The organism is Streptomyces sp. NPDC053427 (assembly GCF_044544985.1).
Taxonomy (GTDB): domain Bacteria; phylum Actinomycetota; class Actinomycetes; order Streptomycetales; family Streptomycetaceae; genus Streptomyces.
In genome coordinates, this window is the sequence record NZ_JBITYA010000001.1 from 173,015 (window position 1) to 286,460 (window position 113,446).

Consider the following 113,446-nt stretch of genomic DNA (forward strand, 5'->3'; position numbering starts at 1 on the left):
CGGGCGGCCAGCGCCGCGCCGAGCAGGAAGAGGAACGCGGCATACGCGAAGTTCGGCGCCACCGGGATCGTGAGCGTGTCCAGCCAGTAGATGACCGGCTCGAGTCCGCGCCGCAAGGGCCCGATCAGTGCTGTCAGGGCGCAGAAGAGCCCCAGCATGCTGAAGGTGATGGCGAAGCCGTTGGGCACACGGCGGCGGAAACGCTGCCACGCCGAGAGTTGATCCTGGTCCTGCACGGTGCTCATTCCGTCAGATTAGGCTTTTTGGGCTGGGAAAGGGTTCAGCTGCTGTGGGGTTGCTCGACCATCCAGTCTCCGGTCCGTCGGCCGTGTCGGCTCTTCCCCCGTACGAACGATCCGGTGGCCCGTCCCATGGCCGTCGAGGCCGCCGGCCGGCGCGGTGGGCACCGGTTCCTCGACCCCGCGCCGCACACCCCCGGTGATCTTCGTACGGGCGACGACCGAGTACTCGGTGGCCGGCGCGGTCCTCGTACGGGAGGTCCAGACTGTATCGCCGCGCCCGAGCGGGCCGGCAGGCCGTTCGCTCCGGGGACCGGTGGCCGCCGCAGGCCCCACCCTTGACGCAGTGCCCGTACCCGCCGATGCGCCGCTCGCCCCGCAGCCGCCGAGCGCGCCGGTGCCGATCGGCGAGACCGGTGCGCGCGCGCCTCGCGGTGACCGGCGGGGCCGGGCGCGGGGCGGCAAAGGAGGCTGGCTCATGAGCGGGGCTTTCGTGGATGCTGCCGGGGGCGGCGGGGATGTCGGCGGCTAAGACGGTCAATCACCATGTGCCGTTGCGCGGAGTGACGTGATGCGCATCACATCGCGAGGGGGCCCTGCCGGGAACCCGGTGGCACGCGCCCTTCGCCCGGCTGCCCGTGCGCGTCCGGTGCGCACCCGCGGGGGCACGGTGATCGGCGCCGCGGTGCCGTCGGCGGCCGCCAAGAGCCGGTGACGTGCAGTGATCACCCGATTGGCGCACCGGGCCAGGAACCGGATATACCCCGAAATACGCCAAACTGGCCACTCATTGCCGCCCGTTCGGGCGGCGGTCGAGGAGGTGCACCATGGCAATTTCCATTTCGGTCGTCCTACTGCTGGTGATCTTGACCGTCATCTTCCTGCGCAGCGGAAAGCTCAAGTTCTCGCACGCCCTGGTGTGCGCCCTGCTCGGCTTCTACCTGGCGAGCAGCAGCCTCGCCCCCGACATCCACCAAGGGCTCGCCGGCGCCGCCGACGTGGTGAGCAGCGTGCGTCCGTGACGGCAGCCGCCTACCGGAACCTGGCCCTCGCCACCCTCGGCTTCCTCATCACCTTCTGGGCGTGGAACCTGATCTCTCCGCTCGGCAACGCCTTCAAGGCCGGCCTCCACCTCACCGACCTCCAGGTCGCGATGCTGGTGGCGGCGCCGTTGCTGGTCGGATCGCTGGGCCGGGTGCCGATCGGCGCACTCACCGACCGCTACGGCGCGCGGGTGATGTTCCCGCTGGTCTCCGCGCTCACCGTCGTTCCGGTGCTGCTGCTCATCCCCGTCAAGAGTTCCTACGGCGGGCTGCTCGCCGTCGGCTTCCTCCTCGGCCTGGGCGGCACCACCCTCGCCATCGGCGTCCCGCTCGTCAACGCCTGGTTCCCGCCCGCCGGGCGCGGCCTGGCCCTGGGTGTCCTGGGCATGGGCACGGGCGGCGTAGCGCTCTCCGGCTACCTCACGCCCCGCATCCACCACTACGACGAGAACCTCCCCTATCTCGTCGTCGCCTTCGCCCTCGCCGCCTTCGCGGTCCTCGCGGCCCTCCTGATCACCGACCACCCCGCCGGGTCCGTCCCGCAGGCCTCGCTCGCCACCCGGCTGGGCGGGGCCGGCCGGCCTCGGGTCACCTGGGAGCTGGCCGGGCTGTACGCGACCGGGTGCGGCGGGATCCTCGCGCTCGGCGTCTACCTGCCGACCTACCTGGGGACCTGGTATCACCTCGACGCCGTCGAGGCGGGCACCAAGGCGGCCGGCTTCGCGCTGGTCGCCGCCGTCTTCCGGCCCGTCGGCGGCTGGTGCGCGGACCGTGTGCACCCGGCAGTCGTCACCGCCTGGGCCCTCGGCCTGGCCGCACTGGCGGCGATCGTCCAGGCCTTCGACCCGGCGCTGAACCCGGTCGGCACCCTCGACTTCCTGATCATGGCGGCGGGCCTGGGAGCGGCCGGCGGCTCGGTCTTCGCCCTGCTCTCGCGGGTCACGCCGCAGGAGCGGATCGGCGGCGTCACCGGCATCGTCGGCGCGGTGGGCGGCCTCGGCGGCTTCGTGCCCCCGCTGGTCCTGGGCGCCGTCCACCGCGGCAAGGGCACCTATTCCCTCGGCTTCATGCTGCTCTCCGACCTGGCCCTGGCCGGCTGTCTCTACGCCCTCGGCAGGATGCGCACGGCGGACACCGCCCGCACCCGGGAAGCCTGACCCTCCGGCCGTGGCGGCTCCCCCGAAGCCCCCTCGTCGGCGTCGTCCGCCTCACCCGAAGCTGAACACTCCGACCGCATTCGGTACCGGCCGCTCCGCCCCGCCCGACGGATGGTTCCGTACGGTCACATCCCGGCTGAAGGGATCGCGGGTGACCAGCGTCGAAGACCCGCCGCCGTCCAGATCGACCGCATCCTGCGACCCCAGCCGGCTCATCAGCTCGCCCAGCTCGCGCACCGTCATCCCGGCCTCCCCGGGCGTCCCGTCCAGCGACATCAGATACAGCACCCGGCCACCGTCCCCGAATCCCGCCGCGGTCCGCACCGCCGCCGCGACCGAGTCCAGCCCGTCGACCGGCTGCGCATCCCGCACGATCGGGAAACCGCCGACCGCGAACCGCAGCGGCACGGGCCCCTGCCCGACCAGGCGGTGGGTGAGGTGCACCGGATCGCCCAGATGCAGCTTGCGCAGCTGCCGCGCCCCTTCCTCCCGCCCCACCAGCACCACGCTCCCCGGCTCGACCCCGCCCGCGCCCGGCCGGTCGGCCAGCGCCGCCACCCGGCCGTGCCGCACCGTCACCTCCGCCGTCTCCGCGGTGCACGGCGCCGACCGGTCGGTGTCCGTACCGCAGGTGGCGCGCAGCCGGGACGTCGGGCCCCACAGTTCGGTGTAGGCGCCGATACCGTCCACCGGCAGCGCGTACTGGTTGAGCCCGCGCAGCGGCAGCGGACCGTCGGGGGTCCACACCGTGCCGCGCAGCATCAGCCGGTCCAGCCGCGCCCGGTGGTCGTACCCGATGCCGATGACGTCCTCGGTGGTCGCACCGGGCGACATGACCGGCCCGAACCGCTGCCCGTCGGGCACCGCGCCCTTCAGCCGCCGCCCGGACGAGATCGCCGGCCCGACCGAGGCGCCGGTCGGCTCCACCCCCGGATGCTGGCCCTCGGAGATATTGAAGAAGTCGCCGTTGACGGCCCCCACCGCGGCCCGGGCGTCGGCCAGTTCGGAGACCGGCGAGCGCGCGCCCACCGCGCCCGGGTACAGCAGATCCACCGTCACCCGGGGATCGCCCAGATCGACCGTCAGCAGATGGCCGTGCGCCGTGCCGCGCGGCACCGGCGTCCAGAACTCCCCGTATGTCACGCCGGGTGCCACCGGCACCGCGACCGACGGGCGGACGGCGTCGCCCGCCGCGGCGGCCTGCACCCCGCCGGCCACCCCTCCGCCGGCCAGCACGGCCCAGGCGGCCAGCACCGTGAGTACTACGCGAACACGACCGAATCGCTGTGCCACGAGCCCCCCTGACGTCGCGTCAACTGTCGCAGGTGCCGAAGACGCTCACTATGACCCGCAGATGTCGGGAATCTGCACACCTGCGGTACGACCGTCGTGTCGTCGGACCGCGCGGCCCCCGCCGCGTGGCCCCTCCGTGCGGTCCGACGACGCCGGTCAGCGGTTTGCCGCGTTGACCAGCTCCATATAGCGCGCCCAGTCCCAGTACTGACCGGGGTCGGTGTGGTCGGTCCCGGGGACCTCGACATGGCCGATGATGTGCTCGCGGTCCTTGGGGATCCCGTAGCGGTCGCACACCGCGGCGGTCAGCAGGGCCGACCGCGCATACAGCACATCGGTGAACCACTTCGGGTCATCGATCCAGCCCTCGTGCTCGATGCCGATGGTGCGGGTGTTGTAGTCCCAGTTCCCGGCGTGCCAGGCGACGTCCTTCTCGTGCACGCACTGGGCGATGTAGCCGTCGTGGGACCGTACGGCAAAGTGGGCGGCCGCCTTGTGGGCCGGGTCCTGGAAGAGCCGGATGGTGTCGTCGAACGTCTCCTGCGTCACATGCACGACGACCATCTCGATGGGGTACTGGCGGGGGCGGTCGGCGGCGGTGAAGTTGGCGGAGTTGGCCGGAGTCCAGTGGACGGGCGGATAGTCGTCGGTGCCGGCGACCTCGGGGACGTCGGCGACGTCGGGGGCATCGGCCATCTCGGTGACTTCGTCGGTACCGACGTCACCGGTCGGGCCGTCGGGGGGCGGGGTCGCTCGCGCGGTGGCCGCGGTGAGCGGGCCGAGGGCGGTGGCCGTGGCGATCGCGGCGGCGCCGGTGAGCAGACGCCGGCGGGCCGGGTGATGGCGGTCGGGCTCCATGTGAACTCCTGACAAGGGACCGAGGAATGGTCGCGAACATGTCACGCACATGCGATGCGTTCATCATGCGCAACAGCGCGCGCCCTGCCAAGGGAATGGCCGTTCTGCCAATGGGCTCGACCAAAGACGGAACCCCGCAGGTCAGAAAATGACAGACACCTGATCGGACGTCACCCAGGTGCCGCGCCCCGGCCCTTACGCACGGGCGGAGCGCGGCACCCAGGTGACAGTGGCCGCCGGTCGGTCGCCGGTCAGTGACCGAGCTCTACGTTCTCCAGGATGCCCAGGGCGTCCGGCACCAGCACCGCCGCCGAGTAGTAGGCACTGACCAGGTACTTGATGACCGCCTGGTCATTGATGCCCATGAAGCGCACCGACAGGCCCGGCTGGTACTCGTCGGGAATTCCGGTCTGGTGCAGGCCCACCACGCCCTGGTTGTCCTCGCCGAGCCGCAGCGCGAGGATCGAGCTGGTCTGGTCCGGGTTCACCGGGATCTTGTTGCACGGCAGCAGCGGAATGCCCCGCCAGGCCCGGACCGCGGTGCCGTCGATCTCCGCCCCGGTCGGATAGATGCCCCGCGCGTTCCACTCCCGCCCGATTGCCGCGATGGTGCGCGGATGCGCCAGCAGGACCTGGGTCTTACGGCGCCGCGTGATCAGCTCGTCCAGGTCGTCCGGGGTGGGCGGGCCGTTGCGGGTGTGGATGCGCTGCTTGAGATCGGCGTTGTGCAGCAGCCCGAACTCGCGGTTGTTGATCATCTCGTGTTCCTGGCGCTCGCGCAGCGCCTCCACGGTCAGCCGCAGCTGCTGGTCCAGCTGGTTCATCGGGTCGTTGTAGAGGTCCGCGACCCGCGAGTGGATCTTGAGTACGGTCTGCGCGACGCTGAGTTCGTACTCCCGTGGCGCCCGCTCGTAGTCCGCGAACGTACCGGGCAGCGACGCTTCGCCCACGTGACCCGCGGCCACCTCGATGGCCGCCTCACCGTGCTTGTTCTGCGCCGGCACCAGCGCGGCCCGGAAGTTCTCGACATGCTCGCGCAGCGATTCCGACCGTCCCAGCACCTCCTCGTACTCGGCGCGCGACAGCGTCAGGGCGGTCACCCGGGTCACCGCCCGTACGGTGTGCTCCCACTCGGCGTCCGCCGACAGCAGCGCCGCCGCGCCCAGGTGGTCACCGTCGGCCAGCGTCCCCAGGACCGTCTCGTCGCCGTACTTGCCGGTGCCGAGCTTGTCGAGCTTGCCGTGGGCGATCAGGATGATGCGGTCCGCCGGCTGATCCTGCTGGGCGAGCACATCGCCGGGCGCGAACTCGTGCTGGGTGAAGCGGTCGGCCAGCGCCTCGAGCGTCGGGGTGTCCGTGTAGCCGCGCAGTGGCGCCATTTCCCGCAGTTCGACGGGGATCACCCGGATCTCGACGCCGGTCGTGACGAACTCCACCCGGCCGTCGCCGAGCGTATGGGTGAGACGGCGGTTGACGCGGTACGTACCGCCGGAGACCTGGGTCCAGGGCAGGACGCGCAGCAGCCAGCGGGAGGAGATCCCCTGCATCTGCGGCACGGTCTTGGTCGTGGTCGCCAGCTTGCGCGCGGCCGTGGTGTCCAGGCTGGAACGGTTCTGTTCGATGTCGGACGCCTGCGAGCCGGAGGTCGGATCCACGGATGTGGTCATGGAGAAAGCTCACCTGTTCTGGTCGGTGCTGTGAGTACTGCCGAGTGCTGCTGGATACGGGGAGCGCTGGTTGGGGTGACGACGGCCGGTCAGCGCCGCGCCGGCGCAGAGAACTCGGGGAATTCATGGAGCTGCATGGTGGTGCGCCATGTCCTGCCACCCGTCACTCAACGCCCGGTCGCTCGACTCCGGGTATTCAGTGGCCGATTTCCACGTCTTCGAGGACACCCAGCGCATCGGGGACGAGAACGGCCGCCGAATAGTAGGCGCTGACCAGATAGTTGATGACGGCCCGGTCGTCGATTCCCATGAAACGCACCGAGAGGCTCGGCTCGTATTCGTCGGGAATTCCATTGCGGTGCAGGCCGACGACGCCCTGCTTCTCCTCGCCGGTGCGCAGCAGCAGAATGGAACTCGTGCCGTCCTTCGTCACCGGGATTTTGTTGCACGGGAAGATCGGCACCCCGCGCCACGACGGCAGCGAATGCCCTTGGAAATCCACCGCCGTGGGATACAGCCCCCTGGCGCTGCACTCCCGGCCGATCGCGCCGATCGCCTTGGGGTGGGCGAGCAGAAAGCCCGGGTCCTTCCAGACCGTCGAGAGGAGTTCATCGAGGTCGTCGGGGGTGGGCGGGCCGCTGCGGGTGTGGATGCGCTGCTTGAGATCGACGTTGTGCAGCAGCCCGAACTCGCGGTTGTTGATCATTTCGTGCTCCTGGCGCTCGCGCAGCGCCTGGACGGTCAGTTTGAGCTGCTCCTCGACCTGGTTCATCGGGTCGTTGTAGAGGTCGCCTACCCGGGTGTGCGTACGCAGCACCGTCTGCGCGACGCTGAGTTCGTACTCCCGCGGCGCCAGGTCGTAGTCGACGAACGTGCCGCTCAGGGCCGGTTCGCCGTGGTGCCCGGAGGCGATGGTGACCGCCGATTCGCCGCTGGTGTTCGTCGGCAGCACGGGCCCCTGTCCGGCCGTCGCGAGATGGTCCCGCAGCGCGGGCGAGCGCTCGACGATCTCCAGCGCGGCCTGCCGCGGCAACGTCATGACCGTCACCCGGGTCACCGCGCGATAGCTGACCTCCCAGGTCGCCTCGTCGCTGGTGAGGGATGCGTCGCCAAGATGGTCGCCGCCGGCCAGCGCGGCCAGCACGGTGGCGTCTCCGTACTTGCCGGTGCCGATCCGGTCCACCCTGCCGTGCACGATCAGCACCAGTCGGTCCCCGGGCTCGCCGGCCTCGGCAATGAGCTCCCCGGGGGCGTATTCCCGCTGGGTGAAGCGTCCCGCCAGCGCGGCCAGCACGTCGGTATCGGTGAAGTCCCGCAGGGCGGGCAGCTCACGCAACTCGTCCGGGATGATCGCGACGTCCGTGCCGGAAATGGCGAAGTCGATGCGCCCGTCGCCAACGGTGTGCGACAGCCGACGGTTGACCCGGTACGTACCACCGGAGACCTGCACCCAGGGCAGCAGCCGCAGCAGCCAGCGAGAAGAGATTCCCTGCATCTGCGGAGCGGTTTTGGTGGTGGTTGCCAAATTCCGCGCTGCGGTGGTGCTCAGGCTTGAATGCGAGGAATCCTCGGCGCTTCCGATTGAGGTCTCGTCGGCAATCGTCACAACTCCGCCTATCTCTTGAGGGGCGCGGCGCAGCCGAACGGCCTCCCCATTCACGGGAGTTCGTCGCCTCGGCAGCTCACTCAACCGAAGATAGTCGTGCTGTTTTAATCAGCACAATCGCTCGAATGGGTGGCATGGAAATCTCTTTCCATGGAAAGGTTTAGCCAGTTCAGAGCTGGGGAGAGTGTGCCGGGGTACCGGTACTGACCGGATCCTCCAGGACAGTCCGCAATGCCGCATACGCCGCACCGAGCAGCGGCCCGTCCGCGCCCAGTTGGGACACCGTCACCAGGCATCCGCCGGGCCGCGCGGGGGCCGGGGCGACGGCCGTCCGCAGCGCCAACTCCCGCTCCAGGGACGGCAGGACCCAGGGCGCGAGTCCCGCCAGCGCGCCGCCGAGGACCACCGCCCGGGGATCGAGCAGGTTCACCGCCCCGGCGAGCGCGATGCCCAGCGCGGCCCCCGCCGCGCGCAGCGCCCCTATGGTGGCCGCGTCCCCGTCGGCGGCCCGGCGCGCAAGCAGCGCGGTACGGGCGCCGGGCCCCGGGTGTGCGGCCGCCGCCTGCTCCGGTGTGAGCCCGCCCGCGCGCAGTACGGCCCGTTCCCCGGCGTACTGCTCCAGACAGCCCCGGCCCCCGCAGCCGCACGGACGGCCGTCCGGATACACCGGCACATGCCCCAGCTCGCCCGCGAAACCCCGGGCGCCACGCAGGAGTTGGCCGTCGACGACGAGTGCCGCACCGATCCCGGTCTCCGCCGAGACGTGCACGAAGTCGGACGGCGGCGCGCATCCGTCGGCTCCGCCCAGGTGGAGCTCGGCCAGCGCGCCGAGGTTCGCCTCGTTGTCGACGGTGAGCGGTACGGGGGCCGCGTGCGCCGCCGCCGTGCCCGGCGCCGGGGTGAGCGCGGCGGTCAGCCCCGGGGCGAGATCCGCCGCCCGCCAGCCGAGGTTGGGGGCGTGGACGACGGTCGTCGAACCGCGGGCCACCAGGCCGGGGACCGCGACGGTCAGCCCGGCCGGCCGCAGCCCCTCGGCGGCGATCGCCGCCGTCACCTCCGCCAGCAGCGCGGACAGCCGCCGGAGCACGGGCCCGGGTTCGCTGTGCCGGTTGGCCGCGGTCGTCGCCAGCCGGGCCCGGACCGTGCCGCGCAGATCCACCGCGCACACCGCCAGATGGTCGACGCCTATCTCGGCCCCGATGCCCGCCGGACCCCGGTCGCTGACCGTCAGCCCGCTCCCCGGCCTGCCCCGCCCGCTGGGCGCCGCCCGCCCGGCCTCGACCAGCAGCCCCGCCCGCAACAGCTCGTCCACCAGCGGCGCCACCCCCGCCCGCGTCAGCCCGATCCGCGCCGCGACCCCCGCCCGGGACACCGTCCCCGCCTCGGCCACGGCCCGCAGCACCCGGGACAGATTGCGGCGCCGGAGGGCGTGCTGGGTGTCGGGGGTGGGCACGGAGCGGCTCCTCGGGCGTGGATCGGGGGGCGGGGGCGGGGAGTGCGGTCCCTCACCCCCGCAGCAGGGCCTCTCCGCCCGCCAGCGTCTTCGCCAGCCGCGCCAGCGCCGCCTCGTCCCGTTCCCGGGCCTCGTACGTCGCGCCGCGGGCCGTACCCCAGCGCCGGGCCACCGCCGCCGGGTCCTCGCCCAGCAGGAGCCCCGCGGCCTGGGCCGCCGCGCCGAGGGCCACCAACTCCTGCGCCTCCGGTACCACCACGGGCCGGCCGGACAGCCGCCGTACGGTCTCCCGCCAGGCCAGGCCCTGCGCGCCGCCGCCGATCAGCAGCAGCGGCGCATCCGGCGCGGCGTCCGCGTCCAGCACCTGGTCCAGGGCCCGCAGCAGGGTGAACACCGCCCCGTCGTAGGCCGCTTGGAGCACCTGGCCGGCCGTGGTGTCGTGCCGCAGCCCGTGCAGCAGGCCCGAGGCGGCCGGCAGGTTCGGGGTCCGTTCGCCGTCCAGGAAGGGCAGCAGTACCGCGCCGCCACCGGGCTCGACGGCCTCCCGGTCCCGGCCGAGCAGCGCCGCGATCCGGTCCACGGCGAGCGTGCAGTTCAGGGTGCAGGCGAGCGGCAGCCAGTCGCCGCGCGCGTCGGCGAAGCCCGCGACGGTGCCGGTCGGGTCGGCGGGCCGGTGCGTGGAGACCGCGTAGACCGTCCCCGAGGTGCCCAGGCTCAGCACCGGCTGCCCGGGGCGCAGGCCCAGGCCGAGCGCCGCCGCCATGTTGTCGCCGGTGCCGGCCGCCACCAACGCGCCGTGGGGCAGCGGCAGATCGTCGGCGTGGACCGTCCCGGCCGCCTCGCCGGGCGAGGCCACCCGGGGCAGCGCGGCGGCGGACAGGCCGATGTGTTCCAGGATCTCCGCGTCGTACGACTCGGTGGCCGAGGCCCACCAGCCGGTCCCGGAGGCGTCCCCGCGGTCGGTGACGCCCTGGCCGGTCAGCCGCTGGGTGAGGTAGTCGTGCGGCAGCCGCACCGCGGCCGTGGCGGCCGCGGCCGCCGGCTCGTTCTCCCGCAGCCAGGCCCATTTGGCGACCGTGAACGACGGCCCCGGCACACTGCCGACCCGGTCCGCCCAGGCCTGCGCGCCGCCCCGCTCCTCGATCAGCCGCTCGCTCTGCGGCGCGGGCCGTACGTCGTTCCACAGGATCGCCGGACGCACCGGTTCACCGGCCGCGTCCAGCGCCACCAGGCCGTGCTGCTGGCCGCCGACGGACAGCGCGGAGGCCTGCCGTGCCGCGTCGCCGCACTGCCGCAGCGCCTCGCCCAGCGCCCGCCACCACTGCCTCGGGTCGGTCTCCTTGCCCGCACCGCCGCTGACGGTGTGCGGGGCATGGCCCCGGGCGACGACCGCGCCCGTCTCCGCGTCCACGACCAGCGTCTTGGTGGACTGGGTGGAGCTGTCCACGCCGACGACGAGCGGTCCGGCCGACTGTGCGCCCATCGTGCACTCTCCCTCAGCGGCTGGGTTCCAGGGTTCCGGTCTCAAGGGTTCCCCGGCGTGCTGCCGCATATTAGTTTGGCCGCGGCGGAATTTGTAAAGCCCGTTGACGAAATGACCGAGGGAGTCGCGATGAGCTATCGGCCCGTGCCCGAGGACAAGTTCAGTTTCGGCCTGTGGACGGTCGGCTGGCAGGGCCGCGATCCCTTCGGGGACGCCACCCGCCGCGCCCTGGACCCCGTCGAATCGGTCCACCGGCTCGCCGAGCTGGGCGCGTACGGCGTCACCTTCCACGACGACGATCTGATCCCCGACGGCTCCGACGGCAGCGAGCGCGCGACTGCGGTGAAGCGCTTCACCAAGGCCCTGGACGCCACCGGCATGGTCGTCCCGATGGCCACCACCAACCTCTTCACCCACCCCGTCTTCAAGGACGGCGCCTTCACCGCCAACGACCGCGACATCCGCCGCTACGCCCTGCGCAAGACCCTGCGCACCATCGACCTGGCGGCCGAGCTGGGCGCGCACACCTACGTGGCGTGGGGCGGCCGCGAGGGCGCGGAGTCGGGCGCCGCCAAGGACGTCCGGACCGCGCTGGACCGGATGAAGGAGGCGTTCGACCTGCTCGGCCAGTACGTCGTCGAGCAGGGCTACGACCTGCGGTTCGCCATCGAGCCCAAGCCCAACGAGCCGCGCGGCGACATCCTGCTGCCCACCGTCGGCCACGCCCTGGCCTTCATCGAGCGGCTGGCGCGCCCCGACCTCTACGGCGTCAACCCGGAGGTCGGGCACGAGCAGATGGCCGGGCTCAACTTCCCGCACGGCATCGCCCAGGCGCTGTGGTCGGGCAAGCTGTTCCACATCGACCTCAACGGCCAGAGCGGGATCAAGTACGACCAGGACCTCCGCTTCGGCGCGGGCGATCTGCGGTCCGCCTTCTGGCTGGTCGACCTCCTGGAGACGGCCGGCTACGACGGGCCGCGGCACTTCGACTTCAAGCCGCCGCGCACTGAGGACCTGGACGGCGTCTGGGCCTCCGCGGCCGGCTGCATGCGCAACTACCTGATCCTCAAGGAACGCGCGGCGGCCTTCCGCGCCGACCCGGCCGTCCGCGATGCGCTGCGCGCCGCGCGCCTCGACCAGCTGGCCCGGCCCACCGCCGAGGACGGTCTGGCCGGGCTGCTGGCGGACCGTACCGCCTTCGAGACCTTCGACGCCGAGGCGGCGGCCGCGCGCGGTATGGCCTTCGAGCACCTCGATCAGCTGGCCCTGGACCACCTGCTCGGCGCCGCCTGAGCGCGCCGCAGCGTCAGCCGAACAGTTCCCGCACGAACGCCAGCTCCGCGACCCGCTGCTCGCCGCCGCCCCCCTCGTGCGCATTGAACCGCCACACCTTCAGCGCCTTCTCACCGGCGTAGTGGTGGTACGCGGCGAAGCCGGTCGACGGCGGCACGACCTCGTCGCGCAGCGCCGTGCCGAAGAGCGCCGGGGCGCCGGCGCGGACCGCGAAGTTCAGGCCGTCGAAGTGGTCCAGGGTGTGCAGGGCGGTGTCGATGTGCCCGCGCTCGCCGGCGAAATAGCGGGTGAGTTCGCCGTAGGGGCCGGCGTCCGTGATGTCGAGCGCGCGGCGGATGTGCGTCAGGAACGGCACATCGATCAGCGCGCCCGCCAGACCGGGCACCAGCCCCGTCATCGCCAGCGCGGTGGCGCCGCCCTGGCTGCCCCCGGCCACGACGATCCGGTCGGCGTCCACCGCGTCGTGTCCGCGCGCCGTCTCCACGGCCCGTACCGCATCGGTGAACAGCCGCCGGTAGTAGTAGTCGTCGGGGTCCAGCAGCCCCTGGGTCATTTTGCCGGGTACGCCCGGGTTGGTGGCGGCGACCGGATCGGGCGTGCCACCGGGGCGGTTGGGGCCGCTCTGCCCGCGGGCGTCCATGACCAGCGTCGCGTAGCCGGCCGACGGCCACAGCGTCCAGTCGTGCGGCAGCATCCGGCCGCCGCCGTAGCCGAGGTACTGCACGATGCACGGCAGCGGGCCGTCGGCCGACCGCGGGAGCAGGAACCAGCCGCGGATGCGGTGCCCGCCGAAGCCGGAGAACGCCACGTCGTAGGTGCGCAGCAGCGCGAGCCCCGCATCCAGCTCGGTGAAGCGGGCGTCCAGGTCATGGCGGCGCGCCTCCTCGAGGGTGCGCTCCCAGAAGGCGTCGAACCCGGGCGGCTCGGGCAGCGGCGGGCAGTAGTGGGTCAGCTCGTCCAACGGGAGGTCGGTGAACACGGTTCTCCTCCGGGCCATACGATTACGTGCCGGACGTCGGCACATGTGCCCATCGACCGGACGTTTCAGCCGTGGAATGTTCCAGGTTGGTCACCGTGTCGCCCAAAGCCCCGTAAAGAAGCGATCATTTCTTCCATGAGTTTTCCTCCGCCTCCGCCCCATCAGCCGCCGAACGACAGCCCGGGTGGCTTCGGGCCGCCCGCCGGTGGCTACGGCCAGGGCGGTTACGGCCAGGGCGGCTACGGGCCACCGGCCGCCAATCAGCCGCCCGGTGGCTACGGCCCGCCCGCGGGTGGCGGCTACGGACCCGGCGGCCCGGCGGGTCCCGGTGGCTGGCAGCAGCCCCCCGTCCCGCCGTCCGGCGGGGGCGGCAACGGCAAGCTGATCGCGGCGATCATCGGCGGCGGTGTCCTGGTGGTGGCCGCCGTCATCACCGTCGTCGTGCTGAACAGCGGCGGCGACGACAACCACAAGAACCGCGCTCAGCCCTCCAGCTCCAGCTCCAGCTCCACGCCGTCCGAGTCGGCCTCCGCCTCGCCCTCCGACGACCCCTCGCCGACGCCGAGCGAGGAGTACACGCCGAGCCCGACGCCGGCGTCCAGCGACGGCGCCCTCCCCTTCTTCCGGATGAAGGTGGGCGACTGCTTCAACGCGCCGCAGGGCGGCGGTGGCAACAACACGGCGGCCTCCTGCAACGGTTCGCACGACGGCGAGGTCGTCACCATCCACCGTCTGACGGGCTCCGGCTTCAAGACCGACGAGGACATCCAGACGAAGGCGTCCTCGCTCTGCAAGAGCGAGCTGGAGAGCAAGGCGCGCCGCCAGCCCGCCGGCACGGCCGAGGGCACCTACGTCCAGTTCCCCAACATCAACGGCTACAAGATCGGCATCAAGACGGTCACCTGCAGCCTGATGGGGAACCGCAGCAACACCAGGAAGCTCACCAAGCCGCTCTCCTGAACCGGACGGACGGCCGGCCCTCACCGGCGCCGGCACCCCGCCGCCCATGACCGACGGCCCTGACGCGTCCAGCGATCAGGGCCGTCTGTCATGGGCGGCGGCGAGTCGACCGCGGCCCGTCAGGGAGCGATGCGCTTGCCCGGCGCCCCGCCGTCCGCCGCCTCGCCCACCTCCGTCACCGCCGTCGGATTCAGCACCCGCGCCAGAAACGTTCTGGTCCGCTCGTGCCGCGGTGCGCCCACCACCTGCTCCGGCGTGCCCTCCTCGACGATCACCCCGCCGTCCATGAAGACCACCCGGTCGGCCACCTCCCGGGCAAAGCTCATCTCATGGGTGACGACAAGCATCGTCATACCGTCCCGCGCCAGCGAGCGCATCACCGCCAGCACATCGCCGACCAGCTCCGGGTCCAGCGCCGAGGTCGGCTCGTCGAAGAGCATCAACTCCGGCTCCATCGACAGCGCGCGGGCGATCGCCACCCGCTGCTGCTGCCCGCCCGACAGCTGCGCCGGATGGGCCGCCGCCTTGTCGCTCAGCCCGACCCGTTCGAGGTTGGCGCGGGCGATCCGCTCCGCCTCGGCCCGGTCGCGGCGCAGCACCCGGCGCTGGGCGATCGTCAGGTTCTCCAATGCGGTCAGATGCGGAAAGAGGTGGAAGGCCTGGAAGACCATGCCGATCCGGCGCCGGACCAGATCGATGTCCACATCCGGATCGGTGACCTCGGCGCCGGCCACGGTGATCCGGCCCGCGCTCGGTTCCTCCAGCAGGTTCACACAGCGCAGCAGGGTCGACTTGCCGGACCCCGAGGGCCCGATGACGCACACCACTTCACCGCGCGCCACCGAGAAGTCGATGCCGCGCAGGACCTCCAGTGCGCCGAACGACTTGTGCAGGCCCTGTACGTCGATGGCCTTCGCGTCCTCGGAGGCCGTTGCGGACCTGTCGTTCTCCATACGGGTCACCTGGCCTTCGCCGCACGCGCTTCCAGCCGCCGGACCAGCTGGCCGAGCGGAAGGGTGATCACCAGGTAGAGCAGCCCGGCGATCAGGATCGGGGTCAGGCTCTTGTGCTCATTGAGGGCGTCCCGGCCGAAGTTGGCCAGTTCGACCTGTTGGAGCGAGAGCCCCAGCAGATATACCAGCGAGGAATCCTTGGTCAGCAGGATCAGTTCATTGGTCAGCGGTGGCAGGACGATCCGGAACGCCTGCGGAATGACAATCGAGACCATGGCCCGGCCGTGCGACATTCCCAGGGAACGCGCCGCCTCCGTCTGGCCCTTGGGCACGGCCTGAATTCCGGCCCGGATGGTCTCCGCCATGTACGCGGCGCCCACCAGGCCGAGCGCCAGCATCACCGTGACGTTCATATCGAGCGCCACCTCGAATGCCAGCGGCACACCGAAACCCAGCGCGATGAACACCAGCAGCGCCGGGATGCCGCGGAAGAACTCGATGTAGGAGACGGCGATCCAGCGGTACGGCGGCACCGAAGACAGCCGCATCAGCGCCAGCACCAGACCGAGCGCAAGACCGAACCCGAATCCGAGCAGGGTGTAGCGGACGGTGTTGACCAGTGCGGTGGTGACGATGTCGGGGAACATGGCCTTGGCGATGTCGACGTCGAAGAACGCCATCCGCAGCTGGTGCCAGTCGGCGACCAGCGCGAGCGCCACCACGGCGACGACCAGCACGCCGTACTGCGCGCCGCGGACGATCCGCGCGCGCCGTCTTTTGGAGAGCGGCATCAAAACCGCCCTCAGCCCTGCGGAGTGGTGCCGAACCACTTCTTGTAGATCCGGTCGTAACGCCCGTCGGATTTCGCTTTTTTGAGGACTTCGTTGATCTTCTTGCGCAGGGCGTCATTGCCGGTGCGCACGCCGATCCCGTAGTGCTCACCAGTGTTGAACTCCGCGGTGACCGCGGTGTCCGCGTTCTGCTTCACATAGTCGAAGAGCACGCCGTTGTCATTGATACCGGCATCGACCTGCCCGGACTTCACGGCGGTCAGCAGCAGCCCGAGATCCTCGAATTCCACCAGCTCCACGTCCTTGCCGTGCTTCTTGGCATAGATCCCGCCGGTGGTGGCTTTCTGATAGCCGAGCTTCTTGCCCTTCAGGTCCTCGACCTTCTTGAAGGGCTTGCCCTTCTTCGTCAACAGCGCCTGGGTGGCATTGAAATACGGGTCGGAGAAATCCATCACCTTGTCCCGCGCGGGCGTGATCGTCATTCCCGCCGCGGCCAGGTCGCATTTGCGGACGGTGAAGTCCTCGCCGGTCTCGATGCCTTCGAACGGCGTATTGACGATCTCCTGCTTGACGCCCAGGTCCTTGGCGACCAGGTCCACCAGGTCGACGTCGAATCCGACGACCTTGCCGTTCTTCTTCACCTGGAACGGTGCGTACGGAAGGTGGGTGCAGGTCTTGAGCGTCCCGGAGGAGATCAGCTCCAGGCCACCGGCTCCCTTCTTCCCGTCGGACTTGGTGCTGGTGCACCCCGCCAGGACGGCGATGGCCGCGGCAGCGGCTATGACAGGCAACGCGGAGCGAGCGGACACCGGGCCTCCAGGGCGGGATGACGATCAACCATGCCGTGCGGTGCTGCGAGTTGGCCTGCATCCTGCCATCGGCCGGGGGCGCTGTCGCCGCTGCGCCGGTTGCGTCTGTGTAACGCCTTCGGCCCGCGTACGAGCCCGAACCGACCGACGGTCCTGTTCCCCGACCGCCCGACGGTCCTGTTGCCCAACCGTCGGTTCAGTCGCCGAGGCCGGCCGCCACCTCGGCGATGACGTCCGGGCCGACCCGGCAGCAGCCGCCGATGAGCCGGGCGCCCGCCGCGGCCCACCCGGCGACCCGGTCGGCGTGGAAGGCCGGGCTGCCGCGCCACGCCCGCGCCCCGGCGTCCCAGGTCTCCCCGCTGTTGGGGTAGACCACCACCGGCTTTCCGGTGAGGCGCGCGGCGAGCTCCACCGCACGGTCCGCATCGTCCGGCGCGCAGCAGTTGACCCCCACCGCGATCACCTCGTCCGCCTCCGCGGCCAGGGCGAACGCCTCCGCCAGCGGCTGTCCGGCCCGCGTACGGTCCCCCGCCACGCTGTACGAGAGATACGCCGGAACCCCCAGCCCGCGCACCGCCCGGAGCAGCGCGCGGGCCTCGTCCGCGTCCGGCACCGTCTCCAGCGCCAGTACGTCCGGCCGGGCCGCGGCCAGCACTTCCAGCCGGGGCCGGTGGAAACGCTCCAGTTCGTCCACCGACAGGCCGTAGCGGCCGCGGTATTCGGAGCCGTCCGCCAGCATCGCCCCGTACGGACCGGCCGACGCGGCGACATACAGCGGCCCGGCGACCCCGCCCGCCGCGGCCCGCCCCGCCGCCTCACGGGCCAGCTCCACGCTCCGCCCGATCAGCTCGGCGGCCTGCGCGGCCCCGATGCCGCGCTGCGCAAAGCCCTCGAACGTCGCCTGATAGCTGGCGGTGATCGCGACCCGCGCCCCCGCCTCGTAGTACGCCAGATGCGCCCGCACCAGCGCCTCGGGGTCCTCGGCGAGCAGCCGGGCCGACCACAGCGCATCGCTGAGGTCGTGCCCGGCGGACTCCAGCTGGTTGGACAGCCCGCCGTCGAGTACGAGCGGCCCCGTGACGAGGGCTTCGGCGAACGACGGGGACGTGCTGACCATGGTGCGGGCCTTTCGGTGCTGCTGAATGTGCTGGATCTGCTGGATGTGCCGGTGTCCTGACGGCGGTGGTTGCGGCCTTGTTCGCCGCTTCTCCTCCGCCGCTCTTCGGCCTCTCCTCGGATCGTAACGCCGGTCGTGCGGGCCTCAGCCCAGCGACGAGAACACGAAGGAGAACCGCGCCGGCGCCACCTCCAGCCGGTGCTGCGGCAGCACGCCCGGCCCGCAGGACCTGCTGCCGATGCCGTGGTGCGCATGGTCGAGATGCAGCCACAGCCGGTCGCCGGGCGTGAGGTCGGTGGTGTGCCGGGCCGCGGTCAACTCCTCCACGGGCCAGCGGCGGGCGGTGAAGAAGAACTGCGGGTCGCCCTCGATCCGCAGGCCCGAGCCGTTGCTGCCGGTCAGTTGCGCCCAGCGCACATCGGGCCGTGCGCCGTTCTCCTGCGGCCGGACGTACGGCGTCTGCAGCGCGTCCACCGGCATCGACCAGCGGCCCACCCGCGCCGCGGCCCGGGTGTCGGGATAGCCCTCCCCGGGCCCGCCGCCGAACCACTCCGCCAGCCGCAGGCTCCCGCACAGCGCCATCCGCACCCCGAGCCGCGGCAGCGGGCCGGGCCAGTCGCCCTCCGGATCGACGGCCACCTCCAGCCGCAGCCGATCGGGTGCGGCAGTCCAGCGGTAGACGGTGCGCAGCGCCAGATCCGTGGCGGCCGGGGCGACCCGGGTGCGTACCACCAGGGCGTCGGGCCCGGTCTCGACGGCGTCGACGCGATGCCGCATCCGGTGCAGGCCGATCCGCCGCCACTCGGCGGCCGGGTGCGGCCCCGGATGCCAGGCCGCGCCCTCGTCGTTGTCGGTCGGTGCCCGCCACACGTCCAGGCGTGGGCCGCCGAGCTGTACGCCGTCCAGATAGCGGAGCGTTCCGGTGGTGGCGTCGAAGGTCCCCGGACCGAGGACGATCACATTGCCCTCGCCGCGGCGCGGGGCCGCGCGGACCCGGCCGGCCGGCGGGGGAGCGGCCCGTGGGAGTACGGGGCCGGGCAGCTGGCCCCAGGCGACCTCGTGGCCCGTGTCCGCCCAGGGGGTGTCCTCGGCAAGGACCGCCTGGACCGTCCACCAGGCCTCCCCGGTGTCGTCCTCCGCCACCGGCACCGACGCCAGCTCCACTTCGGCCGACTCGCCCGGCTCCAGCGCGGGCACCGCGAGCCGGCCGTGGCCGCGCTCCTCGCCCGCCACCTCGTACCGCCAGCGGAACTCGAGATGTCCGAGGCCGGCGAAGTCATGGAGATTGGTGATCCGGACCCGGCCCGCCGCGCCGTTCCCGCCGGACACCCCCTCGATCCGTACCGGCTCGATGACCTTCTTGAACTCCACCAGGCCGGGCGAGGGGATCCGGTCGGGGAAGACCAGGCCGTCGCAGACGAAGTTGCCGTCGTGCAGCTCCTCGCCGAAGTCGCCACCGTAGGCGTGGAACACCTCGCCGTCCGGCGTCAGCTGCCGCAGCCCGTGGTCGATCCACTCCCAGACGAAGCCGCCCTGACAGCGCTCGTATCTCTCGAACAGCCGCTGATACTCGCTCAGCCCGCCCGGTCCATTGCCCATTGCATGCGCGTACTCGCAGAGGATGAACGGCAGTTGGCGGCGGCGGGCGTCCAGCCCGGGATCGGACAGCGGCTCCTCGGCACGCCGCCCGATGCGCTCCACCTCGGCATGATCGGCGTACATCCGGGAGTACACATCGGTGTCGGCGCAGCTGCGGTCGCCCTCGTAGTGCAGCGGCCGGGACGGGTCGCGCTCCCGCATCCAGGCGGCCATCGCGGACAGCCCGCGGCCCGTGCCGCACTCATTGCCCAGCGACCACAGCACGACGGCGGGGTGGTTCTTGTCCCGCTCGACCATCCGCCGGGCCCGGTCCAGCAGCGCGGGCTGCCAGCGCTCGTCGTCGACGGGATTGCCCCGCCAGCCCTGCTGGGCGAAGCCGTGCGTCTCCAGATCGCATTCGTCGATGACCCACAGGCCCAGCTCGTCGCAGAGGTCGAGGAAGGCGGGGTGCGGCGGATAGTGGCTGGTGCGGACCGCGTTGATGTTGTGACGCTTCATCAGCACCAGATCGCGGCGCATCGCCTCCGGGCCGATGGTGCGCCCGTAGCGCGGGTGGAACTCATGGCGGTTGACGCCCCGCAGCAGGATGCGGCGGCCGTTGACCTTCAGCAGGCCGTCCTCGACGCGGACGGTGCGGAAGCCGATCCGCAGCGGGATCCGCTCGCCCGGAGTGACCAGCTCGCCGTCGTAGAGGTGGGGCCGCTCGGCCGTCCAGGGGCGCACCGGCACCGTCGCGCTTGTCCCGGTCGCCAGGTCGAGCCCGAGCTCCGGAACGGTCACCCGGCCGGCGGGGTCACACTCCACGCGCAGCGTGCCGTTGCCCGTTACGTGGTCGAAACCGGCGTGTACGAAGTGATCGGCGACCGAGCCCTGGGGGCGGCGGTGCACCGAGACGTTCCGGAAGATGCCGGGCAGCCACCACTGGTCCTGGTCCTCCAGATAGCTGCCCGATGACCACTGGTGGACCCGCACCGCCAGGACGTTGCGGCGCGGCCGCAGCAGATGCCCGACCTCGAACTCGTGCGGCAGCCGGCTGCCCTTGAAGTGCCCCAGCTCCTGCCCGTTGAGCCACACCCGGGCGCAGGATTCCACCCCGCCGAAGTGCAGCACCGCGGGGCCCTCGCCCCATCCCTCGGGCAGATCGAAGACATGGCGGTGGTCGCCGGTCGGATTCTCGTCCGGCACCCGCGGGGGATCGACCGGGAAGGGGTAGGCGGTGTTGGTGTAGGCGGGCGCGCCGAACCCCTTGAGCGCCCAGGTGCCGGGCACCCGAAGGTCCTGCCACGAGGAATCGTCGAAGTCCGGCCGGGCGAACGCCTCGTCCTCGGCGCCGGCGGTCGCCGACAGCCGGAACCGCCAGGTGCCGTGCAACGAGAGCCGGGCGGCGTCCGATTTCGCATACCAGGCGCGCGGCGGCAGCGCCCCGCTCCCTGGCGAGCGGTCTTCGTAGTACGGGGGGAGGCGGTCCTGGCGTCCGGGGTGGTGAGGTGCGCGGTCCGTCCCGTCGGCGGTCCCTGGCGGCTGTCCGCACGGCGTCTGCTGCGGCGCGTGCTGCGAAGTACCGGTCACTGGTCCTCCTGCTGCGGGCGACTTTGCCTGGCGGTGGGGGGATCTGTTCAGCGAATCACGACCGGAGGAACGGCGCAGCCGGATGGGGCGGATTGGGCCAGGCGGGCCGCCGAGGGTGCGCCCGGCCCCAGGCGGCGGCGCACCCATGTCGGACGGACCGGGGTGGCGCGCCGACGCCGCCCCGCCCCCTCTCACCCCTCCGTCGACAACCCCGCCAGCGCGCCCGCCGGATCGTCCGTGGCCGGGCCCGCGGGCACCCACTGCCCGCCTTCCTTGCGATACGGCCACCAGCGGCCGTCCCGTCCGTAGCGCAACTGGGCATCGCCGCCGACCACCGTCCAGCGGTTCCGGGTCGCCCGCAGCCGAGGCCGCCGCTCGCCGTCCTCCCAGGCGGCCGCGAGCCGGTCGGCCGCCCGTGCCAGCGCCTCCGGCCCGGGCGTCCACTCCTCCTCCAGGACCGCGAGACCTGCCGCACCGCCCAGCTCCCAGGCCCGTACGGCCAGCGCCAGACCCCGCGCGTCGCGCCCCGAACCGGCCGCCAGGCGCGCGGATATGCCTTCCCCGGGGCGGGCCGCCGCCAGCCGCACCGCATCCTGGGCCGGCGACAGCACGGGCGGCGGCGGGCTGTCCGGATGCCCGGCGGCGAGCGCATCCGCCAGCAGCCGCTGGGCGCGCGCCGCCGCGTCGCCTATCAGGAACTCCAGCGCGGCCACCTCCACTCCGGGCGCGGGCGGGGTGCCGCCGCCGAGCACCGGTGCGGATCCGGGGGTGTCGACGGCGGGTGGCGGAGCGGGCAGCGGCGGCAGGATGTCGCGCGCCGCATACGCCTCGGCGGCCGGGATCCCCGATACCGGCCGGCTCTCCCCGGCCGCCGGCGCCTCGGCCCGCGACGCGCTGCGCGCCTGCAACTCGTCCAGCAGCTCCTGCTCTCCCCGGCCGCGCAACAGCAGCAGTACGAACGGGTCCTGGTCCAGCAGCCGCGCCACCTGATAGCACAGCGCCGCCGAATGCGCGCAGTGATCCCACGCGTCACAGCTGCATTCCGGCTCCAGGTCGCCTATTCCCGGGAGCAGTTCGATGCCCGCTGCGGCCGCGTCCTCGACCAGGACAGGTGGCATGTCACGGTCCAGCAGCGCCGCGATGTGCCCGGCCCGGTCCGCGACCATGTCCAGGAAGTGGTCCCAGTCAGCCGCGCTCAACTGCTGCAGCAGCACATCGGAACGGTGCCGGGTGTGGTCGCGGTCCTGTACGACGGCGGTGATCCGGCCGGGCCGCACCGAGACCGCACCGACCGCACCGGCGCGGGCATGCAGCCGCCCCAGCTTCAGCTGCTTGCCGTCCAGCGCGGTGTCCTCCAGCGCCTTGAGCCATGCCTGGCCCCACCAGCTCCGCGCGAACGCCCCGCCGCGCGCCGCCGGCAGCGACGCGAAGGTCCGCTCGGGCCCGTCCGTCTGTCCCGGGGTGCTCATCTCGCCCGGCCCGTTCCTCTCTCCCGGTGTGTTCATCGCTCGCTCCCTCGCAGGGTGACCAGGTCGGCCAGCTCGGCGTCGGTGAGCTCGGTCAGCGCCGCCTCGCCCGACCCCAGCACCGCATCCGCCAACTGCTGCTTACGGGAGAGCATTTCGGCGATCCGGTCCTCGATCGTGCCTTCCGTGATCATCCGGTGGACCTGCACGGGCTGGGTCTGCCCGATGCGGTACGCGCGGTCGGTGGCCTGTGCTTCGACGGCCGGGTTCCACCACCGGTCGAAGTGCACCACATGCGCCGCCCGGGTGAGGTTCAGGCCCGTACCGGCCGCCCTCAGCGACAGCAGGAACACCGGCGCCAGCCCGTCCTGGAACCGCCGCACCATCTCCTCGCGCCGCGCGACCGGCGTACCGCCGTGCAGGAACTGGGTGGGCACCCCACGCGCCGCCAGATGCCGCTCCAGCAGCCGGGCCATCTGCACATACTGCGTGAACACCAGCACGCTCGCGTCCTCCGCGAGGATGGTGTCCAGCAGTTCGTCCAGCAGCTCCACCTTCCCTGAACGACCGGCGATCCGCGGCGAGTTCCCCGCCTGCCCGCCGTCCGCCCCTTCTTCCTTCAGATACTGCGCGGGATGGTTGCAGATCTGCTTGAGCGAGGTGAGCAGCTTGACGACCAGCCCCCGCCGCGCGAACCCGTCCGTCCCGGCGATATCGCTGAGCCCCTCGCGCACCACGGCCTCGTACAGCCCGGCCTGCTCCTTGGTCAGCGCCACCGCGCGGTCGGTCTCCGTCTTGGGCGGCAGTTCCGGAGCGATCCCCGGATCGGACTTGCGGCGGCGCAGCAGGAACGGCCGCACCAGCCGGGCCAGTCGCTCGGCCGCCGCACCCGCTTCGGCGGACGCCGCCGGCCCGCCCTCGATGACCTGCGCATAGCGCGTACGGAACCGGCCCAGGGGGCCCAGCAGTCCGGGGGTCGTCCAGTCCAGGATCGCCCACAGCTCCGACAGATCGTTCTCCACGGGGGTGCCGGTCAGCGCGACCCGAGCCTTGGCGGGGAGGGTGCGCAGCGCCTTGGCGGTCGCGGAGAAGGGATTCTTGACGTGCTGCGCCTCATCGGCCACGACCAGGCCCCAGCCCACCTCCGCCAGTTTCCCGGCATCGAGCCGCATCGTGCCGTAGGTGGTGAGCACGAACTCGCCGTCGGCCAGGTCCGCCAGGCTGCGCCGCCCGGCATGGAAGCGGCGCACCGGCGTGCCCGGCGCGAACTTCTCGATCTCCCGTTGCCAGTTGCCCATGAGGGAGGTGGGGCAGACGACGAGTGTGGGGCCCGCCGAAGCGGGATGGGTCTGCCGGTGCAGATGGAGCGAGATGAGGGTGATGGTCTTGCCCAGCCCCATGTCGTCGGCGAGCGTGCAGCCCAGCCCCAGCGAGGTCATCCGGTGCAGCCAGCCGAGCCCGCGCAACTGGTAGTCGCGCAGCGTCGCGGCGAGCGCGGCGGGCTGCTCCAGCGCCGCGGCGTCCGCGCGCTCGGGATCGGCGAGCCGGTCCCGCAGCCCGGCCAGCCAGCCGGACGCCTCTACGGTCACCTGGCGGCCGCGGTCGTCCTCGGTGGTACCGGTGAGCGCGGCGCCGAGCGCGTCCAGAGGTGTGACCTTGCGGTCCTGGTGGTCGCGGGCGGCGCGCACCGCCTCGGGGTCGAGCAGCACCCACTGGTCGCGCAGCCGTACCAGCGGGCGGCCGGCCTCCGCGAGCCGCTCCAGTTCCGCCTTGTCGATCTCCTGGTCGCCCACCGCGAAGCGCCAGCTGAAGGCGAGCAACGCATCGGCGGACAGCAACGAGGGCAGGCCGGACGGGGTCCCGTCCATGGGGTCGGGCGGGCCCACCACCGCCCGCCCGGTCAGCTTGCGCGCCAGCTCCTTGGGCCAGTGGACGCGTACACCGGCGGCGGCCAGCGCGCGCCCGGCCGGGCCGAGCAGCTCGGCGATCTCCTCGTCGGCCAGCGGCAGCGCGTCCGGCACCGCCGCGGATAGCAGCGGGGTGAGCGGCGACCAGGCGCCGGCGGCCCGCCGCAGCGTGAGCAGGGTGTCCATCCTGGCCCGCGGTCCGAACGCCTGCCCCGCCGATGACGCCCCGGCCCACACCTCGGCGGCGTCCGCGACCAGCGTCGGATCGGTCGGGCTGTGCAGTTGGAGAACGGCGGTGAAGGCCGGCCGGTCCGACGTGTCCATCCCGTGCACCTCCACCCGCAGTGAGATCCCCACGCCCGCGTCATGGCCCGCTGCGACCTCCGCGGCCCAGGCGCGCTGCTCGGGGATGTGCTGCGGGGCGGGTGCCGCGAAGGCCGGCCCGCCGGCGGCCGGCGTCGCGGCGGGGGAGCGCGGCAGGCCGTCGGCGACCGCGTCCAGGAAGTCCCGCAGGTGACGCTCCGGTTCGGGCAGTTCGAGCGGGTCGGTGTCCGGGAGGGGCGAGGCGTGCGCGTACGGCGGCATGGCGGCGGCGAGCTCCCGCAGCCGCTCGATGTCGGCCGGGTCCAGCGGGCCCAGCCGCCAGGCGTCGTGCTCGGCGGGGCTCAGCCCGGGCAGCAGCCGCCCGCGGGCGGCCAGCTGGAGCGCCAGCAGGGAGGCGGCGCCCCAGAAGGCGGCGGCCGGATCGGCGCCGCGGGTGGCACGGGCACGGGTCAGGACGGGCACCGCTGCGGCCACCGGCAGGACCACGGCGGGGACGGCGGCCAGGTAGACCTCGCCGTCCTCGTCCGGCAGGGCGACGGAGAGCTCGTCCGCCGTCGGCCCGGCCCCGTCGCCGCCCTCGTCGCCGGCGGCCGCGATCGGCTCGCCATCGGGACGCCAGAACGCGACCCGTCCGGCGCGGGGCGGGTCGGAGGGCAGGAAAACCGCCGCGCAGCGGGCGAGCTCGGTCGGATGTGCGGCCGGGACCGCGGGGAGGAATGCCACTGGGCCGAGAACTCCTCAAGTTTGACTACTGGCGCCTGGAGCGCCCGAGAGTACAGGACCGAACGGCATTCGATGGAACCTGTGAGGCGAAACCGGCGTTCAATGGAATACAGAGAACGCGGCGTGGGTCGCGGAGGAAGGGACGTGAAGGATGTCCACACAGGCGAAGGTCGCGGTAGGCGGCGTCGCGGTGGGAGTGATCTTGCTGTGGCTGCTGCCCTTCTGGGCGGCTCTCTTGGTCATGATCGGGGTGCCGGCCATCGCGTATCTGGCCCTCGACTCCTCGCAGCGGCGCCGGCTGCGCCGCGTCACCCGCAAGGAAATAGGGCGCTGAGGGACGGGGCACGGCGGCCCGGACGAGGCAGGCGAGGCCTCGCGCCGGTGCCGGCCGCCCCCTCGGTCCCGTATGTCCGCGGGCCTCAGGAAGGCCTTACCGCCAGCCCGTCCAACGACGACAGCAGCCCCGGAAGTTCGGGCCCCCGGCCCACCGGATGCACCTCGCCGGGGTCCTCGTCCAGAAGCACGAACGCGATGTCGTCGGTCCGGGCGACGATGCTCCAGCCCGGCCCGTCCACTCGCAGCGTGCGCGCCTCGCCCGCCGCGAACGACGAACGCACCCGGCCGGGCGGCGGCGGCTGGGTCAGATACCCGCGCGCCTCCTCCAGCGCCCGCCGGACACCCTGATGCCGCCCCTCGCCCGGCTCGGCGAAGGCCTCCGCGTCGTCCACCTGCTCGCGCCACGCCGCCCACTGGAGCGCGATCTCGTCCGCGCCGAGCCGCCGCTGGGCGGGGCCCCACTCCCCGCCGTCAGGCGGGGAGAGCGGCGTCGGATCCCCGTCCTGCGGCTCCGGGTCGTGCGGCTCGGGCACTCCCGGCGCCGACACGGCGAGGGCGAGCGGCCAGCCGGGCAGCGCCCCGACGATGCTGTCCTCCCCGGGCGAGAGGTCGTATTCCATGCCGCAGTCCCAGGCCGCGATCGCACAGGCCACCAGCGACACATCCTCCGTCGCGACGGTCCAGCGCGCGCCGTTGCCGTCCTGCCCGAGGACCAGCCCGTAGCCCTCGGCATAGGGTTCGAGCCCGAGGCCGGCACACACTTCGGGGTAGTCGTCGCCTAGTACGCTCGGAAACTGCGCGGGCGTCAACAGCACCGCCGTCAGCACGAACAACTGGTCGTCGTCGGTGCTCTCGGTCGTGGGCACGCGGGGCCTCCCCATCCGATCCATCCGGGCTACATCGGCGCACCTTAATTGGCTGGGTAGGGGCTTGTCACCCGCCGTACGCTGCACACATGTGTTTCTACAGCAGCGGGACGCACTTCGTTTGCCTGGGCTGCCGGGTCGCGTTCAAGAGGCCGGCCACCTCGCGGGGACCGGGCAGCTGCCCGCAGTGCCGCGGCGAGCTGATCAACGCCGGTGCCGACCTGGAGGTCCCCAGGAAGCGCGACACCGCGGGCTGGCGCGCGCTGACGGCCGTACTGCGCTCCGGGCTGACCTTCCACGGCGGCTGCTGCGGTACGGGACCCGGATACCGCCCGCGCACCCCGCGCGAGGTCCGGGAGCGGCTGGCCCTCGCCGCGCGCACGGGGCTGCCCGTCGAGCAGGCGCTGGCCGTACCGGACCCCACGTCGACGGACCGCTACGGCGCCACCGGCGGGCCGAGCGGCTCGCGGGCGGCCACCAGCGGCGGCTGACGCTCCCGGGCCGGCGCGCTCACCACCCGGCGGGCCGGGGTATCCCGCGGAGGAATCCGGCCATTCCCACTCCCGCTGCGCCGCCCGCAACCCTCGTTGAAATGTGCTCGAAGCGCATAAAGTCGGAGCTTCGGGCACACGAAGGGACGGACACCAGGTGCGGCGCTACGACTGGCTGAAAGAGATCCGGCGGCTCGATCCGGAACGCGATTTCCTGCGGATCTACCGCATCACCGCGACCCATGAATTCCCCTGGGACCTCGCCAGGGCCCTGGAACTGGCGCTCTACCGCACCTATGCCGTGCCCAGCATCGGCCGATTACTGGCCGAGACCGCAGAACTGACGGACCGTACGCAAAAGCGCTACGACGACACCGCCCTCATCCTGGACGCCGTCCTGGAGCACGGCTTCGACGGCACGGACGGCCGGACGGCGATCCGCCGGATGAGCCAGATGCACCGCAGCTACGACATCAGCAACGACGACATGCGGTATGTCCTGTGCACGTTCGTTACGGTGCCCAAACGCTGGATCGACCAGTACGGCTGGCGCCGGCTGAGCGAGCACGAGACGCGCGCCATCGCGGCCTACTACCGCACTCTCGGGCGCCATATGGGGATCACCGACATCCCGGAGACCTTCGAGGATTTCGAGCGCTGCCTGGACGCCTACGAGGACGCGCACTTCGGCTGGGACGCGGGGGCCCGGCGGGTGTCGGACGCCACGTTGGACCTGATGGCCGGCTGGTACGGCCCGCTCGCCCCGGTGGTGCGCGGCGCGAGCATGGCCCTCCTGGACGACGCGCTGCTGGCCGCCTTCCGTTACGAGCGGCCCAGGCCGTCCGTCCGGAAGGCGGTCCGCGGCGCCCTCAAGCTGCGCGCCAGGGCCGTACGGCTGCTCCCGCCCCGCCGGAAGCCGCACTACGCCCGCCAGAACCCCGAGATCAGGGGCTATCCCAACGGGTTCCGGGTCGCCGAACTGGGCACCTTTCCCACCGCGCGAGGGACGGGCGGCTGTCCGGTCCCGCACGCGGAGGACACGCCTCCCCGGTGAGCGGCGTGGCACGTCACCCCCGGCGGACCGCGAGCGCCAGGTAGCGGGCGTCCTCGTCCACGTACTGGATGAGGTCCCAGCCGCTGCCCGCCAGGAGAGGCCGCAGATTCGGCTCCGCCCTGAGGTCGCCGGGGGTGAGCGGGCGGCCCTTGCGGGCGGCGAGCGCCGCGCGGCCGATGGGGTGGAAGAGGGCCAGCCGGCCACCCGGGCGTACGGCTCTGGCCAGTTCGGCGAGGCCGCCCGCCGAGTCCGGAAGGTGCGAGACGAGGCCGGCGGCGAAGACGGCGTCCAGTGCGGCGTCGGGCAGCGGAAGCCGGGTGACATCGGCGAGCAGCAGACCCGCGCAGCGGTCGCGGCCGGCCCGTACGGCCTCCCGCAGCATCTCCGGCGTGAGATCCGCGCCCAGCACCGTCCCGCGGGACCCCACGGCCGCCCGTAGCGCGGGCAGGGCGCGCCCCGTACCGCAGCCGGCGTCCAGGACCCGGTCGCCCTCCTGGAGGCCCAGCTCGGCGACGCCCGCGGCATAGGCGGGGCCGTCGTCGGGGAACTTGGTGTCCCAGTCCGCGGCACGGGGCCCGAAGAAGGCACGCACCTCGTGCGGCCGGTCGGCGTGGTGGTCGGTCATCGGTCTCCTTCGGGGGCGGAACGGTCGGCCAGAGGGGCGGTGACGGCGTACAAGGCGCCCGCGACGATCAACGCCACCACGACGCCGAGGTTCATGGCGCCCAGCGTGCCATGTGCGGCGGCGTCGCTGAGGAGGAAGCCCACGGCCTTGGCGAGGTGCGGATCGGCGGAGGTGATCAGGCCGAGGCCGACGGCGGTGGCCAGGGCGAGCGAGAGCACCGCGGGCCACCCCAGGGTCCGTGCGGACGCCAGGTCGAACCCCGTCCGGCGGCGGCGCCACTGCTCCACCAGGAAGACCGCCGTCCAGGCGGCCATCGCCACCCCGATGATCGACAGGAACGCCTGGAAGGTGGCGAAGAAGCTGGGCGAGACGAACAGTACGTACCAGCCGCCGCCGGCCATCAGCACACCGTCCACCAGGACCGCGAGGTGGCGCCGGATCGGGATGCCCAGGGCCAGCATCGACATGCCCGAGCTGTAGATGTCCATGATCGCCCCGGAGACGAAGCCCCCGATGGCGGTGAGCAGATACGGCACGAGGAACCAGGTCGGCAGCTCGGCGGCGAGGGCGCCCACCGGGTCGGCGGCCGCGGCCTCGGCCAGCTTGGGGTCGCCGGCGTTCAGCAGCACCCCGAACACCAGCAGCACCACAGGGGCCAGCACCCCGCCGAGGGTCGTCCAGGCGGTGATGCCCCGTCCACTGCTGGCCCGCGGCAGGTAACGGCTGTAGTCGGCGGCGCAGTTGACCCAGCCCAGCCCCAGCAGCGTCATCGCGAACACGATGCCCCCGATGAACGTACCGAGACCGCCGGGTGTGCCGCCGCGCAGCGCGGAGGGATCGATGCGGTCGGCCATCAGCACCATGTACACCGCGGTCATCAGGGTGATTGCCGCGGTCAGATACTTCTGCACCCTCATGATCAGCGCGTGCCCGAAGATCCCGACGACCACCACCGAAACTGCCGTCACACCGAAGCACAGCGCCTGTCCGGTCGTCGTCGGCGTCGTCCCGTCGGCCTGTGCGAAGGCACCGGGCGAGATACGCGCCAGGATGACGGCTCCGCCCAGAGAGGAGAGCGCGACCAGCACGGTCTCCCAGCCGACGTTGGAGACGTAACTGAACACCGTGGGCAGCTTGTTGCCCCGCAGTCCGAAGGCGCTCCGGCCGATGGCCATGGTGGGTGCGCCCGTACGCGCCCCGGCCACGGAGATCAGGCCGACCAGGAGGAACGACAGCACATAGCCGATGGCCCCGGTGGCGATCGCCTGCCAAGGGCTGAGCCCGAGGCCCATGAGGTAACTGCCGTACGCGATGCAGAGCAGGGACAGCCCGGACGCGGCCCAGGGCCAGAACAGGGACCGGGGCGTGCCGTGCCGTTCGGATTCCGGCACCGGATTGATGCCATTGCGCTCGACGGTTCCGGCCGAGGCCTGCGCACCGGCGCCGCCACCGTCCCGCCCCCGTGTCTGCTGCTGCGTCATGGGCTCATGATCCCCCACGGCGGGAACCGGAAGCGGGCGCCGGGCGTTCCGTGATCAGGACCGTCCACGAGAACCGTTCACGAGAACGCAGCGATCCGTCCGCGGCGAGCCGAACGCGACGACGGAAGCAACGACCGGAACCCATCGTTCCAAACGCAACGGCCCGAACTCCTAGCGGCTTTGTTGAAATTGAAGGTAATCGCGATCAGTCGGCGGTACGGTCCTCGCCATGGATTTCCGGACGGCACTCTGCCGCCGGGGGCTCCCCTCGTCGAGCCCTGCATCCGAACACCCCCGTGACGTGCGTGACCTGCATCCTGGAGGAGACGTCGATGAACGCTGCACGAGGGGCCCAGGAGGGCGCGACCCCGGGCTCCGACTCCGAACTCGGCCTGAAGATTTTAGTGGCGGGCGGCTTCGGAGTGGGCAAGACGACCCTGGTGGGTTCGGTCAGCGAAATCCGCCCGCTGCGCACCGAGGAGCGACTCACCGAAGCGGGTGAGACGGTGGACGACACCGGCTGTGTGGAGGGCAAGCGGACCACAACGGTGGCCATGGACTTCGGCCGCATCACCATCAGGCAGGGGCTGTCCCTCTACCTTTTCGGCACCCCGGGCCAAGACCGCTTCTGGTTCCTGTGGGACGACCTGTCGGACGGCGCGCTGGGCGCCGTGGTGCTGGCCGACACCCGCCGCCTGTCGGACTGCTTCCCGGCGGTGGACTACTTCGAGCGCCGCGCCATACCGTTCCTGGTCGCCGTCAACTGCTTTGCGCAGTCACGGTCCTACGGCGCCGACGAGGTGGCCCGCGCCCTCGACCTCGACCGCGGGACCCCGGTGGTGCTCTGCGACGCGCGGGATCGCGACTCAGGCAAGGAAGTCCTGATACGGCTGGTCGAACACGCCGGGCGGCGGCACACCGCCCGGCAGCTGAATTCGGTGGGATAGCCCCTTGGCCTGGTCGGCCTGGTCGGCCTGGTCGGCCCGGTCAGTCCGCGAGGTCCGCCAGGGCGACGGCCTTGTCGATCCGGACCCGCACGACGAGTTCGCCCGGCACGCCATTGCGGGCGCCGAACTCCTCCGCGCGGTCCTCACCCATGTAGCGCGCCGCGATCCGGGTCGCCCAGTGCCGTACATCGGTGAGATCCTCGCTGATCTCCGCCGTCCCCTGGATCACCACAAAGGAGAACGGCGGCCGTTCGTCGTCCACGCACAGCGAAACTCTGGTGTCACGGGCGAGATTGCGGCCCTTGACCGTCTCCTTCCCCGTGTTGAACACCAGCTCGTCGCCGTCCATGAGGAACCACACCGGCGCGATGTGCGGGCTGCCGTCGGCCCGTACGGTCGACAGCTTGCCGGTGCGGGTGCCCTCGGAAAGAAACTTCCGCCACTCGTCCTTGGTCATCTTGTGTGCCATGCCGACATCCTCCCGCCCGCCGCGATGCTGCACGAAGTGGCACGCCGGGCCGGGGACCCGCTTGCCCAGACGCCGGAGGTGGGACAGGCTGGCACGGCAGTCGCCCACTGACTGCGCACTGCCGTTCGGTCAAGGAACCGGACGGGGACACGGGGAGGAAGCGGCATGGCACTGAGCAGCGGACTCGACTGGCTGCTGGACGACCTGACCAAGCGGGTGGAGAGAGTACGGCACGCAATGGTGCTCTCCAACGACGGGCTGGTGACGGGAGCCAGCCAGGCGCTGGAAAAGGCGGACGCCGAACATCTGGCGGCGGTCGCCTCGGGATTGCACAGCCTCGCGAAGGGCTCCGGGCTGCACTTCCGGGCCGGGCGGGTGCGCCAGACCATGGTCGAATTCGATGAGGGGATGCTGTTCGTGACGGCGGCGGGCGACGGCAGTTGTCTGTGCGTGCTGGCCGGAGCCGACGCCGACATGGGGCAGATCGCCTACGAAATGACGCTGTTGGTCAATCGCGTGGGCGAGCATCTGGGCGTCGCGGTCCGCCAACCGGAAAGTTATCCACAGGCCTGAGGCGGGAGTTGACCGCCTGTCACAGCCCACCGCTACAGTCGTGACTGTCAGTAATCGACTGTGGTGCGGGGGAAGTGACATGACAGTGATGTGCGACGGGCAGCAGACATTCGCCGTGGGGCGAGCCGCCCAGGAACTGCAGCTGAGGAGCGGCGAGTTCGAGCTCGCCACCCAGCTCGGTGAAGTGCGGACGGTCCCGGCCGGGGCGGAGGACCGGCCGGGCACCGCCGGACCGCTCGGGCGGCGCCGGGTCCCGGCGCAGGAGATCGCCCGGCTCCAGGCAGAGCCCGGCTTCCCGGACGCGCTCCGCGAGCGCATCCGCACGGTCGGCACGAACGAGGCGGCCGAGCTGATGCGGATCGGCCCCGGACGCTTCCTACGCCTGACCCGAGCGGGCTGCTTCGGCCCGGTCAGGTTCTATGTGAACCGTTTCGGTGCGGTGGTCTGGCTCTATCTCGCCGCCGAGATCGCCGAATTCGCCGACCGTGAACCGGAGTTGCTCCAGGGCAACACCCCCGCCGCGATGCGGGTGGTCCTCGACGGCGGACAGGACTGGCGGCCACGGCAGTGGCGCGCCCGGCGGGTGGCGCGGCTCATGGGGCAGACGGACGACCCCTGGGAATCGGCGGCGGTGATCGCCGCCGTGCTGCCGCCGGAGGAACTGGCCTCGGTCGTCGAGGATCCCAGGGAGCGCTCGCTGCTCCGCCGGCTCAAGCCCGTCTTCGCGTCCGTGATCACGGCGACCGTCGCCGCCCGCGAGTCGTTCGAACGGGTTCTGACGGCCGAGGTGTTCGACGAGGTGATGTGGTACCGCGTCAATCTCACCAGGGCCCTCGAAGCCGCCCGCAAGGAAGACCCGGGGCGGCATCGGAGCCCAGTGCTACGGCAGTCCGTGACCGAGCGGAATCAGCCGCCGAGCTTTCGGAACAGCCCTTCCTGGGATGGTCGGACACTTCCTGCAGTGCCCTGAACAGTAGAGGAGTAGGGGCGACGGGCAGGTTTCTCACCCCGGGTGGCATGGGGGTGCCCGGCGTGTGGAGCGGGCGGACCCGGCGGCTTGTCACGCTCACCAGTTAATGCATATGGAGGCGGGCCCACGGCTCCACTCTCCAGCGTCTGACGTGGAGGTGAGTGCGCGATCCCGCCGGCTGGCTCCTCCCGCGCGCCCCGTTCCCTCCTCCGGGATGACGCACGGGAATTGAGTCGTGGTCTCGTAGCTCAGTGGCAGAAGCGTCCGATTGTCGATCGGGATGCGTCGGTTAAATTTCGGCCGGGACCGCAAAGGCCACCTGTTGAGGTTCTCCGGCCGTTCCGCTAGGCCCTTTCGATAGTGCATTCCTCGTAGGTGATGGTCACTTTTTCGGTGGCCGGGCTGGTGCTGCTGGCGTCCAGATCCGCGCCCTGGAGTTGGCTAGCCCACGCATTGGTGAGGTGGTAGCGGATCACCGGCTTCTTGTTGACGTCGTACTGGACGATGGTGACGTTCTGGCGGGCGGAATCGATATCCTTCTTTTCAAGGGATGTATTGATCCAGTCCGTGAACGCCCGGCTCTTGTCCATGCCGCGAGTGACCGTGATTTCGCCCGACTGCGGGGATGCAGCGGGCTGTTTGCGGATGACAGGTTCGCCGCTGGCGCTGACCTGGCGAGTCTCGACTACTTCCCATTGTTCCGTGGGTGCACTGACACTCTGCACAGTTTCGACCTGGAAGTTACCCAGCGCGACGCTGAACAGGTTGGAGGGGTACACGTCACCGGTAGCCATGCCATTACTCCCTAGCGGGTAGTTGGGTGTGACTCGCGGGGTCTTCGAGTCGCGCTGTGGCTGCCCAGACCCATGCATGCATATCCGTCCCGCCACTCGGAAGAGTGAATCGAAAGGGCGTCCCCTCCCGGAGGTGACCGTGCCCTGCAAATCCCGCCCCTCGTGCAGCGTCCCTAAGGGCTGTCCCGTAATCCCTGGTGGATCAGTGCACGGCGTCAGATGCACTCCGCTTCGCTCCGTCTCGGCTCTTCATTCGTCCCCCGGAAGCCGAGCTGCATCGCAAGGCGGAGGGACGTCCGGATACTGGGCGTATCCGGACGTTCCGACAACGCGGCGTGGGGGTACCTCCCAGCGTTAGCTGGGGGAGTGCCGTAGCTGTCGTCGTGCGCCCGCCAGGGATTACGGGACAGCCCTTAGGTGCTCTGCGCTGACCGCGGGCGGGTGTTGTGCGCGCCACCGGCGCGAGGCCGAGCGACGAGGAAAGGTGTGTCCTTGTCCTGGACAGGTAGTAACCGACGGTCCAGGTTCCCCGGCAACTGGCCCGTACTGCGTCTGTCGGTGCCGAAGCGGGACGGGTTCCAGTGCGTGGCCCTGCTGCGGGACACAGGAGCGCGGTGCACGGCACCGGCCACGGACGTGGACCACGTCGTCCCGGGTGACGATCACGACCTGGCGAACCTTCAGGCGCTGTGCCGTTGGCATCACGCGCGGAAGTCCAGCGCGGAGGGCGCGGCGGCTCGCCGGAGGCGGGTGTCCGGGCGGAGGCCGGAGGGGCGGCATCCGGGACAGTTGGGTTGAGCGATCACGCTACGTCGCGTGCCGGCCGTGTGGCATGACGGGGGAACGTCCACCGGGTTGTCCCGGTGGACGTCTGCGACCGGCTTGGCCTCAGAGCTTCACAATGTGCTCAGCCTGCGGTCCCTTTGCTCCTTGCCCGATGTTGAATTCGACTTTGTCGCCCTCATCGAGTTGCCTGAAGCCGTTCGACTGAATCTCGCTGTAGTGGGCGTAGATGTCCGGTCCACCGCCCTCAATCGCGATGTACCCGTATCCCTTCTCCGGGTTGAAGGACTTCACTGTGCCTTTAGGCATGGCGGCATGTCTCCCTGCGGGGTGGCGCTCAAGCGCATTCTGAGATGGCGCTCGAAGGTTTCCCCGTTGAGGCGGTGGCAGTGCGAGAGTCACCCGAAAGGGTAGGCGCCATGGAATACCTACTGGTCCGAGGGGTAGCGGAGAACGACACATGCTTGGCACCCGGACGACGCGGACAGGCATGACCAGCGGAAAGCCATCGTGGACAAGCCCCACCGGCCGATCCGGTCGGCCGGATTGCGGCTCATCATCTGGTCGATGAGTTTAGCCAAGGGGCCGGATACGTTAGTCGTCAAGCGGCCGTGTGGATCTATCGCCCATTGGGGCGGCGTGCTGCACGGTCACGCTGATGGCCGGGTACGTCGCTGATGTTCACCGCCAGACTACTCGGAACCACCCAGCGAAGGAGACGCAATCATGCTCAAAGGCAAGCTCGTCGAGTGGCGCCCGGGGCCAGGCTCAGGCGACATCTACGATGGAAAAGAGGAGAGATGGCTGCTTTACACAGAGAATGTCGATCCCGACTACTTCCCGTCGTCGGGAGACAATGTTCTCTTCGAAGCACACCCAGAGCACGGGTTCCCCATCGCGGTCAAGGTGCGGAAGGCTGAGTAGCTAGGCCAGTTCTTTCGGCTGATCTGACGGCCACGGAAAGCGCCCTCGGCGGCCAGCTCTTCGAGGTACCGGCGCCCTGTCCGGTCGGACAACCACCAGGCCCGGGAGCGTATCCGCCTGACCGGCCCTGCCTTCGACCACGGACAGCTCCGCCGGCCGTGATGGAGCGTCCACCACGTCCGCCTCCATGACCGCGCTGGCGTCCTCCACCTCCTGGCCGCTCGCCGTGCCCGTGTCCGCGAACGTCGGCTTCTGGGCGGGCACGCCGAGGCCGTATCGGCGGAATCCGCGGTGGCCACCACCGGCTTCCCTGTGGCCACCGTGTAGGCCCTGGCCACCCTGTGCATGAGGTGCGTGACCACGACCGGCGGCACGGCGGGCACAGCGGCCACCGGAAAAGCGGATGACCCGGCGAACCCGGCCGCCATCAAATGGGCTGTCACCTGAGCGGCCAGAGCAAGGGAACCGGCGCCCCCACGATGGCCGTTCCCCGTCCGTGGGCTCCCTTCGGACGGGAATCCACGGACATGGTCGCTACGGCCGCGTAGACGGATACGCACACCGGCATGAGCCACGCGGCCCACGGCGACCAACCGGCCAGACCGCATGTGCCTTGAGATGTTCCAGAGTTGCCAGATCCCGGGTGTGGCAGTGCTCGCAAAGCCATGCCTGCCGCCCGACGTGCACGAACGGGCCGTCTTCGTCTGCGCAGGCCCAACACGTGATCATGCCGCCACCTCCTGGACGGAGCGGAGCGACTGGCGCGCGGCACGGAAAGCGGCCGAGCCCGCCATCGCACCCTCCCACGCCGGGGACGGGCCCACGCCGGAGCACTTGCTACAGATCCCGGCCTCCTGGCAACGCGGCAACGGCGCGGAGCAGTCGGCGCACTCCGGGAGCGGGGCAGCGGGAGCGGCAGCGGCACGGCGGGTACGGGGCGCGGGGAGCTTCCGCGTCAGCCGGTCCCGGAGGATCGCGGCGGCGGCGGAGTGCACGACGGCCGGGAGACCCACCCGGTGGACTCCCGCCTGGTCTGGGCACCGCCGAAACGCTGACGCTGGCTCCGCTGGCCGCTGAGTGGCTGGAGCGTGGGACGTCGGAGCTGGAGGTCCGTACGCGATGAGGAGAGTCATAGACGAACGTCTCCGTCCGGACTCGCCCCGTCTCCGGATCGTGGATGGTCCGGCGGAAGGAGTACCCGGCGTCCTCCAACTCCTGGACAGCCTTGGATACATCCCGGCGCCCACGCCAGGGTCGCGGTCCGCGAGGGTGCGCACGTCTTCCTTGGCGCCGTCGGGGAGGGAGAGCAGGTGAACGAGGATGCCGCGCGCCGTGCAGGACAGGTCCCGGTGTCGGGCGGCGGAATTCGGGACGATCGCGAAGTCCCGGGCGTGGGGGTGCGATGAACGCGCGCTGGGAGGGTTCAGCTCCTGGTGTCCGTAGACCCTGGGAGCGTTGCACCGCACCCGGGGTCTTTCAGGCGGTCACTCCGGGAGTGGCGTCCTTGTCGGTCCCGTCCATGTGACTGGGACCATAAGGACGTAGAAGCCCTTCCTGGACGACCGAGACCAGCAGCCTGCCCTCGCGGTCGTAGATCCGTCCGCGGGCCAGGCCCCGGCCGCCGGTGGCGATCGGGGACTCCTGGTCGTAGAGGAACCACTCGTCCGCGCGGAACGTACGGTGGAACCACATCGCATGGTCGAGCGAGGCCATGTCGAAGCCCCGGGGCCCCCACAGCGGCTCGATCGGGATGCGGACGGCGTCCAGCAGCGTCATATCGCTGGCATAGGTCAGCGCGCAGGTGTGCACCAGCGGATCGTCGCCCAACGGCCCCACCGCGCGCATCCACACCGCACTGCGCGGCTCCGCATTCTCGATCTCGTCCGGCGTCCAGCGCAGCCGGTCGACATACCGGATGTCGAACGGCTGCCTGCGGGCCATCCGCTCCAGGCTCTCGGGCAGACCTCCCAGGTGCGCGCGGACCTCGTCCGTGACCGTGGGCAGGTCCTCCGGGTCGGGCACCTCCCGGCGCATCGGCAACTGATGATCGAAGCCGGGTTCCGGCTCATGAAAGGAGGCGGTCAGATTGAAGATCGTGCGTCCCTGCTGGACGGCGACAACCCGGCGGGTGGTGAAGGACCGCCCGTCGCGGACCCGCTCGACCTGGTACACGATCGGCACTCCGGGCCGGCCCGGCCGCAGAAAGTACGCGTGCAGCGAGTGGACCGGGCGGTTGCCTTCCGCCGTCCGTCCCGCCGCCACCAGCGCCTGGCCCGCGACCTGTCCGCCGAAGACCCGCTGGAGGCTTTCCTGCGGACTCCGGCCACGGAAGATGTTCACCTCGATCTGCTCGAGATCCAGCAGATCCACCAGCCTCTCGGCGGGATTGGTCATGACCGGCGGCCCTCCGTCGCATCCCTCGACGGCCTCGGTCGAAGCCGTCTCCTCACAGCTGTCCCACTTCGGTGACGCGCACCACCGCACGCCCCTCCTCGTCGGAGGCGGCCAGATCCACCTCCGCGGAGATGCCCCAGTCGTGGTCACCATTCGGGTCGGCGAAAGTCTGCCGCACCTTCCACAGCCCGTGTGCGGCATCCTCCTCGATTCCCAGCAGCTTCGGGCCGCGCGCGTCCGGGCCGGTGCCCAGGTCGTCGTATTCGTCCCAGTAGGCGTCCATCGCCTCGCCCCAGGCATCCGCGTCCCAGCCGGAGTCGGCATCCATCTCGCCGAGTTCCTCGACCTTGTCCAGCGCCGCCAGTTCCACCCGGCGGAACATCGCATTGCGCACCAGCACCCGGAAGGCACGCGCATTGGCCGTGACGGGCCGGACCTGATCCGCCCGCTCCTGCGCCTGCTCCGCCGTCTCCTCCTCGGGATTGGCGAGCTGCTCCCACTCATCCAGCAGACTGGAGTCGACCTGCCGCACCATCTCGCCCAGCCAGGCGATGATGTCCTGGAAATCCTCGGACTTCAGATCGTCCGGCACGGTGTGATCCAGCGCCTTGAACGCACTCGCCAAGTAGCGCAGCACGATCCCCTCGGTGCGCGCCAGCTCGTAGAACGAGGTGAACTCCGTGAAGGTCATCGCGCGTTCGTACATGTCCCGGATGACCGACTTCGGCGACAGCGGATGGTCGCCCACCCAGGGGTGACTCCTGCGGTACAGGCCGTAGGCGTGGGAGAGCAACTCGTCGAGCGGCTTGGGGTACTCGACGTCCATGAGCCGCTCCATGCGGTCCTCGTACTCGACGCCGTCGGCCTTCATCTGGGCGACCGCCTCGCCACGGGCCTTGTTCTGCTGCGCGGCCAGGATCTGCCGGGGGTCGTCCAGCGTGGATTCCACGACCGAGACCATGTCCAGCGCGTAGGACGGCGACTCGGGGTCGAGAAGATCGAACGCGGCGAGCGCGAAGGTGGACAGCGGCTGGTTGAGCGCGAAGTCCTGCTGAAGATCGACGGTCAGCCGGACGATCCGGCCCTCCGCGTCCGGCTCCGCGAGCCGCTCCACGATCCCGCCGTCCAGCAGCGACCGGTAGATCGCGATGGCACGACGGATGTGCCGCAGCTGGTTCCGGCGCGGCTCGTGATTGTCCTCCAGCAGCTGACGCATCGCCTCGAAAGCATTGCCCGGTCGCGCGATCACCGACAGCAGCATCGCGTGCGTGACCCGGAAACGGCTGGTCAGCGGCTCGGGATCGGAGGCAATGAGCTTCTCGAAGGTGTTCTCGCCCCAGTTGACGAAGCCCTCCGGCGCCTTCTTGCGTACGACCTTGCGGCGCTTCTTCGGGTCGTCGCCCGCCTTCGCCAGCGCCTTCTCGTTCTCCACGACGTGCTCGGGCGCCTGCGCGACCACGAACCCCGCCGTATCGAACCCGGCCCGGCCGGCGCGGCCGGCGATCTGATGGAACTCCCGGGCCCGCAGCGTCCGCACCCGGGTCCCGTCGTACTTCGTCAGCGCGGTGAACAGCACGGTGCGAATGGGCACATTGACCCCGACGCCCAGCGTGTCCGTACCGCAGATGACCTTCAGCAGACCCGCCTGGGCCAGCTTCTCCACGAGCCGGCGGTACTTCGGCAGCATGCCGGCGTGATGCACCCCGATGCCGTGCCGTACGTAGCGCGACAGGTTCTGCCCGAACTTGGTGGTGAACCGGAAGTTCCCGATGAGCTGGGCGATCTCGTCCTTCTCGGCACGCGTACACATGTTGATGCTCATCAGCGCCTGCGCCCGTTCCACGGCGGCGGCCTGCGTGAAGTGCACGATGTAGACGGGCGACTGGCGGGTCTCCAGCAGCTCGGTGAGCGTCTCCGTCATCGGTGTGCTGCGGTATTCGTACGACAGCGGCACGGGCCGGGTCGCGGAGCGCACCACCGACGTCGGCTTGCCGGTGCGCCGGGTCAGATCCTCCTCGAACCGCGACATGTCGCCGAGCGTCGCGGACATCAGGATGAACTGCGCCTGAGGCAGTTCCAGCAGCGGAATCTGCCAGGCCCAGCCGCGGTCCGCCTCGGCATAGAAGTGGAACTCGTCCATCACGACCTGGCCGATGTCGGCGTGCTTGCCGTCGCGCAAGGCGATGGAGGCGAGCACCTCGGCGGTGCAGCAGATGACCGGCGCATCGGAGTTGACCGAAGCGTCGCCGGTCAGCATCCCGACGTTCTCGGTGCCGAACAGCTTGCACAGATCGAAGAACTTCTCCGACACCAGTGCCTTGATGGGCGCGGTGTAGAAGGTGACCTGGTCATTGGCGAGAGCGGTGAAGTGCGCGCCGGCCGCCACCAGGCTCTTCCCGGAGCCGGTGGGGGTGGAGAGGATGACGTTCGCACCCGAGACCACCTCGATCAGCGCCTCCTCCTGGGCAGGGTAGAGCGCGATGCCCTGCTGCTCGGCCCAGCTCGAAAAGGCTTCGAAGAGGGCATCGGGGTCGGCGTCGTTCGGCAGATGATCGATGAGGGTCACGCCCCCATACTGCCTGCCTCCGGCCCGGATCAGGGAACCGGCCGCACATATGAAGATCATGTGGCCGTCGCCGTGGCCTCCCGAACGGGGGCGGCGACCGGCCCGCGGCGCCTGAGCTGCGGCGATGCGGCCCGCGGGAGAGCCGGGGGCCTGCCCGGCGCGGGGCAGGTCTCCGCCTGGGGGCGGGGGAGTGTCGACGACGTCGGGCCGGAAGGGGCGGGAGGCGAGGGTAGCGCTCCGTATTCCCCGGTGTGCGTATCGCGATCGATATGTGCGCCGCCAAGGCCGCCCCCTGTACGGAGGAGACACGGCAGACCACCGCCCAATGCCTTCTACGATGGATTGCGCCGGTGGGTATCTGCCGACTGCAAGGGGTCGGCCCAAGGGATTTCGCGCGGATATCGCGCGGATCATCGGAGCATTTCCGGCTACAAAATCATTACGACCCCACTGCGAAACGCCTGCAGAACGCCTGCAAACCGACTACCGGCATGCGTGACGTTCCTTGCGACGGCCCCCCACCTCGCGGCCGGCGCAAAGGGAATCGCCGGTGGGGGACGGTGCGCGGCGGACGTGGCGCCCCGTTTCCGCGGCCCGGGGGTGGTTTCCCGGTCCTCCGGCTGCTCGGCTTAACGTAAGGCGCTGCAAACGAAGCCCAGGAGAGTCATGACCATCGAGCAGTCCACCTTCGGCGGGCGGATGCCTGCGAGAGCCGGCGACCTGGCGGTCGAACGGCACGGTATCGAGCCCGTGCCGGAAAGTAACCGCTACGGAAAACCCGGTCGGCTCTTTACGGTGTGGTTTGCGCCCAATCTCACCATGAGCGGGATTTTTACCGGCACCGTCGGTATTTCCCTGGGGCTGGACTTCTGGACCGCGCTCATCGCGATGGTGCTCGGCACGGTCATCGGCGCGCTGCCGGCCGCCTACCTGTGCACGTGGGGCAGCCAGACCGGCACCGGCCAGCTGCCGCTGTCGCGACTGGCCTTCGGCCGCGGCGTGGCGCTCCCCGGCATCATGCAGTGGCTCTCCTCCATCGCCTGGGACGCGCTCATCGGTCTGTTCGGCGGCGAGGCGCTGGCCCAGCTGCTGGGTTGGCCGTTCTGGCTGGGGGCGCTGGTCGTACTGCTGCTGCAAGGCGCCGTCGGCGTCTTCGGCTATGAGGTCCTGCATCAGCTTCAGACCTGGATGACCTTTGTCCTGGGCGCCGCCTTCGTGGTGCTCAGCGTCAAGCTGCTGTCCGGTGTGCCGCTTCCCGTATCGGGCTCCGCGCACGGTGCCGACCGCGTCGGGGCCTTCGTCCTGACCAGCACCATCGCGCTGAGCCTGGCGATCTCGTGGGCGCCGTACGCCTCCGACTTCAGCCGCTACCTGCCCCGTACGACCTCGCGGCCCCGGATGTTCTGGTTCTCCGTGCTCGGCATGGTGCTCTCCTTCGCCTGGGTCCAGACGCTGGGGCTGTGGGGCGCCGAGCTGTTCGCCGACCAAACCGCCGCCGGTGTCCACGGCCTCCTGGGCGGCGGCGCCCTCGCCGCCTTCGGGCTGCTGGCCATCGCGGCGGCGGCGGTGTGCAGCAACGCCATGAACGACTACAGCGGCTCCCTGGCCCTCCAAGCGGCCGGCGTACGGATTCCTCGGCCCCTCGCCGCCGGGGCGGCCGCCGTGCTCGGCTTTCTGCTGGTCCTGTGGATGCACTCGGCGGACACCACGGCACGCTTTCAGAATGTGCTGCTGTTCGTGGGCTACTGGATACCCGGCTTCGTCGGTGTGGTGATCGTCGATGCCTGGCAGCGGGCCAAGGCCAGAGGCGGTGCGCCGATCGACGTTGCGGCCGAGTTCGCGCGCCCCCAGCCGTGGTGGCCCGCGGCCGTCGCCTTCGTGGCCGCGTTCGCCGCCGCCGTGCCTTTCATGGACACCACCCTCTTCGTCGGCCCGATAGCCGCCGCGCTGCATGGCGCGGACTTCGCCTACTACGTCGCCTTCGCGGTCGCCGTGGCCGTCTATGCGCCCCTGCGGCGGATAGCCGGGACACGTGCGGCCAAGGCGCCCGAGGCGGCCGGAACCGCGGCTGCGTAGCGCGCGGCGGCGAGGGACCTGGGCGACGGACCGCGGCGACGCACCGCGGCGACGGGCCGCGGCGATGGACCGTTCGGAGGGGATACCGAATCGGTGTGCGGGCGGAGGTACCCGCCGAGGGTAAGGGTGAGGCGTCCTTTGCCGCCCTCGACAAGGAGCCGCGCCCGTGCCTCGTCTCTGCAACGATCCGCTGTTCCAGTCGTTCACCGAGCGGGCGCTCGCCCTGAGCACCCGCGGGGGTGCGGAGTACGGAGAGTGCGAGAAGACGGTGGGGCGGATCGTCCCGGGGGACGTCGCCGGCTGGCACCGGGAATGGTCGGCCACCGCCGCCATGGTGGAGTCCTGGGCGCGCGAGAGCGATGAGCGGGGCCGCCGGGTGAGCGCCCGCGAGGCGTACCACCGGGCGAGCACCTACTACCGCGTCTCCTACCTCCCGCTGTTCGGCGCCCCGGTCTCCCCGCTGCTGGTCGAGGCGTTCGACCACGAGAGCCGCTGCTTCGACCGCTTCGCGGAGCTTGCGGACCACCCCATGCGGCCCTTGGAGATCCCCTTCGAGGGCGGCACCCTGCCCGGCTATCTGTGCGTGCCGGAGGACGGGGGCATGCGCCGGCCGACGCTCATCGGCGTCAACGGCTATGACTCCAACATCCACGAGATGTACTGGTCGCACGCCGTTCCCGCGGTGCGCCGCGGCTACGCCTGCCTGCTCGTCGACGGCCCGGGCCAGGGACGGTCCCTGATCAAGGACGGCCTGACGCTGCGCCCGGAGTGGGACACGGTGCTGCGTCCCGTCGTCGATCACGCCCTGAAGCTGCCGGAGATCGACGCCGCCCGCATCGCGGTCATGGGCTGGAGCTTCGGCGGCTGTCTGGCACCGCGCGGGGTCAGCGGCGAGCCGCGGATCGCGGCCCTGATCGCCGATCCCGGGCATTGGGACCCGGCCGCCTTCGCCGGTTGGCTGCCGTTGCCGCCGGACCTCAAGGAACGACTGCCCGATGTGGACCCGGCGGAACTGGATCCGTACCTCGCCGGGGTCGCCGACGATCCGACCTTGAACTGGAAGCTGGTCCAGTGCGGGCTGTGGGTGCACGGCCTGGGTTCGCTCGGCGAGTACGTGGTGGAGATGCGGCGCTACCGGCTCGCGGATGTGGTGGCGTCCATCGCCTGCCCCACCCTCGTCGCGGCCGCCGAGAACGATCCGACGTCGGCGCAGGCGGAGCAGCTGTACGAGGCGCTGAAGTGCCCCAAGAAGCTGGTGCGCTTCACAGCTGAGGAGGGATCGGCCGGGCACTGCGAGAGCTGGAACCGCTCGCGATTCGACCAGCGGGTGTTCGACTGGCTCGACGACGTGCTGGGCGTGTGAAGCCGCACCCGCGCGACCTGCGGAGATCTTCTGACGCTACGCTGAGTCGCCGAGCCGACCAGGCGTCAAGAGCCGGGCGGCGGAAGCGGGTCGGGAGCGCCTTCGACGGGTGAGAGCCGACGCAACAGCCGATACAACAAGGGTGGGGGAACGACCATGATGGGACCGGCGCACTCGCTGTCCGGGGCCGCGGCCTGGCTGGGGGTGGGGGCGGCGGCCGATGCCACCGGGCATCCGATGCCCTGGCCGGTGCTGTTGTGCGGAGCACTGATCTGCGCCGGTGCGGCGCTCGCCCCCGACCTCGACCACAAGTCCGCCACCATCTCCCGCGCCTTCGGCCCCCTCTCGCGGATCCTCTGCGAGGTGGTCGACAGCATCTCGCACGCGGTCTACAAGGCCACCAAGATGCGCGGCGACTCCAATCGCAACGGCGGGCACCGCACCCTCACCCACACCTGGGTGTGGGCCGTCCTGGTCGGCGGTGGCATGTCGCTGCTGGCGATGACGGGCGGCCGGTGGGCGGTCCTCGGCATCCTCTTCGTCCACATGGTCCTCGCCATCGAGGGCCTGCTGTGGCGGGCGGCGCGGGTCTCCAGCGACGTACTGGTGTGGCTGCTGGGCGCGGCCGCGGCCTGGATCCTGGGCGGCATTCTCGACCAGCCCGGCAACGGCGCGAACTGGCTGTTCGCCGAGCCGGGCCAGGAGTACCTCTGGCTGGGCCTGCCCGTCGTGCTCGGCGCGCTGGTCCATGACATCGGTGACGCGCTGACCGTCTCCGGCTGCCCCGTCCTGTGGCCCATCCCGATAGGCCGCAAGCGCTGGTATCCGCTCGGCCCGCCCAAGGGCATGCGCTTCAAGGCGGGCAGCTGGGTGGAGCTCAAGGTGCTGATGCCGGTCTTCATGGTGCTGGGCGGCATCGGTGGCCTGGGAGCCCTCGGCTACATCTGACCGACGCGCGCCGCGGCCCGGGCCTGCGGCGCGCTACAGGCCCGACGGGACGGCGGCGCGCCCCCATCCCGTCGGGCCTGTAGCGCGCGGCGGGTGCGGCAGGCCCGGCGAACACCGCGGCGGCGACGATCACCACGGCGACGGTCACCCGTGCCAGGACCGCCACAGCGCCGCATACGCCCCCTCCGCGGCGACCAGCTCATGGTGACTGCCCAGCTCGCTGATCCGGCCCTCCTCGACGACCGCGATCAGATCCGCGTCATGCGCGGTGTGCAGCCGGTGCGCGATGGCCACCACCGTACGGCCGTCCAGCACCTTGCCCAGTGAGCGTTCCAGGTGGCGGGCCGCTCGCGGATCCAGCAGCGACGTCGCCTCGTCCAGCACCAGGGTGTGCGGGTCGGCGAGCACCAGCCGGGCCAGCGCGATCTGCTGGGCCTGCGCCGGGGTGAGCGGATGGCCGCCGGAGCCGACCTCGGTGTCCAGCCCCTCGTCCAGCGCAGTCGCCCAGTCCTCGGCGTCCACCGCGCCCAGCGCCGACCAGAGTTCGGCATCGGCCGCATCCGTGCAGGCGAGCAGCAGATTGTCGCGGAGCGAGCCCACGAAGACGTGATGCTCCTGGTTCACCAGGGCCACATGGGCGCGGACGCGTTCGGCGGGCATGTCGGACAGCGCGGCGCCGCCCAGGGTGACGGTGCCCGTACGCGGCGCGTAGATGCCCGCCAGCAGCCGGCCCAGCGTCGACTTGCCCGCGCCGGAGGGGCCGACCAGGGCCAGCCGGCTGCCGGGGCGGACCTGGAGCGAGACCTCGTGCAGCACATCGACCCCCGCGCGGTAGCCGAAGCGCACCGCGTCGGCGCGGACGTCCCGGCCGTCGGGCGTCACCCGCTCGTCCGCCGCCTCCGGCTCGATCTCCCGCACGCCCACCAGCCGGGCGATGGACACCTGGGCCACCTGCAGCTCGTCGTACCACCGCAGGATCATGCCGATCGGCTCGATCATCATCTGCGCCAGCAGCGCACCCGTCGTCAGCTGACCGGGCGTCAGCCATCCCTCCATGACGAAGGCGCCGCCGAGCAGCAGCACCGAGCCGAGGATCAGCACATGCGTCACATTGATGACGGGAAAGAGCACCGACCGCAGGTACAACGTGTACCGCTCCCATTGCGTCCATTCCCGGATCCGGCGCTCCGACTGGGCGATTCGGCGGGGGCCCAGTCGGTGTGCCTCGATGGTGCGTCCCGCGTCCACGGTCTCGGTGAGCGCGGCGGAGACGGCGGCGTATCCGGCGGCCTCGGAACGATAGGCGCTCGGCGCGCGTGTGAAGTACCAGCGGCAGCCGACGATGAGAAGGGGCAGCGCTATGAGGACGGACAGCGCGAGCGGCGGCGCCGTCACGGTGAGCCCGCCGATCAGCAGCGCGATCCACACCACGCCGATGGACAGCTGCGGGACGGCCTCCCGCATCGCCTCCGCCAGCCGGTCGATGTCCGTGGTGATACGGGACAGCAGATCACCGGTGCCGGCCCGTTCCAGGACGCTCGGCGGCAGCGCCACGGACCGTACGAGAAAGTCCTCGCGCAGATCGGCCAGCATCTGCTCGCCGAGCATCGCCCCGCGCAGCCGTACGGTCCGTACGAACAGGGTCTGTGCAACCAGCGCGAGGGCGAACAGCGCGACGGTGCGGGTGAGTTGGATATCCCGGTGACCTGCGGAGAGGTCCTCGACCAGCCCGCCGAGCAGATACGGGCCGACCATCGAGGCGATGACTGCGGCGGCGTTGACGCCGACCAGCAGGGCGAAGGCCCGCCGGTGACGGCGGATCAGGCCGGTCACGTACCCGCGCACGGTGGCCGGGGAGCCGACCGGCAGGGTCGTGGTGGTCTGCGGGGCGTCCGGATCGTGCTCCGGTGGCGCCAGGCCGATCATGCGGTCTCCTCGAGCTGCGCGGGGGCGTGTTCGGGTGGGGTGAGTGCCGGGCGGGCCGGGGCGTCGTCGGTCTCGCGGGTGACGACGGCGCGGTAGTCGGGGTGGGTGCGCAGCAGTTCGCGGTGGGTGGCGGTGGCGGCGACCTTGCCGGCCGGGAGGAAGACCACGTCGTCGGCACGGTCCAGCAGCAGGGGGCTGGAGGTGAGGACCACCGTCGTGCGGCCGGTCCGGATCTCGCGGAGACCGTCGGCGATCCGCGCCTCGGTATGCGAGTCGACGGCGCTGGTCGGCTCGTCCAGCACCAGGACCACGGGGTCGGCGACGAGCGACCGGGCAAGGGCGAGCCGCTGGCGCTGGCCGCCGGACAGCGACCGGCCGCGTTCGGTGATCCGGGTGTGCATCGGGTCCCCGGAGTCGTCGACGGACGCTTGCGCCAGCGCGGTCAGCACATCGCCGCACTGCGCCGCGGCGAGCGCCCGTGCCGTGCCCACCTGCCCGGAGGCCGGTACGTCGAGGAGGTCCCCGAGGGTGCCGGAGAGCAGGACGGGGTCCTTGTCCTGGACGAGGACGGCCGTACGGGCGGCATCGCGCGGGAGATCGTCGAGCGGGGTGCCGCCAAGGAGGACGGACGGCAGGGGGTCCGCATCCTCGTCCGGATCAGGGGGGTGCCCGCCGAGGCGTTCGGCGAGTCGGCCCGCGGCGTCGGGGTCGCCGCAGACCACCGCGGTCAGCCGGCCGGCCCCAACGGTCAGGCCGCTGACGGGGTCGTGCAGATCGCCGTCGGGGATGCCGCGGCCGACGCCCCCCTTGCCCTCGGCGGGCCGGGTCAGCGCCAGTACCCGCGCCGCACGCTTCGCCGACGGCTTGGAGAAGGAGTAGGCCATCGCGATCTCTTCGAAGTGCCGCAGGGGATAGAGCAGGAAGGCGACCGCGCTGTAGATGGTGACGAGCTCGCCGACGGCGATCCGGCCGTCGAGGGCGAGCCGGACGCCGTACCAGACCACCGCGATCAGCAGCAGGCCCGGGAGCGCGACCTGTACGGCCGAGATCAGGGACCACATCCGGGCGCTGCGCACGGCGGCCTTGCGCACCTCCTGAGAGGCACTGCGGTAGCGGCCGAGGAAGAGCTCCTCGCCGCCGATGCCGCGCAGTACGCGCAGCCCGGCGACGGTGTCGGACGCCAGCTCGGTCGCCTTGCCCGCCATCTCGCGCTGGGCGTCGGCGCGGCGGGTGGCGGGCGGCAGCAGCGGCAGTACGGCAAGCGCCAGTACGGGTACGCCAAGGGCCACCACGACGCCGAGGGTGGGCTGATAGACCACCAGGGCGACGCAGACGCCGACCGACGTCAGTGCCGCGGCCCCGAACCGGGAGATCGCCTCGACGAACCAGCCGATCTTTTCCAGGTCACCGGTGCTGACGGCGACGATCTCACCGGCCGCCACCCGCCGGGTCATGGCCGAGCCGAGCTCGGTGGTCTTGCGGGCGAGCAGTTGCTGCACCCGGGCGACGGAGGTGATCCAGTTGGTGACCGCCGAGCGGTGCAGCATGACGTCGCCGAGGGAGACCAGTACTCCCAGGAGCACCATGAGGCCGCCGGCCAGGACCAGTTGGCCGCCGTCGCGGTCCACCACGGCCTGTACGGCGGTGCCCACCGGAAGCGGGAACGAGGCCACCGCGCCGGTGTGCACCAGGCCCCAGAAAAGGGCCTTGGCCTGCCCGCCGAGCTGCTGTTGGTAGAGCCACAGGAGAAATCTGCCGCCCGTACGGACGTCGGGGACGCCCGGGTCGGGGTGCGGAAGGTCGCGAATGTGCATGATGTCCAAGACGTGTCGTGGGCGGACGTTCGGGCCGGCGGAAAGCGGTGCGGCGGGCGGGAACGCGTGGGGGGAGGGGAGCCGGAGCGGAAGATGGAAGGTTGGCGCGCCGGGCGCGCCGATTTCAAACGGTTTTCCGTCGCCGACGTGGGTATCGGGCCAATCGTGTGGGACGCGTACGCAACGGGCGGGTGCTGGAGGTTCGTCAGCCTTCCGGTGCGACGATGTGGCCATGCGAATTGCGGGCAGTGCGATGAGGGCGGCGGCCGTGGCCGCGGGTCTGGTGCTTGTGGCGGGCTGTGGTGGCGCCGCGAGAGGCGGAGGCGGCAAGGATGACGGCGCGGGGAAGGGCGAGCGGCCCGGCGGCCCGGCGCGTGGCGCGTCGGCGACCACGCACCTCAAGAACATCCCCGAGGTGGGCAGCGCCCTGCAGTCGCGGATCCCGGCCGATTCCCGGCAGGTCGTAGCGGTCTACGGGGAGGACACGGACTCCGCCGAATCCACTGTCGTGCTCTATGAGAAGGGCGCCAGGGGCTGGGACCGCAAGGCGATGTGGGCCGCGCACAACGGCCGCAACGGCTGGACGCTGAACCACCATGAAGGCGACAAGCGCAGCCCCGTCGGCGTGTTCACGCTGACCGACGCGGGCGGTGTCCTCGCGGATCCGGGTGCCCGTCTGCCGTACACGCACTCGCCGGGGTTCACTCCGCCGTCGTACTGGGACAAGGGCACCCGGCACGACTTCGACTACGTCGTCGCCATCAACTACAACCGCGTCAAGGGCACCTCTCCGCTGGACCCGACGCGCCCCCAGGGGCAGGCCAAGGGTGGCGGGATCTGGATGCACTTGGACCACGGAAGCGGGACCTCCGGTTGCGTCAGCATCCCCAAGGCCGCGATGACGGAGCTGCTGCGCGCCCTCGACCCGGCGCGGCACCCCGTTGTGGTGATGGGAGACAAGGCGCATCTCTCCGCCTGAGCGCATCTCTCCGCCTGAGCGCATCTCTCCGCCTGAGCGCCCTCCTCGACGCTGAATACGCAGATTGCGGGGCGAAGTGTGCCTGGGCCTGTTCGGTGGATCAGGCCCGGGCGGGAGAGTCGGGCGACCGGGGCTTGGATCAAGCTCCAAGATTTACCGGGAAGTTGCACGGGCCTCTTTCGTAGGGAAGGACGGACCGCCATAGTGACGGATCGCGGAAGTCCACTTCCGCATGACAGAACCCGTCCAGGTAGGAGTGCCCGTGCCGCACGCCAACGGAACCCTCATACGCCGCGCCGGCCGACTGCTGCGCACCAGCCTGTTCGCGCAGGTACTCATCGCCCTGGTCCTCGGTGTCCTCGTCGGACGCCTGTGGCCCGGGGCGGGCTCGTCGCTCCAGCCGCTCGGCGACGGCTTCGTCCGGCTGATCAAGGCGATGATCGCCCCGCTGGTCTTCTGCGTCGTCGTCGCCGGCATCACCAAGGCCGGCGATCTCAAGGCCTTCGGACGGATCGGGGTCAAGGCCCTGATCTGGTTCGAGGTCGCCACCAGCATCGCGCTGGTCGTCGGCCTCTTCGCCGGCAATGTCTTCGCGCCCGGCGCCGGCATGCATGTCGACCCCGCGTCCCTCGACAAGGGCGCGGTCGACGCCAAGACGGGCGGCGGACAGCTGCGCTCGGCCGCCCAGTTCGTGCTGGAGTCGCTGCCGAACAGCGCGGTCGGGGCGTTCGCCGAGAACGCGCTGCTCCAGGTCCTGGTCCTGGCCTGCCTGGTGGGCGCGGCGCTGCTGCACCTCGGACAGCAGAAGGTGCCGGCGATCCTGCCGGTGATCGAGCAGGCCCAGGACGTCGTGTTCACCATCGTCGGCTACATCATGAAGCTCGCCCCGCTCGCGGTCTTCGGTGCCACCGCCCATCTCGTCGGGGAGTACGGGCTGGGCGCGATGTCGACGTACGGCAAGCTGATCGCGGTCTGCTACGGCGTCGCGCTGGCCTTCCTCGTCCTGCTCGGGCTCGCGCTCAAGGCCGTCACCGGGCTGAGCCTGTGGAAGTTCGTCCGCTACACCCGCGAGGAACTGCTCCTCGCGCTCGGCACCGGATCCAGCGAAACCGTGATGCCGCGGATGATGCAGAAGCTTCGGGCCGCCGGCTGCCGGGACGATGCGGTGGGCCTGGTACTGCCGACCGGCTACTCCTTCAACCTCGACGGCGCCTCGATCTACCTCTCCATCGGCACGCTCTTCATCGCGCAGGCCATCGGCGTCGATCTCTCGCTCGGCCAGCAGATCACCGTTGTCCTGGTGCTGATGCTCACCAGCAAGGGCATGGCGGGCGTGCCGGGTTCGGCGTTCCTCGCGCTGTCCGCGACCGCCTCCGCGCTGGGCGTCATCCCGGCCGCCGCGGTCGCCCTGCTGCTCGGCGTCGACCGGATCATGGACTCCATGCGGGTGGCGACCAATCTGCTCGGCAACTGTGTCGCGGTGTTCGCGGTGTCCCGCTGGGAGGGGGCGCTGGACCGGGTGACGGCGAAGAAGGTCCTGAACGGCGAGCCGCCGGCGGAAGCACCGGCGGATGCGGGGACGCGGAAGGCGGAGAGCGCGGCCGAGCCGGACGGTGCGGCCGTCACCACCGGCGAGAAATGACGCCCCAGGGGCGCCCGGCGGACAGTACCGTCCGCCGGGCCCCCGCCCGCTGCCGGGCCTACTCCTCCGGCTTCTGCGAATCCATCCCCGGCCGTGCCTTCTTCCACAGGCCCCGGGTGAAGTCGGGAATCTCCTGCGGCGCGCCGTTCGCCTTGATCGAGAGATCGCTCAGCGGCACCGGCGCCGTCCAGGTCGCCGCGTCATAGACGTCGAAGTCCGGTACGAGGCCCAGCCGCATGCACTGCATCAGCCGGAAGACGAGCATGTAGTCCATTCCGCCGTGGCCGCCGGGCGGATTGGCGTGCTCCTTCCAGAGCCAGTGGTCCCACTCCGCGTATTTCGCGAAGTCGCCCCATTCGTCGTTGCTCTGGTCGGGCTCGATATAGATCCGCTCGGGGTAGTCCTCGAAGACGCCCTTGGTGCCGCCGAGGCTGTTGATGCGGCTGTAGGGGTGCGGGGTGGAGACATCGTGCTCGAGGCGGATCACCCGGCCCTTGGCGGTCTGGACGAGGCTGATCGTCCGGTCGCTCTCGATGTACGACTCCTTCCAGCTCGGGTCGTTCGGCGGCATGTGTTCCTTGCGGTACGCCGCCAGGCCCAGTGCGGGGGTGCCGAAGCTGGAGATCCGCACGGCCCGGTCCCCGCGGTTGACGTCCATGTAGTTGGCCACCGGACCGAAGCCGTGGTTGGGGTAGAGGTCGCCGCGCAGCCGGGTGTGCCAGAGCCGGCGCCACGGTCCCTCGTAGTACGTGGGGTCGAACATCAGGCCGCGCAGATCGTGGTTGTAGGCGCCCGCGCCGTGCAGCAGGTCGCCGAACAGGCCCGCATGCGCCATCCGCAGTACCCGCATCTCGTTTCTGCCGTAACAGCAGTTCTCCAGCTGCATGCAGTGCCTGCGGGTTCTTTCGGAAAGATCCACCAGCTCCCACAGCTGGTCCAGACGGAGCGAGAGCGGGCATTCCACGCCCACATGCTTGCCGTTGAGCAGGGCGGTCTTCGCCATCTCGAAGTGCCGGTCCCAGGGCGTGGCCGCGTAGACGAAATCGATGTCGCCGCGCTTGCAGAGGTTTTCGAAATCGTGGTCGCCGTTTGTGTACACCGCGGGCGCGGGCTGTCCGGCGTCGGTGACCTTCTTGGCCGCCTTTGCGACCTTCTCCTTCACCGGGTCGCACAGCGCGACGACGCGTACGCCGGGCACCGCGAGAAAGAGGTCGATCATGCTGCCGCCGCGGTTGCCGAGGCCGATGAGGCCGACGCGTACGGTGCTGCGCCGTTCGAACGGCACCCCGATCATGGTCTTGCCCTTGGCCTCGGGGGCCGCGGCGGCCGTTGCGGTGTCCGCGGCCGCCGGTGCGGCCGCCGCCGCGTTGCCCGCCGTGAGCCCGCCGAGCCCCAGCCCGGCACCCGCCGCCCCGGCGGTCCACAGCACCGAGCGCCGGCTCGGCCCTGCCTCGTCGTGCTCGTGGACGGGGTCGTGGTTCTGCTGTCGTGACTCGTTCACCGGTCCTCCAGAGAGCGGCGCGGATGGTGTGCGGGACATCCCGAACCTCGGTCAGGACCTTGGCGGTTGAGCCACCTGAGGCACAAGAGGGCAAGTTGGACTCTTGGGGCGGCGGGCTTGGACTCTTTCGTTGTCTTGCTGCAAGAGCCGCACCCAGCATCTTTCGCAAGGTGCTGAAAAGCCTTGCATTTTCTGACGTTTGAACCTTGACGTGTTCACGAACCAAGGGCAGGCTCCGCTACGGAATCCGAGACGGATCCGCATCCCCCCATGGCGGCCTGGCGCGTGGCTGCTCTCAAGGGCGCGGTGTGCCCTGCCGCGTCCGCTGATGAAGGAGCCGCAAGATGCAGCATCGTTCCCGCGTGCTGGGCGGAGCGTTGGCCGGCGTGCTGGCCACGGCCGGCCTGGCCACCCTCGCGCCATGGTCCTCGCAGGCCACCCCACCTGGCGAAAAGACCGTCACGGCCACCATGTTCGAGCGGAAGTTCGCGGATGTCGCGCAGGCCTGCACCGACCAGCTGGGCCCGGCCGGCTACGGCTATGTCGAGGTCTCACCCGCCTCCGAGCACATCCAGGGCGGCCAGTGGTGGACCTCGTACCAGCCCGTCAGCTACAAGATCGCCGGTCGGCTGGGCGACCGGGACGCCTTCGCCGCGATGGTGAAAACCTGTCACGGCGCGGGCGTGAAAGTTATTGCGGATGCCGTCATCAACCACATGGCGGCCGGATCCGGTACGGGCACCGGCGGTACGCAGTACAGCAAGTACAACTACCCAGGCTTCTACCAGGACCAGGACTTCCACGGCTGCCGTAAGGACATCTCCAACTACGGCGACCGCAACGACGTCCAGACCTGCGAACTGGTCGGGCTCGCCGACCTCGACACCGGCAGCGACTACGTCCGCACCACCCTCGCCAAGTATCTCGACGACCTGCGGTCACTGGGCGTCGACGGCTTCCGGGTGGACGCCGCCAAGCACATCTCCGCCACCGACCTCGCCGCCATCAAGGGCAAGATGAACGACCCCGGATACTGGGTGCAGGAGGTCATCTACGGCTCCGGCGAGGCGGTCCGGCCCGACGAGTACACCGGCATCGGCGACGTCGACGAATTCCGCTACGGCGCCCACCTCAAGAGCGCCTTCCAGGGCGGCAACCTCGCCCAGCTCAAGTCCATCGCGGACGGCAAGCTCGGCGGCGACAAGGCCCGTACCTTCGTCGACAACTGGGACACCGAACGCAACGGCTCGACGCTCACCTACAAGGACGGCGCCGCCTACGCCCTCGCCAACGTCTTCATGCTCGCCTCGCCCTACGGATCCCCGAACGTCTACTCCGGCTACGAGTGGTCCGACAAGGACGCGGGCCCGCCCAGCGGCGCCGACGGCTGGACCGATGAACACGCCAAACGGGAGATCACCGGCCTGGTCGGCTTCCGCAACGCGGTGGGCTCGGCCGAACTGACCGACTGGTGGGACAACGGCGGCAGCGCCATCGCCTTCGGTCGGGCCGGTAAGGGGTTCGTCGCCCTCAACAACGGCGACGGCGAACTCCGGCAGACCTTCGCCACCTCACTGCCCGCCGGCACCTACTGCAACGTCGCCAAGGCCGCGCCGGACAGCTGCGACGGCAACACCGTCAGCGTCGGCGACGACGGCAAGGCGCAGCTGACGGTCCCGGCCAGGAGCGCCGTCGCGCTGCACATCGGCGCCAAGAGCTGACCCGGGTACGTCCTCCGTACGGGCGGGCCCCTCGCGCCGCGGTCAATCCGGCCGAGTGGCCCGCTCCAGCTCCATCAGCACCGAGTAGTACCCCCGCCCGCCGGTCGCCTGATCCATCCCCACTTCGCACATCCGGTTCGCCGACAGATGCGCATCGAAAGCCCGCGCCGTGACCTCGGCCGCCTCCTTCGCCGTCGCCGACTCCGTCAGCTCCCGGTGCAGCATCCCGCGGTCGCCGGCGAACGCGCAGCAGCCCGCGTCGTCCGGCACCACCACCTCCCGGGCGCACGCCTCGGCGACCTCCCGAAGCTGCGCCTCGTCCCCCAGGTGCCGCATGGAGCAGGTGGGATGGAGGACGGCGGAGCCGACGGTGCGCAGGATCTCCAGGCGCGGCAGCAGCTCCTCGGCGGCCCAGACGACGGAGTCGACGACGGTCAGCTCGGCGTGCAGGGCGCGGTTGTCCGGCGTCAGATACGGCACGACCTCGTGGGCGAGGCCCAGCGTGCAGGAGGAGGCATCCACGACCAGCGGCAGCCGGCCGCCGGCCGTCCAGCCCCAGGCCGCCTCCACGATGCGGTCGGCCATCACCCGGTTGCCCTCGCCGTACCCCTTGGAGTGCCAGATGGTGGCGCAGCACGTACCGGTCACATCCGGCGGGATCCACACCGGACGGCCCGCCCGCCGGGACACCGCCACCACCGCCTCGGGGAGCGAGGGGCCGCGATGGCCGGCCGGTGCGCCGAAGATGCGGTTCACGCACGCGGGGTAGTAGACGGCGGCCGCCCCCGCCTTCCGGGTGACGGGCAGCCTGCGGGCCGCGGCGCCCGGGATCTCCGGCAGCCACTCGGGCACCAGATCGGGGCGTACGGCTTTGCGGGCGGCGCGGGTCAGCGCGGTCGTCAGCCGGTCGCCGATCCGGTCCGCGGCGGCCACCGCCAGCCGCGCCGACCGCTCCACGGACGTGAACCGCCGGGCGACCTGCGCGGCCGTCCACTCCTCGCGCGGCGAGTGCCGCGCGTGCCGGAAGTCCCGCATCATCGCGCCGGTGTCGATACCCACCGGGCAGGCCAGTTTGCAGGTCGAGTCGCCGGCGCAGGTGTCCACCGCGGCATAGCCGTACGCCGTCAGCAGCGCCTCGTTGACGGGGGAGCCGGGCGGCTGGCGCATCATCTCGCGGCGCAGCACGATCCGCTGGCGGGGAGTGGTGGTCAGGTCTTCGCTGGGGCAGGTCGGTTCGCAGAAGCCGCATTCGATGCAGGGGTCGGCGATTGCCTCGATCTCGGGGATGGTCTTCAGCCCGCGCAAGTGCCCTTTCGGGTCGCGGTCCAGCAGGACGCGCGGCGCGAGGATGCCGTGCGGATCGACGATCTCCTTGATCCGCCACATCACCTCCGTTGCCCGTGGCCCCCATTCCAGCTCCAGGAACGGCGCGATGTTCCGGCCGGTCGCGTGCTCCGCCTTGAGCGAGCCGTCGAAGCGCTGGACGGTCAGCCGGCAGAACTCGTCCATGAAGGCGGCGTAGCGCGCCACATCGCCGGGCTTCGCGGCGTCGAAGGCGAGCAGGAAGTGCAGATTGCCGTGCGCGGCGTGCCCGGCGACCGCCGCGTCGAAGCCGTGCCGGGCCTGGAGCTCCAGAAGGCAGGCGCAGGCGTCGGCGAGCCGGGACGGCGGCACCGCGAAATCCTCGGTGATCAGCGTCGTCCCGGGCGGCCGGGAGCCGCCCACCGCCGTCACAAAGGCCTTACGGGCCGTCCAGTAGCCGCCGATGGTCCCCGTGTCGCGGGTGAAGGCGTTGGTGACGGAGGCCACCGGCGCGACCAGGTCCAGCCCGGCCAGCACCCGCTCCGCGGCCTCCTCGTACGCCCGCTGCGCGGCCTCGTCCGGCGCCCGGAACTCCACCAGCAGCGCCGCGGTCTCCTTCGGCAGCTCCGCCCAGTCGGCCGGCACCCCGGCCACCCGCACCGAGGCCCGCAGCGTATTGCCGTCCATCAGCTCCACGGCCCGCGCGCCCGCTTCGTTGAAGCCCGGTACGGCCGCGGCCGCGGCGCCCAAGGTGGGGAAGAACAGCAGCGCGCTGCTGGTGTGCCGGTCCAGCGGCAGCGTGTCGAAGACGGTCTCGGCGAGGAAGCCGAGGGTGCCCTCGGAGCCGACCATCAGTCCGCGCAGGATCTCCACCGGCGTCGCCCCGTCGAGGAAGGCGTCCAGGCGGTAGCCGTTGGTGTTCTTGATCTCGTACTTGGCGCGGATCCTGGCCACCAGCTCCGGGTCCGCCTCGATCTCGGCCTTCAGCGCCAGCAACCCCGCGCAGAGCGCGGGTTCGGCGTGCGCCAGCTCGGCCTCGGCGGCCGGATCCGCGGTGTCCACGATCGTGCCCGAAGGGAGGACGAGCGTGACGGAGGACAGCGTCCGGTAGGAGTTACGGGTGGTGCCGGCCGTCATCCCCGAGGCGTTGTTGGCGACCACCCCGCCCAGGGTGCAGGCGATCGCGCTGGCCGGATCGGGGCCGAGCAGCCTGCCGTAACGGGCGAGGGCGGCATTGGCGCGCAGGACGGTCGTCCCCGGCCGGATCCGGGCGCGGGCGCCGCCGTCCAGCACCTCGACCCCGGTCCAGTGACGGCGCACGTCCACCAGGATGTCCTCGCCCTGCGCCTGCCCGTTGAGCGAGGTGCCGGCGGCCCGGAAGACGACATGGCGGCCCTTGCTCCGGGCGTACGAGAAGACGGCGGAGATGTCGTCGATGTCCTCGGCCAGCACCACCACTTGCGGCACGAAGCGGTAGGGACTGGCGTCCGAGGCGTAGCGGACCAGGTCGGAGAGGGTGTGGAGCACCTTGTCCGGGCCGAGCAGCGCCGTCAGGTCGCCGCGCAGCGGCTCGGGGGTGCCGGCGGCCCGCCGGTCGGCCACCCGGTCGTGCGCGGGAGAGGCGGTGGTTGCGGGTCGCAGGGCGTCGGGCTCGGGCTCCAGCAGCGGCATGACGGCATTCCTCCGGGTCGGCCGGGCGCCCGCTTCCGGTCCTGCCGGGCGCCCGCTCTAGTGCTGCTTACCCGCCCCGTCGACCAGGGTGGACAGCAGGCCGCCGAGCACCTCGCGCTGATCGGCGGTCAGCGGGGCCAGGATCTCCTCCGCCGCGGCCCGCCGCGCGCTGCGCAGGGCGCGCAGCGTGGACCGGCCGGTGTCGGTGAGCTCGATACGGATCACCCGCCGGTTGGCCGGATCCGGTACCCGGCGTACCGCGCCGTTCGCCTCCAGCGCGTCCACCAGCGTCGTCACCGCCCGCGGCACGACCTCCAGCCGCTCGGCGAGGTCGGCCATCCGGGGCGGCGTCTGGCGGTAGTGGTCCACGATGCGCAGCAGCCGGGACTGGGCCGGGGTGAAGGCGATGTCCAGGTCCTCAAGATGATGCTTCTGGGCGCGGTGCATCCGGCGGGTCAGCCGGACCAGCTGCTCGGCGACATGGGAGGTGGTGGAGGCGGCGGAGGCGCCGTCCGTCGGCTCGGGGGAGGACATGCCGCGAGGATAGCGGATATCAGGACCTTGTTCATTGTGAGCTTAGGTAACAATGAGCTAAGCTCCACGATGCTCGCCCGACCGTTCCCCCTCACCCCTCCCGAAGGAGCCCATGCGCAGCGACGAACCCCACTGGACCCCGCCGCCCAAGGACCCGGAAGCGCCGGTCCAACTACGCCGGATCCTCACGCTCTTCCGCCCCTACCGCGCCCGGCTGGCCCTGGTCGGCCTGCTCGTCGGCGCCTCCTCCCTCGTCTCGGTCGCCTCGCCGTTCCTGCTCCGCGAGATCCTGGACGTCGCGATCCCCGACCGGCGCACCGGGCTGCTCACGGTCCTCGCCCTCGGCATGATCGCCACGGCCGTCACCACCAGCGTCTTCGGCGTCCTGCAGACCCTGCTGTCCACCACCGTCGGCCAGCGCGTCATGCACGACCTGCGCACCGCCGTCTACGCCAAGCTCCAGCGGATGCCCCTGGAGTTCTTCACCCGCACCCGCACCGGCGAGGTCCAGTCCCGGATCGCCAATGACATCGGCGGCATGCAGGCGACGGTCACCTCCACCGCGACCTCCCTGGTCTCCAACCTGACCTCCGTGGTCGCCACCATCGTCGCCATGGTCGCCCTCGACTGGCGCCTGACCGTCGTCTCGCTGCTCCTGCTGCCGCTGTTCGTCTGGATCAGCCGCCGGGTCGGCAACGAACGCAAGAAGATCACCGCCCAGCGGCAGAAGCAGATGGCGTCGATGTCCGCGATGGTCACCGAATCGCTGTCCGTCAGCGGCATCCTGCTCGGTCGCACCATGGGCCGCGCCGACTCCCTCACCCGGACCTTCGCCGACGAGTCCGAGCGCCTGGTCGACCTCGAGATCCGCGCCAACATGGCCGGCCGCTGGCGGATGGCGACCATCGGCATCGTCATGGCCGCCATGCCCGCCCTGATCTACTGGGCGGCCGGCCTGGTCCTCCAGCTCGGCGGCCCGACCTTCTCCCTGGGCACCCTCGTCGCCTTCGTCACGCTTCAGCAGGGCCTGCTGCGCCCCACCGTCTCGCTGCTGTCCACCGGCGTGCAGATGCAGACCTCCCTCGCCCTCTTCCAGCGCATCTTCGAATACCTCGATCTGCCGGTCGCCATCACCGAGCCTGCCGAGCCGGTACGTCTCCCGGCCCCGCGCGGCGAGATCCGCTTCGAGAACGTGACGTTCTCCTACGACGCCGGTGCCTCCGAGGCCGCCCCGACCCTCGACGGCATCGACCTCACCATCCCGGCGGGCGGCAGCCTCGCCGTCGTCGGCGCCACGGGCAGCGGCAAGAGCACCCTCAGCTACCTGGTGCCACGGCTCTACGACGTGACCGAGGGCCGGGTCACCCTGGACGGCGAGGACGTCCGCGACCTCGCCTTCGACACCCTCGCGCGCTCGGTCGGCGTGGTCTCCCAGGAGACGTACCTCTTCCACGCCTCGGTCGCCGACAATCTCCGCTTCGCCAAGCCGGACGCCACCGACGACGAGATAGCACGCGCAGCCGAGGCCGCCCAGATCCACGACCACATCGCGGCCCTCCCCGACGGCTACGACACCCTCGTCGGCGAACGCGGCTACCGCTTCTCCGGCGGCGAGAAACAACGCCTCGCCCTCGCCCGGACGATCCTGCGCGATCCGCCCGTACTCGTCCTGGACGAGGCCACCAGCGCCCTGGACACCCGCACCGAACACGCCGTCCAACAGGCCATCGACGCCCTGTCCAAGGGCCGCACCACCCTCACCATCGCGCACCGCCTCTCCACCGTCCGCGATGCCGACCAGATCGTCGTCCTGGACGCCGGGCGGATCGCCGAGCGCGGCACCCACGACGAACTGCTCGCCGCCGGGGGACGCTATGCGGCGCTGGTACGCCGCGACGCCCACCGGGAGTCACCCGGGTCCTCCGCCGGCTCCCCGGCCGACGGGCGTGACGCACGCCTCACCTCCGTCGACGATCAGGTGATGACCGCTAAGTAACCCACGGGTAAGGTCGTGCTCGCGGCGGCCAGTTCAATGGTCGGGGTGGCCGCCGCACTCTCTCGTCGGGCCGTGTCGTTTCCCTGGGGCGGCCTGGTGCCCGCTCCGTCCGCCTCCTGGCCGAGCCGCTCGCCCGGTGCGGTCCGGGCCTTCCGGCGGTCAGAGCGCGCCGGCGTCGAGGGTGGCGGCCATCCGCCGATAGCCCTCGTCGTTCGGGTGCTTGTGGTCGCCGCTGTCGTACGTGGGCGCGAGCGCATCCCCATCGGCAGGGTCGGCGAGCGCCACCGCGAAGTCGGCCACCGCGTCGAACTCGCCCGAGTCCCGGATCCAGGCGTTGACCTCCCGCCGCTTCGCCTCGGCGACCGGCGTGTGGTACTCGGCCCCCTGGAACGGCAGGATCGTCCCGCCGATGATCCTGACGTCCGCCGCCCGCGCCTGCGCGATGAGGTCCCGGTAGCCCGCGATCAGGTCGGCGACGGCGTTGTCCGGGGCGGGCTTGTACGTGGGCAGATCGACCTCGCTGAACCCGATGTCGTTGAGGCCGACCAGTACCACCACGGAGCGGACGCCCGGTTGGTCGACCACATCGCGCCGGAAACGCCCGACCGCCCGCTCCCCGAACCACGCCGAGTCGTTGAGCAGCAGATTCCCGCCGATGCCCTGATTGAGTACGGGCCGCGGCGCCCCCTCGGCGGCCAGCCGCTCGGCCAGCGCGTCCGAGTAGCGCCGGTTGGCATCGACGGTCGAGTTGAACCCGTCGGTGAGCGAGTCGCCGAACACCACCACCGTCTCCCTCCGGGCCGGTCCGCCGTCCGCCAGCTCGACGGCGGCGAGGTAGTACCAGGACACCGTCGTCTCACCGAAGACGGCCGGGTCCGCCTCCGCGAGCTGCTCGCCGACGGCACGGTAGGTGGTGGCATACCCCTGGGCGTGGAAGGTGGCGGGCCCGGTCGGCCGGGCGAAGTACAGCGACACCGTCAGCGACGCGAACGGCGCGGCATGCACCTCCGCGGCGTCGCTGTGGACCTCGGCGCCCGGCGGGATCACCACGCTCGGCGCGCCGTCGAAGGTGAGCGCGCGGACCGTCCCCGCCTCGACGGCCGCCCCCTTGTCCGTACGCGCGAGGGTGGCACCGGACACCTCCAGCGGGGCGGCGCCGTACCTGTTGGAGAGCCTGATCCGCGCCGAGGTGCCGCCTGCGGTGACCCGCACGATCTGCCGTACGGTCCGGTCCGCGAAACCCTCCTCGGCCCAGTTCTTGTGGAATCCGATGCTGGGGCGCTGTACCGCGGCGGCCCAACCGACGTGCCAGTCTGTGGAGTTGTCGGCGCTCATGTCGTCTGCTGCCTCTCTGTCCTTCTTCTTGCCCGGTTCCCGGTGGCCGGTTCCCGGTGGCGATGACAGAGAGTCTTCCGAGCGGCGCGAGGGTTACCCAGACCTCTGGGCTTGGTACGCAGCGGGTGCCTACCAATGGGAGGGTCACCCTCGCACCCGGCCGCGGCGGGCACGCCGAGCCCGGCGTCCGCCCATGTGGCGCGGCGAGGCGCCCTACTCCCGCTCCGGGGCACCGGCCTCGCCGCCCGCCAACAAGATCACCTCCAGCGTCCGCGGACCGTGCACCCCCTCCACCCGGTCGAGCTCGATGTCGCTGGTCGCCGACGGGCCGGAGATCCAGGTCAGCGGGCGGGCCGGGGACAGCCGCGGCAGCGCCTCGGGCACCGAGCCGACGACCTGGTCCGGGACGCGCACCACGCAGATGTGATGGTCGGGCACCAGCGTGATCCGGCGTCTGCCCTGGTCGGGCCCCGCGTCCAGGACGATGGTGCCGGTCTCCGCGATGGCCACGGCGCATCCCGTCACCACGCTGTCCACGTCGTCGAGTTCCTGCGGCGTGCTCGAGGCACGGTCCTCGACGCGCGGGACGCCGGAGCCGGCCAGCCACGACGCGTCCAGCCCCGGCGGCACCACCACCGACCGCGCCCCGCGCTCCGCCAGCAACCGGCCGATCAGCGGCGCGATCTCCCGGGCGTCGCTGCGGTGCACGATCGCCCGGTAGTCCGCGAGATTCTCGGCGAGCAGATCGACCGTCTGCCCGGTCGTCCGCGACCCGTGCACCCGCCGGTAGTCGCGCGCGACCGGCGGATCGCCGGGCCCCTCGCCGCCCGGCACGTCCGCCAGGGCCCGCCGCACCCGCGCCAACACCACGTCCCGGCCGCTCACTCGGCGCCCCCTCGCTCCTCGGGTGACGTGCCGTCGCCGCCACGGGTGCGCGCCCACCAGTCGCGGAAGGACTCGGCCGGCACCGCCGGCAGATCGCGGGTGTCCGACCAGGCCCGCCCCGGCCCCGGCAGCCGCCGCGGAGACAGCCGTCTGCCGCGGTTCATCAGGCGCATCCCGGCGCGGAGCGCACGGGGGTGGTCCAGGACCCAGCCCGCCGCGCGCATCGCCGCCCGCTCCGCGGCATGCCCCTTGGCGGGTTTGAGCACCGTACGCGCCCCGCCCCGGGTCGCCGGCCCGCCCTCCGCCACCCGCTCCCGCAGATGCACCAGTACCTCCGGGATGTCGATGGCCACCGGGCACACCTCGTAACAGGCCCCGCACAGCGACGAGGCGAAGGGCAGGGACGCCTCCAACTCGCCTTCCATGCCGCGCAGTTGGGGAGTGATGATGGCGCCGATCGGGCCCGGATAGGGCGAGCCGTACGCATGCCCGCCGGCCCGCTCGTACACCGGGCAGACGTTCAGGCACGCCGAGCAGCGGATGCAGCGCAGCGCCTGCCGCCCGACGGTGTCGGCGAGAGTGTCGGTGCGTCCGTTGTCGAGGAGGACCAGATGGAAGGTCCGGGGGCCGTCGCCGTCCGTGGTCCCCGTCCAGGTGGAGGTGTAGGGATTCATCCGCTCGGCGGTGGACGAACGGGGCAGCAGCTGGAGGAAGATCTCCAGGTCCTGCCAGGTGGGGACGGTCTTCTCGATGCCGACGACGGAGATCAGCGTCTCCGGCAGGGTCAGGCACATCCGGCCGTTGCCCTCGGACTCGACGACCACCAGCGTGCCGGTCTCGGCGACCATGAAGTTGGCGCCGGAGATCCCGACCTTCGCGGACAGGAACTTCTCCCGCAGATGCAGCCGTGCCGCCTCCGCCAGCTCGGCGGGGGAGTCGGAGAGCCCCTCGGGCGCGGGACGGCCCCAACTCCCCATCTCCCGAAGGAAGATGTCCCGGATCTCGGAGCGGTTGCGATGGATCGCCGGGACCAGGATGTGCGACGGCAGATCGTCGCCCAGCTGCACGATCAGCTCCGCCAGATCCGTCTCGTACGCGCGGATCCCGGCCTCGGCCAGCGCCTCGTTCAGCCCGATCTCCTGCGTCGCCATCGACTTGACCTTGACGACCTCCGTCTCGCCCGTCTCGCGCACCAGACGGGTGACGATCCGGTTGGCCTCGTCGGCGTCCACCGCCCAGTGGACCTGCCCGCCGGCTTCGGTGACCGCCGCCTCCAACCGCTCCAGATAGTGGTCGAGATGGCGCAGCGTACGGTCCTTGACGGCGGCGCCCGCGGCCCGCAGCTGGGCCCAGTCGTCCAGCTCGGCGACCGCCTTGGCCCGCTTGTCGCGGATGGTGTGGGTGGCGTGCGTGAGATTGGCGCGCAGCCGGGTGTCACGGGTGGTGGCGGCCGCGGCCTCGGGGAAGGCGGGCATGCCCAGGTAGGTGCCGCTCACCGCACGCTCCCTGCCGCACCGGACGCCGCGCCGTCCGCCGTACTGGCCAGGATCTCGGCGATGTGGACCGGGAGGATCGCCGAACCCTGCCGGGAGAGGGTGCCGCCGATGTGCAGCAGACAGGAGTTGTCGACCGTACAGACCGCCTCGGCGCCGGTCCCGACGAGGTGACGGACCTTGTCGGCGCCCATCGCCGCCGAGACCGCCGGGTTCTTCACCGCGAAGGTGCCGCCGAAGCCGCAGCACTCCTCCGCGCCCGGCAGCTCGCGCAGCACCAGCCCCTCGACGTGCGAGAGGAGCCGGCGGGGACGGTCGCCCAGGCCCAGCATCCGCAGCCCGTGGCAGGTGGGGTGATAGGCGACGGTGTGCGGGTAAAAGGCCCCGACGTCCTCCACCTTCAACACGTCCACCAGGAACTCGGTCAGCTCGTACGTCTTGGGCACCGCGAGCGCCGCCGCGTCGGCGAGCTCGCGCCCCCGTCCCTCGGCCTTCGCCTTCGCACCGATCCGCGGATAGTTCTCCCGCACCATGGCCGCGCACGAGCCGGACGGGGTGACGACGTACTCGTAGTCCTTGAACGCCCGGTCGAAGCGGCGGACCAGCGGTTCCGTGGCGTGCCGGTAGCCGGTGTTGAACTGGGGCTGGCCGCAGCAGGTCTGCTCGACGGGGAATGCGACGTCCACGCCCAGGCGTTCGAGGAGGGTGACGACCGCCTGCCCCGTCCGCGGATGGAGCATGTCGTTGATACAGGTGACGAACAGTGCTACACGCACGTTGCCATCTCCTTTCGGCCGCCGCGTGCTCTGGCGGCCACCCGCCTCACCGGTACATGATCACCTGTCGGATCATCCTGCCTCAGCGGCAGGCTCAGGAGAAGGACCAGGAGCGGAGGACCATGCCGAGTGCACAGGACATAGCGAAGGACCGGGCGGCCGGCGGCGACCGCCCGCCGTCGCAGCTACGGCAGCTGGCCGCCGCCTCCGTGGGCAATGCCGTCGAGTGGTACGACTGGTACGCGTACTCCTTCCTGGCGGCCTACTTCGCCGAACAGATCTTCCCCAAGGCCAGCGGCAACTCCCTGGTGCCGCTGCTGTCCTCCTTCGCGGTCTTCGCGGTCGGCTTCTTCATGCGTCCGGTCGGCGGACTGCTGATGGGCGCGGTGGCCGACCGGCGCGGACGGCGGACCGCACTGACCGTCACCATCCTGCTGATGGGCGCCGGCAGCCTGCTGGTCGCGATCACGCCCACGTATGCGAGCGCCGGGGTGCTGGCCCCCGTCGTCCTGGTGATCGCCCGCCTCGTACAGGGCCTGTCGGTGGGCGGCGAGTTCGCGGCCTCCACGACCTTCCTCGTCGAGTCGGCCGGGCCCGGCAGGCGCGGGCTGTTCTCCAGCTTCCAGTACGTCTCGACCAGCATCGGCCAGCTGCTGGCGTCCGGGACCGCGGCGCTGCTGGCCGGGCAGCTCACCGAGGGGCAGATGGGGCAGTGGGGCTGGCGGGTGGCGTTCCTGGTGGGCGCGCTGCTGAGCCTGCTCGGGCTGTGGATCCGGCGGGGCGCGCAGGAAACCCGGAGTACCGCCCAGCAGGAGGCCGAGCGGCCCGGCCTCTTCGAGGCGCTGCGCCGCTACCCCCGGCAGTCCCTGCTGATCTGCGGCATCACCGTGGGCGGCACCATCGCCTACTACACCTGGACCACCTACCTGCCCACCTACGCGCAGGTCAACGCCGGCTTCGACAAGGGCGATTCGCTCACCATCGGCACCATCTCGCTGGCGTTCTTCGCCCTGCTGCAGCCGCTCGGCGGCCTGCTCTCGGACCGGATCGGCCGTAAGCCGCTGCTGCTCGGTTTCTCCCTGGGCTTTGCCGTCCTGGCGGTGCCGCTGCTCCAGCTGGTCTCCGCCACGTGGGTGTCGCTCCTGCTGGTGCAGTGCGCGGGCATGGTGCTGCTGACCGGATATACGTCGATCGCGGCGGCCGTGAACGCCGAGGTGTTCCCCGCGCGGGTGCGGGCGGCCGGGATCGGTTTCCCGTACTCCCTCACCGTGGCGCTCTTCGGCGGCACCGCCCCGTACGTGGGCACCTGGTTCAAGCAGGCCGGGCACGCCAATCTGTTCCCCTGGTACGTGGCCGCGCTGTGCCTGGTGTCGTTCGTGGTCTATCTGACGCTGCCGGAGACCGCCCGGCAGAAGCTGGAGAAGTAGGCCCCGCGGCTACGGCGCGGCCGTACGGAAGAAGCCGTGTACGGAAGAGGCCGTACGGAGAGCGCCGCTTTCCCGGGGACGGGATGCCGTCGGCCGATGCGCCCCGCCAAGTGGGTCACTGCCACTTGGCGGGGCGCATGCGCTGCGGTGCGGCGCCGCGCTACCGGTCCGTCAGACGAGCCAGCCCAGGAAGTGGACGATGCCGGCAAGCACGTTGGTGAGGATGTTCATCTGGCTGAGTCTCCTTGAGCAGGTTGAGCACATGTTGTGGGACCGAACACTCCGGCCCAGCAAGGGATGTCGACCGGAGGCGCCGTAACGGTCTGCAGCCCGTCGTTTGCGCCCCGTAAGGATCACTCGGCCCGCCGCGCCCCCGGAACCCCTTCCGGCTTCGATCACGCTTTCTGGCGAACACTCGCTCCCGCGTTCGTCTGTTCCCACGGGACGTACGGGTGAAGTGTCCCGAATGCCGCGCGCCTTCCCCTTCGTGGGGCGGTGGCCCGGCATATCCGGGCAGGAGGGTCGCGCTTCCCGTGACCTTTCTCATTGTCGATCTTTATTGCCGAAAGAGCGGCCGACTGCCAATGCCCCGGAATTGACGCGCAATCAGAAGTGCCGGTGCCGGGCAATGACGGACATTTAGCCGGTGCGAGTTATACGGAACTCGCCGGTAGCGCAACGCTGCGTAAAAAAGAACCGTATTCCTCTCCGAATCGATCTCCAGATGTGCACGAGTTTCACAAGACGATCACGTGTTAGCGTCCGTCGCCGCGAACCAAAAACGCGAAAGGAAACTCCGTGGGCCACATGCACCACTTCAGCGCGGGCTGGGTATCCCCCGTCCTCGCCTATGCGATGGCGTGCGTAGGATCCGCTCTCGGGCTGCGCTGCACCGTAAGGGCGCTGGCCGCCGACGGCCGCTCGCGCCGCAATTGGCTGCTGACCGCCTCCGTCGCCATCGGTTCCGGCATCTGGACCATGCACTTCATCGCGATGCTCGGATTCGGCGTCACCGGCACCCCGATCCGCTACGCCGTCCTGCCGACCCTGCTCAGCCTGCTGGTCGCCGTGGCGGTCGTCGGCGCCGGCGTGTTCACCGTCGGCCACGGCTCCGCCCGGCTGCGCTCGCTGCTGTTCGGCGGCCTCGGCACCGGCGTCGGAGTGGCCGCCATGCACTACCTGGGGATGGCGGCGATGCGCCTGCACGGGCACGTCGGCTACGACCCGGGCCTGGTCGTGCTCTCCGTCGTCATCGCCGTCGCCGCGGCAACGGCCGCCCTGTGGGCCGCGCTCAGCGTGCGCGGCGCGGCCGGTGCGGGCATCGCCTCCCTGGTCATGGGCCTCGCCGTCACCAGCATGCACTACACCGGAATGGCCGCCGTACGCATCGACCTGGCGCCCTCCCGCGCGCCATTGGCCGGCGCCACCCCCATGGAATTCATCTTTCCCCTGACCGTCGTGCTCGGCTCATTTCTCTTCCTCACCGTGGCCTTTGTCGCATTGTCGCCGACCGCCCGTGAACGTGCCGCATCCGCCTCCGCGCAATCGCTTCACGAGGCCGAACTCCCCATTTCTTCCTGACCTCTTGAGGAATTCATGCACGTACGACAGAATCCCGGTCGCTCCGGGGGCGAAGGGGATATGCCGCCGCCCGGTCACGGACCCCGACATGCGCTCCCGGAGGCCGGTGACCCCGGACCCAAGTCCGGTAATGCGAACGGGAATTACCGCCCGCGCCGGACATCGCACCGGACGTCGTCCCGCCGCTCCTCCTGGCCGATGCCCAGTCTGATGCCGCGTTCCGTACGGTCGAAGATCGTCGCGTTGCTGATGGTCCCCGTGGTGTCCCTGATCGCCCTCTGGGCCTTCGCCACGGTCACCTCCGCGCGGAACGTCTCCGACCTCGACCGGATCAAGGAGATCGACGCCACGCTGCTGCTGCCGGCCGGTGACTTCATCGCCGCCGTACAGGACGAGCGCAGCGCCGCGGCGCGCGCCGTCGCCGCCCCGGGCGCCGGCTCCGCGCAGGCGCTGCGCGACCGGCAGCGGGCCACCGACACCGCCGCGCGGGCCCTCCACGACGGTGTCAACGCGGGCAGCGCCGACGCCGAGGGCGTCGACCCCGACCTGCCCGGCCGGATCGACCGCCTGATGCGCGACGCCGACGAACTGTCCGCGCTCCGCGCCCGCACCGCCACCGGCAGGGCCGCTGCCGACCGTGCGGTGGGCGACTACACCGGCATCGTCGACCACGGCCTCGCCACCGTCGGCGCCCTGACCGGCCTGCCGAACCCGGCCGACTCCTCGGAGCTGCGCGTCGTCCTGGACCTCGCCCGGGCCCGGGAAGCCATCGCCCGCGAGGACGCGGTGCTCGGCGCCGCCCAAACCACCGGACGGATGTCGCCGGACCAGTTCGACGCCTTCACCGGCGCCGTGCACACCCAGCGCGAACTGTTCGCCGCCTCGGTCGACGACCTGCGGCCCACCGACGCCGTCGCCTACCACCGGATCCTGAACGGAACGGCGTACCGCGACCTCCGCACCGCCGAGGACGCCGTACGGGACGCCGGCGCGGGCACCCACGCCGCCACTGCCGTCCCCGCCACCCACTGGAGCGAGACGAACGAGAAGGTGCTGCGCGACCTCCGGGCGGCCCAGCGAGCGGCGAGCACCGGGCCCGCCCGCGCCGCCGACCCGCTTTCCCTCGACACCCTCGGCTCCTCCGGCATCGCCGCGGTCCTGGGACTGGCCGGTGTGCTGCTCTCCCTCCTCATCTCCGTGAAGATCGGCCGGAGGCTCGTCGTCGAACTGGAGAAGCTGCGCAATTCCGCACTGCGGGTCGCGGGGCGCGAGCTGCCCGAGTCGCTGCGCCGGCTGTACGCGGGCAAGCCCGTGGACATCGACGCCGTCGCGCCACGCGACGCCGCCCGCGCCGCCGGACGCGACGAAGTGGGCCAGGTCGGTGAGGCCCTGGTCGCGGTGCACCGCGCCGCGCTCCAGGCGGCGGCCGACCGCGCCGAGGCGCTCAGCGGCGTCTCCGGCGTGTACGTCAGCCTCGCCCGCCGCAGCCAATTGCTGCTGCACCGCCAGCTCGCCCTGCTGGACACCATGGAACGCCGCACCGAGGACCCGGTGGAACTGGAGGACCTCTTCCGGCTCGACCACCTCACCACCCGGATGCGACGGCACGCCGAGAGCCTGATCATCCTCTCCGGCGCGGCGCCCGGCCGCGGCTGGCGTCACCCCGTACCGCTGCTGGACGTGGTGCGGGCCGCGGCCGCCGAGGCCGAGGACTTCGCACGGGTCGAGGTGACCGCCGTCACCGACGCCCGGCTGGTCGGCGGCGCGGTCGCCGACCTCACCCACCTGCTGGCCGAACTGGTCGAGAACGCCGTGATGTTCTCGCCGCCGCACACCAAGGTGCAGGTACGCGCCGAGCGGGTGGGCACCGGCATCGCCCTGGAGATCCAGGACCGCGGGCTCGGCATGGCCGAGGAGGCGCTGGCCGAGGCCAACCGCCGGATCGCGGACGCCGACGAGATCGACCTCCTGGACACCGAACGGCTCGGCCTCTTCGTGGTCAACCGCCTCGCCCACCGCCAGCACATCCGGGTGACGCTCCAGCCGTCGGTGTACGGCGGCATCACGGCCGTGGTGCTGCTGCCCGACGCCCTGCTGGCCGAGGCCGATGCGGCCACGGAGGACGGCGCACCGGCCGCGGCGGTGGAGCAGATGAACTCGCTGTTCCACCGGCGGCGGCCCGCCGCGGCCCGGGCCCTCCAGGCCGCGAACCGCCGGCCCCACGCGCTCCCGCCGGCACCGGAGCCGCCCGTACGCACGGAGCCGGAGCCCGCACCCGGAGCACCGGGGACGGCCGCGCCGGAACCCGCCCCGGGGGACCTCGACGGCCCCCTGCCCCGCCGCGTCCGCCAGGCCCACCTCGCCCCCGCCCTGCGCACCGCCCCACCGCAGCGCCCCGAATGGGTACCCCGTACCGAAGGCACCCCCGCACCGCGGCGCTCCCCCGAGCAGGCCCGCGCCACCATGGCGTCCCTGCGCGCCGGCTGGACCCGCGGCCGCGATGCCGCCACCCCGCCGCAGAGCAACGGTGCCGACCAGCATCCTTCGTCCCGCGACGAAGACACCCGAGGAGAAGAGTCCCGATGACCGCCGACCAGCACCCGCACCTCTCCGGTGAACTCAACTGGCTTCTCGACGACTTGGTCTCCCGCGTGCTGGAGATCCGCTGCGCCGTGGTCCTGTCCGGCGACGGCCTGGCCGTCGGCACGTCCACCGGGCTGACCCGCGACGACAGCGAACGGTTCGCCGCCATCGCCTCCGGCTTCCACAGCCTGGCCAAGGGCGCCGGCCGGCACTTCGCGGCCGGCCAGGTCATCCAGACCATGGTCGAGCTGGAAGGCGGCTACCTCTTCGTCGTGGCCGCGGGGGACGGATCGTGCCTGGGAGTGTTCGGTGACGCCGAGGCCGATATCGGCCTGATCGCCTACGAGATGGCCCGGCTGGTCAAGCGGGTCGGCGCACACCTCGGCACGCCCGTACGGGCCGGAGTGGAGTGACCGGCCGCCCATGACCGACTCCACCCCGCACTGGTACGACGACGAAGCGGGGCCGATGGTCCGGCTCTACGCGATGACCGCGGGACGGGCCCGGCCGAGCAGCGAGGCCTTCGAGCTGATGGCCGTCGTACGGACCGGGTCCCGCCCCGACGACGGCCCCGCGCTCTCGCCCGAGCAGCGCACCATCCTCGCGCTGTGCGGCGATCGGCCCCGCACGGTGGCCGATATCGCCTCCGACTCCGGGCTCCCGCTCGGCGTGGTCCGGGTCCTGCTGAGCGATCTGCTGACGGCGGAGCTGATCCATGTCGACCGCCCCGTACCGCCCGCCCAGTTGCCCGATGCGCACGTTCTCAAGGAAGTGATCGATGGACTCCGCGCGCTCTGATGCGCCGGGCCCCGGCCCCTCGGCCGCCGGCTCCTTCATGGCCCTCAAGATCTTGGTGGCCGGAGGGTTCGGCGTCGGCAAGACGACCCTGGTCGGCTCGGTCAGCGAGATCCGCCCGCTGAGCACGGAGGAACGGCTGACCGAGGCCGGACGTCCGGTGGACCGGCTCGACGGGGTCCGGCACAAGACCACCACGACCGTCGCGATGGACTTCGGACGAATCACCCTCCACGACGATCTGGCGCTGTATCTCTTCGGCACCCCGGGCCAGGACCGCTTCTGGTTCCTGTGGGACGAGCTGGCGCAGGGCGCACTCGGCGCGGTGGTGCTCGCCGACACCCGGCGGCTGGCCGACAGCTTCTCGGCGATCGACTACTTCGAGCACCGCGGCATCCCGTTCGTCGTGGCCGTCAATTGCTTCGACGGTGCCCGCGGCCACCGGCCCGACGAAGTGGCCCGGGCCCTGGACCTCGACGGGGGCACCCCGGTGCTGCTGTGCGACGCCCGCGACCGGAATTCCTGCAAGGAGGTGCTGATCGGCCTCGTCGAGCACGCGGCGGCGTCGTACGAGGCACGGCTGCGGGGCGGGGCCGAACCCGGGGGGTGACGGCGCACCGTCCCGCGCGGCCGCGGCCGGTCACCGGGCCGCGGCCGCCGGCTCCCGCGCCAGCAGCTGCCGGATCTCCCGTACCGCGGCCCGGCCCGCGCGGTTGGCGCCGATGGTGCTCGCCGACGGCCCGTAACCCACCAGGTGTACCCGCGCGTCCCGCAGCGCACGGGTGCCCGCCATCCGGATGCCGCCGCCGGGCTCGCGCAGCTTCAGCGGGGCGAGATGATCGATGGCGGCGCGGAACCCGGTCCCGTAGAGGATGATGTCGGCCTCGACGGTCCGCCCGTCCGCCCACGTCGCCCCGGTGGGCGTGATCCGCTCGAACAGCGGCAGCCGCTCCAGCACGCCGCTCTCCCGGGCCCGCCGGATCGCCTCCGTCATCGGCAGCCCGGTCACGCTCACCACGCTGCGCGGCGGCAGCCCCTGCCGGACCCGTTCCTCGACCAGGGCGACGGCGGCCCGCCCCTCCTCCGCACCGAATGGGCCCTCGCGGAAGACCGGTGGGCGGCGCGTCACCCAGGTCGTGTCCGCCGCCACCGGCGCGATCTCCAGCAGCTGTTGCACGGCCGAGGTCCCGCCCCCGACCACCAGGACCCGTGCATCGCGGAACGCCTCCGGACCGCCGTACTGCGCGCTGTGCAGCTGCCGCCCGCCGAACGTCTCCTGACCGGGGAACCGCGGCCAGAAGGGCCGGTCCCAGGTCCCGGTCGCGTTGATCACCGCCCGCGGCGCATACGCCCCCTCCGACGTCTCGACCAGCAGCCGCCCGCCCTCGCCACCGGCGCCGTCGTCCCCCTCGCGCACCGCCAGCACGCTCACCGGCCGGTGCACCCGCAGCCCGAAGGTCTGCTCGTAGCCGGCGAAGTACGCGCCGATCACCTCGGACGACGGGCGGTCCGGGTCGGCGCCGGTCAGCTCCAGCCCCGGCAGCGCATGCATGCCGTGCACCTTGTCGTACGTCAGCGTGGGCCACCGGAACTGCCAGGCGCCGCCGGGGCGCGGCGAGTGGTCGAGGACGACGAAGTCCCGGTCCGGTACGTAGCCGGCCCGCCGCAGATGAAAGGCGGCGGCCAGGCCCGCCTGTCCGGCACCGATCACCAGGACCTCGAGGTTGACCCCGACCGCTCGCCCGCCGCTGTGGTTCATGCCCCTACCAACCCGGGGAGGGGGCCGAATCTTCCCGCCGGGCCGGAGCCATCCCGCCGGGCCGCGATTCCGGCGGCGGCCCCGGTGGCGCGCTGGTCAGGTGGTGTCCCGCGCGGCCCGCGCGGCCGCCGCGTACCACCAAGGGGGCCGCGCCGGCCCGACGATCTTCGAGGCAGGCTGGTCGGGGTGCAGCCCCAGCGGCCGCAGCGCCTCCGCCCGGACCCGCACCAGGTACCAGCCGCGCCGGCGCCCGTCCGCTTCCGTGCCGCAGGCCAGATCGACCCGGACGTCCTCGGCCCGCAGCGGCATCCAGTCGATGCCGCGCCGCCGTAGTCAATCGTGCAGCGCTCCTGCGGGGCTCGGGGCGCCCGGCACGTTCTCGTACGCGGCGATGACGACGGTCTCGGCGAGCGGGAGGGCCGTACGGCCCTGGTGACGGCCGCGAGGACGTGGGCTCATGTCGGCGTTGCTCCTTTTCCGGCGCTTGCGGACGGCATCGGCGCCGTCCGGTGCGTCCGCGGCCGCCGCGCCGAGGGCACAGCGCAGCGCGACGGCGCGGTCGCGGGACAGCCTTTCAGGAGTTCACCTCGCCGCCAAAGGAGTTTTCCCAGGGGCGGCGGACGCTCATCGCCCGCCCGCCACCAGCAGGGGCGCGCCCCCGGGCGCCGACGCCGGACGCCCGTTCACCGCTGGTACGCCGTCAAGAGGCGACGGCCCCGCCTCCAGCAGCCCCCGCGCGGCAAGCTCCGGCCGTACGCCCTCCCCGAACCAGTACGCCTCCTCCAGATGCGGATAGCCGGAGAGCACGAAGTGCTCGATGCCCAGGGCGTGGTACTCCTCGATCCGGTCGGCCACCTCGGCATGGCTGCCCACCAGCGCGGTACCGGCGCCGCCCCGCACCAGCCCCACGCCGGCCCACAGATTCGGCGAGATCTCCAGCTTGTCGCGCGAGCCGCCGTGCAGCGCGAGCATCCGCTGCTGGCCCACCGACTCGCTCCTGCCCAGGGCCTGTTGAGCGGCGGCGACGGTGTCCGTATCGAGATCGCCGAGCAGCCGGTCGGCGGTCGCCCACGCCTCCTTCGACGTGTCCCGGGAGATCGTGTGCAGCCGGATGCCGAACCGGACCGTGCGCCCCTCCTTCTCCGCCAGCCCGCGAATCCAGTCGATCTTCTGCTTGACCTGCGCCGGTGGCTCGCCCCAGGTCAGATACACATCCGCATTCCGGGCCGCCACCGGTCCCGCGGCCGCGGACGAGCCACCGAAGAAGATCTGCGGCAGCGGGTCCGGCGGCAGCGCCGTCAGCCCGCCCTCGACCTGATAGTGCTCGCCCTGGAAGTCGAACGGTTCGCCGCCCCACACGCCCCGTACGACGCGCAGGAACTCGTCCGTACGGGCATACCGCCGGTCATGGCCGAGATGATCGCCGAACCGCTTCTGCTCGGTCGAGTCGCCGCCGGTGACCACGTTCAGCAGCAGCCGCCCGCGCGAGATCCGCTGATACGTCGCGGCCATCTGCGCGGCCAGCACCGGCGAGATCACGCCCGGCCGGAACGCGACCAGAAACTTCAGCCGCTCCGTCACCTGAGTGAGCGCCGCCGTCGTCAGCCACGCGTCCTCGCACCACGTGCCCGTCGGCGTGAGCACCGCCTCGAACCCCAACTGCTCGGCGGCCTTGGCTATTTGGGCCAGATATTCGATGTCCGGGGCCCGAATCCCGCTCACCGGAGTGATGCGGTCACGCCGGATCCCGCCGTCCGTGTAGGCGTGCCGGTCGACGAGGGTTCGCCCGTCGCCGCCGGTCGGCAGGAACCAATGCAGGTGTACGGACATGTCACTTGGCCTTTCCGTAGGTACGCGGCGCCGTGCGCGAAGGCGGCAGATCGCCGTTGAAGCGGGGGTCGACGAACGAGCCGAAGTCGAAGGTGCGGGGGATCAGCTTGAGCTCGGCGAAGGAGTCCACTATTTGCTGCTCCGAGGCGATGGCGGCCTTGTCCACGGCGACCGGCACCGCCGTGCCCCGGGTCCGCTCGACCGCAGCCAGCGCCACCTTCTCCGGCAGCCCGGTCTCCTTCGCCCACGCCTTCGCCCAGGCGCCGGGGTGCTTGAAGACCCAGTTCTGCGCCCGCCGCAGCCGGTCCACGTAATCCTTGAGCACCGCGGCCTTCTTCTTGTCGGCCAGCGCGGCGGGCGCGGCCACCTGGAAGCTCAGCCCGTTGACCACGCCCTGGCCGGTGGTCAGCACCCGGGCATCGGCCTGATCGAGCGCCTGCGAGGTGTACGGGTCCCACACCGCCCAGGCGTCCACCTTGCCGCGGCTGAACGCGGCGAGGGCATCCGCCGGCTGGAGGTAGTTCAGCGTGACGTCCTTCGGCGACAGCCCGGCCCGCTTCAGCGAGGCGACCAACTGGTAGTTGGCCGAGCTGCCCTGTGCCACCGCGATGGACCTGCCCTTCAGATCGGCCGGTCGCTTGAGCGGCGAGCCCTTCTTCACCAGGACCGCCTCGCCATCGGACCTGCTGTGCGTCCCCGCGATCACCTTGATCTTCGAATGCGCGGCGGCGGCGAACACCGGCGGCGTGTTACCGACCGCACCGACGTCGACGGCCCCGGCATTGACCGCCTCCAGCAGCGGCGGACCCGAGGTGAACGTCGACCACTTGATCCGGTACGGCAGGTCGTCCAGCTCGCCGGCCGCCCGCAGCATGGCCTCCGAACCCCCCTTCTGATCCCCGACGTTGAGGATCTCCGACCCCTTGCCGTCGGTCCCGCTGCCGGTCCCGCCCGAAGCGCCGTCGGCCCCCGGCGAACCACCGCACCCGGCGAGCACCAGGGCGAGCGGGAGCAGCAGGGCGGGGGTGAGGTGTCGTGGTCTCATGGGTGTCCGTTCTGTACTGGGGTGGATCGGGTCAGGCCGAGGGGGGAGTGAGGGCGGGCTTGTCCGGGGGGACCGAGACGTCGCCGGTACGGGCCCGGGGCGGGGCGGCGGCGACCGTACGGTTTTGGGGCTCGGCCCCACCGTGGCCCGCCCCGGCCCCCTCGACGCCCAACCGGTCGAGCAGCCGGGCGCGCAGCGCGGCGAACCGGGGATCGGAGACATCGCGCGGCCGGGGCAGCTCCACCTCGGTCTCGTACGCGATCCGGCCGCCCTCCATGACCACCGCGCGGTCGGCGAGCAGCAGCGCCTCCTCCACATCATGGGTGACCAGCAGCACCGCGCAGCCGCGCTCCTGCCACAGCTCGGCCACCAGCCGCTGCGCCTTGATCCGGGTCAGCGCGTCAAGGGCGCCGAACGGTTCGTCGAGCAGCAGCAGATCGGGCTCCCGCACCAGCGCACGGGCCAGCGAAGCGCGCTGGGCCTCCCCTCCGGAGAGCGTCTTGGGCCAGGCATCGGCCCGATGGCCGAGCCCGACCTCCTCCAACGCCCTGACAGCGACCCCGCGTTCGGAACGACCGGGCAACCCCAGCAGCACATTGCGCCAGACCCGCTTCCACGGCATCAACCGCGGCGCCTGGAACGCCACCGCCTTGCGGCGCGGCACCAGCACCTCGCCCTCGATCTCCCGGTCGAGCCCGGCCAGCACCCGCAGCAGCGTCGACTTTCCGCAACCGCTGCGCCCGAGCAGTGCCACGAACTCGCCCGGCCGGATGGTGAGGTGCAGGCCGTCGACCACGGCCCTCCCGTCAAAGGCCCGCACCAGCCCGTCCACCGCGACGGCGGTGTCGGCACCCGCCGCGCTCACTGCCCCGTAAACGTCGGTCGCCATTGCAGCAACAGCCTTTCCAGCGTGCGGACGACGAAGTCGGCGATGAGCCCGAGGGCCGCGTAGACGACCAGGCACACCACGATCACGTCGGTACGGAAGAACTCCCGGGCCTGATTCATCAGAAAGCCGAGACCGTCATCGGCGTTCACCTGCTCACCGAAGACCAGGGCCAGCCACGCCGTGGCCAGCGAATAGCGCAATCCGGTCATGGCTCCCGGCAGCGCACCGGGCAGCACCACGTGCCGGACCAGCCCCCACCGGCTCAGCCCGAGTGAGGTCCCCGCCTCCACCAGCTGGGCATCCACGCCCCGGATCCCCGCGTACACGTTCAGATACAGATGGAACGCCACCCCGAGCGCGATCAGCGCGATCTTCGGCGCCTCGCCGATCCCCAGCCAGATGATGAACAGCGGAATCACGCCCACCCAGGGAATGGAACGCAGCATCTGCACGGTCGCATCGACCAGATCCTCGCCCAGCTGCGAAAGCCCCGAGACGAGCGCCAGCGCGATCCCGGCCACTCCGCCCAGCAGCAGCCCGACGGCGACCCGCTGAACGGAGACCAGCATCGCCGAGGGCAGCGTCCCGTCCGCGACGAGATCGCCGGCGGTGGCGGCAATCGTTCCGGGCGAGGCCAGCATGTCCGGCGGCAGCGCCCCGCTCGCGCTGAGCACCTGCCACACCGCCAGCAGCCCCAGGGGCCCCACCGCGCGGCGCAGCCAGCGGGGCACCGACCGGCGACGACCGGCAACGGGACGGACACGCACCAGCTCGGGCGCACCGCTCGCCCCGGACCGTGCGACATCACCTTTCCCTCTCCCGCTATCCAACGACATATCGGGTGGGGCATGGCCGGGCGCGGCCTGGTCCAGCGTCATAGCAGAGCTCCACGGAGGGGGAGAGGGGTACGCACGCCCGGGCGGTCGGCAGGCGACGGCGCGCGCAGGCGGCAAAGTACGGGGGAGTCCGGCGGGGAACCCGCCGGGGAAGCCGTCCGCAGGGCAACTCAGGCCCCACAGGTGTCAGCGCATCAGCGCATCAAGCCAGCTGAATCAGCGTCAGCGGCCGCGGCGACACGCGGCGGAAGCCACCCGCAGCAGGTCGATATGACCGCGCGTGGTGAGCAGGGCTGACATAGGCATGTCGCTGAAAGTAGCGGTGGGCTCCGAGAGGGGTCAAACCTCGTCTCGGCTGTTGGACCTTTGTTGCACGGGCATTGCGACCGGCGCCCGCAGGACGCCCACTCGGCGATGCTCCGGCAGTTCTTGCGCGGCAGGGCCGCAGCCTTCCCGCAACCGGTCCACCAGCAAGATCACGGCCTATGGCCGGAGTACCAGGTCGCGCTGATACCAGGTGCCGGGCTTACCGCCGAGGGCGGCCGGGGCGGCCGGGCCAACCGGAACGAACCCGGCCTTGGTCAGCACTCTCCGGGACGCGGCATTGTCGCGGGAGGTGCCCGCCCGCAGCGTGCACAGCCCGTGCCGCACCACCGCCAGCCGGCACATTTCCCGAACGGTCGCGGTCGCCACGCCGCGGCCGGCGACGTGCTGCGCGACCCGGTAGCCGAGTTCGGCGGTGCCGTCCTCGAAGTCGTAGAGGTTGAACCGGCCCAGAACCGAGCCATCCTCGGCGACGAGCACGTAGAAGGCGCTGATGCCGGCCTCCTGCTCAGCCAGCAAGGCGCTGTGCCGGTCGGCGAACCGTTCGAAGTACGCGTCGCCGCGGTCGGAGACCGAGGCAGCGAAGTAGGCGCGGTTCGCCAGCTCGAAGGCCAGGACCGCCGGGGCATGACCGGCATGGAGCCGCTTCAGCTCGGGCATTGCCCGACCCTACCCAGGTGGTGCGGTGAGGCCACCTGAGTTTCCGCCACCGGCAGACAGCCCCCAGGGCCAGGGCAATAACGATCTACGGCTGGCGTACGGAGAGCTGTCCCGTAAGTGATCTTCGAGCCGGTCGCGATCAGAGGCCCCACATACGGGTGGCCGGCCCTGATGGCAGGATGGCCGTCCCGACAATCCTTGGGGCCATGTCCTTGCGTACGCCTGCCGACTACCTGGAACTGGCGCGTGCCGAGAACGACAGCTCCGTCCTGCATCAGCTCGCGCGATGTCCGTACCCCTTCGTCTGGCACGCGCTGGCCGCCAATCCCCACACTGCGCCCGTCACTCTGCTGGACCTGAGCACGGCCCAAGACAGTGTCTGGAACGACAACAGGCTCCTTCGCCTGCTGGCGGAACATCCCCGCGCAGACCACACGGTGGTGCGAGCGGTCCGTGATGCCGTGGCGGCGAAGCTCGCCGAGGGCGAACGCCCTTATGCCGCCGTGCTCGCGCTGGCAGGACGGATGGAACTTCCAGCGGAAGAGGTGCGACAACTCGGCACTCTCCGTGGAGCTTCGGCGCGCCTGCGCAGCCGGCTCGACCGGCGCCTCGGGCTCCGTGGATGACCCCTTGCCCACCTCGGTCGGTTCCGGACGGAACGATCTTGGTGTGACGGGAATGATCACGGCAGCGGAGCCGTCCTGGATAGACCCGTTCACCGGGCTGACCCCGCGCCAGTTCCTCAAGTTGGCCAGAGGCTCTACCTGCGTGGCAGGCAGAGCACAACAGGTGTCCCAGCGGTTACCCCAGGAAGGACAACCGGACCTGTCGCTGGGGGTTGTCCCGGTTGGTGTCCACCAGGACAACGGATTGCCACGTTCCCAGCTCCAACGTTCCGCCGATGACGGGGAGGGTCGCGTGGGGCGGCACGATGGCGGGGAGAACGTGATCCCGTCCGTGGCCCGGGGAGCCATGCCGATGTTGCCATCGGTCGTCGGCGGGGAGAAGGGAGCGCAGCGCCGTCAGCAGGTCATCATCACTCCCGGCTCCCGTCTCGATGAGAGCCAGGCCAGCCGTTGCGTGGGGCGTGAACACGTTGAGGAGTCCGTCCCTGCCGTGAGCCACCTCCCGGAGAAATGACGCGCATGCGTCGGTCAAGTCGTGCACGGTCTCCCTGGAGCCCGTTGTCACGTCGATGATCCGTGTGGTCAAGCTGTCAGCCATGGGCCCATCCTGGCCCAAGGACCCTCCCCGGCGGTCGGAGGGAAGCCGGTGTCGCGGGGCGGAGGCAGATCCTCCAGGTGGTGGCTGTGAAGTATGCGGGGGCTTTCGGCTCCTTGCTCGGTTCGGGTATCAGCGGAATTGATCGGCCACGTAGACAAGATCGCGTAAGGATCTTTCCCGGAACTCTCCCTCATCTCAAGGTGGTTCATAGGCTCGGCGCGAGTTGATCTACGTCTCTGCGGCCTGGTCGCACGTCGCGTGGACGGAATGACGGAGGATGAGTGATGAGCACGGGGGACGGGGGCGTTTACGGTATGCAGATCAAGGATCCGGGATTGCTGCGCACGGCCGGCACGGGGGCTCTTGAGACGGCGCGGGAATTACACGCCAAGGGTAAGCACGGCTCGGAGGCAACGGCCGACGGCTCAACAGCCTTCACCGCTCTGCTCTGGAGCGGTGAGTTGTGCTACGCCATGGTGCAGGTGGCGGAGAGATGGGAGGAGCAGACCGAGGCCCTGGCCCAGGTGTGTCGTGACATCCATTCTCAATGCAGCGAGGCGGCTGACGGTTACTCCCAAAGCGAATCGGACCATACGGGGACGATGCGCTCCGCGGCCCGACAGCACATCCCCTTCGACTGAGGCGAGAGTTCGATGGAATACAGCATTCCCAGGATTTCGTACGCCTCGCTTCTCCATCTGGATCTGAGCGGCCTACTGGATGCAGTCGAAGCCTGGGACAGTCAGATCCGGATCCTCCAGACCATGGATTCCGCATACGTCCATCGGGTCATCCGGCCATTCTTCAAGGCTGGTTGGTCGAGCATGGGCTTCATCGCGACGGCGGCTCATATGCGTGTCGCGGGGGTCAACAAGGAGTTTGGTAATGCGGTACGGGAGGCCCAGGGCATACGTGGGGTGCTCTGTGACACCCATGACAGGCTGAAGCGGTACAAGGATGAACTGCACCGCATCGTCGAAGAGGACGCGAGGCACGAGGGGCTGGTCGTCAATACGACCGGCGTGGATGCCGAGATTACCCCGCGCCAGGACGCCGCCACGGACCCCGATATCCACGAGGAGGGGGGAAAGGCGAAGGCAATCGCCGAACAGCAGTCCAAGATCGACGAATTCGCGGCACGTATCGAGAAGGTCCTCAGGGACGCCACCGACACCGACCGAGCGGCGGCTGCGGCGCTGCGCCGTAACCTCGGCAGGAAACCCAAAGGCTTCAACGACAAGGTGTCGAATGCGCTCGAAGCTGACGAGAGCGAACGCCGCAAACGTACGTCATAAAGGATCTGGGGGCCGAAAGGGACGTTGAAGCTCGCCGATAAGCTGGACCAGATCCACCGTGCGAAGTCCGGGACGGATGCCCCGTAGAAGACCCGTAGAAGACCCGTAGAAGACCCGTAGAAGACCCATAGGAGACCCCGCAGGAGACCCCATAGAGGGCTCCTCGGAGGACTCTGACCACGGCCCGCGCGACCGAGCCCGCGCCGTCGTCCGCCTCCCTACGTAACTTTAACGGCGAACTGGTGTGCGTACCGGAACCGTGTGCGAGCGTCGGGCAATCTTCACGACGTGACGTCAACTCTCCATCTGAGCACGGCTTTTGGTCAGCGTTCCCAGCACATGGTGATTTGCGGGGACGACGGGCTCGCCCACCGGCTCGCGGTCACCTTGGACGCGGTGTGCGGTGAGACGGTCACCGTCGTGCTGCCTTCGCGGCGCGACGGGCATGCGCCGGAGATCGCGGCGCTGCACCGCGATCCGCACTCGCCGGTCGAGCTGCTGGTGGCCGCCCAGCCCGACGAGCAGACGTTGCGGGCCGCGGGGGTCGAGCGGGCCGCCGCGCTCGCGCTCACCTACCGCGACGACCAGGTCAATGTGACCGCCGCGCTGCTGGCCCGCACCCTCAACCCGACGATCCGTCTCGTCATCCGGATGTACAACCGGGAGCGTGGTCAGCACCTCGAACGGCTGCTGGACCGCGCGGTGTTGGCGCTCGGTCGGTCGGCCGATGGCGTGTCGCTGGACATGTCGACCACGGTGCTGTCCGACACCGACACGGCGGTGCCGGAGCTGGTGGCCGCCGCCGCGGTCGGCCAGGGGCACACGCTCCAGGTCGAGGGCCAGGTGTTCCGGGGAGCGGTACGGCCGGCGCGGTTGCCGCTGCAGTCCGCCGACCTGGCCACGCTGGCCGTGCTCTCCGGCGCCCACCAGGACGACCCTGCCAGCGAGGACAGCGCCGAGACGCCCGGTGAGGAGGGCACCCAGCTGCTGCCCGACACCTTCACCTCCTACCACCGGCAGTTCACCCACGGCCGGCTGATGCTGGAGGAGGTCACCCACCACCACGCGCCCGAGACGGCGCCGAGCGACCGGCGCGGCTACGGTGCCTGGCTGCGGGACCGGCTGGGGCATCTGCCGTGGAAGGTGTTCCTCTCCCGCGAGGTCATCGCGGTCTTCGGCGCGCTGGCCGCGATCGTGCTGGCACTGGGCACCGCCACCGCCCTTGTGGAACCGGGCCCGCTGTGGAAGTCCTTCTACCTCCCGATGCTGGACATCTTCACGATGGGCGATCCGGCGACGAACGAGTCCCCGGCCCGCCGCGTACTGCAGCTGATCGCCGGTTTCGTGGGTCTGGCCGTACTGCCGCTGGTGGTGGCCGCGACGATGAACGCCACCGAGGCCTTCCGTACGGCTTCCGTCGGGCACCCGCCGGCCGAGGACCTGACCGACCACATCGTGCTCGTCGGCCTCGGAAAGATCGGCACCCGGGTGCTGGCCCAACTGCGCACCACCGAACACCGGGTGGTCGCCATAGAACGCGATCCGCGCGCCCGCGGCGTCGCCCTCGCGCGCGAACTCGGCGTCCCCCTGCTGCTGGAGGACGCCGGCGCCCCGGGTGTCCTCGACCGCGCCCGGATCCGCCAGAGCAAATCATTGCTGGTCCTCACCCGCGACGACGGAGAGAATCTCGACATCGTGATGGCCGCACGCGAGTCCAACCCCCGGGTACGGGTCGTGATGCGGCTCTACGACGACGACTTCGCCGCCACCGTCTCCCGTACGATGCGCGCCTCCTACCCCGACGCCACCACCCGCAGCCGCTCCGTCTCCGCACTCGCCGCGCCGTCCTTCGCCGCCGCCATGATGGGCCGCCATGTCCTCGGCGTCATGCCGGTCGAACGCGGCTCCCTCCTCTTCACCACCGTGGACGTCGCCGGCCACCCGGAGCTGGAGGGCCGCTCCGTCCACCAGGCTTTCCGCGCGAGCGAATGGCGGGTGCTGGCGGTGGGCTCCGCCGTCGAGCCCCCTTCTCCCGGTTCGACGGACACGCTCGGCGGCCTCCGCCTCGACCGCCCCGGCTTCGACTGGCGCCCCTCGCACGGCCGGATACTGCGCGCCGGCGACCGCGTCGTGGTGGCATCGACCCGGCGCGGCCTGGACTTCCTGATGACGGGGGTGCAGCCGCATCCGACGGACCCGCGTACGTGAGGAGGCGCCGGATCCGTCGCAGCGGCGCCGCTGACGAGCGTCCGGACGGCGGGCAGTGCCGCGGTCCTGTTCGTCGCCCGTCCGGTGACGAGGTGACCGCGGCCGGAAGGTCGGGTCGGGCCGGGCCGGGAGGTGAGCCGGCGCGGTGGGGACGGTGAGGGTCATCGGCCTCGTCGTACCGGCGCCTGTGGGAACCCCTGCAGGCGCCGGGTGCGGGCAGTGAACCGTGACATGACCCGGCCGACTCGCGTCCAGGGCGAGACGTCAGTCCGCCAACTCGCTTGTGTCGAGCGGGAGTTTCCAGACGTTGCGGCGGTGTACGGCATCGAACGCGTCGTGCAGGGGAGAGGGAGGAACGGTCAGCACCGGGCAGCAGGCGCGTGCGACGCAGTAGCGGGCGACGGACGGCCACATCGCTCGGCGCAGCCTGCCGCGGGCTCCGGACCCGACCACCAGCAGGTCGTCGGCATCGTCGGCCGCTTCGAGCAGGACCTTCCCGGGTGTGCCGCGTCCGACCAGGCGCTGCATCGGCACCCCCGGCCCGGCGCTGCCGAAGGCGGCATCGAGCGCCTCCAGCAGTCGCTCGGTGGCCATCCCGCGCCAGGCGGCGGCCAGTGACGGGGGGCAGGGCCCGCCGCGGTGGGGGATGTCGCCACCGGGCGGCTCCCAGGCCAGTACGGCCCACAGCTCGGCGCCGGTGCGGCCGGCCTCGGTGGCGGCCCGATGCAGAGCCGTCAGGCTCCCCAGCGAACCGCTCACGCCGGCCACGACGCGCCGATCACCGCAGGGTCTGCCCATGGGGTCCCGCTCCTCGTCCCGTGTCGCGTTCATGTCCGGCTCTCTGACTCATCCGACTCTCTGGCTCCCTCTCCATCGAAAAGCCGCTGGTGGAGCGAGTGCGGGGCGTTGGCGCTTCCCTTACGCGGGGAGCACGGACCCTGACGGCTCCATGACGACGGCGGGCACACGCCCGACGCGTGGGCGGGCCCGTGAGCGTCGGGGGGCACCACGGTCGGGATGCGGGCGCCCGATCCCCTCCGCGGGTCAGAGTTGCGTCAACGTCCTCGAACCCTCTCGCGATATTTGCCGACGTGAAGTGACGATGCTCCTGAGAAGCCCGCACGCCGTGCGGCGTGCCGTTTTTCCGAAGAGGAGCAGGTGGAGGAGTACGGGATGGCGCGGGGCAGCGAGGCGACCGACGGGCCGGGCTCGCGTCCGGGCAGGCTCAAGGTCTTCCTCGGGGCTGCCCCCGGGGTGGGCAAGACCTACCGGATGCTGGACGAAGGCCGACGCCGGGCCGCGCGGGGCAGGAACGTGGTGGTGGCCTTCGCCGAGTGCCATGGCCGTCCGTCGACCGAGGCGATGCTCGAAGGGCTGGAGGTGCTGCCGCGGGCGACGCGCACGCATCGCGGTACGGACTTCACCGAGCTCGACCTCGACCTGGTGCTGGCGTTGCGGCCGCAGGTGGTGCTCATCGACGAACTCGCGCACACCAATGCGCCGGGTGGCCGTCACGCCGAACGCCGGCAGGACATCGAGGAACTGCTCGGTGCCGGGATCGACGTGGTGGCCACGCTGAACATCCAGCATCTGGAATCGCTCACCGATGTCGTCGAGAACATCACCGGCGTGGCGCAGCACGAGACCGTCCCCGACGAAGTCGTCCGCCGCGCCGACCAGATCGAGCTGGTCGACCTGCCGGCCGAGGGCCTGCGCCGCCGCATGGCGCACGGCAACATCTACCCGCCCGAGAAGGTCGACGCGGCCCTGTCGCACTACTTCCGGCTCGGGAACCTCACCGCGCTGCGGGAACTGGCGCTGCTGTGGGTGGCGGGCAGGGTGGACGAGGCGCTGCGCAAGTACCGGCACGAGCACAGCATCGGCCGGGTGTGGGAGACCCGCGAACGCGTGGTGGTCGCGCTCACCGGCGGCCCGGAGGGCGCGACCCTCATCCGCCGCGCCGCCCGGATCGTGGCCCGCTCCTCCGGCGGCGATCTCCTGGCCGTCCACATCACCCGTAGCGGCGGACTGTCCGGCTCCTCGCCCGCCGCGCTGGCCGGACAGCGGCAGCTCACGGAGAGCCTCGGCGGCAGCTACCACTCGGTGGTCGGCGACGATGTGCCCGCCGCCCTCATGGACTTCGCCCGCGCCCAGAACGCCACCCAACTGGTCATCGGCGCCAGCCGCCGGGGCAGGCTGCGGCGGGTGCTGATGCCCCGCGGCGTGGGCGAAACCGTGGTCGAGCTCTCCGGCGACATCGATGTCCACACGGTCACCCACGAACATGCCGGTCAGGGGAGAAGACGGGCCACCCCCGGCAGTGGCCTGCCGCGCTCGCGCCGCCTGGCCGGTCCGGTGGCCGGCCTCGTCCTGCCCGTACTCCTGACCCTGGCACTGCGCGGCATCTCGGGCCCGCTCGCCCTCAACCTCACCAGCGAGGCGCTGCTCTTCCTCCTCACCGTGCTGGGCGTGGCCTGCATCGGTGGCGTGGTCTCCGCGCTGCTCGCCTCGATCACGACATCCCTGCTGCTGAACTACTCCTTCATCCCGCCCGTCGGCCACTTCACCTTTGCCTCGGCCAATATCGTCATCGCCCAGGCCGCCTTCACCATCGTCGCCGTCACCGTCGCGGCCATCGTCGACCGCTCGCTGCGACTGAGCCGACGGGCCACGCGGGCGACCGCGGAGGCCGAGACGCTGACCTCGTTGGCGGGCGGCATCCTGCGGGGGGACCGGGCCGTTCCCGCACTCCTGGAACGTACCCGCGAGACCTTCGGCATGGACCGCATCGCCTTGCGGCCCCGAAGGAAGGAGCCGGAGCCCGCAACGGAAATCGGCCCGGTGCCCGACCATGAAACCAAGGTCGCGATAGGGGAGGACAGCGTGCTGGTGCTCAGCGGGCGCCGCCTGCCCGCCTCCGAGCACCGCGTGCTCACGGCCTTCGCCGCGCATCTGACCGCCGCCGTCGAGCGCGGCCGGCTCGCCGAGGCCGCGGCCGAGGTCGAGCCGGTCAAGGCGGCCAACCGCATGCGCACCGCACTGCTCGCGGCGGTCGGGCACGACCTGCGTACGCCCCTGGCCGGCTGCTGGGCCGCGATCAGCTCGCTGCGCAGCCGCGATGTCGACTTCTCACCCGAGGACCGCGAGGAACTCCTGGCCACCGCCGAGGAATCCCTGGCCAAGCTCAGCCGCCTCGTCGACAACCTCCTCGACATGAGCCGACTTCAGGCCGGTGCCCTGACCCTGCACCTGGAGCCCCTCGCGCTCACCGAGGTGCTCCCCACCGCGCTGGACACCCTGCCCGACTCGCCCCCGCGGGCGCTCGTCCATGTCGTGACCCAGGGGTTGGACACCGCCCCCGATGTGCTCGCGGACCCGCCGCTGCTGGAACGCGTCATCGCCAATCTGGTCTCCAACGCGGTACGCCATTCGCCCGCCGGGCGCCCGGTCACGATCGGCGCCAGCGCGCTCGCCGGCCGCGTGGAGCTGCGGGTGACCGATCGCGGTCCCGGAATACAACTCGCCGACTGGGAACGGGTCTTCGAGCCGTTCCAGCGACTCGGCGACACGGACAACACCACCGGCCTCGGGCTCGGTCTCGCACTCTCCCGCGGACTCACGGAGGCGATGGGCGGCACGCTCACCCCCGAGGAAACCCCCGGAGGCGGCCTGACGATGGTCGTCTCCCTGCCGGCCGCACCGATTCCGGTCGCGGTGGCCGGGCAGGGGGCCGTGCACGAGGGATGAGATCTGGGCGCGAGAGAGGGGACATGACGCGTGAGGCGTGCGCGCCAGGCGCCTGCCGTGCGGCGCGAGCCGTATGTACGGGCTCCGGCGCCCGTCGTCAGTCCGACGGGGCGGGATCTGCCGGTCGTTCGGATTCCGTTAGAGAACCGGCCCCGTTGTGCGCGGGGTGCCGGGCCGGCCGTCACGGTGGACCTGGTCGGCGGCACGCGAGGAAGCACAGGAGGTCCGCGAAGATGTGCGCAGCGATGAGGGCGGCGGTGGAGGCGTGAGTGTGGAGCGCATCGTGGGACTGCTGGTGGCGGCATCGCTGGTTGGGCTGCTTGTGGCCGGAGTCAAGTTCCCGGACCGGTTCTGAGGCGGTGCTCCGCCTCCCTCGGGCAACTTGGCGGGCCATGGATCACTCGTCGCCGAGTCCGGCCTCTTCGAGATCCAGCCTGCGTTGCAGGCGCCGCCGGGTGACGTCGCTGATGTCGTTGTCCGCGTACAGGCGTTGGAGCTGTGCGGTTTCGGCGGCTATCACGGTGCGGCGCAGCGCCCGGTAGCCGGTCACGGCGGGCAGGGAGGACGGGGCCGTGTCGTCGTCCTGGTCCGCGTCGGCCTGGTCGAGGCGGGCCAGCAGGCCGCGGCGCAGCTGATCGACGAGAGCGGCGGGCGCTGCTTCGACGGCTTCGAGTTCGTCCAGGCAGTCCAGTCCGGCCTTGGCGAGCCCGGCTCGGGCGCGGGCTTCTTCGCGGGCGGTGTGCTCCGGTTCCAGCGCGATCTTGGACCAGCGGACGACCGGCGCCAGGGTGAACCCCTGCAGGACGAGGGTGAAGACGACGACACCGGTGGTCAGGACCAGGACCAGCGGGCGGTGCGGCAGCGGGCTGCCGTCGTCCGCGGCCAGGGGGATGGACAGGGCGGCGGCCAGCGGCATCACACCACGGGTGCCGGCCCAGGAGACCACCGCGGGGATCCGCCAGGTGACCGTGCCGTTGCCGCGGCGGCGCTGCATGACGGCGGAGAGCGGGAGGACGCCGAGGAGCCGTACGGCGATCACGGTGGCGGCCACGGCAAGCACACCGAGCGGCCAGACCTGCTCGTCCGCCTTCAACTGCCGTACAAGAGCCGGGAGTTCCAGACCTATGAGGGCGAAGACGACGCTCTCCAGCAGAAAGACCACGGTGCCGTAGACGGCATGCACCTGGAGCCGGTTGGTGGCGGTGGTGAGCTTGTGGCCGGTGCTGCCGAGCACCACCCCGGCAACGACGACCGCGGTCACGCCGGAGGTGTGCAGATCCTCGGCGAGTACGTACGCGGCGTACGGCGTGACCAGGGCGATCACCGTCTCCAGGACCGGGTCCTCGGTCCGCCGCCGGATCAGCGCCACCACCCCCGCGACCGCGCCGCCGGCCAACGCCCCGCCACCGCCGAGCACCAGGAACTGTCCGCCGGCCGCGGGAAGGGTGACCGCGTGTGCGGCTGTGGCCGTGCCCACCGCGACCTTGAAGAGGACCAGGCTGGTGGCGTCGTTGAAGAGGCTTTCGGACTGGACCAGCGTCTGGATGCGCGGCGGCAGCGCGATCTTGCGCCCGAGCGCCGTCACCGCGACGGGGTCGGTGCTGGCCAGCACCGCGCCCAGGACGAACGCCATCGTGGTGTTGAGCGGGGTCACCGCGGACGCCACCGCGCCCACGGCGGCCGCCGTGGCCAGCACCAGGCCGAAGGCGAGGACGGTCACCGGTCGCCACACCACGCGCAGTTCCCGCCAGGGGATCTCCTCGGCGGACGCGTACAGCAGCGGCGGCAGCACCACCACGCTGATCACTTCGGGAGCCACCTGGACGCCCGGTATCCACGGCAGCAGCCCGATGAGTACGCCGCCGACGACGAGCAACGAGGGCGCGGGAATGCGCCAGTGGCGAGCGCCCGTCGCCACCAACGTGGCGAACACGACGAGAAGAAGGAGGGCAGTAAGGTCGGTCACGTGCTCGTCTCTCGATGGCTTCGGCTGTTGCTGAACCGCCGCCGACCAGACTTCCCGGCACACCGCAAGGAAATCTACCGGGTGTTGTCGGGGTACTGCCACAGTCCTGACGCCACGCCACGCGACCGCATCCGGCCCGGGCACCGGCCTCCCCGGCCGCGGCCCCGCCGAGTCCGAGCCCCTGCGCGACGCGGCCCGTCGGTGCCGTCACACCCCGGGATGCTGCCCTACCGGCCACCGGTACGAGGGGTTCGAGGGGCAGTGCCAGTGCGGCCACGCCTCCTCACCGACCCGTGCCAGGCTCATCGGATGCCGGTGACGGCCCTGGCATACCGGCCAGGCGCGCTTGCCGTCGATCTCCTGAAGGTTTTCGAGGACGGCTGCCTGTGTGTGAAAGGCGAGCGAGGCGACCGCCCGGCCAGGGTCCGGGCCCGCGACCGATTCCGGGGCGAACTCCAGAGGGCCGAGCCGCACGCCCGCCACGACGAGGTCCCGCCACCGCTGCGGGTCCTCGCCGGGCGGGGCGGTGAAGACCAGCCGCACTCGCAGTCCGCAGGCGCGCAGGTCGTGGCCGATGGGAGCGAAGACGTCCTCGGGCTCCGAGGGCAAGGCACGTACCTCTCCGCTGTCTTGCGACGGCGCTACCACGGTCAGGGGCCGGTCTTCGTGGTGCGCAGGGTCAGGTCGCACGGGTGTTCCTCGCCGCCGCGGAGGAAGGTGATCCGGATGTGGACCTCGCGTGCCTCGGCCGCCAGGGCGGGCCGGGCGGAGATGCTGCCGTCGGTGTGGGTGCCGTCGTCGGCGGTTCCGTAGGCCCCGCCCCAGTCCGGGTACTCGTTGCCGGCGTCGTCCACCGCCTCGATCATCAGGAGCACGGGGGTGTCGTTCTCCGCGTCCGGCAGGGGTGGGGAGATGGTGTAGTGGAGGGTGAAGGAGTCATCGCGCCGCTTCAGTCGGCGGACGGTCAGCTCGTGGGCGCCCTGGAAGATCTTCACCGAGGCGAGGGGGGTGCGGTGCGGCTTCATGGCTCCTCATATGTGGGTGGTGGTTCGGACGGCGAGCCCGGCAACGTAACCGACCGGCCTGCCGGTGACGTAATGAACGTACTCGTGTTCCAGCCGGAATCCGGCGGTCCAGGCGAGCAGCCGGCTGGGGCGGTTGTCGCGGGAGCAGGTCCAGCTGGGGAGGTGCTCGCGGGCCGCGATGTCCCGGCACAGCGCGGTGACGCAGGCCAGGGCGAGGCGCTGTCGGCGGTGTTCGGGGACGGTTACGCAGGCGATGTCCTCGTACACGGTGCCACGGAAGTACGTACAGGCGAGGGCGAGGAGGCGGTCCTTGTGGAAGGCCGCCCAGCCGTGTCCGGAGGCGGCGAGACCGGCCGGGCCGCCCCAACTGGTGTGGATCCACGCCATGTCCGCCGCCAGCGCGGTGAGCGTCGGGGCGTCCTCCGGGGTCAGCCGGCGCACCGTCACCCCGTGGGGCGGGCGCGGAGCCGCTACGGGCGCGCGGTGGACGTACAGCATGCGCTCCCACGGCACGATCCGGTCGAAGGCGTTGCCGAGCAGGGGCAGGAAGCGGGCGGGGGCCTGCACATGGTGCGCGGCGAAGCCGGCGAGGGAGAGCGGCGCCAGGGCCGTCGGATCGCCGCGGAACAGTACGTGGTCGGCGCAGGTCACGGCCATGGCGCGGGGATCGGCGGCACGGTCGGCCCACCACCGACCGGTTCCTGAGACCAGCGCATGTTCGGCCAGCACCGTCGCCCCGGGGTGTCCGGTGGTGAACCAGTCGGGGAGGGGCGGGAGTTGGCCAGGGGAGAGTTCGATCACGGAGGTTTCCTTGGGGCTGTCGCGGGGCGGCCCGGGCGGGGCCGCCCCGCCCGGCGGTTCAGCTCTGTCCGGCCTTGCTGCCGTGGTTGGCCTTCTTCTTGCGGGCGCGCTTGGACATGGGGGTGCGGGCCTTTCGGTCCAGTGGCTGCGTGAGTGGTGCCGTCTGCGGGGGTGGTGTCGCCGTCAGGCCTGGTGGCCGACGAGCAGGTCGGCGAGCTTGGTGAGGCGCTTGACGGTGCGGTCCTCGGTTGCGGCGGTGGCGGGCTCGACGCGCTGGTCGAGGTCGTAGTAGGCGCCGTTGACGATTTCGGTGGCGGGGTCGCACAGCCGCACCACGTGGGCGGCGCCCTCGGCCGCCGCGGCGCCCTTGAGCCCGTAGAGGGACATCAGGTCCGTGCGGCAGATTCCCGGGTGGACGGAGACCGCGGCCACCCGAGGGTCGGCGGCGAAGACGGTCAGGGCGAGCTGCGACTGGGCGTAGGCGGCGAGCCGGGAGTAGCGGCGGGCGCGGTGCGGGTCGCTCCACTGGATGGAGGCGGTGCGGTGCAGGGACGAGGAGACGTTGACGACGCGGCCGCCGGGGGCGGTGGTGAGCGACGGCTCCAGGAGGCAGGTCAGGAGGTAGTGGGCGAGGAAATTGACCTGCAGGGCGATCTCGTTGCCGTCGGCGGTCACGGTGTGCCGTTCGGGGGCGGCCATACCGGCGTTGTTGACCAGGACGTCCAGGTGCGGATGCTCGCCGGCGACGCGCCGCGCCATGACCTCGACCTCCTCCAGCCGGGTGAAGTCGGCCGCGAATCCGCACAGTTGGGCGCTGTCGATGCCCGCGGTGGCGATGAGCCGGTCGGTCGCGGCCTGGGCGTCCTCGGCGGTGCGGCCGTGCACCAGGACGGTGGCGCCGCGTTCGGCGAGCTGTCGGGCGGTCTCGTAGCCGATGCCGGAGGTGGCGCCGGTCACCAGGACGGTACGGGAGGAAAGGTCGAAGACGGACATGATCCATTCCGGGAAGGGAGACGGGCACGCCGAACGGCCCTGCCAGGGCCCGTTGCGGGCGTGCGAAGGTACGAAAGAGGGCGCCGGATCGGATCACGGCGCCCCGTGCAGGGAATGCGGGAGACGACTCAGCGAGAGGCGGACGTCTCCGGGCAGCGCGGCGCACGACACATGGCCTCGGGATGAGGCGGACGGTCGAGGAGGAGCCAGGCGCTGTTCACATCACCCATCAAAGGCCCGGCCGCGCACGGCTTCAAGAGCTCCGCGCACCTCTTGACGTACCCCTGATGAGCTGCGACGTCGACCGATGACGAGGGCCGCCACGCGCACGCCCGTCCGGCGCACTCGCCGAGTCCGATGCAGGGCGTAGCCGCCCGCGAGCACGGCGAGCGCGCCGCCGAATGCAGCGATCGTCGCGAGCACGGCCACGGCTCCTGCGTCCAGACCACTGCGTTTGCCGGTGTACCTGGGCCTCCCGGTACTACGACTGCCTGAGCTCCGCGGGCTCCTCCACGGCAGCGGCCTGCAAGGAGAGAACCATGGTCAGCCCGCCTCCGGGCGTGTCCTCGGGGGTGAGCGTGCCGCCCATCGCCTCGGCCAGGCCACGGGAGAGCGCGAGCCCGAGCCCCAGGCCGCTGGTGTTGTCGTTGTCGCCCAGACGCTGGAACGGTACGAAGATCCGGTCCCGGTCCTCCGGGCGCAGGCCGGGCCCCCGGTCGACGACCCTCAGCTCGACCCGCGGGCCGAGGGCGCTGGCGCTGATCAGCACCCGTTGCCGCGGCGGCGAGTGCCGTACCGCGTTGGTCACCAGGTTGGCGATGACCCTCTCCAGCAGGGGCGGATCCGCGAGCACCTCGCAGCTCTCCGCCAGCCCCTGGGACTCGATCGGTACCGGTGTCGCGGCGAGGGTGTCGAGCGCCAGGGGCAGGACGTCCGCGAACGCCGTGGGCTGAAGGTGCAGGGTCAGGGCGCCGGCCCGGAGCCGGCTCATGTCCAGGAGGTTGTCCACCAGGCGGTTGAGCTTGCGGAGCGACTCGTCGGCCGTGGTCAGCAGCTCGTCCCGTTCCGCCGCGGAGAAGTCCACGTCCGTGCTGAGCAGGGAGCTGATGGCGGCGCGTCCGGCGGCCAAGGGGGTCCGCAGGTCGTGGCTGACCGCGGCGAGCAGCGCCGTACGCATCCGGTCCGCCGCCTTCACCGGTTCGACCTCGGCGGCGGCCTCCGCGAGACGGGCGTGGTCCAGCGCGGCGGCGAGATGGGCCGCGAAGGCGGTCAGTACGCGGTGTTCGGAGGCAGGCAGGCGGCGGCCGCGCAGGACGAGGACCCGGTCCGGCCCGGCCGGCACCTTCACGAGTCCGTCGGCGCGCTCGTCCGGCCCGGTCTCCTGCTCCGAACGCGGGACGAGCTCGGCCGACTCCATGCCGAAGGTCTGGCGGGTGCGTTCCAGGAGTATCGAGACCGCCTGGTCACCGCGGAGGATGTTGCCGGCCATGGAGGAGAGGGTCTCCGCCTCCGCGGTGGCGCTCGCCGCGCGCCGGGCCAGCCGGAGGGAACGGTCGACGAGGACGGCGACCGTCACCGCGACCACCACGAACACCGCGAGGGCGAGCGCGTTGTTGGGCTCGGTGATCGTGAACTGCCCGCTCGGCGGGATGAAGTAGTAGTTCAGCAGCAGGGAGGCGGTCAGGGAGGCGAGCAACGCGGAGACGACACCGCCGAGGCAGGCCACACCGATGACGGTGACGAGGAAGAGCAGGGCCTCGCTGGTCAGGTTGAGGGTGCCGCCGGTATGGGTGAGGAGGGCGGTCAGCAGGACGGGGAGGGCGAGGCCGGCCACCGGTCCGGCGACGCGGCGCGCAACGGGCAGCCGGCGGCCGGGGACGGGCAACCGGCGTCCGCGGCCGGCCCGTTCGTGGGTCACCATGTGGACGTCGATGTCCCCGGAGAGCTCGACGGTGTCCTCGCCGATACCGCGCGGCGCCAGCAGGCGGGACAGCCAGCTGCGGCGGCTGGTGCCCAGGACGAGCTGGGTGGCGTTCTCGGCACGCGCGAAGTCCAGCAGGGCGGTGGGCACATGATCGCCGACGACCGAGTGGTAGCTGCCGCCCAGGCTCTCGACCAGGGCGCGTTGCTTCGCGAGCGCGGCGGGGGAGGCGTCGGCGAGCCCGTCGCTGCGGGCCACGTGCACCGCCAGCAGGTCGCCGCCGGAGGACCGGTCCGCGATCCGCTCCGCCCGGCGGATCAGCGTCTCGCCCTCCGGACCGCCGGTGAGCGCCACCACGACGCGTTCGCGGGTCTCCCACACCGTCCCGATGCCGTGCTCGGACCGGTACCTCTGCAAGGTCTCGTCCACCCGCCCGGCGACCCACAGCAGCGCGAGTTCCCGCAGCGCCGTCAGATTGCCGATGCGGAAGTAGTGCGAGAGCGCGGCATCGACCTTCTCCGGCCGGTAGATGTTGCCGTGCGCCATGCGCCGGCGCAGCGCCTCGGCGGGCATGTCGACCAGTTCGATCTGGTGGGCGCGGCGGACGACCTCGTCGGGAACGGTCTCCCGCTGCGGGACCCCGGTGATCTTCTCGACGACGTCGTTGAGCGACTCCAGATGCTGGACGTTGACGGTGGTGACCACATCGATCCCCGCCGCGAGGATCTCCTCGATGTCCTGCCACCGCTTGGCGTTACGGCCGCCGGGCACGTTGGTGTGGGGCAGCTCGTCGACGAGCGCGACCGCGGGGCTGCGGGTGAGGACGGCGTCGAGATCCAGCTCGCTGAAGGTGCCTCCCCGGTATTCGCGGTGTGTCCGGGGCACCATCTCCAGCCCTTCGAGCTTCTCCTCGGTGTGCGGCCGGGCATGGCACTCGGCGTACGCCACCACCACATCGGTGCCGCGCCGGGCACGCCGACGCCCCTCGTCGAGCATCCGGTACGTCTTGCCGACCCCGGGCGCCGCCCCGAGAAACACCTTCAGCTTTCCCGGCCGTACGCCTACGCCAACGCCTGGCGTGTCGGCTGCGTCAACCCTCGGCGCCACCGAAAACCTCACCCTCACCGGTCCCGCACACGTCCCACGTCGCCTGGTGCTGCGAGGGATCCCCGGGTGGCCGAGCGGCATAGGTCTGCTCCGTGCCCCATGGTCACATCAGCCCGGCCAGATCGTGGTTGAGCTCGACGATGTTGACGCGATCCTGACCCAGAAACCCCAGGACGCGGCCCTGGACATGGTCGGCGACCAGCCGCCCGACCCGGCCGGGGCGGAGCCGCCGGGCCTTCGCCACCCGGTTGACCTGCTGGTATGCGTACGCAGGGGAGACCGCCGGGTCGAGTCCGGAGCCGCTGGCGGTCACCGCGTCCACTGGGACGGCAGCGGGGGAGACCCCGTCGAACGCCGCGACGGCGGCGCGGCGTTGACGGACTGTGGCGAGCAGATCGGGGTTGTTCGGGCCGAGGTTGGAGGCGCCGGAGGCCAACGGGTCGTACCTGCCCGCGGAGGGGCGCGGCTGGAACCACCGGGGGTCGGGCCGCAGTTCCTCCTTCGGGTCGCCGGGATTCCTCTTCGGCCGGGCGAAGTTCTGGCCGAGCAGGCTGGAGGCGACCGGCCGGCCGTGCGTCGTCAGCAGGGAGCCGTTGGCCTGGTGGGGGAACGCGACCTGAACGATGCCGGTGACGAGCAGCGGATAGGCCAGACCCGTGAGCACGGTGAAGACGAGCAGCATCCGCAGGGCCGCCAGATGCTGCCCGAGCAGGGGAGGGAGGTGGTGGATGCGCATCATGGGGCCGCCTTCTTCTCTCGTCGGTCAGCGCAGGCCGGGGAGGAACTGGACGACGAGGTCGATCAGCTTGATGCCGACGAACGGCAGGGCCAGCCCGCCGAGTCCGTACACCCAGATGTTGCGGCTGAGCAGCTTCGCGGCCGAGGACGGCCGGTAGCGCACGCCGCGCAGCGCGAGCGGGATCAACGCGACGATGATCAGCGCATTGAAGACGATCGCCGAGGAGATCGCGGAGGTCGGGCTGTGCAGCCGCATGATGTTGAGCCGGTCCAGGCCCGGATACACACCGGCGAACATCGCGGGAATGATCGCGAAGTACTTGGCGACGTCGTTGGCGATCGAGAAGGTCGTCAACGCGCCCCGGGTGATGAGGAGTTGCTTGCCGATCTCGACGATCTCGATGAGCTTGGTCGGGTTGGAGTCCAGGTCCACCATGTTCCCGGCCTCCTTGGCGGCCGAGGTACCGGTGTTCATGGCCACGCCGACATCCGCCTGGGCCAGCGCCGGAGCGTCGTTCGTACCGTCGCCGGTCATCGCCACCAGCTTGCCGCCGGCCTGCTCGCGCCGGATGAGGGCCATCTTGTCCTCGGGGGTGGCCTCGGCGAGGAAGTCGTCCACGCCCGCTTCCTGAGCGATGGCGCGCGCGGTCAGCGGATTGTCGCCCGTGATCATCACGGTTCTGATGCCCATCCGCCGCAGCTCGTCGAAGCGTTCGCGCATGCCTGCCTTGACGACGTCCTTGAGGTGGATGACGCCCAGCACGCGCGCCTCGGACGGTGCGCCGTCGCGCCGCAGCACCTCGCCGACGACCAGCGGGGTGCCGCCGCTCGCGGAGATCCCGTCGACGAGGTGGCCCACATCCGCGGTGGGGTGGCCTCCGCTGTCGCGTACCCAGCGCATCACCGCCGTCGCCGCCCCCTTGCGCAGCAAGCGCCGTTCCCGGGGCTCCTCCAGGTCCACTCCGCTCATCCGGCTCTGCGCGGTGAAGGGGACGAACTGCGCATGTGCCAGCTCTCCTTCGCTTCGGCCGCGCAGCGCGTACTGCTGCTTGGCGAGGACGACGACCGAGCGGCCCTCGGGCGTCTCGTCGGCGATCGACGACAGCTGGGAGGCGTCCGCGAGCTCCTCGACGCCCACCCCCTCGGCCGGCAAGAACGCGGCGGCCTCCCGGTTGCCGAGGGTGATGGTGCCGGTCTTGTCGAGCAGCAGGGTGTTGACGTCGCCCGCGGCCTCCACCGCGCGGCCGGACATGGCCAGCACATTGCGCTGTACGAGGCGGTCCATGCCCGCGATGCCGATCGCCGAGAGCAGCGCGCCGATGGTGGTGGGGATCAGCGCCACGACGAGCGCGACCAGGACGACGATGGTCTGCTCGGCCCCCGCGAAGAGGGCGAAGGGCTGCAGGGTCACCACTGCGACCAGGAAGACGATGGTCAGCGAGGCCAGAAGGATGTTGAGCGCGATCTCGTTCGGCGTCTTCTGTCGGGCGGCGCCCTCGACCAGCGCGATCATCCGGTCGATGAAGGTTTCCCCCGGCCTCGAAGTGATCTTTACGACGATCCGGTCGGAGAGCACCTTCGTCCCGCCCGTCACCGCCGACCGGTCACCGCCCGACTCGCGGATCACCGGCGCCGACTCACCCGTGATCGCCGATTCGTCGACGCTGGCGATGCCCTCGACCACATCGCCGTCCCCGGGAATGATCTGTCCGGCCTCGACGACGACATGGTCGCCCAACCGGAGTTCGGCGCCCGGGACTTCTTCCGCGACGGTGTCGGCCGCGCCCGGCCGCCACCCGTCCAGCCGCCGGGCCACCGTGGTGGTCCTGGCCCGCCGCAGCGTCTCCGCCTGCGCCTTGCCGCGGCCCTCCGCCACGGCCTCGGCGAGATTGGCGAAGACCGACGTCAGCCAGAGCCATGCCGTGATGACCCAGGCGAAGACGCTGGGCGTCTTGATCGCCGACAGCGTGGTCAGGACCGCACCCACCTCCACGACGAACATGACAGGGTTGTGGAACATGGTGCGCGGATCCAGCTTCCGCAGGGCGTCGGGGAACGACCTCAGCAGCTGCTTCGGGTCGAGCAGTCCGCCCGAGACCCGGTTCCGCCGGCGGTCGGCCTGCGGCCCGGCAGACGGCGGGGCGGGAGCGGGAACGCCGGTCGCGGACATCAGCGAAGACCCTCCAGACCTTCGGCCAGCGGTCCCAGCGCGAGCGCGGGAAAGTACGTCAGTCCGACGACGATGAGGACCACACCGGTCAGCAGGCCGACGAACTGCGGCCGGTGGGTGGGCAGGGTGCCCGCGGTGACCGGAACGGGCTGCTGCCCGGCGAGCGAACCGGCCAGCGCCAGCACGAACACCATCGGCAGAAAGCGGCCGAGGAGCATGGCCAGACCGAGGGCGGTGTTGTACCAGACGGTGTTCACACTCAGCCCGGCGAACGCCGAGCCGTTGTTGTTCGCCGCGGAGGCGAAGGCGTACAGCACCTCGGAGAAGCCGTGCGGCCCCCGGTTGAGCATGGCCGCCCGCTCACCCGGGAAGGCCATCGCCAGTCCCGCGCCGACCAGCACGACCGCGGGCGTGGTGAGGATGTACAGCGAGGCGTACTTCATCTCCCGTCCGCGCAGCTTCTTGCCCAGGTACTCGGGCGTACGGCCGACCATCAGCCCGGCGACGAACACCGCGACGATCGCCAGGATCAGCATCCCGTAGAGCCCGGAACCCGTACCGCCGGGCGCGATCTCCCCGAGCATCATGTTGAAGATCGTCATGCCCCCGCCACCGGGCGTGTACGAGTCGTGGAAGGAGTTGACCGCGCCGCAGGACGTCAGCGTGGTGGAGACCGCGAAAAGCGCCGACGCCCAGATCCCGAACCGGGCTTCCTTGCCCTCCATCATTCCGCCGGCCGCGTGACCGGCGGTACTGCTGACGCTGTGCAGTTCGTTGGCGGTCACGATTGCGACCGAGGCGGCCCAGAGCAGCGCCATCACGGCGACGACCGCATAGCCCTGACGGTTGTCGCCGACCATTTTCCCGAAGGTGCGCGGCAGCGAGAACGAGATCACCAGGAGGAGATAGATCTCGATCAGGTTGGTGAAGGCGTTGGGGTTCTCGAAGGGGTGGGCGGAATTCGCGTTGTAAAAGCCTCCGCCGTTCGTACCGATTTCCTTGATGGCTTCCTGGGAGGCGACCGGGCCGCCGGTGATGCTCTGATGGCCGCCCGCGATCGTGGTGATGTCCTGGATGCCATGGAGGTTCTGAACGGTACCGGCGGCCACCAGCACGATCGCGAACACGAAGGAGACCGGCAGCAGCAGGCGCACCACGATCCGGGTCAGGTCCACCCAGAAGTTCCCCACCTGGTCGGTCCCCCGCCGGGTGAAGCCGCGGATCAGCGCGGCGACGACGGCGATTCCCACCGCGGCGGAGACGAAATTCTGCACCGCGAGACCCGCCATCTGGACCAGGTGACCCATGGCCGACTCGCCCGAATACGACTGCCAGTTCGTATTGGTGACGAAGGAAGTCGCCGTGTTGAACGACTGGTCCGGAGAGACCGGCTTCATCCCCAGCGACAGCAGCAGATGATTCTGCAGGCGCAGGAACGCGTACAGGAACAGTACCGAGACCAGGGAGAAGGCCAGCACGCTACGGAGGTAGACCGGCCACTTCTGGTCCGCGTCGCCGTGCACCCCGCCCGCCCGGTAGATGAGGCGTTCCGGCCGCCAATGGTGCGAGGTGGTGAGGATATGTGCCAGGTAGTCGCCCAGCGGGCGGAAGGAGAGGGCCAGGGCCACCACCAGAACCAGGACCTGGAGCCAGCCCGCCGACGTGCCGTTCATCCGGATCCACCCCCGCTAGAACTTGTCGGGGAAGAGCAGACAGGCGACCAGATAGAGCACAAGACACACGGCCACGACCAGGCCGACGACGTTCTCCACACTCACAGCCGTCCGACCCCCTTGGCGACCCAGCCGATGAGCGCGAAGACGACAAGGGTGAGGCCGACGTACAGAAGGTCTGACATGTGCGAGGACCGCCTAGGAAGAGCCGCGCCGACAGATTCTGACGGTAACTCAGGTGATCGGTGAGGCGGCCCGACGCGGTGCGGCCGATGGGGTGATGGTGGATCGCCGGGCGGGGCTCCGACTCAGGTCACCGGCTCTGCTGCGCCGGTACGGGCAGCGGCTTGGAGCGGCACGTCACCTCGTGCGCCGGGACGGTCCCGTTCAGAAGGTAGGCGTCGACGATGCCGTCGACACAAGCGTTGCCGTTGCGGTACTGCCCGTGGTCGCCGCCGCCCGTCACCGTGACCAGGCGTGAGCCCCGCAGCGCCTTGTGTGCCCGCACCGCGCCCTCGTAGTAGGTGGCCGGGTCGTGCACGGAGTTGAGCATCAGGGTGGGCGGCAGGCCCTTGCCGGTGACCTTCACCCGCGGCGCGTCCGACTCCGGCCAGTACACGCAGGTCGCGGCGTACGCGAGCTCCCGCGCCCCGACCAGCGGGTACTTCTGGGTGTCCTTGGCGCTCTGCCGTATCCAGTGGCCGAGATCCCGGTTCCACGGGGTGTCGTTGCAGGTGACCGGGAAGTACGTGGCGGCGAAGCCGGGAGAGAGATAGTTGGCCAAGGTCTGCTGGGCGAGCCGGCGCTCGGCCGGCGTCGCCGTGTCCCAGTGCTCCAGGGCGGCCAGCACGGACGCCAGCTGGCCCCACTGCCGGTCGGCGTCGTACATCCCCTGGAGCGTGGCGTTGTCGAGCTGGTTGGGCCCGATCGTCAGCGAGCCGCTCGTGATCGGGTGGTCGTGCAGCGCCTTGCGGCGCGCCTCCCAGGTCGCCTTCGCCTCGGCGGCGGTGCTCCCGTAGTGGTAGACCGAGTCGTACCTGGCGATCCATGGCAGGAAGTCCCGCTCGAAACGGCGCTGGAAACTCCTCGGTTGCCCGAGTTCGGCCTGCTGCCAGGTCCCACCGAACGGCAGATTGCTGTCCAGCACGGCGCGCTCGACGTGCTGCGGGAACTCCGTCGCGTAGTACGCGCCGAGCCAGGTGGCGTACGACGGCCCGTAGTACGAGATCTTCTGCACGCCGAGCAGCGAGCGGAACAGGTCCATGTCGTGCACGGCCTGGTCGGTGTTGAGGTACTTGATCAGGTCGCCGCTGCGCTCCTGGCAGACCTTCGCGAACTGCCGGGACCGGTCCACCACGCCTTGGACCGCCGCGGGCGAACGGTCGCGGAAGTCGCCCGCGTAGAAGTCCCGGAACTCGGCGTCGGTCTGGCACGTCGCATGCGAACTGCTGCCGACCCCCCGCTGGTCGAAGCTGACCACGTCGTACGCGGCACCGACCGCGGGCGACGCCTTGACGAAGCCCGCGGGCCGGGTGAGCCCCGAGGCGCCCGGCCCGCCGGCGGCCATCATCAGCACCCCACGGCGCCGTGCCGGGTCGGCGGCCCGGTGCCGGGACACCTCGATGGTCAGATCCGCGCCGGTCCCCAGGTGGTGCCAGTCGCGGGGCACGGTCATCGCCGCACACTCGAGCGAAGGATCCTGGTCGCACGGCTTCCAGTCGAGCCGCTGCCCGGCATAGCGCGCGGCCGCGGACGAAGAGCCGCTCTCCTTACCGCCGGCCGGTGCGGACTGCACCGCGGCCGCCGGGGCGACGATGGTCGCGATGGCCGTGGCCACCACACCCGATACGGCGGCCATGGGCCATCGCGGCTTCCTGAACGTGGACATCGAACCTCCCGGCGGCCGCGCTCGGCTGCGCAGCGTCTGAGGCGATGTTCGCGCCCCGGGAACCCGCGATCGATCATGCTGGTTTCCGTCTTCGAGGTGGCACCAGTACCACCACGGCTGTCCTCGTCGCCCTCCTTGTCGCCCACACCGGACGCGCGCGGCCCCGGCCCCGGATCGGATGGTCCCGGGCCGGGCCGCGATGCGCCGGGCGATCAGCCTGCGAGGGTGGCGAGGTTGCCGGGCTCGTAGGAGCCGCCCTGGTTGTTCAGGATCACGCCGAGGCGGTTGGTCGCGTTGATCATGGCGATCAGGGAGACCAGCGCGATGGCCTGGTCGTCGTCGTAGTGCTTGCGCACCTGGGCCCAGGTCTCGTCGGACACGCCGTGGTGGGCGTCGGTGAAGCGGGTGCCCTCCTCGGCGAGGGCCAGTGCGGCCTGCTCGGCCTCGGTGAAAACGGTGGAGTGGCGCCAGGCGGCGACCAGGTTGAGCCGGACCGCGGTTTCGCCGGCCGCCGCGGCATCCTTGGTGTGGATGTCGATGCAGAAACCGCAGCCGTTGAGCTGGCTGGCGCGCAACTGCACCAGCTCCTGGGTGGCCTTGGGCAGCGGCGACTCCTGGATCACCTGGCTGACCGCAAACATCCGCTTGCCGATCTTGGCACCGATCTCGCGGTCGAACAGGTGCATACGGGGTTCCATGACCTCGTCCTCACTGGTGGAGTTGCGCGCCGGGCGGATCGTCCGCGCGGCGTCCTGACGACCACGAGATGCCGACCGCCCGGTCCGTGTGACAGCCCGGCGATGTGACGTAGGCCACCGACCCCGGGTGTCACAGGACGGTGAGGTGCGGCGTCCTGTGCGTGACACGGCCGAGAGGGAACAGGCGGGAGCCGACGATGAACGAACGCAGTGAGCGAACGGGCGACGTGGACGAGTCGCCGACCCGTGACGGCCGCACGGACTCCGCCACCGAGGCGTTCGTCGCCCACCGCAACCTGCTGTTCACCGTCGCCTACGAGATGCTCGGCTCGGCCGCCGACGCCGAGGACGTCCTTCAGGAGACCTGGCTGCGCTGGGCGGACGTCGACCTCGACACGGTGCGGGAACCGCGTGCCTACCTGGTCCGGATCGCCACGCGCCAGGCGCTGAGCCGGCTGCGCACGCTGCGCCGGCGCAAGGAGTCCTACGTCGGCCCCTGGCTGCCCGAGCCGCTGCTGACCGCGCCCGACGTGGCCGACGACGTCGAGCTGGCCGACAGCGTCTCGATGGCGATGCTGCTGGTACTGGAGACTCTCGCGCCGACCGAACGGGCGGTGTTCGTGCTGCGCGAGGTGTTCGATCTGGAGTACGACGAGATCGCGGGGGCCGTCGACAAGAGCCCGGCCGCGGTCCGCCAGATCGCGCACCGGGCGCGGGCCCACGTGGCGGCGCGCCGGTCACGCGGGGCCGTTTCGCCGGCCGAGACCCGCGGCGCGCTCGCGGCGTTCCAACGGGCGATCGAAACGGGCGATCTGCAGCGCCTGCTCGACATGATCGCGCCGGACGTCGTCCTGCTGACCGACGGTGGCGGCGTCGTGCGGGCCGCGCCGGCGCCCGTCGTCGGCGCGGACAAGGTGGCTGAGGTGCTGAAGCGGATCGACGTCGCGATGGCGCTGCAGCCGGCGCTGGTCAACGGCTACCCGGCGCTGATTCTCCGGCTGGGCGGTCAGGTCGACACCGTCATGGCGGTGCACCTCGACAACGGCCTCATCGCCGGGCTCTACGCCGTGCGCAACCCCGAGAAACTGTCACGCATCGGCCGGGAGACGGCGGTGAGCCGCTGAGGTGTCGGGTCGACTGCCCTCGTTAATCCGAAGAAAGGGATCCGGTCGGTGTGGTAGCTTCCGCGGGTTCGTGAAGATTCGGATCGAGGACGAAAGGGAGGTGGGGTTGATGACCGCGCTCAAGGCCACTGCACTGTGCAGCGCCCGGACCGCCCTCACGTCCCGGGCGACGGTCTGACCCGGTCGGTCCTGCCTCGCTGAGAGCGTGAGCTCGCGAGGCGATCCCAGACGAACCTCACCATGAAACGGATCTTCATCCCGTCATGCGCACTCGTAAGAACTGGATCACGCGCGCCGAGACCGGCGCCGACATCCCCGCCATCCGTGACATCAACCTCGCGGCTTTCGACACCCCGCTGGAGGCCGATCTCGTCGACGCGCTGCGCGCCGATGTCTCCTGGATCGACGGCCTGTCCCTCGTCAGCACCGACGAGCACGGCAAGCTCATCGGCCACGCACTGCTGACCCGCTGCCACATCGACGACACCCCGGCCCTGTGCCTGGCACCCGTCGCCGTACTCCCGGAGTACCAGAAGACCGGCGCCGGCTCGGCCGCCGTTCGCGCGGCTCTCGAGGCCGCCCGGGGCTTGGGCGAGCACTACGTGGCCGTCCTCGGACACCCCGCGTATTACCCGCGGTTCGGCTTCACCCGCGCCTCCACGCACGGGATCGGCCTGACCATCGACGTCCCGGACGAGGCCATGATGGCCATGACCCTGGACGAGACCCACCCGCTGCCGAGCGGCACCGTGCGCTACGCGGCACCGTTCGGGATCTGACAACCCACACCCGCCGTGCGAGGGGCCTGGCTCCTCGCACGGCGGCACCGCGTCCGTGCCACCGGAACCCGGCAGGCGCAGTCAAGATCGAGAAAAGTCTAGGTTAGGCTAACCTAAGAAGCGGTGAGGGCGGGTCATTGCCCGCGCCGGACACCCCCGTTGGACACCCGGCACTCGGGCTCACGCCGTGCTGCCCTGAAGCAAAGGACATCGCATGGCCATCGCCGCACGCCGGATATCGCACCGGGTCTTCGCCGCCTCGGCGGTTGCCTCGCTGCTCCTGTCGGTCAGCGCCTGTGGCGGCGGTGAGAAGAGCGACGGTGCCTCGCACGGTGCGCACGGCGCCTTCCCCGTCTCCGTCAAGAGCGCCCTGGGTACGGCCAAGATCGACAGCGAGCCCAAGCGGATCGTCACCCTCGGCCAGGGCTCGGCCGAGACCGCCATCGCGCTGGGTCACACGCCGGTGGGCGTGGAGGAGTACACCTGGGGCAGCGACAAGTCCGGCTACCTGCCTTGGGTCCGGGACGCTGTGAAGAAGTCCGGTGACCCGCTGCCCAAGCAGTTCAAGGGCGGCGACCAGCTGGACATCGAGGCGATCACCGAACTCGCCCCCGACCTCATCCTCGCGCCCTGGTCGGGCATCACGGCCAAGCAGTACGACATCCTCAAGGACATCGCTCCGACGGTGGCGTATCCGGACAAGGCATGGAGCACCGACTGGGACCAGCAGATCAACATCATCGCCAAGTCTCTGGGGCAGCCGGAGAAGGGCGGGGAGCTGATCGAGCGGATCAAGAAGCAGCTCGCGACGGCGGCGAAGAGCCGACCCGAGTACAAGAAGTACCAGTTCTCCTACATCTACACCTCCGGTCCCGGCAGCCTCGGAGTGTTCAGCCCGTCCGAGCAGCGCGTGGAGATGGTCCACTCCCTGGGCCTGAAGGTCGACCCGGTGGTCAAGAGCTTCAAGGAGACCGAGGGCACCGACTCCTCGCTGATCGGCCTGGAGAACGCCGACAAGCTGAACAAGAGCGATCTGCTGTTCACCTTCTACTCCGACGCCAAGACCCGGCGCGAGACGGAGAAGCAGTCGCTGTACGCCGCGATGCCCGCCATCAAGAAGGGCGCCGTGGTGGCCAGTTCGGACAACTCCTTCGTCACCGCCTCCTCCATGATCAACCCGCTGACCGTGCCCTACAGCATCAAGCGCTACCTCCCCTTGATCGACAGCGCGGTCAAGAAGGCCGGCAAGTAGCTTCGCGGGACGGGCTGTACACATGACCTCGCCTCCTGTCGCCGAGGAGACCCGGCACTCCGCGGACCGGCTCGGCCGGCACGCGGTCGCCCGGCGCACCGCGGCCGTCCTGCTGGCGGCGCTGGCCGCCCTCGTGGTCGTCTGCTTCGCCAGCATCATGTTCGGCAGCAAGACCTTGCCGCTGTCGCAGGTCTGGGATGCCGTCAGCGGCCACGGCGACGCCTATACGATCACGGTCGTCGAGAGCCGCTACCCGCGTACCGCACTCGGCATCGTGGTCGGTCTCGGCCTTGCCGTGGCGGGCGTGCTGATGCAGGCGGTGACCCGCAACCCGCTCGCCGAACCCGGCCTCATGGGCGTCAACACCGGGGCCGCGGCCAGCGTGGTGGCCGCGACCGCCTTCGCCGGCGTCTCCGGGCAGACCCAGACCCTGCTGTGGGCGCTCCCGGGTGCCCTGCTGGCCGGCCTGTTCGTCCACGTCATCGGCACCGTCGGCAGCGGAATGAGCCCGGTCCGCCTGGTGCTGGGCGGCGCGGTGCTCACCGCCGTGCTGAGTGCCTTCATCCAGGCCGTCACCCTCAGCCGTCCGCAGGTGTTCGACAGCTACCGCTACTGGGTGGTCGGCGCGCTCGGCGGCCACGGCTGGGAAGCCGTACGCACCGTACTGCCGCTGGCCGTCGCCGGGTTCGCCGTCGCCCTGCTCCTGGGCCGCGGCCTGAACGCGGTCGCGCTGGGGGAGGACTCCGCGACAGCGCTGGGCGCCCGTCCGGAGCGGGTGAAGGCCCTCGCGCTGCTGACGGCCACCGTCCTGAGTGCCGCCGCGACCGCTGCCGCGGGCCCGATCGCCTTCGTCGGACTCGCCGTTCCGCACCTGGCCCGCACCCTGCTCGGCGCCGATCTGCGGCGGCAGATCGCGCTGAGCGCGCTGCTCGGTCCCACCCTGCTGCTGGCAGCCGACGTCATCGGAAGGCTTCTGGTGCGCCCGCAGGAGCTGATGGTCGGTGTCGTCACCGCTTTCGTCGGAGCCCCCGCCCTTCTGATCGCCGTCCGCAGGATGCGAGCCACCTCATGACCCCTTCCTCCGCCGCGATCCGGCGGCCCGGGAGCCGGAAGATCCTCATCAGCCTCGGCCCGGCGGTCGTCCTGCGCCTCCCGGTCCGGATGCTCTGGATCGGCGCAGCGCTGTTCGTGGCGATCCTCGCGGCCTGCACCGCCACCCTCACCGTGGGCCGCCTGGGCATCGCACTGCCGGACCTGCCCTCGGCGCTGACCGGCCACGGCACCGGCGTGCAGCCCTTCGTCCTGGACCGGCTGCGCGGGCCCCGGCTGACGGTGGCGGTGGCGGCCGGTGCCGCCTTCGGCCTCTCCGGCGCGCTCTTCCAGGCGGTGACCCGGAATCCGCTGGGCAGTCCGGACGTCATCGGCCTGGGTCCGGGCGCCGGAGCGGGCGCCGCGCTGGTCGCCCTGCAGCTGCCCGGCGTGCCGGTCGCTCTGGGGGCCCTCGGCGGAGCGCTGGCGGCCATGGCGCTGGTCTACGTGTCGACCGGCAGCGGCTTCCGCAACCCCGGCCGGCTGGTCATCGCGGGCATCGGCGTCTCCGCGATGGCGACCGCCTTCATCCAGTACATCGTCTACGCCATCGCGCGCGACCAGGCGACCGTGTTGAGCTCCTACCTCAATGGCAGCCTGACCGCGCGGTCCTGGGACGATGCGGCGACCATCGGCGTCGTGCTGCTGCTCAGCGTGCCGTGCGCCGCGCTGCTGTCCCGCCCCCTGGGCATCAGCGAGATGGGCGAGACCACGGCGGCGGCGCTCGGAGCGCAGCCGCAGCGCGCCTTCACCGGTGCCGTCCTGCTGGCGATCCTGCTGTCCGCAGGAGCGGTCACGGCCGCCGGCCCCATTTCGTTCATCGCCCTGACCGCACCACAGATCGCCAAGCGGCTCACCCGCGGCACCGGCCCGCACCTGACGCTCTCCGCACTCACGGGCGCCCTCGTGCTTGTCCTCGCGGACCTGGCGGCCCAGAACGCCCCGGTCTTCGACGACCTGCCCGTCGGCATCTGGACGATGGCCCTCGGCGGCGCCTACCTCGGTCATCTGCTCCTGAGCGAGTGGCGCCGGGGCGCCCTCTGATCTCCTCCCCGGGCCGGGGACCCGACACCGTCCCCGACGCAGCTCCGCCCTCGAGCGCCCGGGTGAGCGGGACTACCGGCTGAGGCGTTCGAGGCGGCCGGAGTCGGAGATGCGTCCCTGGTCCAGCAGGTGGACGCGGTCGGTGTAGGTGGTGATGAGGTCGAGCTCGTGGCTGACGAGGACGAGGGTGAGCCCGCGTTCCGTTCGCAGGCGGGTGAGGAGTTCCAGGATCGCGGCGGCCGTGGACGGGTCGAGCGCCGAGGTGACTTCGTCGCAGAGCAGGAGGTCGGGTTCGGTGGCGAGGGCCCGGGCTATGGAGGCGCGTTGGCGCTGGCCGCCGGAGAGTTCGTGGGGGTAGCGGTCGGCGAAGTCGGCGGGCAGGCCGACGTCGTCGAGGAGTTCGCGGACCCTGACGGGCATGTGGGGCTTGCCGACCGTCCGGTGCAGTTGCAGGGGGCGCGTGAGGGATGCGCCGATGGTGCGGGTGGGATTGAGGGCGCCGAGCGGGTTCTGCGGGACGAGCTGGATGCACCGTTGCTGTTCGCGGCTGCGCCGGCGGACGTGCGCGGGGAGCGGGTGTCCGTTCCAGGTGAGGGCGCCGGCGTCGGCCTTCTGCAGGCCGGCCAGGGTACGCAGGAGGGTGGTCTTGCCGGATCCGGAAGGGCCGGTGATGCCGGTGGCGGTGCCGACCGGCGCGTGGAAGTCCACGGAGTCCAGGGCCTGGTGGGTGTGACCGCGGTGGGTGAAGGCGACGTCCAACCGTGTGGCGCGCAGTCCGTCGGTGGTGGCAGTGGGGGAGGGGGCGGTCTTCCGCAGGGCGGCTCGCGGTTTCGGTGCGGCGGGTGAGGTGAGGGTGGTGACGGTGTCGGCGCAGGCGTCGACGACCTGAGGGTCGTGGCAGGCGAGGATGACGGTGATGCCGCGGCCGGTGGCGAGCCGGCGCAGCAGGTCGACGATCTCGTCGCGCAGGGTGGCGTCGAGTCCGGCGGTGGGTTCGTCGAGCAGGAGGATGTCGGGCTGCCGGGCCAGGGCGCGGGCCAGGGCGACGCGGCGTTGCTGCCCTCCGGACAGGGCGCCGGGGCGGTGGTGGGCGAGTGCGTCGGGGAGACGGCATTCGCTCATGAGTGCCGTGACCGCGTTGGGTGCGGGGTCGGTGGCGACTTCCGTGATCAATTGCGCCGCGGTCATACGGGGGTTGAGGGCGGAGCCGGGGTCCTGGCCGACGTAGGCGATGCGGTGGCGGCGCAGGGCGCGCAGGGCGTCAGGGGTGAGTGCGAAGACGTCCTGTCCGAGGATCCGGACGGTGCCCGCGGCGACCTCGGCATCGTGGGGGAGGTCTCCGACGAGGGCCCTCAGGAGGGTCGTCTTGCCGGACCCCGAGGGTCCGGTGAGGGCGGCGATCTTGCCCGGTTGCAGGCTCATGCTGACGGTGTTCAGCAGGGTGGGGCCGTTGGTCAGGCGGATTTCGAGGTCGCTGACCGAGACGGGCGGCGTCGCGTCGGACGAGTTCACGTGCAGGTCCTGAGGGGTGGGTGCGGGACGTCCGGTGGTGGTCATCGCAGCGCCGCCTTGCGTGCGGTGGCGGGTGCCAGTGCGTTGGCGGCGAGGTTGACGCTGATGGCGAGCAGGCCGATGGCAAGCGCGGGGGCGACGACCGCCCAGGAGTTGAGGAGGATGCCGGGCCCGTTCTCTCGGATCATCAATGCCCAGTCGGCTTCCGGTGGTTGGGGGCCGAGCTGGAGGAAGCCGGCCATGGAGATGACGTACACGGCGTCGACGAAGCGCAGGCCGAACAGGGCCAGGATCGTGGCGCGGAGGTTGGGCAGGATCTCGCGCAGGGCCAGGTGCGCGGTGCCCTCGCCGCTGGCGATGGCCGCCTCGATGAACCCCGCGGTGGCGAGCGGCGCGGCCGCACTGGCCACGATGCGCACCGCGTAGGGAACGCCCAGGACGATGGCGGCGAGAGTGATGGCCAGGCGGCCGCCGCCGGGCCAGGCCAGGGCGAGGAGCATGATGCCCAGGACCGGTGGCAGGAGGATGGCGGTGTCGGCGATGCGTTCCACCAGCCGCCCGAGCCGGGGGCTGAGGACGGCGAAGCAGCCGAGCAGCGTGGCCAGCAGCGTGACGACGACCGCCACGGTCAGGGCGCTGCCGATCAGGGCGCTGCCGCCGTGCAGGAGTCGGCTGAGCACATCGCGTCCGAGCTGGTCGCCCCCCAGGACGGCGTCCGTGCCCGCTTCGCCGTAGGGAGCGGTGACGGGTTTGTCGATGGGGTGCGCGGCCAGCAGCGGCCCCAGCACCGCGACCAGGACGAGCAGGACGGCGGGGAGGACGGGCAGGAGGATCCGTGGCCAGGGGCGGCGTGCGGCCCGCTGGTCGAGGACCGCGGTGGCGGTCATGAGCGGGCTCCCAGGGTGCGGGCGCGGACGAGGTCGGCGAGGAGGAGGACGGCGGTGATGAGGGCGGCCGCGCAGGCGACGACGGCGGCGATGACGGGGGTGTCCCGGTCGGAGACGGCTCCGGCCAGCACGGTGCCGATGCCCGGGTAGTTGAAGAGGGTCTCCACCACGACCGTTCCGCCGAGCAGCATGCCGGTGGAGGTGGCGATGCCGGTGGCGATGGCGGGCCAGGCCCCCGGCAGGGCGTGCCGCAGCAGCACCCGCCGGACGGGCAGGCCGTCCAGGTGGGCGGCCTCGACGTGCGGGGTCGCCGCCTGGTCGGCGAGGGCGGCGCGGACGATGCGGGTGTTCCAGCCGGTCTGCGGGACGACGAGGGCGAGCACCGGCATGATCAGCATCGTCCATGTCGCGGGTCCGCCGTCGGCGCCGGTCACGGTGGCCGCGGGCAGCCAGCCGGTCCACAGGGACAGCAGCAGCAACAGACCGATGGAGACCACGAATTCGGGCAGCGCGAAGGCCGCCGTGGAGGTCAGATCGACGACCCGGTCGACGGTGCCCTTGGGGCGGGCGGCGGCCCAGACGCCGAGGGCCAGCGCCGCGATGACGGTGAGGACGAAGGCGATGGTGCCCAGCAGGATGGTGTTGGGCAGGGGGGCGGCGAGCAGGTCGGTGACGCGTTCACCGCGGGCGGAGGTGCCGAGGTCGCCGGTGGGCAGCGCGGTGATCCAGTCCCAGAAGCGTTCCCACACCGGCCGGTCCAGGCCGAGCAGATGCCGCCGGGCCGCGATACCGGCGGCGCCTTCACCCCGTTCGGAGGTGGCCGAGGCCGCGTCGCCGGGGAGCAGATCGATCGCCGCGAACACCACCGCGAGCAGGATCACCAGCATCAGGAGACGTTTGCCCAGTACTGCGCCGAGGCGCAGGACGAGGGTGCCCGCCTGCCGCGCGGCCGAGGCCGCCACGGGCTGCGTGGCGGCCTCGGCTGGAGGCGTGGTGGTGTCGGTCACTGCGCCAGCCAGACGTTCTCGAGCTGGACGCGCCCGTAGCCGGGGAGCTTCGGCAGACCGCGGACCTTGGGCGCGGCCAGGTCGATGCCGTCCGCCATGCCCCACAGCAGGTAGCCGGACCTGTCGTACTCGATCTGCTGGAGGTCGCGCAGGGCGGCGGCGCGGGCCTTGGGCTCGGCGGTGGCGATGACCTTGTGGTAAGCGGCGTCGAAGCCCTTGTCGGACCAGTCGGCTTCGTTCTGGCCGGCACCGGTGGTCATCGTCTTGGAGGCGAAGAACACCACGGAGTCGTTGGTGCCCCAGTAGTTGGTGTAGAAGTCGCCCTTGAGCCAGGTCTTCTGGTAGAAGGTGCCGGATTCCTGCTTGACGACCTTGACCTTGATGCCGGCCTCGCGGGCCTGGGAGGCGAACAGCGTGGCGGACTCGGCGAGCCCGGAGATGTCCTCGGTGGTGACCAGCTCGTAGGTCTTGGAGAAGTCGAACCCGGCTTCCTTGAGCAGCTTTTTGGCCTTGGCCAGGTCGCGGTGGCGCTGCGGGATGCTCTTGGCGTAGTCGGGGTCGCCGGTGCCGAGGATGTCGTTGGCGACCGTGCCGTACCCGGACAGGACCTGCTTGACCATCACCTTGCGGTCCACCACGAGCTTCATGGCTTCGCGGACCTTGGGGTCGGCGAACGGGCCGTCGGAGGTGCGCATGACGATCGGCATGGCCATGTCGTTGGGGCGGCGGATGACGGTGATGTCCTTGCGGGCGTCAGCGGTCCGGGCGGCGACGGCGCCGGCGTTGGAGGCGACGTCGATCTGGCCGGACATCATGGCGTTCGCCATGGCCTGGGGGCTTTCGAACATGGTGACCTCGATGGCGTCGAGGTGGACCGTGCCGCCGTGCCAGTGGTCGTTGCGCAGCAGGCGGGCGTTGCCGCCGCGGTACCAGTCGAGCTTGAAGGGGCCGGTGCCGGGCGCCTTGGCGATCTCCTTGTCGGGGGTGTTCTTCTTCATGATGAACGTCGACAGCCGGGTGAGCATGGGGAGTTCGGCGTTGGCGAAGTCGGAGACGAGGACGACGGTGTCCTTGCCCTCGGCCGTGATGTGGTCCGCCTTGATGCCGGGCAGCCGGGCCGCTCCGGCGGGGGTGTTGCGCAGGCGGCGCAGCGACCAGACCACGTCGTCGGCGGTGACCGGGGTGCCGTCGTGGAAGGTCGCGCCCTTGGCGACGGTGAAGCGCCAGGTCTTGAGGTCCTTCGACGGCTTGAAGGAGGTGGCCAGGCGGCCGACGGCGTTGTCCTTGAGGCCGGGAGCGGTGAGGGTGTCGTAGACGAGGGCGATGATGAGGTAGTCGCTCTCGTTGCCCTGGTTGCCGTGCGGATCGCGGGTGAGGGCCGAGGAGCGGCCCAGCGCACCGATGCGGAGAGTGCCGCCCTTTCTCGGCTTGCCGCCGGACCCTGAAGAGGCCGCGTCGTTGCCGCCCCCGCAGGCGGCCAGCAGCGCGGCCGCGCCTATGCCGCCGCCGGCCCACAGCACCTGTCGCCTGTTGAAGTTCACGTTGCCTCGCTCTGCTCAGTTTCGATTGCTTAGGTTTGCCTACCCTAATGACAACCGTTTCCGCAAGGGCGCTCGGCGTCGTTCACCTCGATTGATGGACGTCAACTAGCCCTTTATGGGCGAGGGTTCCATGAAACCGGACAGAGGGTAGGAAAATTAAGTTAGGTTTGCCTTACCTAACAATCGCGGGTACCTTCGCCAATGTCCGCTGGACGCCGGCACGGAGCAAAACCCCCATACCCCTCCCTTTCCGGCCCGTTTGGCGTGCTGCGACATGGATGCGCGGCACCGCACCGAACCACCCCCTCCTTCAACGGAAACGGATTACCTCGACATGAGCACGGGAGCCGCACCCGTCCGTCAGCTCGACGCCACCAGCGTTGGGGAACTTCGTCAGGCCGCTGAGAAAATCCTCGTCGAATTCGGTACGTCGGCCACGTCACCCGAACTCCTCGCCCGCGTCGCCGAAGTGGCCCACGATCTGAGCGAGCCGATCCGCCACGAGCTGCGCCCCGTCGACACCGACGACGGCCTGTTCGTTCTGCGCGGGTTGGAGGTCGACGACACCGAGATAGGCCCCACGCCCGCCAGCTGGGGGACCGCCGGCGACAGCGGGGCCGTTCACGACCTCGTGATGCTGCTGCTCGCCACGGTCATGGGCAACCCCATCGCCTGGGAGGGCCAGCAGGACGGCCGCTTCGTGCACAACATCGTCCCCGCCCCCGGCCACGAGAACGAGCAGACCGGCGCCAGCAGCACCGTGCTGCTCACCCCGCACACCGAGGACGCCTTCCACCCCGGCCGCGCCCACCTCCTGATGCTCGGCTGCATGCGCAACCACGACAACATCGCCACCACGGCGGCCAGCATCCGCCACGTCCGGCTCTCCGAGGCGGACATCTCGCTGCTCACCCGGCCACGGCTGCCGATCCTCCCCGACGACGCCTACGCCGAGGCGCAGGGCTTCGAGGGCGGTGCCCCGGCCCGCGTCCCGACGCTCTTCCACGCCAAGGACGGGCTGACCCTTCGCTTCGACCCCGCCTACACGCCGCTCGACGATGCCTCGCCCGCCCACCGGGCCGCCTACGAGCGGCTGGAGGCGGAACTCGCCCGCGTCTCGGGCGCGGTGAGCCTGAGCCCCGGTGAGGTCCTGGTCGTCGACAACGACCTCGTCGTCCACGGCCGCGTCCCCTTCCGGGCCCGCTACGACGGCACCGACCGCTGGCTCAAGCGTGCCTCCGTACGTGTCCCCGCGCGCCGCACACGCCCCCTGGCCGAGGCCGACGAGCACGGCTACGGTCAGGCCGCCATCGAAGCCCACGCCGCCTGACGACCCGTCACCGAGGACACAGATGACCGAGATAACCGTGGCCGACGAGGCCCACTCCCGATCCGCCGACGACAAGACCCTGCGCATTCTGTCCACCAGCGACCTGGCCGGGATCGACATCTCCCTGGCCGACGTCGTCGCCACCGTCGAGGGCGCCTACCGCACCCTCCACGC

The 113,446-nt window shown here is 71.1% G+C and carries 96 protein-coding genes, 1 tRNA gene and 1 pseudogene (2 of these 98 cut by a window edge); 38 read left to right on the forward strand and 60 right to left on the reverse strand.

What is annotated here, in order from left to right:
* Positions 1 to 245 carry the 5' portion of a bifunctional lysylphosphatidylglycerol synthetase/lysine--tRNA ligase LysX gene (gene lysX / locus ACIGWZ_RS00640; RefSeq protein WP_400059309.1) on the reverse strand. Its footprint begins 3,070 nt before the window's first position, so 245 of the gene's 3,315 nt are visible here — the first part of the coding sequence; it begins with the start codon at positions 243 to 245; its stop codon lies beyond the left edge, outside the window.
* An 821-nt stretch (positions 246 to 1,066) separates the two neighbouring features.
* On the opposite strand from lysX, the gene ACIGWZ_RS00645 reads away from it, so the two are divergent.
* Both ACIGWZ_RS00645 and ACIGWZ_RS00650 read left to right on the forward strand, forming a co-directional pair.
* Positions 1,067 to 1,261 carry a hypothetical protein gene (locus ACIGWZ_RS00645; RefSeq protein WP_361321389.1) on the forward strand — a complete coding sequence of 65 codons (195 nt, stop codon included), beginning with the start codon at positions 1,067 to 1,069 and terminating at the stop codon, positions 1,259 to 1,261.
* The gene (locus ACIGWZ_RS00650; protein ID WP_400059311.1) at positions 1,258 to 2,439 is read left to right on the forward strand and encodes an MFS transporter; all 1,182 of its coding nucleotides are present in this window, start codon (positions 1,258 to 1,260) and stop codon (positions 2,437 to 2,439) included. Before ACIGWZ_RS00645 ends, ACIGWZ_RS00650 begins: the two co-directional genes overlap by 4 nt.
* A 51-nt stretch (positions 2,440 to 2,490) precedes the next feature.
* Here the strand turns inward: ACIGWZ_RS00650 and ACIGWZ_RS00655 are convergent, their stop codons facing one another.
* The 6 genes from ACIGWZ_RS00655 to xylB all read right to left on the reverse strand — a co-directional run bounded on the left by ACIGWZ_RS00655 (position 2,491) and on the right by xylB (position 10,799).
* Complete coding sequence (locus ACIGWZ_RS00655; RefSeq protein WP_400059313.1) at positions 2,491 to 3,732, reverse strand: phosphodiester glycosidase family protein; 1,242 nt, start codon at positions 3,730 to 3,732, stop codon at positions 2,491 to 2,493.
* A 156-nt stretch (positions 3,733 to 3,888) separates the two neighbouring features.
* Complete coding sequence (locus tag ACIGWZ_RS00660) at positions 3,889 to 4,590, reverse strand: N-acetylmuramoyl-L-alanine amidase (protein ID WP_400059315.1); 702 nt, start codon at positions 4,588 to 4,590, stop codon at positions 3,889 to 3,891.
* A 251-nt stretch (positions 4,591 to 4,841) separates the two neighbouring features.
* Complete coding sequence (locus tag ACIGWZ_RS00665) at positions 4,842 to 6,257, reverse strand: family 2B encapsulin nanocompartment shell protein (protein WP_400059317.1); 1,416 nt, start codon at positions 6,255 to 6,257, stop codon at positions 4,842 to 4,844.
* A gap of 196 nt (positions 6,258 to 6,453) precedes the next feature.
* The gene (locus tag ACIGWZ_RS00670; protein ID WP_400059319.1) at positions 6,454 to 7,863 is read right to left on the reverse strand and encodes a family 2B encapsulin nanocompartment shell protein; all 1,410 of its coding nucleotides are present in this window, start codon (positions 7,861 to 7,863) and stop codon (positions 6,454 to 6,456) included.
* A 169-nt stretch (positions 7,864 to 8,032) separates the two neighbouring features.
* Positions 8,033 to 9,316, reverse strand: coding sequence for an ROK family protein (locus tag ACIGWZ_RS00675; RefSeq protein ID WP_400059322.1), 1,284 nt, complete (start codon positions 9,314 to 9,316; stop codon positions 8,033 to 8,035).
* A gap of 52 nt (positions 9,317 to 9,368) precedes the next feature.
* Positions 9,369 to 10,799 carry a xylulokinase gene (gene xylB, locus ACIGWZ_RS00680; protein ID WP_400059324.1) on the reverse strand — a complete coding sequence of 477 codons (1,431 nt, stop codon included), beginning with the start codon at positions 10,797 to 10,799 and terminating at the stop codon, positions 9,369 to 9,371.
* Between the two features lie 129 nt (positions 10,800 to 10,928).
* Between xylB and xylA the strand changes: the two genes are divergently transcribed.
* Positions 10,929 to 12,092: a xylose isomerase gene (gene xylA, locus ACIGWZ_RS00685; protein ID WP_400059326.1), complete on the forward strand. Its 1,164-nt coding sequence runs from the start codon at positions 10,929 to 10,931 to the stop codon at positions 12,090 to 12,092.
* A 13-nt stretch (positions 12,093 to 12,105) separates the two neighbouring features.
* On the opposite strand, the gene ACIGWZ_RS00690 is transcribed toward xylA, so the two are convergent.
* Positions 12,106 to 13,071 (reverse strand): acetylxylan esterase, encoded by a 966-nt coding sequence (locus ACIGWZ_RS00690; RefSeq protein WP_400059328.1) that lies wholly within the window; start codon positions 13,069 to 13,071, stop codon positions 12,106 to 12,108.
* Between the two features lie 135 nt (positions 13,072 to 13,206).
* On the opposite strand from ACIGWZ_RS00690, the gene ACIGWZ_RS00695 reads away from it, so the two are divergent.
* Positions 13,207 to 14,031 carry a hypothetical protein gene (locus tag ACIGWZ_RS00695; RefSeq protein WP_400059330.1) on the forward strand — a complete coding sequence of 275 codons (825 nt, stop codon included), beginning with the start codon at positions 13,207 to 13,209 and terminating at the stop codon, positions 14,029 to 14,031.
* Between the two features lie 119 nt (positions 14,032 to 14,150).
* Here ACIGWZ_RS00695 and ACIGWZ_RS00700 read toward each other — a convergent pair whose 3' ends face one another.
* The 7 genes from ACIGWZ_RS00700 to ACIGWZ_RS00730 all read right to left on the reverse strand — a co-directional run bounded on the left by ACIGWZ_RS00700 (position 14,151) and on the right by ACIGWZ_RS00730 (position 25,289).
* Positions 14,151 to 14,984 (reverse strand): amino acid ABC transporter ATP-binding protein, encoded by an 834-nt coding sequence (locus ACIGWZ_RS00700; RefSeq protein ID WP_400059332.1) that lies wholly within the window; start codon positions 14,982 to 14,984, stop codon positions 14,151 to 14,153.
* A 5-nt stretch (positions 14,985 to 14,989) separates the two neighbouring features.
* A complete protein-coding gene (locus ACIGWZ_RS00705; protein WP_400059334.1) occupies positions 14,990 to 15,775 on the reverse strand; it encodes an amino acid ABC transporter permease in 786 nt (261 codons plus the stop codon).
* 11 nt (positions 15,776 to 15,786) lie between these two features.
* Complete coding sequence (locus ACIGWZ_RS00710; protein WP_400059336.1) at positions 15,787 to 16,584, reverse strand: ABC transporter substrate-binding protein; 798 nt, start codon at positions 16,582 to 16,584, stop codon at positions 15,787 to 15,789.
* 196 nt (positions 16,585 to 16,780) lie between these two features.
* Positions 16,781 to 17,701 (reverse strand): homocysteine S-methyltransferase, encoded by a 921-nt coding sequence (gene mmuM / locus ACIGWZ_RS00715; protein ID WP_400059338.1) that lies wholly within the window; start codon positions 17,699 to 17,701, stop codon positions 16,781 to 16,783.
* A 144-nt stretch (positions 17,702 to 17,845) separates the two neighbouring features.
* Positions 17,846 to 20,869: a glycoside hydrolase family 2 TIM barrel-domain containing protein gene (locus ACIGWZ_RS00720; RefSeq protein ID WP_400059340.1), complete on the reverse strand. Its 3,024-nt coding sequence runs from the start codon at positions 20,867 to 20,869 to the stop codon at positions 17,846 to 17,848.
* 191 nt (positions 20,870 to 21,060) lie between these two features.
* Positions 21,061 to 22,338: an SWF or SNF family helicase gene (locus ACIGWZ_RS00725; RefSeq protein ID WP_400060749.1), complete on the reverse strand. Its 1,278-nt coding sequence runs from the start codon at positions 22,336 to 22,338 to the stop codon at positions 21,061 to 21,063.
* Positions 22,339 to 22,370: 32 nt separating this feature from the next.
* A complete protein-coding gene (locus tag ACIGWZ_RS00730; RefSeq protein ID WP_400059342.1) occupies positions 22,371 to 25,289 on the reverse strand; it encodes a DEAD/DEAH box helicase in 2,919 nt (972 codons plus the stop codon).
* A gap of 151 nt (positions 25,290 to 25,440) precedes the next feature.
* On the opposite strand from ACIGWZ_RS00730, the gene ACIGWZ_RS00735 reads away from it, so the two are divergent.
* Complete coding sequence (locus ACIGWZ_RS00735; protein WP_400059344.1) at positions 25,441 to 25,623, forward strand: hypothetical protein; 183 nt, start codon at positions 25,441 to 25,443, stop codon at positions 25,621 to 25,623.
* An 85-nt stretch (positions 25,624 to 25,708) separates the two neighbouring features.
* Here the strand turns inward: ACIGWZ_RS00735 and ACIGWZ_RS00740 are convergent, their stop codons facing one another.
* Entirely contained in the window at positions 25,709 to 26,491 is a 783-nt protein-coding gene (locus tag ACIGWZ_RS00740) for a hypothetical protein (protein ID WP_400059346.1), read from the reverse strand.
* A gap of 89 nt (positions 26,492 to 26,580) precedes the next feature.
* On the opposite strand from ACIGWZ_RS00740, the gene ACIGWZ_RS00745 reads away from it, so the two are divergent.
* Both ACIGWZ_RS00745 and ACIGWZ_RS00750 read left to right on the forward strand, forming a co-directional pair.
* Positions 26,581 to 26,982, forward strand: coding sequence for a hypothetical protein (locus ACIGWZ_RS00745; RefSeq protein ID WP_400059347.1), 402 nt, complete (start codon positions 26,581 to 26,583; stop codon positions 26,980 to 26,982).
* Between the two features lie 157 nt (positions 26,983 to 27,139).
* Positions 27,140 to 28,036: an oxygenase MpaB family protein gene (locus ACIGWZ_RS00750; protein ID WP_400059349.1), complete on the forward strand. Its 897-nt coding sequence runs from the start codon at positions 27,140 to 27,142 to the stop codon at positions 28,034 to 28,036.
* A 13-nt stretch (positions 28,037 to 28,049) separates the two neighbouring features.
* Here the strand turns inward: ACIGWZ_RS00750 and ACIGWZ_RS00755 are convergent, their stop codons facing one another.
* Together ACIGWZ_RS00755 and ACIGWZ_RS00760 are read right to left on the reverse strand one after the other, a co-directional pair.
* Complete coding sequence (locus tag ACIGWZ_RS00755; protein ID WP_400059351.1) at positions 28,050 to 28,661, reverse strand: class I SAM-dependent methyltransferase; 612 nt, start codon at positions 28,659 to 28,661, stop codon at positions 28,050 to 28,052.
* Positions 28,658 to 30,142 (reverse strand): purine-cytosine permease family protein, encoded by a 1,485-nt coding sequence (locus tag ACIGWZ_RS00760; RefSeq protein WP_400059353.1) that lies wholly within the window; start codon positions 30,140 to 30,142, stop codon positions 28,658 to 28,660. The genes ACIGWZ_RS00755 and ACIGWZ_RS00760 overlap by 4 nt, the downstream gene beginning before the upstream one ends.
* 332 nt (positions 30,143 to 30,474) lie before the next feature.
* Between ACIGWZ_RS00760 and ACIGWZ_RS00765 the strand changes: the two genes are divergently transcribed.
* Entirely contained in the window at positions 30,475 to 31,089 is a 615-nt protein-coding gene (locus ACIGWZ_RS00765; RefSeq protein WP_400059355.1) for a GTP-binding protein, read from the forward strand.
* A gap of 40 nt (positions 31,090 to 31,129) precedes the next feature.
* On the opposite strand, the gene ACIGWZ_RS00770 is transcribed toward ACIGWZ_RS00765, so the two are convergent.
* Positions 31,130 to 31,558 carry a PPOX class F420-dependent oxidoreductase gene (locus tag ACIGWZ_RS00770; protein WP_400059357.1) on the reverse strand — a complete coding sequence of 143 codons (429 nt, stop codon included), beginning with the start codon at positions 31,556 to 31,558 and terminating at the stop codon, positions 31,130 to 31,132.
* A gap of 165 nt (positions 31,559 to 31,723) precedes the next feature.
* Between ACIGWZ_RS00770 and ACIGWZ_RS00775 the strand changes: the two genes are divergently transcribed.
* The 3 genes from ACIGWZ_RS00775 to ACIGWZ_RS00785 all read left to right on the forward strand — a co-directional run bounded on the left by ACIGWZ_RS00775 (position 31,724) and on the right by ACIGWZ_RS00785 (position 33,410).
* Entirely contained in the window at positions 31,724 to 32,131 is a 408-nt protein-coding gene (locus ACIGWZ_RS00775; protein WP_400059359.1) for a roadblock/LC7 domain-containing protein, read from the forward strand.
* 79 nt (positions 32,132 to 32,210) lie between these two features.
* Positions 32,211 to 33,101 carry a DUF6397 family protein gene (locus ACIGWZ_RS00780; RefSeq protein ID WP_400059361.1) on the forward strand — a complete coding sequence of 297 codons (891 nt, stop codon included), beginning with the start codon at positions 32,211 to 32,213 and terminating at the stop codon, positions 33,099 to 33,101.
* 237 nt (positions 33,102 to 33,338) lie between these two features.
* Positions 33,339 to 33,410 (forward strand) — tRNA-Asp (locus ACIGWZ_RS00785).
* Positions 33,411 to 33,445: 35 nt separating this feature from the next.
* Here ACIGWZ_RS00785 and ACIGWZ_RS00790 read toward each other — a convergent pair.
* Together ACIGWZ_RS00790 and ACIGWZ_RS00795 are read right to left on the reverse strand one after the other, a co-directional pair.
* The gene (locus tag ACIGWZ_RS00790) at positions 33,446 to 33,895 is read right to left on the reverse strand and encodes a phage tail protein (RefSeq protein ID WP_400059363.1); all 450 of its coding nucleotides are present in this window, start codon (positions 33,893 to 33,895) and stop codon (positions 33,446 to 33,448) included.
* 888 nt (positions 33,896 to 34,783) lie between these two features.
* Positions 34,784 to 34,987: a cold-shock protein gene (locus tag ACIGWZ_RS00795; protein WP_400059365.1), complete on the reverse strand. Its 204-nt coding sequence runs from the start codon at positions 34,985 to 34,987 to the stop codon at positions 34,784 to 34,786.
* Between the two features lie 417 nt (positions 34,988 to 35,404).
* Between ACIGWZ_RS00795 and ACIGWZ_RS00800 the strand changes: the two genes are divergently transcribed.
* Entirely contained in the window at positions 35,405 to 35,602 is a 198-nt protein-coding gene (locus tag ACIGWZ_RS00800) for a hypothetical protein (protein ID WP_400059367.1), read from the forward strand.
* Between the two features lie 1,476 nt (positions 35,603 to 37,078).
* On the opposite strand, the gene ACIGWZ_RS00805 is transcribed toward ACIGWZ_RS00800, so the two are convergent.
* Positions 37,079 to 37,996 (reverse strand): acyl-CoA thioesterase, encoded by a 918-nt coding sequence (locus tag ACIGWZ_RS00805; RefSeq protein WP_400059369.1) that lies wholly within the window; start codon positions 37,994 to 37,996, stop codon positions 37,079 to 37,081.
* Between the two features lie 52 nt (positions 37,997 to 38,048).
* Positions 38,049 to 40,562, reverse strand: coding sequence for a DEAD/DEAH box helicase (locus tag ACIGWZ_RS00810; RefSeq protein ID WP_400059372.1), 2,514 nt, complete (start codon positions 40,560 to 40,562; stop codon positions 38,049 to 38,051).
* Positions 40,563 to 41,228: 666 nt separating this feature from the next.
* Between ACIGWZ_RS00810 and ACIGWZ_RS00815 the strand changes: the two genes are divergently transcribed.
* From ACIGWZ_RS00815 to ACIGWZ_RS00825, 3 genes are all read left to right on the forward strand, one after another.
* Positions 41,229 to 42,638: a purine-cytosine permease family protein gene (locus tag ACIGWZ_RS00815; RefSeq protein WP_400059374.1), complete on the forward strand. Its 1,410-nt coding sequence runs from the start codon at positions 41,229 to 41,231 to the stop codon at positions 42,636 to 42,638.
* Positions 42,639 to 42,804: 166 nt separating this feature from the next.
* Positions 42,805 to 44,001: an alpha/beta hydrolase family protein gene (locus tag ACIGWZ_RS00820; protein ID WP_400059376.1), complete on the forward strand. Its 1,197-nt coding sequence runs from the start codon at positions 42,805 to 42,807 to the stop codon at positions 43,999 to 44,001.
* A 156-nt stretch (positions 44,002 to 44,157) separates the two neighbouring features.
* A complete protein-coding gene (locus tag ACIGWZ_RS00825) occupies positions 44,158 to 44,949 on the forward strand; it encodes a metal-dependent hydrolase (protein WP_400059378.1) in 792 nt (263 codons plus the stop codon).
* Positions 44,950 to 45,093: 144 nt separating this feature from the next.
* Here the strand turns inward: ACIGWZ_RS00825 and ACIGWZ_RS00830 are convergent, their stop codons facing one another.
* Positions 45,094 to 46,875, reverse strand: coding sequence for an ABC transporter ATP-binding protein (locus ACIGWZ_RS00830; RefSeq protein ID WP_400059381.1), 1,782 nt, complete (start codon positions 46,873 to 46,875; stop codon positions 45,094 to 45,096).
* Positions 46,872 to 48,689, reverse strand: coding sequence for an ABC transporter transmembrane domain-containing protein (locus ACIGWZ_RS00835; RefSeq protein ID WP_400059383.1), 1,818 nt, complete (start codon positions 48,687 to 48,689; stop codon positions 46,872 to 46,874). Before ACIGWZ_RS00835 ends, ACIGWZ_RS00830 begins: the two co-directional genes overlap by 4 nt.
* Before the next feature lie 232 nt (positions 48,690 to 48,921).
* On the opposite strand from ACIGWZ_RS00835, the gene ACIGWZ_RS00840 reads away from it, so the two are divergent.
* Both ACIGWZ_RS00840 and ACIGWZ_RS00845 read left to right on the forward strand, forming a co-directional pair.
* Entirely contained in the window at positions 48,922 to 49,668 is a 747-nt protein-coding gene (locus tag ACIGWZ_RS00840) for a L,D-transpeptidase family protein (RefSeq protein ID WP_400059385.1), read from the forward strand.
* 262 nt (positions 49,669 to 49,930) lie between these two features.
* Entirely contained in the window at positions 49,931 to 51,310 is a 1,380-nt protein-coding gene (locus tag ACIGWZ_RS00845) for a cation:dicarboxylate symporter family transporter (RefSeq protein WP_400059387.1), read from the forward strand.
* Between the two features lie 58 nt (positions 51,311 to 51,368).
* Here the strand turns inward: ACIGWZ_RS00845 and ACIGWZ_RS00850 are convergent, their stop codons facing one another.
* Positions 51,369 to 52,811, reverse strand: a complete 1,443-nt coding sequence (locus ACIGWZ_RS00850; protein WP_400059388.1) for a Gfo/Idh/MocA family protein — start codon at positions 52,809 to 52,811, stop codon at positions 51,369 to 51,371.
* Between the two features lie 344 nt (positions 52,812 to 53,155).
* Between ACIGWZ_RS00850 and ACIGWZ_RS00855 the strand changes: the two genes are divergently transcribed.
* Positions 53,156 to 54,532 (forward strand): alpha-amylase family protein, encoded by a 1,377-nt coding sequence (locus tag ACIGWZ_RS00855; RefSeq protein ID WP_400059390.1) that lies wholly within the window; start codon positions 53,156 to 53,158, stop codon positions 54,530 to 54,532.
* Between the two features lie 42 nt (positions 54,533 to 54,574).
* Here the strand turns inward: ACIGWZ_RS00855 and ACIGWZ_RS00860 are convergent, their stop codons facing one another.
* Positions 54,575 to 57,505, reverse strand: coding sequence for an FAD-binding and (Fe-S)-binding domain-containing protein (locus ACIGWZ_RS00860; protein ID WP_400059392.1), 2,931 nt, complete (start codon positions 57,503 to 57,505; stop codon positions 54,575 to 54,577).
* Between the two features lie 57 nt (positions 57,506 to 57,562).
* Positions 57,563 to 58,039: a MarR family winged helix-turn-helix transcriptional regulator gene (locus ACIGWZ_RS00865; protein ID WP_400059394.1), complete on the reverse strand. Its 477-nt coding sequence runs from the start codon at positions 58,037 to 58,039 to the stop codon at positions 57,563 to 57,565.
* Between the two features lie 112 nt (positions 58,040 to 58,151).
* On the opposite strand from ACIGWZ_RS00865, the gene ACIGWZ_RS00870 reads away from it, so the two are divergent.
* Positions 58,152 to 60,035 carry an ABC transporter ATP-binding protein gene (locus ACIGWZ_RS00870; RefSeq protein WP_400059396.1) on the forward strand — a complete coding sequence of 628 codons (1,884 nt, stop codon included), beginning with the start codon at positions 58,152 to 58,154 and terminating at the stop codon, positions 60,033 to 60,035.
* 159 nt (positions 60,036 to 60,194) lie between these two features.
* Here the strand turns inward: ACIGWZ_RS00870 and ACIGWZ_RS00875 are convergent, their stop codons facing one another.
* From ACIGWZ_RS00875 to ACIGWZ_RS00890, 4 genes are all read right to left on the reverse strand, one after another.
* Complete coding sequence (locus ACIGWZ_RS00875) at positions 60,195 to 61,370, reverse strand: SGNH/GDSL hydrolase family protein (protein WP_400059398.1); 1,176 nt, start codon at positions 61,368 to 61,370, stop codon at positions 60,195 to 60,197.
* Between the two features lie 213 nt (positions 61,371 to 61,583).
* A complete protein-coding gene (locus tag ACIGWZ_RS00880) occupies positions 61,584 to 62,255 on the reverse strand; it encodes a lactate utilization protein C (protein ID WP_400059400.1) in 672 nt (223 codons plus the stop codon).
* Positions 62,252 to 63,751 (reverse strand): lactate utilization protein B, encoded by a 1,500-nt coding sequence (locus ACIGWZ_RS00885; protein ID WP_400059403.1) that lies wholly within the window; start codon positions 63,749 to 63,751, stop codon positions 62,252 to 62,254. The genes ACIGWZ_RS00880 and ACIGWZ_RS00885 overlap by 4 nt, the downstream gene beginning before the upstream one ends.
* Positions 63,748 to 64,524 carry a (Fe-S)-binding protein gene (locus tag ACIGWZ_RS00890; RefSeq protein WP_400059405.1) on the reverse strand — a complete coding sequence of 259 codons (777 nt, stop codon included), beginning with the start codon at positions 64,522 to 64,524 and terminating at the stop codon, positions 63,748 to 63,750. Before ACIGWZ_RS00890 ends, ACIGWZ_RS00885 begins: the two co-directional genes overlap by 4 nt.
* Before the next feature lie 122 nt (positions 64,525 to 64,646).
* On the opposite strand from ACIGWZ_RS00890, the gene ACIGWZ_RS00895 reads away from it, so the two are divergent.
* From ACIGWZ_RS00895 to ACIGWZ_RS00920, 6 genes are all read left to right on the forward strand, one after another.
* Positions 64,647 to 65,951 (forward strand): MFS transporter, encoded by a 1,305-nt coding sequence (locus tag ACIGWZ_RS00895; RefSeq protein WP_400059407.1) that lies wholly within the window; start codon positions 64,647 to 64,649, stop codon positions 65,949 to 65,951.
* A gap of 798 nt (positions 65,952 to 66,749) precedes the next feature.
* Positions 66,750 to 67,532, forward strand: coding sequence for an MHYT domain-containing protein (locus ACIGWZ_RS00900; RefSeq protein WP_400059408.1), 783 nt, complete (start codon positions 66,750 to 66,752; stop codon positions 67,530 to 67,532).
* Positions 67,533 to 67,730: 198 nt separating this feature from the next.
* Positions 67,731 to 70,118, forward strand: coding sequence for a nitrate- and nitrite sensing domain-containing protein (locus ACIGWZ_RS00905; RefSeq protein WP_400059410.1), 2,388 nt, complete (start codon positions 67,731 to 67,733; stop codon positions 70,116 to 70,118).
* Complete coding sequence (locus ACIGWZ_RS00910; RefSeq protein WP_400059412.1) at positions 70,115 to 70,528, forward strand: roadblock/LC7 domain-containing protein; 414 nt, start codon at positions 70,115 to 70,117, stop codon at positions 70,526 to 70,528. The genes ACIGWZ_RS00905 and ACIGWZ_RS00910 overlap by 4 nt, the downstream gene beginning before the upstream one ends.
* Positions 70,529 to 70,538: 10 nt before the next feature.
* On the forward strand, positions 70,539 to 70,913 hold the full coding sequence (locus ACIGWZ_RS00915) for a DUF742 domain-containing protein (RefSeq protein WP_400059414.1): 375 nt from the start codon (positions 70,539 to 70,541) through the stop codon (positions 70,911 to 70,913).
* A complete protein-coding gene (locus ACIGWZ_RS00920; RefSeq protein WP_400059416.1) occupies positions 70,894 to 71,520 on the forward strand; it encodes a GTP-binding protein in 627 nt (208 codons plus the stop codon). The genes ACIGWZ_RS00915 and ACIGWZ_RS00920 overlap by 20 nt, the downstream gene beginning before the upstream one ends.
* A gap of 30 nt (positions 71,521 to 71,550) precedes the next feature.
* Here ACIGWZ_RS00920 and ACIGWZ_RS00925 read toward each other — a convergent pair whose 3' ends face one another.
* The 9 genes from ACIGWZ_RS00925 to ACIGWZ_RS00965 all read right to left on the reverse strand — a co-directional run bounded on the left by ACIGWZ_RS00925 (position 71,551) and on the right by ACIGWZ_RS00965 (position 78,253).
* Positions 71,551 to 72,669 carry an NAD(P)-binding domain-containing protein gene (locus tag ACIGWZ_RS00925; protein WP_400059418.1) on the reverse strand — a complete coding sequence of 373 codons (1,119 nt, stop codon included), beginning with the start codon at positions 72,667 to 72,669 and terminating at the stop codon, positions 71,551 to 71,553.
* Between the two features lie 96 nt (positions 72,670 to 72,765).
* Positions 72,766 to 72,978, reverse strand: coding sequence for a hypothetical protein (locus ACIGWZ_RS00930; protein WP_400059420.1), 213 nt, complete (start codon positions 72,976 to 72,978; stop codon positions 72,766 to 72,768).
* Positions 72,979 to 73,002: 24 nt separating this feature from the next.
* Entirely contained in the window at positions 73,003 to 73,128 is a 126-nt protein-coding gene (locus ACIGWZ_RS00935) for a hypothetical protein (RefSeq protein WP_400059422.1), read from the reverse strand.
* A gap of 165 nt (positions 73,129 to 73,293) precedes the next feature.
* The gene (locus ACIGWZ_RS00940) at positions 73,294 to 74,499 is read right to left on the reverse strand and encodes an LLM class flavin-dependent oxidoreductase (protein WP_400059424.1); all 1,206 of its coding nucleotides are present in this window, start codon (positions 74,497 to 74,499) and stop codon (positions 73,294 to 73,296) included.
* Between the two features lies 1 nt (position 74,500).
* Positions 74,501 to 75,544 (reverse strand): ABC transporter substrate-binding protein, encoded by a 1,044-nt coding sequence (locus ACIGWZ_RS00945; RefSeq protein WP_400059427.1) that lies wholly within the window; start codon positions 75,542 to 75,544, stop codon positions 74,501 to 74,503.
* 31 nt (positions 75,545 to 75,575) lie between these two features.
* Positions 75,576 to 76,433: an ABC transporter ATP-binding protein gene (locus ACIGWZ_RS00950; RefSeq protein ID WP_400059429.1), complete on the reverse strand. Its 858-nt coding sequence runs from the start codon at positions 76,431 to 76,433 to the stop codon at positions 75,576 to 75,578.
* Positions 76,406 to 77,269: an ABC transporter permease gene (locus tag ACIGWZ_RS00955; RefSeq protein ID WP_400060751.1), complete on the reverse strand. Its 864-nt coding sequence runs from the start codon at positions 77,267 to 77,269 to the stop codon at positions 76,406 to 76,408. Before ACIGWZ_RS00955 ends, ACIGWZ_RS00950 begins: the two co-directional genes overlap by 28 nt.
* 222 nt (positions 77,270 to 77,491) lie before the next feature.
* On the reverse strand, positions 77,492 to 77,575 hold the full coding sequence (locus tag ACIGWZ_RS00960; RefSeq protein ID WP_400060753.1) for a putative leader peptide: 84 nt from the start codon (positions 77,573 to 77,575) through the stop codon (positions 77,492 to 77,494).
* 177 nt (positions 77,576 to 77,752) lie between these two features.
* Positions 77,753 to 78,253, reverse strand: a complete 501-nt coding sequence (locus ACIGWZ_RS00965; protein WP_400059431.1) for a GNAT family N-acetyltransferase — start codon at positions 78,251 to 78,253, stop codon at positions 77,753 to 77,755.
* Positions 78,254 to 78,459: 206 nt separating this feature from the next.
* Between ACIGWZ_RS00965 and ACIGWZ_RS00970 the strand changes: the two genes are divergently transcribed.
* Entirely contained in the window at positions 78,460 to 78,879 is a 420-nt protein-coding gene (locus ACIGWZ_RS00970; protein WP_400059434.1) for a hypothetical protein, read from the forward strand.
* A 43-nt stretch (positions 78,880 to 78,922) separates the two neighbouring features.
* Positions 78,923 to 79,021 (forward strand): annotated as a pseudogene (locus ACIGWZ_RS00975) (IS5/IS1182 family transposase); the annotation flags it as partial.
* Positions 79,022 to 79,054: 33 nt separating this feature from the next.
* Here ACIGWZ_RS00975 and ACIGWZ_RS00980 read toward each other — a convergent pair.
* On the reverse strand, positions 79,055 to 79,477 hold the full coding sequence (locus ACIGWZ_RS00980; protein ID WP_400059435.1) for a YjbQ family protein: 423 nt from the start codon (positions 79,475 to 79,477) through the stop codon (positions 79,055 to 79,057).
* 314 nt (positions 79,478 to 79,791) lie between these two features.
* Here ACIGWZ_RS00980 and ACIGWZ_RS00985 point away from each other — a divergent pair, with 314 nt between their 5' ends.
* The 3 genes from ACIGWZ_RS00985 (at position 79,792) to ACIGWZ_RS00995 (ending at position 82,980) form a co-directional block, all read left to right on the forward strand.
* Positions 79,792 to 80,118 (forward strand): hypothetical protein, encoded by a 327-nt coding sequence (locus tag ACIGWZ_RS00985; RefSeq protein WP_400059437.1) that lies wholly within the window; start codon positions 79,792 to 79,794, stop codon positions 80,116 to 80,118.
* A 12-nt stretch (positions 80,119 to 80,130) separates the two neighbouring features.
* Complete coding sequence (locus tag ACIGWZ_RS00990) at positions 80,131 to 80,772, forward strand: hypothetical protein (RefSeq protein WP_400059439.1); 642 nt, start codon at positions 80,131 to 80,133, stop codon at positions 80,770 to 80,772.
* Between the two features lie 339 nt (positions 80,773 to 81,111).
* Entirely contained in the window at positions 81,112 to 82,980 is a 1,869-nt protein-coding gene (locus ACIGWZ_RS00995) for an NAD-binding protein (RefSeq protein WP_400059441.1), read from the forward strand.
* Positions 82,981 to 83,244: 264 nt separating this feature from the next.
* Here the strand turns inward: ACIGWZ_RS00995 and ACIGWZ_RS01000 are convergent, their stop codons facing one another.
* Positions 83,245 to 83,811 (reverse strand): universal stress protein, encoded by a 567-nt coding sequence (locus tag ACIGWZ_RS01000; protein ID WP_400059443.1) that lies wholly within the window; start codon positions 83,809 to 83,811, stop codon positions 83,245 to 83,247.
* Between the two features lie 342 nt (positions 83,812 to 84,153).
* Between ACIGWZ_RS01000 and ACIGWZ_RS01005 the strand changes: the two genes are divergently transcribed.
* A complete protein-coding gene (locus tag ACIGWZ_RS01005) occupies positions 84,154 to 86,727 on the forward strand; it encodes an ATP-binding protein (RefSeq protein ID WP_400059445.1) in 2,574 nt (857 codons plus the stop codon).
* 397 nt (positions 86,728 to 87,124) lie between these two features.
* Here ACIGWZ_RS01005 and ACIGWZ_RS01010 read toward each other — a convergent pair whose 3' ends face one another.
* The 13 genes from ACIGWZ_RS01010 to ACIGWZ_RS01070 all read right to left on the reverse strand — a co-directional run bounded on the left by ACIGWZ_RS01010 (position 87,125) and on the right by ACIGWZ_RS01070 (position 101,707).
* The gene (locus ACIGWZ_RS01010; protein ID WP_400059447.1) at positions 87,125 to 88,693 is read right to left on the reverse strand and encodes a Na+/H+ antiporter; all 1,569 of its coding nucleotides are present in this window, start codon (positions 88,691 to 88,693) and stop codon (positions 87,125 to 87,127) included.
* 207 nt (positions 88,694 to 88,900) lie between these two features.
* On the reverse strand, positions 88,901 to 89,302 hold the full coding sequence (locus ACIGWZ_RS01015) for a hypothetical protein (protein WP_400059449.1): 402 nt from the start codon (positions 89,300 to 89,302) through the stop codon (positions 88,901 to 88,903).
* 41 nt (positions 89,303 to 89,343) lie between these two features.
* Positions 89,344 to 89,718: a hypothetical protein gene (locus tag ACIGWZ_RS01020; protein WP_400059451.1), complete on the reverse strand. Its 375-nt coding sequence runs from the start codon at positions 89,716 to 89,718 to the stop codon at positions 89,344 to 89,346.
* Positions 89,719 to 89,724: 6 nt separating this feature from the next.
* Entirely contained in the window at positions 89,725 to 90,519 is a 795-nt protein-coding gene (locus tag ACIGWZ_RS01025; RefSeq protein WP_400059453.1) for a GNAT family N-acetyltransferase, read from the reverse strand.
* A 183-nt stretch (positions 90,520 to 90,702) separates the two neighbouring features.
* The gene (locus ACIGWZ_RS01030) at positions 90,703 to 91,512 is read right to left on the reverse strand and encodes an SDR family NAD(P)-dependent oxidoreductase (RefSeq protein WP_400059455.1); all 810 of its coding nucleotides are present in this window, start codon (positions 91,510 to 91,512) and stop codon (positions 90,703 to 90,705) included.
* 222 nt (positions 91,513 to 91,734) lie between these two features.
* Positions 91,735 to 91,935 carry a hypothetical protein gene (locus ACIGWZ_RS01035; protein WP_400059457.1) on the reverse strand — a complete coding sequence of 67 codons (201 nt, stop codon included), beginning with the start codon at positions 91,933 to 91,935 and terminating at the stop codon, positions 91,735 to 91,737.
* 58 nt (positions 91,936 to 91,993) lie between these two features.
* On the reverse strand, positions 91,994 to 94,471 hold the full coding sequence (locus tag ACIGWZ_RS01040; protein ID WP_400059459.1) for an ATP-binding protein: 2,478 nt from the start codon (positions 94,469 to 94,471) through the stop codon (positions 91,994 to 91,996).
* 172 nt (positions 94,472 to 94,643) lie between these two features.
* Positions 94,644 to 95,279, reverse strand: a complete 636-nt coding sequence (gene kdpC, locus ACIGWZ_RS01045) for a potassium-transporting ATPase subunit KdpC (RefSeq protein WP_400059461.1) — start codon at positions 95,277 to 95,279, stop codon at positions 94,644 to 94,646.
* Between the two features lie 24 nt (positions 95,280 to 95,303).
* Positions 95,304 to 97,448, reverse strand: a complete 2,145-nt coding sequence (gene kdpB, locus ACIGWZ_RS01050) for a potassium-transporting ATPase subunit KdpB (RefSeq protein WP_400059463.1) — start codon at positions 97,446 to 97,448, stop codon at positions 95,304 to 95,306.
* Positions 97,448 to 99,121, reverse strand: coding sequence for a potassium-transporting ATPase subunit KdpA (gene kdpA / locus ACIGWZ_RS01055; RefSeq protein ID WP_400059465.1), 1,674 nt, complete (start codon positions 99,119 to 99,121; stop codon positions 97,448 to 97,450). Before kdpA ends, kdpB begins: the two co-directional genes overlap by 1 nt.
* Positions 99,122 to 99,136: 15 nt before the next feature.
* On the reverse strand, positions 99,137 to 99,226 hold the full coding sequence (kdpF, locus tag ACIGWZ_RS01060) for a K(+)-transporting ATPase subunit F (protein ID WP_400059467.1): 90 nt from the start codon (positions 99,224 to 99,226) through the stop codon (positions 99,137 to 99,139).
* A gap of 208 nt (positions 99,227 to 99,434) precedes the next feature.
* Complete coding sequence (locus ACIGWZ_RS01065) at positions 99,435 to 101,009, reverse strand: alpha/beta hydrolase (RefSeq protein WP_400059469.1); 1,575 nt, start codon at positions 101,007 to 101,009, stop codon at positions 99,435 to 99,437.
* A 212-nt stretch (positions 101,010 to 101,221) separates the two neighbouring features.
* Positions 101,222 to 101,707: a carboxymuconolactone decarboxylase family protein gene (locus ACIGWZ_RS01070; protein WP_400059471.1), complete on the reverse strand. Its 486-nt coding sequence runs from the start codon at positions 101,705 to 101,707 to the stop codon at positions 101,222 to 101,224.
* Between the two features lie 197 nt (positions 101,708 to 101,904).
* On the opposite strand from ACIGWZ_RS01070, the gene ACIGWZ_RS01075 reads away from it, so the two are divergent.
* The 5 genes from ACIGWZ_RS01075 to ACIGWZ_RS01095 all read left to right on the forward strand — a co-directional run bounded on the left by ACIGWZ_RS01075 (position 101,905) and on the right by ACIGWZ_RS01095 (position 106,995).
* Positions 101,905 to 102,831: an RNA polymerase sigma-70 factor gene (locus ACIGWZ_RS01075; protein ID WP_400059473.1), complete on the forward strand. Its 927-nt coding sequence runs from the start codon at positions 101,905 to 101,907 to the stop codon at positions 102,829 to 102,831.
* Between the two features lie 263 nt (positions 102,832 to 103,094).
* The gene (locus tag ACIGWZ_RS01080; RefSeq protein WP_400059476.1) at positions 103,095 to 103,610 is read left to right on the forward strand and encodes a GNAT family N-acetyltransferase; all 516 of its coding nucleotides are present in this window, start codon (positions 103,095 to 103,097) and stop codon (positions 103,608 to 103,610) included.
* Between the two features lie 214 nt (positions 103,611 to 103,824).
* Complete coding sequence (locus ACIGWZ_RS01085; RefSeq protein WP_400059478.1) at positions 103,825 to 104,862, forward strand: iron-siderophore ABC transporter substrate-binding protein; 1,038 nt, start codon at positions 103,825 to 103,827, stop codon at positions 104,860 to 104,862.
* Positions 104,863 to 104,884: 22 nt separating this feature from the next.
* Positions 104,885 to 105,934 carry a FecCD family ABC transporter permease gene (locus ACIGWZ_RS01090; RefSeq protein WP_400059480.1) on the forward strand — a complete coding sequence of 350 codons (1,050 nt, stop codon included), beginning with the start codon at positions 104,885 to 104,887 and terminating at the stop codon, positions 105,932 to 105,934.
* Positions 105,931 to 106,995 (forward strand): FecCD family ABC transporter permease, encoded by a 1,065-nt coding sequence (locus tag ACIGWZ_RS01095; RefSeq protein WP_400059482.1) that lies wholly within the window; start codon positions 105,931 to 105,933, stop codon positions 106,993 to 106,995. The genes ACIGWZ_RS01090 and ACIGWZ_RS01095 overlap by 4 nt, the downstream gene beginning before the upstream one ends.
* A 72-nt stretch (positions 106,996 to 107,067) precedes the next feature.
* Here the strand turns inward: ACIGWZ_RS01095 and ACIGWZ_RS01100 are convergent, their stop codons facing one another.
* The 4 genes from ACIGWZ_RS01100 to ACIGWZ_RS01115 are packed head-to-tail and all read right to left on the reverse strand — an operon-like array spanning position 107,068 to position 111,942.
* Positions 107,068 to 108,552, reverse strand: a complete 1,485-nt coding sequence (locus tag ACIGWZ_RS01100) for an ABC transporter ATP-binding protein (protein ID WP_400059484.1) — start codon at positions 108,550 to 108,552, stop codon at positions 107,068 to 107,070.
* Positions 108,549 to 109,394: an ABC transporter permease gene (locus ACIGWZ_RS01105; RefSeq protein WP_400059486.1), complete on the reverse strand. Its 846-nt coding sequence runs from the start codon at positions 109,392 to 109,394 to the stop codon at positions 108,549 to 108,551. Before ACIGWZ_RS01105 ends, ACIGWZ_RS01100 begins: the two co-directional genes overlap by 4 nt.
* Positions 109,391 to 110,413: an ABC transporter permease gene (locus ACIGWZ_RS01110; RefSeq protein WP_400060756.1), complete on the reverse strand. Its 1,023-nt coding sequence runs from the start codon at positions 110,411 to 110,413 to the stop codon at positions 109,391 to 109,393. The genes ACIGWZ_RS01105 and ACIGWZ_RS01110 overlap by 4 nt, the downstream gene beginning before the upstream one ends.
* Positions 110,398 to 111,942, reverse strand: a complete 1,545-nt coding sequence (locus ACIGWZ_RS01115; protein ID WP_400059488.1) for an ABC transporter substrate-binding protein — start codon at positions 111,940 to 111,942, stop codon at positions 110,398 to 110,400. The genes ACIGWZ_RS01110 and ACIGWZ_RS01115 overlap by 16 nt, the downstream gene beginning before the upstream one ends.
* A gap of 334 nt (positions 111,943 to 112,276) precedes the next feature.
* On the opposite strand from ACIGWZ_RS01115, the gene ACIGWZ_RS01120 reads away from it, so the two are divergent.
* Positions 112,277 to 113,272 carry a TauD/TfdA family dioxygenase gene (locus ACIGWZ_RS01120; protein ID WP_400059490.1) on the forward strand — a complete coding sequence of 332 codons (996 nt, stop codon included), beginning with the start codon at positions 112,277 to 112,279 and terminating at the stop codon, positions 113,270 to 113,272.
* A 22-nt stretch (positions 113,273 to 113,294) separates the two neighbouring features.
* Positions 113,295 to 113,446 carry the 5' end (the start) of an ornithine cyclodeaminase family protein gene (locus tag ACIGWZ_RS01125; protein WP_400059493.1) on the forward strand. It continues 874 nt past the right edge of the window, so the window shows 152 of its 1,026 coding nt (coding positions 1-152); the start codon lies at positions 113,295 to 113,297; its stop codon lies off the right edge, out of view.

Excerpts from the sequence above, each read along its gene's own strand:
- ACIGWZ_RS00645 (WP_361321389.1), top strand. The coding sequence starts at position 1,067 with ATGGCAATTTCCATTTCGGTCGTCCTACTGCTGGTGATCTTGACCGTC.
- ACIGWZ_RS00660 (WP_400059315.1), bottom strand. The coding sequence starts at position 4,590 with ATGGAGCCCGACCGCCATCACCCGGCCCGCCGGCGTCTGCTCACCGGC.
- ACIGWZ_RS00665 (WP_400059317.1), bottom strand. The coding sequence starts at position 6,257 with ATGACCACATCCGTGGATCCGACCTCCGGCTCGCAGGCGTCCGACATC.
- xylB (WP_400059324.1), bottom strand. The coding sequence starts at position 10,799 with ATGGGCGCACAGTCGGCCGGACCGCTCGTCGTCGGCGTGGACAGCTCC.
- xylA (WP_400059326.1), top strand. The coding sequence starts at position 10,929 with ATGAGCTATCGGCCCGTGCCCGAGGACAAGTTCAGTTTCGGCCTGTGG.
- ACIGWZ_RS00695 (WP_400059330.1), top strand. The coding sequence starts at position 13,207 with ATGAGTTTTCCTCCGCCTCCGCCCCATCAGCCGCCGAACGACAGCCCG.
- ACIGWZ_RS00700 (WP_400059332.1), bottom strand. The coding sequence starts at position 14,984 with ATGGAGAACGACAGGTCCGCAACGGCCTCCGAGGACGCGAAGGCCATC.
- ACIGWZ_RS00705 (WP_400059334.1), bottom strand. The coding sequence starts at position 15,775 with ATGCCGCTCTCCAAAAGACGGCGCGCGCGGATCGTCCGCGGCGCGCAG.
- mmuM (WP_400059338.1), bottom strand. The coding sequence starts at position 17,701 with ATGGTCAGCACGTCCCCGTCGTTCGCCGAAGCCCTCGTCACGGGGCCG.
- ACIGWZ_RS00725 (WP_400060749.1), bottom strand. The coding sequence starts at position 22,338 with ATGAGCACCCCGGGACAGACGGACGGGCCCGAGCGGACCTTCGCGTCG.
- ACIGWZ_RS00735 (WP_400059344.1), top strand. The coding sequence starts at position 25,441 with ATGTCCACACAGGCGAAGGTCGCGGTAGGCGGCGTCGCGGTGGGAGTG.
- ACIGWZ_RS00745 (WP_400059347.1), top strand. The coding sequence starts at position 26,581 with ATGTGTTTCTACAGCAGCGGGACGCACTTCGTTTGCCTGGGCTGCCGG.
- ACIGWZ_RS00755 (WP_400059351.1), bottom strand. The coding sequence starts at position 28,661 with ATGACCGACCACCACGCCGACCGGCCGCACGAGGTGCGTGCCTTCTTC.
- ACIGWZ_RS00760 (WP_400059353.1), bottom strand. The coding sequence starts at position 30,142 with ATGACGCAGCAGCAGACACGGGGGCGGGACGGTGGCGGCGCCGGTGCG.
- ACIGWZ_RS00765 (WP_400059355.1), top strand. The coding sequence starts at position 30,475 with ATGAACGCTGCACGAGGGGCCCAGGAGGGCGCGACCCCGGGCTCCGAC.
- ACIGWZ_RS00770 (WP_400059357.1), bottom strand. The coding sequence starts at position 31,558 with ATGGCACACAAGATGACCAAGGACGAGTGGCGGAAGTTTCTTTCCGAG.
- ACIGWZ_RS00775 (WP_400059359.1), top strand. The coding sequence starts at position 31,724 with ATGGCACTGAGCAGCGGACTCGACTGGCTGCTGGACGACCTGACCAAG.
- ACIGWZ_RS00780 (WP_400059361.1), top strand. The coding sequence starts at position 32,211 with ATGACAGTGATGTGCGACGGGCAGCAGACATTCGCCGTGGGGCGAGCC.
- ACIGWZ_RS00790 (WP_400059363.1), bottom strand. The coding sequence starts at position 33,895 with ATGGCTACCGGTGACGTGTACCCCTCCAACCTGTTCAGCGTCGCGCTG.
- ACIGWZ_RS00795 (WP_400059365.1), bottom strand. The coding sequence starts at position 34,987 with ATGCCTAAAGGCACAGTGAAGTCCTTCAACCCGGAGAAGGGATACGGG.
- ACIGWZ_RS00800 (WP_400059367.1), top strand. The coding sequence starts at position 35,405 with ATGCTCAAAGGCAAGCTCGTCGAGTGGCGCCCGGGGCCAGGCTCAGGC.
- ACIGWZ_RS00805 (WP_400059369.1), bottom strand. The coding sequence starts at position 37,996 with ATGACCAATCCCGCCGAGAGGCTGGTGGATCTGCTGGATCTCGAGCAG.
- ACIGWZ_RS00815 (WP_400059374.1), top strand. The coding sequence starts at position 41,229 with ATGACCATCGAGCAGTCCACCTTCGGCGGGCGGATGCCTGCGAGAGCC.
- ACIGWZ_RS00825 (WP_400059378.1), top strand. The coding sequence starts at position 44,158 with ATGATGGGACCGGCGCACTCGCTGTCCGGGGCCGCGGCCTGGCTGGGG.
- ACIGWZ_RS00830 (WP_400059381.1), bottom strand. The coding sequence starts at position 46,875 with ATGATCGGCCTGGCGCCACCGGAGCACGATCCGGACGCCCCGCAGACC.
- ACIGWZ_RS00835 (WP_400059383.1), bottom strand. The coding sequence starts at position 48,689 with ATGCACATTCGCGACCTTCCGCACCCCGACCCGGGCGTCCCCGACGTC.
- ACIGWZ_RS00840 (WP_400059385.1), top strand. The coding sequence starts at position 48,922 with ATGCGAATTGCGGGCAGTGCGATGAGGGCGGCGGCCGTGGCCGCGGGT.
- ACIGWZ_RS00855 (WP_400059390.1), top strand. The coding sequence starts at position 53,156 with ATGCAGCATCGTTCCCGCGTGCTGGGCGGAGCGTTGGCCGGCGTGCTG.
- ACIGWZ_RS00860 (WP_400059392.1), bottom strand. The coding sequence starts at position 57,505 with ATGCCGCTGCTGGAGCCCGAGCCCGACGCCCTGCGACCCGCAACCACC.
- ACIGWZ_RS00865 (WP_400059394.1), bottom strand. The coding sequence starts at position 58,039 with ATGTCCTCCCCCGAGCCGACGGACGGCGCCTCCGCCGCCTCCACCACC.
- ACIGWZ_RS00870 (WP_400059396.1), top strand. The coding sequence starts at position 58,152 with ATGCGCAGCGACGAACCCCACTGGACCCCGCCGCCCAAGGACCCGGAA.
- ACIGWZ_RS00875 (WP_400059398.1), bottom strand. The coding sequence starts at position 61,370 with ATGAGCGCCGACAACTCCACAGACTGGCACGTCGGTTGGGCCGCCGCG.
- ACIGWZ_RS00895 (WP_400059407.1), top strand. The coding sequence starts at position 64,647 with ATGCCGAGTGCACAGGACATAGCGAAGGACCGGGCGGCCGGCGGCGAC.
- ACIGWZ_RS00905 (WP_400059410.1), top strand. The coding sequence starts at position 67,731 with ATGCCCAGTCTGATGCCGCGTTCCGTACGGTCGAAGATCGTCGCGTTG.
- ACIGWZ_RS00910 (WP_400059412.1), top strand. The coding sequence starts at position 70,115 with ATGACCGCCGACCAGCACCCGCACCTCTCCGGTGAACTCAACTGGCTT.
- ACIGWZ_RS00915 (WP_400059414.1), top strand. The coding sequence starts at position 70,539 with ATGACCGACTCCACCCCGCACTGGTACGACGACGAAGCGGGGCCGATG.
- ACIGWZ_RS00920 (WP_400059416.1), top strand. The coding sequence starts at position 70,894 with ATGGACTCCGCGCGCTCTGATGCGCCGGGCCCCGGCCCCTCGGCCGCC.
- ACIGWZ_RS00925 (WP_400059418.1), bottom strand. The coding sequence starts at position 72,669 with ATGAACCACAGCGGCGGGCGAGCGGTCGGGGTCAACCTCGAGGTCCTG.
- ACIGWZ_RS00930 (WP_400059420.1), bottom strand. The coding sequence starts at position 72,978 with ATGCCGCTGCGGGCCGAGGACGTCCGGGTCGATCTGGCCTGCGGCACG.
- ACIGWZ_RS00935 (WP_400059422.1), bottom strand. The coding sequence starts at position 73,128 with ATGAGCCCACGTCCTCGCGGCCGTCACCAGGGCCGTACGGCCCTCCCG.
- ACIGWZ_RS00940 (WP_400059424.1), bottom strand. The coding sequence starts at position 74,499 with ATGTCCGTACACCTGCATTGGTTCCTGCCGACCGGCGGCGACGGGCGA.
- ACIGWZ_RS00945 (WP_400059427.1), bottom strand. The coding sequence starts at position 75,544 with ATGAGACCACGACACCTCACCCCCGCCCTGCTGCTCCCGCTCGCCCTG.
- ACIGWZ_RS00950 (WP_400059429.1), bottom strand. The coding sequence starts at position 76,433 with ATGGCGACCGACGTTTACGGGGCAGTGAGCGCGGCGGGTGCCGACACC.
- ACIGWZ_RS00955 (WP_400060751.1), bottom strand. The coding sequence starts at position 77,269 with ATGTCGTTGGATAGCGGGAGAGGGAAAGGTGATGTCGCACGGTCCGGG.
- ACIGWZ_RS00960 (WP_400060753.1), bottom strand. The coding sequence starts at position 77,575 with ATGCCTATGTCAGCCCTGCTCACCACGCGCGGTCATATCGACCTGCTG.
- ACIGWZ_RS00965 (WP_400059431.1), bottom strand. The coding sequence starts at position 78,253 with ATGCCCGAGCTGAAGCGGCTCCATGCCGGTCATGCCCCGGCGGTCCTG.
- ACIGWZ_RS00970 (WP_400059434.1), top strand. The coding sequence starts at position 78,460 with ATGTCCTTGCGTACGCCTGCCGACTACCTGGAACTGGCGCGTGCCGAG.
- ACIGWZ_RS00980 (WP_400059435.1), bottom strand. The coding sequence starts at position 79,477 with ATGGCTGACAGCTTGACCACACGGATCATCGACGTGACAACGGGCTCC.
- ACIGWZ_RS00985 (WP_400059437.1), top strand. The coding sequence starts at position 79,792 with ATGCAGATCAAGGATCCGGGATTGCTGCGCACGGCCGGCACGGGGGCT.
- ACIGWZ_RS00990 (WP_400059439.1), top strand. The coding sequence starts at position 80,131 with ATGGAATACAGCATTCCCAGGATTTCGTACGCCTCGCTTCTCCATCTG.
- ACIGWZ_RS00995 (WP_400059441.1), top strand. The coding sequence starts at position 81,112 with ATGGTGATTTGCGGGGACGACGGGCTCGCCCACCGGCTCGCGGTCACC.
- ACIGWZ_RS01000 (WP_400059443.1), bottom strand. The coding sequence starts at position 83,811 with ATGAACGCGACACGGGACGAGGAGCGGGACCCCATGGGCAGACCCTGC.
- ACIGWZ_RS01005 (WP_400059445.1), top strand. The coding sequence starts at position 84,154 with ATGGCGCGGGGCAGCGAGGCGACCGACGGGCCGGGCTCGCGTCCGGGC.
- ACIGWZ_RS01020 (WP_400059451.1), bottom strand. The coding sequence starts at position 89,718 with ATGAAGCCGCACCGCACCCCCCTCGCCTCGGTGAAGATCTTCCAGGGC.
- ACIGWZ_RS01030 (WP_400059455.1), bottom strand. The coding sequence starts at position 91,512 with ATGTCCGTCTTCGACCTTTCCTCCCGTACCGTCCTGGTGACCGGCGCC.
- kdpC (WP_400059461.1), bottom strand. The coding sequence starts at position 95,279 with ATGATGCGCATCCACCACCTCCCTCCCCTGCTCGGGCAGCATCTGGCG.
- kdpB (WP_400059463.1), bottom strand. The coding sequence starts at position 97,448 with ATGTCCGCGACCGGCGTTCCCGCTCCCGCCCCGCCGTCTGCCGGGCCG.
- kdpA (WP_400059465.1), bottom strand. The coding sequence starts at position 99,121 with ATGAACGGCACGTCGGCGGGCTGGCTCCAGGTCCTGGTTCTGGTGGTG.
- ACIGWZ_RS01065 (WP_400059469.1), bottom strand. The coding sequence starts at position 101,009 with ATGTCCACGTTCAGGAAGCCGCGATGGCCCATGGCCGCCGTATCGGGT.
- ACIGWZ_RS01070 (WP_400059471.1), bottom strand. The coding sequence starts at position 101,707 with ATGGAACCCCGTATGCACCTGTTCGACCGCGAGATCGGTGCCAAGATC.
- ACIGWZ_RS01075 (WP_400059473.1), top strand. The coding sequence starts at position 101,905 with ATGAACGAACGCAGTGAGCGAACGGGCGACGTGGACGAGTCGCCGACC.
- ACIGWZ_RS01080 (WP_400059476.1), top strand. The coding sequence starts at position 103,095 with ATGCGCACTCGTAAGAACTGGATCACGCGCGCCGAGACCGGCGCCGAC.
- ACIGWZ_RS01085 (WP_400059478.1), top strand. The coding sequence starts at position 103,825 with ATGGCCATCGCCGCACGCCGGATATCGCACCGGGTCTTCGCCGCCTCG.
- ACIGWZ_RS01090 (WP_400059480.1), top strand. The coding sequence starts at position 104,885 with ATGACCTCGCCTCCTGTCGCCGAGGAGACCCGGCACTCCGCGGACCGG.
- ACIGWZ_RS01095 (WP_400059482.1), top strand. The coding sequence starts at position 105,931 with ATGACCCCTTCCTCCGCCGCGATCCGGCGGCCCGGGAGCCGGAAGATC.
- ACIGWZ_RS01100 (WP_400059484.1), bottom strand. The coding sequence starts at position 108,552 with ATGACCACCACCGGACGTCCCGCACCCACCCCTCAGGACCTGCACGTG.
- ACIGWZ_RS01105 (WP_400059486.1), bottom strand. The coding sequence starts at position 109,394 with ATGACCGCCACCGCGGTCCTCGACCAGCGGGCCGCACGCCGCCCCTGG.
- ACIGWZ_RS01120 (WP_400059490.1), top strand. The coding sequence starts at position 112,277 with ATGAGCACGGGAGCCGCACCCGTCCGTCAGCTCGACGCCACCAGCGTT.